We start from the raw sequence: 114836 nt of genomic DNA, 5'->3' as shown, positions 1-114836 counted from the left end.
CAAGTTCGGCGAGGCGGGGCTCGCCGCCACCATCATCGCGCTCGTCGCGGTGCTGTCGCTGGTGCCCGTGTTCGGCGTGCTGTTCGTGCGCAACGAGAAGGTCTTTGCAGTCAAGTTCCAGGGCGCCGATGCCGGCGTGCAGGCGCTGCGCAATTTCTGCTACTGGATCGCGGTGCGCATGGTCGGCCGGCCCGGCCTGTTCAGCCTGATCGCGGTGCTGTTCGTCGGCGGCCTCGGCGTCATCTACGCCAATCTGGAGCCGCGCTACCGGCTCGCCGACCAGGTGCCGGACAAGCGCCAGGCGGTCGCCGCCAGTGACCGGCTCGATGCCAAGCTGACCGGCGCCAATCCGGTCAACGTGCTGATCGTGTTTCCGAAGGGGCAATCGCTCTATTCGCCGGAGACGCTCCAGACCATCGCCGAGGTGCACGCGACGGTCGAGAAGTCCGCCGGCGTCGGCAACGTGTGGTCGCTGGAGACGCTGCGTCGCTGGCTGACGGAAAAGGCCGGCAGCGCCGACGTCGCGACGCTGAAGGAATATGTCAGCGTCATCCCCGAGCATCTGGTGCGTCGCTTCATCGACGCCGAGCAGGACGCGGTCGTCGTCGCCGGCCGCGTGCCGGACAAGGATTCCAGCCAGTTGCTGCCGATCGTCGACAAGCTCGATTCCGAGCTCGACGGCGTCCGCAAGAAGCATCCGGGCTACGAAATCGCAGTGACCGGTCTCGCCGCCATCGCCGCGCGCAACTCGGCCAACATGATCGAGAAGCTGAACCACGGTCTCACGATCGAATTTGCGCTGGTCGCGATCTTCATCGGCCTCGCCTTCCGCTCCTGGGTGGTGACGCTCGCCTGTATCCTGCCGGGCATCTTCCCCGTGGTGATGTCGGGCACGGTACTGTGGGCGATGGGCGAGGGGCTGCAATTCGCCAGCGTCGTCGCGCTCACCGTCTCGTTCGGCCTCGGACTCAGCGCCACCATCCACTTCCTCAACCGCCTGCGGCTGGAGAACAAGCCCGGCGTCGGCTCGGCGCTGGCGGTGGAGCGGGCGACCGTGCTGGTCGGCCCGGCGCTGATTCTGACCACGGTGGTGCTTGCCTGCGGCCTCGTCGTCACCGTGTTCTCCGACCTGCCGTCGCTCAGGCTGTTCGGCTGGCTCAGCGCCTTCTCGATGGTGATGGCCCTCGTCGCCGACCTCTTCATTCTCAGGCCGACGGCGATGTGGCTGATCAACCTGCACGACAGGCTGCAGGGGACCGACAAGCCGGCGATTTAGCCGTCATCGCGCCTTCACCACGGCGCCCCCGCGACGCGGTCAGGCACCGCTCTCGCCCCGTGCGGAACTGCCGAGGTTTTTTCGGCAGTTGACGAACCTTTGCCCTGCCAGCCTGTTCAACCCTAGGTGTGGCCTGCCGACATCGTCAATTCGGCAAACACGCGCGAGCGTGGCAGGCTAAATGGCTTCGGCGACAGCAGCTCTGAGGAGGGGTGGCATGTGCCTTGAGCCCGATCCAGCTTCATCGGGCCTGGCTGCAATTCCCCGGCGCGACGCGGCCGCGCCGGATTGGATGAAAGTCGTGCTCGTAACCGCGACGGTGGGCGTGTTCGCCGTCGCCACCGGGCTGTCGTCGCCGCTGCTCGCGCTGGTTCTCAAGAGCGAGCAATTCAGCGGCGTTCTGCTCGGCGCGAATGCCGCGATGATGCCGATGGGGCTTCTGACCTCCGCGCTTTGCGTGCCGCGCCTTGCCCAGCACATCGGTGCCCACAAGGCTGCCGTCGGGCTCGCGCTGACCGCGGCCGCAGCGCTTGCCCTGATGATGATGTTTCGCACGCTTTGGATCTGGTTTCCGGCGCGGTTCGCACTCGGGCTCGCCATCGGCGGTTTCTACATCGTCAACAAGGCATGGTTGAACGAGATTGCCGTGTCGGTCTATCGCGGCCGCATCATGGGACTTTATGCGGCCATCCTGGCCGCCGGTTTCTCGCTCGGCCCCTTCGCCCTTGCGCTGACCGGCTCTTCGGGGTGGCCGCCATTCGCGGTCGGCATTGTGGCCCTGCTGACTGCATCGCTGATCACGGCCATCTTCGCGCACCGGTTGCCCGGCTTCTCGGTCAAGGAGCGCATGCCGACCATGAGCTTCCTTCCGCGCGCGCCCGTGCTGCTCGCTGCGGTCGGGGCCTTTGGCTTGTTCGATCATGCCACGCTGAGCTTTCTGCCGGCGTTCGGGATGAGGAACGGCTATTCCGAGCAGGCCATGGCGATCGGCCTCGCCGTGCTTAATGGCGGCAACGTGTTCTTGCAAGTTCCGGTCGGCTGGCTTGCGGATCGGTTTCCGCGACGGCTCGTGCTCTTCGGGCTTGCAGCCGCGACCGCAGCCGGCGCCGTGCTGCTTGTTCTTGCCGTCCAGCGGGGACCGCTCATGCTGTTCGTGTTGCTGTTTGTCTGGGGTGCATGCGCCTATGGCGTCACCACGGTCGCGCTTGCCGAGCTAGGCGATCGTTTCAGCGGTTCGACTTTGCTGGCAGGCAGCGCGGCCTTCACGCTCAGCGGCGGCATCGGCGGCATGTTGGGCGGCCCGCTCACCGGCGCGGCTGTCGACACTGCCGGCGACAGCGGCTTGATCCTGGTCCTGGCGGGTGCCTACGGACTGCTTGGCCTGCTGGTCGCAATGGTCCCGCTCACGCGTCGATCCGCACGACCCCGTAGGGATTGAACTTGAGGTCGCCCGCGGCGTAGTCCTGCTCGTGCGACAGCGTGAGCTTGCGTGTCGGGTCCATCTCGGCAGATTCCGCCTGAGTTCATGTCAACAAAAAGCCCCCGGCTCGGCAGAACCGGGGGCCATGATCCTTTCAAGCGGGACGGGATCAGCTCTTCGTCATGGTGATGTTGACGCCGCGGATCTCGCCCTTGGAGGAGATCTGCACCGTTTGCTTGGTGCCGTTGGTGCGCAAAGAGAGGTTGGCGGCAAAGCCGTTGGCCTCGACGAACACGTCGATCTGGCCGCCGCCGGCGGTGCCCTGGAGATTGCCGAAGATGTTGCGGCTGGACTCGCTCCAATTGCCGGAGATGCGCTCGCCCTGGCTCGTCACATCGCTGGTGAGATCGAACTTGTAGCTGTCGGATGCGCAGTGCAGGGCCTGCTTCAGGTTGAGGCCGCTGCCGGCGACCTTGTAGTCGGCCTTGCAGCGAATGCGCTCGGTGGATCCGTCGGACAGCGACACCGTGCCGGTGCCGGTCCATGCGCCGTCGAAACCGGCAAACGGGCCGGACGACTGAGCGTGGCTTGCCGAAACCGAGAAGAGCAGCGCCGCCCCGATGCCGGCCGCCTTGATTGCCAGTCCAGATCGCCCAAAGAATGTCATCTCAAATATCCCGTTTTAGAACGACGCCCGCTTACGCGTGATAACGTCTCGCCACATCGAAAGTTTAGTGCTCCGAGCCAGTGGCAGGTTCAAAGCCAGGCCGCCAGAGATGGCCATTCACGAAGCCTCGCGCCAGGCCCGGGGCCCCCGGTCTGCGCAGTTTCGGGAGGTTTCCGGCGGCAAAGGCGGGATGGAGAGATGCAGCTCTGCAACAGGTCCGCAGCAAAACGCGGCGTCCTTGAATTATGACGTAGTATCAACCTCTTACATCTGCCAATGAAGGTTGAGGGAAGACCTGATTTGGTGGACGCGGCGCCAATTTGGCCGCATTTGCCAGTGCTTGTGCCTTCTCTGAAAGCCGCTATGTCCGCGGCGATTTGCCATCAGAACAAGCCGTTCCGGTCGTCCGCCCTGTGCAGTCCGGGTCCGGTGCGATTCTGCCGCCAGAATGAAGGAATACAATGCGTAAGCTTCTCGTCGCTCTCACCCTGCTGTCGGCATCTGTTTCGACGGCGGCGTTCGCCCAGCAGGGGCGTGGCACGGACGCCGAGCAGAAAGCCTGCACGCGCGACGTGCAGAAGTTCTGCCGTCCGGTTATCGACCAGGGCGATTTCACCATCCTGGCCTGCCTCAAGGAGAACCGCTCCAAGATCTCGCAGGCCTGCGACCAGGTGCTGAAGAACCACAACCAGTAAGCTCGGCCACTGGCCCACAAGGCGGCCCCGGGGCCGCCTTTTCGGGCCCTTTCGCCAAGGGCAGCCATCGAGAGACAGGATTGGTTTTGCGGCCGTATTCCCCTATATGGGGGCCGCGGCGGATCGCCGGCACGAGCCCGCGAGCGAACAAGCCCTTTCTATCCAAACGATTGTAAGCCAGCCCTCGATGACCTCTGCGAGCGAATTGCGATCCGGCAAGGGAGACCGCGACGAGAATTTTCCCGTCGCGTCCTGGATCATTCATCCGCGTCATCGTGCCCTGATCCTGGCGTACTATAATTTCGTCCGCACCGCCGACGACATCGCCGACCACGCCACGCTCCCGCCCGACCAGAAACTCGCTTATCTCGACCTGCTGGAGGCGGAGCTGCTCGGCAAGGGCGATACCCAGGCCGAGGCCGTCAGTTTGCGGCATGCGCTCGCCGAGCGCGGCATGGCGCCGCGCCATGCCCTCGACGTGTTGACCGCGTTCCGCATGGACGTGACCAAGCTGCGTTACGAGACCTGGGACGAGGTCATCCACTATTGCCGCTATTCCGCGATGCCGGTCGGCCGCTTCATGCTCGACGTCCATGGCGAGAGTACCTCGACCTGGGCCGCATCGGATGCGCTCTGCGCGGGCCTGCAGATCAACAACCACCTGCAGGATTGCGGCAAGGATTTCCGCGAGCTCAACCGCGTCTATCTGCCGCGCGATGCGCTGGCGGCACACGGCGCCTCGGTCGAGCAGCTCGGCCTTGCCCAATCGCCGCCGGCGATGCTGGCCTGCCTGCACGGGCTTGCCGCGCGCAACGAAGCGCTGCTCGACGAGGGCAGGTCGCTGGCTGCCGAGATCCGGGATCTTCGCCTCGGCGTCGACGTCGCGGTGATCCAGGCCTATGCCGACCGCATCGTGCGCCTCTTGAAGGTGCGCGATCCGCTGCGCGAGCGGGTGCATCTGAACAAGTTCGAGCTGCTCGTCTTCAGCCTTGCCGGGATGCTCCGTGAGGCCGGCCGCCGCGCGATAGGACGCAAGGCCATTTCCAGACCGGGGACTGCCCATGACGCTTGAGGCGACCTCGCCCGGCGCCAGTTATGGCTCGACCGCATCAGGCAGCTCCTTCTACGCCGCGATGCGCATCCTGCCGCATGACCAGCGCGAAGCGATGTTCCAGATCTACAGCTTCTGCCGCCAGGTCGACGACATCGCCGATTCCGACGGCCCGCGCGAGGAGCGGCTCGCCGCGCTTCAGGAATGGCGCAACGACATCGAGGCGCTCTATCAGGGCAATCCGCCGCCGCGGCTGAAGGATTACGTCGCCTCGGTGAAGGCCTTCGGCCTCAAGCGCGAGGATTTCCTGGCGATCGTCGACGGCATGGAGATGGACGTGCCGCAGGACATCCGCGCGCCCGACATGGCGACGCTGGATCTGTATTGCGATCGCGTCGCCAGCGCGGTGGGACGGCTGTCGGTGCGGGTCTTTGGCCTGCCCGAAGAAGACGGCATCCAGCTCGCCTATCATCTGGGCCGCGCGCTTCAGCTCACCAACATCCTGCGCGACATCGACGAGGACGCCGGCCTCGGCCGGCTCTATCTGCCGCGCGAGGCGCTGCTGCATGCCGGCATCACCTCCAGCGATCCGAACCGCGTGATCGCCGAGCGCGCGTTGCCGAAGGTCTGCCTGCCGCTGACGCAGCGTGCGAAAGCGCATTTCGAGAAGTCGGACGAGATCATGAACCGCAACAAGCGCCGCGCCGTGCGCGCGCCGCGGATCATGTCGAAATATTATCATTCCATTCTGGATCTGCTGATTGCGCGCGGTTTCAACGCGCCGCGCCAGCCGGTGCGTGTGTCGAAGGTCACACGCATCGCCATCCTGCTCCGTTACGCTTTCATCTGATGCAAAAGACAGCTCACATCATCGGTGCTGGAATTTCCGGCCTCTCCGCCGCCGTGCGGCTCGCCAATGCCGGCTTCAAGGTCGCCGTGCACGAGGCCACGCACCAGGCCGGCGGCCGCTGCCGTTCCTATTTCGACGGGGCCACCAACCTCACCATCGACAACGGCAATCATCTGCTGCTGTCGGGCAACAGCCATGCGCGCGCCTATGCGCGCGCGATCGGCTCCGAGGCGGGCTTGGTCGGCCCCGAGAGCGCGCAGTTTCCGTTCGTCGACATCAAGACCGGGCAGCGCTGGCAGATCGATCTCGGCAGCGGTCGGTTGCCGACCTGGGTGCTCGACGAGAGCCGCCGCGTGCCCGACACGGGCCTTGCCGATTACCTGAAGCTGGCGCCGTTGATCTGGGCGTCGGAAGAGACATTGGTCGGCAAGTCGATTCCTTGCGAAGGCGTGCTCTATCAGCGCCTGGTGCAGCCGCTGCTGCTCGCAGCCCTCAACGTCGATCCGCCCGAGGGCTCGGCGGGGCTTGCCGGCGCGATCGTGCGCGAGACGCTGCTTGCCGGCGGGCAGGCCTGCCGTCCGCTGATCGCGCGCGACGGTCTCAGCGCCGTGCTGATCGAGCCCGCGGTGAAGTTCTTGGCTGAACGTGGCCACATTGTTCAGCTCGGCCATGAGCTGCGCTCGTTCGCGACCGGCGACGGCAAGGCCAGTGCGCTGCATTTCGGCGGCGAGGATGTGATCCAGCTCGGTGAGGGCGATGTCGTCGTCATGGCGGTGCCGCCGCGCGCCGCCGCCAGCCTGCTGCCCGGCCTGAAGACGCCGACGGAATTCCGCGCCATCGTCAATGCGCATTTTCGCATCACGCCGCCGCCGGGTTCGGCGCCGATCCTCGGCGTGATCGGCGGCATCGTGGAATGGCTGTTCGCGTTCCCGAACCGGCTTTCCGTCACCATCAGCAATGGCGACCGTCTGGTCGACATGCCGCGCGAGGAACTCGCGCAGGCGGTCTGGAACGATGTCTGCAAGGCGGGCGGCGTGTCCGGCGAGCTGCCCCCTTGGCAGATCGTGCGCGAGCGCCGCGCCACATTTGCGGCGACGCCGGCGCAGAATGCCCTGCGTCCGGGGCCGGTCACCGCGCTGAAAAACCTGTTCCTTGCGGGGGATTGGACTGCTACGGGATTGCCTGCAACCATCGAGGGGTCGGTCCGGTCCGGTGATCGCGCCGCCGATCTGGTTCTGGCCGCCAAAGCATCCTGAAAGGCGGCCCTGACGGGCAGACGTCCCGGCCAATTTCAATCCACTATCGGAGCAATCGAGCGAGATGGATTCCGTGAACGCGACCAGCCGCGAAGCCCTTCAACAGGAGGCCTTGCAACCGGGGACCTTGCAACCGGGCATCTTGGAATCGAGCATTGCATCGGCGACGCAGGGCGTCCTCGAACTCCAGCAGGCGGACGGCCATTGGGTGTTCGAGCTCGAGGCCGACTGCACGATTCCGGCCGAATACGTCCTGTTGCGCCACTATCTCGCCGAGCCGGTCGATGCCGTGCTCGAAGCCAAGATCGCCAACTATCTTCGCCGCATCCAGGGCGCCCATGGCGGCTGGCCGCTGGTGCATGACGGCGAGTTCGACATGAGCGCCAGCGTGAAGGCCTACTTCGCGCTGAAGATGATCGGCGATTCCGTCGACGCCCCGCACATGGTGCGTGCGCGCGAGGCGATCCATGCGCGCGGCGGTGCGATTCACAGCAACGTCTTCACCCGCTTCCTGCTTGCGATGTACGGCGTGGTGACCTGGCGCGCGGTGCCGGTGCTGCCGATCGAGATCGTGCTGCTGCCGTTCTGGTCGCCGTTCCACCTCAACAAGATCTCCTATTGGGCGCGCACCACCATGGTGCCGCTGATGGTGCTTGCAGCGCTGAAGCCGCGCGCGAAGAATCCGAAGGGCGTCGGCATCGACGAATTGTTCCTGCAGGATCCGCGCTCGATCGGCATGACCGCCAAGGCGCCGCACCAGAGCATGGCCTGGTTCCTGCTGTTTCGTTCGCTCGACGCGATCCTGCGCGTGATCGAACCGCTGTTTCCCAAGAGCCTGCGCAAGCGTGCCATCGACGCCGCACTCGCCTTCACCGAGGAGCGCCTCAACGGCGAGGACGGCATGGGCGCGATCTATCCGCCCATGGCCAACATCGTCATGATGTACGACGCGCTCGGCAAGGACGAGAATTATCCGCCGCGCGCGGTCACGCGCCGGGGCATCGACAAGCTGCTCGTGATCGGCGAGGAGGAGGCCTATTGCCAGCCCTGCGTCTCACCGGTCTGGGACACGACGCTGACGGCGCATGCGCTGCTGGAGGCGGGCGGCGACAAGGCGGTGCCAGCCGCCAAGCAGGGCCTCGACTGGTTGATCCCGAGGCAGGAGCTCGAGCTGAAGGGCGACTGGGCGGTGAAGCGGCCCGACGTGCGTCCGGGCGGCTGGGCCTTCCAGTACAACAACGCGCATTACCCAGATCTCGACGACACCGCCGTGGTGGTGATGTCGATGGACCGCATGCGCCGCGAGCACGGCGCCACCGGCTACGACACCGCGATCGCCCGCGGCCGCGAGTGGATCGAGGGCATGCAGAGCGACGACGGCGGCTGGGCCGCCTTCGACGTCAACAATCTCGAATATTACCTCAACAACATCCCGTTCTCCGACCACGGCGCGCTGCTCGATCCGCCGACCGAGGACGTCACGGCGCGCTGCATCTCGATGCTGGCCCAGCTCGGCGAGACCGCGAAGACCAGCAAGCACGTCGCCGACGGCGTCGCCTATTTGCGCAAGACCCAGCACCCCGAGGGGTCCTGGTACGGCCGCTGGGGCATGAACTTCATCTATGGAACCTGGTCGGTGCTCTGTGCCCTCAACATGGCCGGCGTCGACCACAAGGACCCCATGATTCGCAGAGCCGCCGCCTGGCTGGCCTCGATCCAGAACAAGGACGGCGGCTGGGGCGAGGATGCCGTCAGCTACCGGCTGGACTACAAGGGCTGGGAAGCTGCCCCCTCGACTGCCTCGCAAACGGCATGGGCCTTGCTTGCCCTCATGGCGGCAGGCGAGGTTGATCACCCGGCCGTTGCCCGCGGGGTGGAGTACCTGATTGCAACACAAAACAAAAAAGGACTGTGGGACGAGCAGAGGTACACCGCCACAGGCTTCCCCCGCGTGTTCTATCTACGTTATCATGGTTACCCAAAGTTCTTTCCGCTGTGGGCGTTGGCGCGGTATCGGAACTTGCGGAACACCAACAGCAGGGTGGTAGGGGTCGGAATGTGACTTTGGGGACGGGGGACTATTTTACCGCGGGTCAGGCCATCGACCCGCGGCCGATACTGATCGTGACCGGACTGGTGCAGGAGGCCCGCATCGCGGCCGGGCCGGGAATGGCCGTCATCTGTTCATCCAGCAGCCCGACGCAGTTGCGGGCGCTTCTGACCGTGGTGGATCCTGAAACGATTCGCGGCGTGATCTCGTTCGGCGTCGCCGGCGGGCTCGACCCGAGCTTGCGCTCCGGCGACGTCGTGCTGGCGACCGAGGTGCTGTCCGGCGACACCCGCTGGGCCGCGGGGCTCTCGCTCGGCGACGATCTGATCGACCGCCTGACGTCGGGACGCCGCCGCGTGGTGCGCGGCAGCCTCGCCGGCGCCGAGGAAGTGGTCACCAAGCGCTCCTGCAAGGCGGCGCTGCATTCTGAGACGGGCGCCGCTGCCGTCGACATGGAAAGCCACATCGCCGCCGCCTACGCCGCCGAAGCCGGACTGCCCTTTGCCGCGGTTCGCGTCATCAGCGACCCCGCTCACCGCGCGCTGCCGGCGATTGCCCGCGCCGCGATCAAACCGAACGGCCAGATCGACCTCGCCGCCGTGCTGCGCGGCATCGTGCGCAATCCGGCAACGCTGCATGCCCTGGTCTCGACCGGCATCGACTTCAACCGCGCGCTGCGGAGCCTGCGCGGCTGCCGCGACTATCTGATCGGGACGGAGCTGATCGAGAGCGAGCCGCTGGTTTCGAAGGCGGCCTGAGCGGCGTCTTCGAGCTAATGAGATGAAAGGCCCGGTCGCATCGGCGATCGGGCCTTTTTGCTTTCCGGCAACACCACGCATCAAAGACCCCGTATGGCCGATGGGAGAGGCCGGCAGACGTCTCCATGAAGCGTCGGGCAAAACAGGCGGATACCCGTCAACCCCTTCCCGCAAAAATATTCCACTTTCCCGAATTTCGGATTTGTGGCATAGAGCCTCCATCCCGGCCCTTGCCAGAGGGGCGCTTCGCGATCGTCACGAGATGCGGGTCGGGGTGCGGTGGACGCGGTAGCGCCGGCGCGACAGGCGGTGACAGGGGCGGGCGACCGTAGAGTCACGCGCGGCGCGCAACGACACGGCGTGGTCACAGCGGCTTCGGTCGTCGTCGGAGGTGAGCACACGCGAGCTCCCGGCGATCAGGTCGAACCGTCCGCGGACGGAGAAGTCGTGTGGTCCCGACGCCCGGGGTTCTGGCGTCAAATCTCGCCGTGATGCCGCGGCCAACCGGCACGCGCATCGGCCAGCGGCGAGGCGACGGGGGCAATAGTGCAACGCTCCCCGAGGAGAGCACGAAGGACACCGTTAAAACCATCCGCGCAGGGAAGGCCGGGCGACCGGCATCACCTGTGATCCACCCCGTGTGCATCTTTCGTTGCGCACGGATCGCGGGTGCCGCCGGCGCCCGGCCTTCCCTGCGCCCTCTGGTCTTTCGAGGGCGGTGAACACGAGCAAGACTCGGGCAAAAGGTGCCGCGAGAATGCGGATGTGCGTCTGCGATGAAGAGAGCGTATGGCAAGAGCAAGCTGGTGCCGCCCACTCCGTCATTGCGAGCGCAGCGAAGCAATCCAGAATCGTTCCTCGGAGGCAGTCTGGATTGCTTCGCTGCGCTCGCAATGACGGGGCGGATAGCGTGGCTCAATCACCAATCAAAAAGGCCCGGTCGCGATCGCGGCCGGGCCTTTGTCGTGAGAGTTGAGTGCGTCCGCTCTTATGCCGCCGTCGAAGCCTTCTGTGCGGCCTTCGCCTGCGCGGCCTCGGCCTCGTCCTTGCGGATCTCCGAAAGCTTCTTCTGGACCTGCTCGGAGAAGATGTACTGCGCCGGGCGCTGCTTCGACATGTCGATCTCCGGCGCCATCGGGCCCGAGGTCTTAATGCCGCGCAGCGACACCCACATCGCCTTCAGCGGGTTGTTGAGGGCGGCGGTCGCCGCCGTCGGCTCGTAGCCGCAATGGGCCATGCAGTCGGCGCACTTCTCGTAACGGCCGGTGCCGTAGCTGTCCCAGTCGGTGGTCTCCATCAGCTCCTTGAAGGTCTTGGCGTAGCCTTCACCGAGCAGATAGCAGGGCTTCTGCCAGCCGAAGATGTTGCGCGCCGGCATGCCCCACGGCGTGCACTCGTATTCCTGGTTGCCGGCAAGGAAGTCGAGGAAAAGGGCCGAATGCATGAAGTTCCACTTCTTGCCCTTGCCCATCGCAAAGACGTCGCGGAACAGCTTCTTGGTCTTGGTGCGGTTGAGGAAGTGCTCCTGGTCCGGCGCGCGCTCATAGGCATAGCCCGGCGACATCGAGACGCCGACGCCGAGCTCGACGGTGAGGTCCAGGAACTTGGCGATCTCCTCGGCCGGATGGCCGTCGAAGATGGTGGCGTTGACGTTGACGGTGAAGCCGCGTGCCTTCGCCGCCTTGATCGCGGAGACGGCGCGGTCGAACACGCCCTTCTGCGACACGGCCTTGTCGTGGTGGTCGCGCAGGCCGTCGAGATGCACGGAGAAGAACAAATAAGGGGAGGGCTCGAACAGATCGAGCTTCTTCTCGAGCAGCAGCGCGTTGGTGCAGAGCGAGACGAACTTCTTGCGCGCGACGAGGCCGCGCACGATCTCGCCGATCTCCTTGTGGATCAGTGGCTCGCCGCCGGGAATCGCCACCATCGGCGCGCCGCACTCGTCGGCGGCGTCCCAGCACTCCTGCGCGGTCATGCGGCGGTTGAGGATCGCATCCGGATAATCGATCTTGCCGCAGCCGACGCAGGCGAGGTTGCAGCGAAACAGCGGCTCCAGCATCAGCACGAGCGGGTAGCGCTTGCGGCCAAGCAGTCTCTGCTTGAGCAAATAGCCGCCGATACGCATTTCCTTGAAGAACGGGATAGCCATTACGAGTTTCTTTCTGGGCTTTTGAATTCGGGTGGGTCAGCTCGCGGCCAGTTGGGCCGGAAGCCGGAATTCGATGTTTTCCTCGCGGCCCGGCAAAACCTGGACCTTCACCGGTCCGATCCGCCGCATCGCTTCGATGACGTCATCCACGAGTACCTCGGGCGCCGAGGCGCCGGCCGTGATGCCCACGGTCCTGGCATTCTTCAGCCACTCCGGATCGAGCTCGCTGCCGTCGGCAATCAAATAACTCGCGACGCCGGCCTCGGTGCCGATTTCGCGAAGCCGGTTCGAGTTCGAGCTGTTGGCGGCGCCCACCACCAAGATCACGTCGACCAGCTTGCTCAAGTCCCTTACCGCAGATTGGCGGTTCTGTGTCGCATAGCAGATATCCCGGATATCCGGGCCTTGAATATCTGTAAAGCGGGCCTGAAGGGCCGCAATGATGTCCTTGGTGTCGTCGACCGACAGGGTGGTCTGGGTGATGTAGGCCACTGGCGTATCCGCCGGCAGCGTCAGCGCCTTAACCTCTTGAACGCTCTGGACAAGCAGCACGGGGGCGGGAACCTGGCCCATCGTGCCCTCGACTTCGGGGTGTCCGGCATGGCCGATCAGGATCAGCGTGCGGCCCTTGGTGATGTAGCGCTTCCCCTGATTGTGAACTTTCGTGACCAGGGGGCAGGTGGCGTTGAGCACCGGAAGGTCGCGCGCGGCGGCCTCTTCCTCGACGCTGCGGGCGACGCCGTGGGCGCTGAACACCGTGACCGACTTCGGCGGGACCTCGGACAATTCCTCAACGAAGATTGCGCCTTTGTTCTTCAGGCTCTCGACGACGTACTTGTTGTGCACGATCTCGTGGCGCACGTAGACGGGCGGGCCGTACTTCTCCAGCGCCCGTTCCACGATCTCGATCGCACGCACCACGCCCGCGCAGAAGCCGCGCGGCTGCGCCAGATAAACTTCCATGGGTTGCCCATCACGCAAGTTGCACCAATCCGCTTCAAAGTCCCCGGCGGCATGCCGATACTGACCAATGAGTTGCAATATCCGCACCATTGGTTCGCGCACGCGGTAGCCGCCCACCCCCGGTCGGGGCTCCGGCGCATGGAGGCGCAGTACTTTGTGTCAAAAAATCGGCAGCAAGGAAAGGTCAAATGAAACCTCCAGCCACGATCGAGGCCTTTTTGCGGTATTATAGTAGTTAGATTTCCCCAAGCGGCAAGCGCGTCGAAAGTGCCCAGTCTTTCGTCACTTTCCCGCCTCAACTCCCCGGCTATACCGGCCGCCCCGCATGATTTTGCCCGGTCTCCCGCCGTTTACTTCGAACTTCGTCGCGGCGAGAACCACCCAAAACAGCAATAGGTTTCGCCCGGGAACTCCGATAAACAGCGGGCGTTTCCGGCAAGCTATAAACCGCAGAAAGAAAAGAAGTGCTGCAAAGCGTAGTCGTTGCCATCGTCAGGGCCTGCACCCGGTTTGCCTCCCTCGTCGTCGTTCTCGGGCTCCTGCTGTCGGTGGGCGCGGGCTATTACGCGTCCCGGCACTTCGCCATCAACACCGACATCAATTCGCTGATTTCTCAAAATCTCGACTGGCGCAAGCGTGACCAACAGTTCGACAAGGCGTTCGATCAAAATGAATTAATCCTGGCTGTGGTCGAAGCCCGAACGCCCGAGATGGCGAGCGCGGCGTCAGACGCGCTCTTTGCCAAGCTGAGGGGCGACAAGACCAACTTCCAGTCGATGCACCAGCTCGGCAGCGGCGAGTTCTTCGAGAAGAACGGCCTGTTGTTCCTGCCGACGGAAGAGGTCGGCAAGATCACCGGCCAGTTCGAATCCGCCGCGCCCCTGATCGAGATCATGGCCGGCGATCCCTCCATCCGCGGCCTGACCGGCGCGCTGGAGACCGGACTTGCCGGCGTCAAGCGCGGCCAGGTCAAGCTCGACAACACCGAGCGGCCCTTCAACCTGATCGCGCAGACGGTCGAGACCGTGCTCAACAAGGGCAATGCGAGCTTCTCCTGGCGCGAGCTCGTCAGCGACGAGCCGCTGAAGGATGGCGACAAGCGCGCCTTCATCGAGTTCAAGCCGATCCTCGACTACAACGCATTGGAGCCCGGCAAGGATGCCACCGATGCGATCCGCAAGGCCGCGGCAGATCTGGATTTTCCGGGCAAGTACCAGGCGCGGGTGCGGCTGACCGGCCCGGTCCCGATCGCCAACGAGGAATACGCCACCGTCCAGGAGGGCGCCGTCATCAACGGCGTCGGCACGGTTCTCGTCGTGCTGGTCATCCTCTGGCTCGCGCTGCATTCGTCGAAGATCATCTTCGCCGTGTTCGTCAATCTGTTCGTCGGCCTTGCGCTCACGACCGCCGCCGGCCTGATGATGGTCGGATCGTTCAATCTGCTGTCGATCGCGTTCGCGGTGCTGTTCGTCGGCCTCGGCGTCGATTTCGGCATCCAGTACAGCGTCCGCTACCGCTCGGAGCGCTTCAAGCACAACGATCTTTCCGGCGCGCTGGTGCTGGCGGCCAAGCGCTCGGCGGTGCCGCTCTCGCTCGCGGCGATGGCGACCGCCGCAGGCTTCCTCTGCTTCATGCCGACCGACTACAAGGGCATCGCGGAGCTCGGCCAGATCGCCGGCGTCGGCATGCTGGTGGCGTTCCTCTCCTCGATCACCGTTCTGCCGGCCATGCTGAAGCTGCTGAACCCGCCGGGCGAGAAGGAGCCGGTCGGCTATGCCTTCCTGGCGCCGCTCGACCACTTCCTGGAGAAGCACCGTGTGCTGATCGTCGGCGGCACCCTGCTGCTGGCGCTCGGCGGCCTGCCGCTGCTCTACTTCATGAAGTTCGACTTCAACCCGATGAACCTGCGCAATCCGAAGGCCGAATCGATCGCCACCTTCCTCGATTTGCGCAAGGACCCCAACACCGGCGCCAATGCCATCAACGTGATGACGACGTCCGAGGAGCAGGCAAGACAGGTCGAGGCGAGGCTGGAGAAGGTGCCCGAAGTGCTCAGGGTGATGTCGCTCGAGAGCTTCGTGCCGCAGGACCAGGCGCCCAAGCTGAAGCTGATAGCGCAGGGCGCCAAGGTGCTGAATCCCGCGCTCAATCCGGATCAGATCGATGAAGCGCCGTCGGACCAGGAAAACATCGAGGCGCTGAAATCCTCGGTCGACAATCTGCGCCGGACGGCGGGCGACGCGAAGGGCACGGGTGCGGTCGCTTCGCGCCGTCTGGCCGATGCGCTCGAAAAGCTCGCCAATGCCGACGAAGCCACGCGCAACAAGGCCCAGGACGTATTCGTCACGCCGATGAAGATCGTGTTCGATCAGCTCCGCAATGCGATGCAGGCCGGGCCCGTCACACTGAACTCATTGCCGCCCGAGCTCGTCAGCGCCTGGAAGAGCAAGGACGGCATCATCCGTGTCGAGGCGCTGCCCAAGGGCGATCCCAACGACAACGATACGCTGCGCAAATTCGCGGCGGCGGTGCTCGTTGCCGAGCCGACCGCGATCGGCGGGCCGGTCTCGATCCTGAAATCCGGCGACACCGTGGTGCGCGCGTTCATTCACGCCGGCATCTATGCGCTGCTGGTGATCGGCCTCTTGCTGTGGATCACGCTGCGCCGCTTCGTCGACGTGCTGATGACGCTGGTGCCGCTCCTGGTTGCGGGCGCGGTCACGCTCGAGATCTGCGTGTTGATCGGCCTGCCGCTCAACTTCGCCAACATCGTCGCGTTCCCGCTGCTGCTCGGTGTCGGCGTCGCCTTCAAGATCTACTATGTCGTGGCCTGGCGCTCGGGCAGGACCAACCTGCTCCAGACCAGTCTGACACGCGCGATCTTCTTCAGCGCGCTGACGACGGCGACTGCGTTCGGCAGCCTGTGGCTGTCGAGCCATCCCGGCACGTCCAGCATGGGCAAGCTGCTTGCCCTTTCGCTGGTGACGACGCTCGCGGCGGTGCTGCTGTTCCAGCCGGCCCTAATGGGCAAACCCCGCAATCTCAGGGAGTAGGCAGATGTCGCCGACCGGATCGGTGGCGCTCTTCTGACCGGGTTTGGCTGCGCCGGCGGCCTTCGGGGCTGCGGGCGCAGGCGCTGGCGCTGCGGCCGCCGTCGTAGCTGCGGCTTTCGGCGCCGCGCCGGTGGGCTGCTTTGGCGCGCCCTTGGCCATGGCATTGGCGGTGCTCAAGGGGATCGGCGGGCCAACCCGGGTCCAGGTCTCGCCGCCGCAGAGGAAGCCCATCACGCAGCCCTTGATTTCGAGCTGGTCGGGACCGGTCGGCGTGATGGTCGCGCTATAGGTCTGGCCGTCCTGGGCGTTGTAGACCTGTCCCTCCCACTGATCGGCGCCTGGCTTCTTCTTCATGTCGATCAGCGTCACCATGCCCAGCGTCGGCCTGTTCTTTTTCGAGACATCCGGATTGTTCTCGTCGCGCCCGCCGGGCTTCTTTTCCCAGGCAACGGCGCCCCACATGCTGCCATTGCATTGGGCGACGCGGATGTTGGCGACGCCGTCGGCGACCCGCCAATCGCCGGTGGGGTCGGCGGCGAGCGCCGGGGTCAGGCAGGTGTAACCGCCAGCCAGTATTAGTCCGGTGTAAAGGGCTAAACGCATGATGGTTCCTTGGCAGTGCAACATGGTCTAAAGCTGTGCTTGCGAAGATGGTCCGAAAAAGGGCAAAAGGCCGCACAGACCGTTTTGAGTAACGGTCCCTTTTCAGTTGACGAGACGACCCTCAACCGAAGTATGTAACGGATGCACAGCCCAAATCCAGACATGTCTCAGCTATTCGCGGACCGTCAGGCCCAGCGCAGCACCCTGCATAATCGGTATCTGAACGAGCAGTTCGTTCGGGTCCTCAAGACCATCGGCTACGATGTCGGCTTCCAGAAAGGGCAGGGGCAGTATCTCTACGATCGCGACGGCGCCCGCTATCTCGACCTGTTGTCCGGCTTTGGCGTGTTTGCGATCGGGCGCAATCATCCGGTCATGCGCGAGGCGCTCAAGAGCGTGCTCGATGCCGACCTGCCCAACCTCGTCCAGTTCGACGTCTCGACGCTCGCCGGCGTGCTGGCCGAGCGGCTGCTGAAATACGTCCCCTATCTCGACAAGGCGTTCTTCGCCAATTCCGGCGCCGAATGCGTCGAAGCCGCGATCAAATTCGCGCGTGGCGCGACGGGGCGTCCCGGCATCGTCTATTGCGCCCATGGCTATCACGGTCTGACCTATGGTGCGCTGTCGCTCACCGGCGATTCGAATTTCCGCAACGGTTTCGAACCGCTGCTGCCCGGTTGCACCCCGATCCCGTTCAACGACCTGGCGGCGCTCGAAAAGGCGCTGGCCTCGCGCGAGGTCGCGGCCTTCGTCGTCGAGCCGATCCAGGGCAAGGGCGTCAACATGCCCACCGACGAGTTCCTGCCCGGCGCGGCCGCGCTCTGCAAGAAATACGGCACGCTGTTCGTCGCCGACGAGATCCAGACCGGCATGGGCCGCACCGGCCGCTTCCTCGCGGTCGAGCACTGGAATGTCGAGCCCGACATGGTGCTGCTGTCGAAGTCGCTGTCGGGCGGCCACGTGCCGGTCGGCGCGGTGCTGACGCGCAAGGCCATCTTCGACAAGATCTTCAACCAGATGGACCGCGCTGTGGTGCACGGCTCCACCTTCTCCAAGAACGACCTCGCGATGGCCGCCGGCATCGCCACGCTCGATGTCATGGAATCCGAAAAGCTGATCGAGTCCGCCGCCAAGCGCGGCGCCGAGCTGCGCCTCGCGCTGACGCGCATGGTGCCCGGCTACGAGCTGATGAAGGAAGTCCGCGGCAAGGGCCTGATGATCGGCGTCGAGTTCGGCCCGCCGAAATCGCTGCGCCTGCGCGCCTCCTGGAACGTGCTGGAGACCGCCAACAAGGGCCTGTTCTGCCAGCTCATTACCGTGCCGCTGTTCAAGGATCACAAGATCCTCACGCAGGTCGCCGGCCACGGCAGCCACACCATCAAGCTGCTGCCGCCGCTCACCATCACCGAGGAAGACTGCAGCTGGATCGAAAAGGCGTTCGACGACGTCATCGCCGGCAGCCACAAGGTCCCCGGCGCGATCTGGTCGCTCGGCAAGACGCTGGTGGACAACGCGGTGCGAAGGTCGGCCTGAGGCGGTCGTAGCACGGAGCGGCGGGACCCAACAGGCTGCACAGTATGCGGCAAGATGGGCCCCGGCTTAGCAGCGCATCACTTGCGTGCTGCGCGGCGTCCGGGCACGAGACCTATTTCGCGAACTCCCGCACGGCTGCGACGACGGCCGCAGGCACTTCCTGAGCCACGCAATGGCCGGCGTCCTCGAAGACCTGCGTGCTGGCCCGCGGAATCAGCGATACCGCGCGCCGCGCCATCTCCCAATAGATCGGCCCTGATTTCCCGGAGGTCGTCACGCGCACCGGGCAGTCGATCTCGGCGAGCGAGGCAAACGGATTGCCGCGGGCGTCGCCAGCGTACACCTGCTCCATCACCTCATAGATCGGATGCAGGATTGCGGACTCGATCTCGGGCGTGCAGCAGAGGCGAACCCGCCCATCGTCGAGCGGCGCGAAGCCGTGGCGCACATAGGCGCGAAGCGAAGTCTCGGTCCAATCCGCAAACGCAGGCGCTGTGCGGTAGCGCTCGAAGACGGCGTCGGCGCTGTCGAACTCGGCGCGTCGGCGCAGCGTGCCTTGGACGCGGGCGACGGATTCGTCGCTCAATCCTCCGGAACGGGTGGCGCGCGGGTCCATCACCGTTGGCTCCATCACGAACAGGCGCGTGAAGTGGCCGGGCAAGAGCTTCGCCGCGAGCAGGAGATCGGTCGCGCCCGCGCTATGGCCGATGCCGTAGACGTTGCGCAGCTCGAGTGCATCCATCACCCGTCGGACGTCATCGGCATAATCCAGGAAATGATAGGCACCGGGCTTGTGGCTGGCGCCATGGCCACGGCGGTCCAGCGCGTAGACGGTGTAGGTCGATGCAAGCTCGCACGCGACCTCGTCCCAGACGGCGGCGACGAAGCCGGTGCCGTGCACGAGCAGGGCGGGCGGCTTGCCGCGCTCGCCCCATTGCAACATGGCGATCTCTGCACCGGCCGGGCCGATTGAAAAACGCTGCGGGCTGGTCATGATGGCGGCAAGCTACTTCGCATCCTCCAAGATCATCGCAGAGCCCTTCTCGGCGATCATCGCGGTCGGCGTGTTGGTGTTGCCGGACGTGATCGTCGGCATGATCGAGGCATCGACGATGCGCAAGCCTTCGAGGCCGTAGAATCGCAAGCGCTCGTCGACGACCGCCATGGGATCACTGACCGCGCCCATCTTCGCCGTGCCGACGGGATGGAAGATGGTCGTGCCGATATCGCCGGCGGCCTTGGCCAGCGAGGCGTCGTCGTCGCCGACGGTGGGGCCGGGCAGGTATTCGCTCGGGCGATATTTGGCGAGCGCTTTCTGCTGCATCAGGCGGCGGGTGGTGCGGATGGCGTCGGCGGCGACCTGGCGGTCGTCGTCGGTCGACAGATAATTCGGCGCGATGATCGGCTTTTCGTCCGGGCTCGCCGAGCGCAGCCGCACGATGCCGCGCGAGGTCGGCTGCAGATTGCAGGCGCTCACGGTGATGGCGGGGAAGCGGTGCAGGGGATCGCCGAACTTGTCGAGCGACAGCGGCTGCACGTGAAACTGGATGTTAGCGCGGGCGCGCGTCGCATCGGAGCGGGTGAAGATACCGAGCTGCGAGGGCGCCATCGTCAGGGGACCGCGGCGGCGGAAGGCGTAGTCGAGGCCCATCAAGCCGCGGCGGAACAGATTGTAATAGGTCTCGTTCAGGGTGCGCACGCCCTCGACCTTGTAGATCGCCCGCTGCTGCAGATGGTCCTGCAGGTTGCGCCCCACGCCGGGTCTGTCCATGACGATGTCGATGCCGAGCGGCGACAGCCAGTCGGCGGGCCCGATGCCGGAGCGATGCAGCACCTGCACCGAGCCGATCGAGCCGGCCGAGAGGATCACCTCGCGTTTCGCGCGCGCCTCGATCATCTCGCCGTTCTGGATGAAGCGTACGCCGACGGCGTGGCCCTGCTCGATGATCAGGCGGTCGACCAGCACGTGCTTCTCGAGCCGCAGGTTCGCCCGCCTCAACGCCGGCTTGAGGAAGCCGCGTGCCGAGGACCAGCGCCGGCCGCGCTTCTGGTTGACGTGGAAATAGCTGGTGCCTTCGTTGTCGCCGGTGTTGAAATCCGGGATGCGCTTGATGCCCATTTCCTCGGCGGCATCGCCGACGGCATCGAGAATGTCCCATGACAGCCGCGGCGCTTCGATGCGCCAGCCGCCGCCGGCGCCGTGATGCTCGCTCGCGCCGAGGAAATGGTCCTCGAGCTTCCTGAACAGCGGCAGCACGTCGTCGTAGCCCCAGCCGGTCATGCCGAGCTGGCGCCAGTGATCGTAATCGGCAGCCTGTCCGCGCATCGAGATCATGGCGTTGATCGCCGAGCAGCCGCCGATCACCTTGCCGCGGGGATAGGCGAGCGAACGACCGTTCAGCCCCGGCTCGGCCTCGGTCTTGAACATCCAGTCCGAGCGCGGATTGCCGATCGCAAAGAGATAGCCGACCGGGATATGGAACCAGATCCAGTTGTCGTCGCCGCCGGCTTCGAGGATGAGGACGCGGTTCTTGGGCTCGGCCGAGAGCCGGTTGGCGACGATGCAGCCGGCCGTGCCGGCCCCGACGACAATGTAGTCAAACTCACCTTCGAGCCGCCTTGGCATCCTGCTTCCACCCGGACAGGCGTCACGCCCGGGCTGGTCCCGGACATTCACGCGCTTTCCGTTCTAATAGTCAGAGGTGGATGGCCAAGACAAGTTGGACCAAGACAGGTTGGAGACGAGCCGGCCGCAAGCCCGGCCATGACGACAGGACAGGGCTACCCTCGATCTGCGGGAGTTAGCTGGACTGATGCTTGCATGGTAGACAGTCCGATATTTTCAATAAAGCTTGAGACCTCCATGCCCATCGTGAACCGCGTCGCCGACCTTCAATCCGATATTCAGGCTTGGCGCCGGGACATCCACCAGCATCCCGAGCTGCTGTACGACGTCCACCGCACCGCAGCATTCGTGGCGGACCGGCTGCGCGAGTTCGGCTGCGATGAGGTCGTGACCGGTCTCGGCCAGACCGGCGTGGTCGGCGTGATCAAGGGCAGCAAGCCGGCCGGCGACGGACTCAAGGTGATCGGCATGCGCGCCGACATGGACGCGCTGCCGGTCGAGGAGCAGACCAATCTGCCTTACGCCTCCAGGATCCCGGGCAAGATGCACGCCTGCGGCCATGACGGTCACACCGCGATGCTGCTCGGGGCCGCCCGCTACCTCGCCGAGACCCGTAACTTCGCCGGCGATGCGGTGGTGATCTTCCAGCCGGCCGAAGAGGGCGGCGCCGGCGGCGCGGCCATGGTCAAGGACGGCCTGATGGAGCGCTTCGGCATCGAGCAGGTCTACGGAATGCACAACGGCCCGGGCATCCCGGTCGGCTCGTTCGCGATACGGCCTGGTCCGATCATGGCGGCGACCGACGAGGTCGACATCATGATCGAGGGCCTCGGCGGCCACGCCGCGCGTCCGCACAAATGCATCGATTCCGTGCTGGTTGGCGCGCAGGTGATCACTGCCCTGCAATCGATCGTCGCGCGCAGCGTCGATCCCCTGGAATCGGCCGTGATCTCGATCTGCGAGTTCCACGCCGGCAACGCCCGCAACGTCATTCCGCAGACCGCGATCCTGCGGGGCACCATCCGCACCCTCTCGCCCGAGGTGCGCAAGCTGGTCGAGAAGCGCGTGCACGAGGTGGTGGCGGGCGTCGCCCAGATCACCGGCGCCAAGATCGACCTGCATTACAAGCGCAACTATCCCGTCGTGAACAACCACGCCGCCGAGACCGAGGTGGCGCGCCGCATCGCCAAGCAGGTCGCGGGCGAAGCCAATGTGCACGAGATGCCGCCGCTGATGGGCGGCGAGGATTTCGCCTACATGCTGGAGGCGCGGCCCGGCGCCTTCATCTTCTGCGGCAACGGCGACAGTGCCGGCCTGCATCACCCCGCCTACAATTTCAACGACGAGGCGATCGTCTACGGCACGTCCTACTGGGTGAAGCTGGTCGAGGAGCAGCTGGCGGCGTCGTAAGGCTTTTTCTTACCTCGCCCCGCTTGCGGCAGGGCAATCCCGTATGAGGCTTGGGTTGGCACCGACAGCAACCACAGCGTCATGGCCGGGCCTGTCCCGGCCATCCACGCCTTTCCACGCAGCACTGAGAACGTGGATGCCCGGGACAAGCCCGGGCATGACGACGTCTGCCGAAGGTTCAAAAGCAATTGCCCTCTCCCCGTAAAAACGGGGAGAGGGAGAGGAGAGCTCAGAACATCCGCGAGAAGATCACGTAGAGCGTGGCCGACAGCATGATCGCGCAGGGCAGCGTCAGCACCCACGCCATCAGCAGGTTGCGGATGGTGGCCATTTGCAGGCCCGAACCATTGGCCGCCATGGTGCCGGCGACGCCCGACGACAGCACATGCGTGGTCGAGACCGGCAGGCCGAACACGTCGGCGGCGCCAATCGTGGCGGCGGCCACGAGCTCGGCCGAGGCGCCTTGCGCGTAGGTGAGGTGGCTCTTGCCGATCTTCTCACCGACGGTGATCACGATGCGCTTCCAGCCGATCATGGTGCCGAGGCCGAGCGCGATGGCGACCGCGATCTTCACCCAGTTCGGGATGAACTTGGTGGCGGCGTCGAGCGAGCCCTTGTAGGCATTCAAGGTCGCGATCTCCTCCTTGTTGAGATCGTTTTCCTTGTCCTTCATCAGGAAGCGGATCGCTTCCGAGATCATGTACATGTCGTTGCGGGTGTTGCCGACGGCCTCCGCCGGCACCTTGTTCAGCGTGCCATATCTGGCGACCTGGTCGCCGACATCCTTCACCAGCACGGCGAGCGAGGGATAGGTGCCCTCGTTGATGTGACGCACCGTGATGTACTGCGTCACGGCCGGACGGGGATCGCCGATGATGCTGTGGCCGGCGCCCTTCGCGGAGATCACCTGGGCGGCAGCATCCGAGGTCTTCTGGAACTGGACGATCTGGGATTCCGGAAGCGCGCGGTTGAGGGCGTAAGCCGTCGGCACGGTGCCGATCAGGATCAGCATGATCAGGCCCATGCCCTTCTGGCCGTCGTTGGAGCCGTGCGCGAAGCTGACGCCGGTGCAGGTCGCGATCAGCAGGCCGCGAATCCAGAGCGGCGGCGCCTTGTTGCCTTCGGGGGCGGCGTAAAGTGCGGGATTGCGCACGATGAACTTGAGCAGCAGCAACAGCACGGCGGCGCAGATGAAGCCGAACAGCGGCGACAGCAGCAGCGCATAACCGATCTCGGTCGCCTTGGTCCAGTCCACGCCCGAAGTGCCGTCGCGGCCGCGCATCACGGCGTTGGCGACGCCGACGCCGATGATCGAGCCGATCAGCGTGTGCGAGGAGGAGGCGGGCAGGCCGAAGAACCAGGTGCCGAGATTCCACAGGATCGCGGCGATCAGCAGCGCGAACACCATGGCGAAGCCGGCGCTGGAGCCGACCTGGAGGATCAGCTCGACCGGCAGCAGCGAGACGATGCCGAAAGCGACCGCACCGGAGGACAGGAGCACGCCGAGGAAGTTGAAGAAGCCCGACCACATCACCGCGACCTCGGCCGGCAGCGAATGGGTGTAGATCACCGTGGCCACCGCATTGGCGGTGTCGTGGAAGCCGTTGACGAATTCAAAGCCGAGCGCGATCAGGAGCGCAATGAACAGGAGGATGTAGGGCAGGTAGGTCGTCACCCGCACGCCCGTCGCGTTGACGTCGACATAGATGCTGTAGGCGACAAACAGCAGGCCGGCGGCGAGGATGCCGAAGAACAGGATCATCGTCAGCGGATTGAAGCCCTTGTCGAGATTTGGCCGCGAGGCCGGCTGGACGGGCGCGGGATCTGCTACCGCGCGGTCGAATGCAACATCGCTCATGTCTGGACGCCCCTTAACTTGCAGTTGAGGCATTGTCCGCGACGGATTTGAAGGCCGGATGACAAGCGGCGGTTGAATACCGCCTTCTTGCCAGTATTCAGGCAGCCCGCGCCGCCTTCTTCTGCAAGCTCGCGGCAATCTTCAGGTCGTCGACAAAGCGCCGATATTCCAGCGCCTTGGCTTCCGGATCAGGCAGTCGCAGCAGATAGGACGGATGCACCGTCACCAGTGCTTTTCGTCCCTCGGGAAGCTCTATGAGACGGCCGCGGGTCTTGCCGATGGGGGTGATCTTGCCGAACACGCTTTGCGCGGCGGTAGCCCCCATCGCCACGATCAGATCGGGCTGGATTGCCGCAACTTCCCGCTCGTACCATTGCCGGCAGGCGCGGATCTCCGGCGTATTCGGCTTCTGGTGCAGGCGGATCTTTCCGCGCGGCACGAATTTGAAGTGCTTGACCGCGTTGGTGACATAGACCTTCTTGCGGTCGACGCCGGCTTCCTCCAGCGCACGGTCCAGCATCTGCCCCGCGGGACCTACGAAGGGATGGCCGGCGAGGTCTTCCTTGTCGCCGGGCTGTTCGCCGACCAGCATGATATTGGCGGACTTCGGGCCTTCGCCGAACACGGTCTGGGTCGCGTCCTTGTAGAGATGGCAGGCGCGGCAATGCGCGGCCTCCTCGCGGAGGGTTTCGAGCTCATCGGCAGCGGGCTTGCGTTTCATCGGAGCCTCCGGCCGCTTCTGGGGCTTGTGCGGATCGGTTGCGGCGTTGGCGATCATGGCGCCGGTCATGCGTTCGGCGTCCTCGATCAAGGGCTTAATGATCGAAGCCTCGGGCAGGTTCCTCCAGTATTTCTTCGGCATCTCGGCCTGCATCGCCTTCACCTTGAGCCGCGCCGGATTGAAGATGCTGGCGTAGTAACGCCGCCAGGTTTCTTCCAGCCGGTCTTCGCTCGGTGCTTCGCTCCTGCCGACACCTGGCGTGAACGAAAGTGCGTGGCCATCCCAATGCGCGCAGAGGTCCGGGGTCAGGATCGACCAGGGCATGTCGGCAAAGCGTTTTGCGAAGAACGGCGCGGCGAACTCGACGATGTGATGCTCAGGCTCGAACCAGGCGACGTAATGCGCCTCGCGTTCCCTGCCGATTTCGCGGAAGCGCACGAAGGCATGCATCTTGTGCTCGTCGCGATGGACCGCCCTCGCCATGGCCGTGACCTGCGCGACGTCAGGGTCGGTCGCGACCTCGATGAGGTCGTGATTGTCCTTCAGCCGAAACAGCAGCCGGTAGAGGATGGCAAAGCGCTCGGGATCGCGGTGCAGGATCGCTGCTTTGGCGAGCTCGATGAATTTGCCTGACACGGTGAAGGTGCCGTCGTTCACTTCGAGGATCGGTGATGGCGCGGGTGGGGCGAACAGCTCGGCTTCGCCGCCTTGCACGGTCCAGGTGACATCGGCCGGCTGCACGTGATGAAGCACGAGGTGACGCGCGGCTTTGCGCCAGCCGTCGAAATCGGTTTCGGTGTCGAGGATGATGTATTGCATCAGAAGCCAAACCCCAGTTGCGTTGCCTTCGGTTTGAACCGTTCGATCAGCCGCGCGTCGTCGAGACGGTGTGGCGACGGCCGGTGATCGCCGAGGACGATGAACGGCATCGCCTTGCTGCGGGGCACATGCAGCCGCGCGAGATCGGCGAGGCGGATCGTGGTGGTGCGCCGTGTCGCGATGATGCGTTCGACCGCCTTGGTGCCGAACCCCGGCACGCGCAGCAATTCCTCGCGGCTGGCACGGTTGACGTCGAGCGGGAAGCGGTCGCGGTGGCGCAGCGCCCAGGCGAGCTTTGGATCGATCTCGAGCGGCAGCATGGCGCTGTCGTCGACGATCTCGCCGACGTCGAAGCCGTAGAACCGCATCAGCCAGTCGGCCTGGTAGAGCCTGTGCTCGCGCAGCAGCGGCGGCTGCACCAGAGGCAAGGCGCGGCTTGCGTCGGGGATCGGGCTGAAGGCGGAATAATAGACGCGCCGCAGCCGGTAGGCGCCGTAGAGATTGGCGCTGGTGTGGAGAATGGTGTGGTCGGAGGCGCTGTCTGCGCCGACGATCATCTGCGTGCTCTGGCCGGCCGGCGCGAAGCGTTGCGGCTTGGCCTTCGTCTTTGCGCTGCGGCCTTCCTCGGCCTCGTCCAGCTTCAATCGTAGCCGGCCCATGGTGCGGCGGATCGCGCGCACGTCTTTCTCGGGCGCGAATTGCTGCAGGCTGGTCTCCTCGGGCATCTCGATGTTGATGGAGAGGCGGTCGGCATATTTGCCGGCTTCCGCGATCAGCGCATCGTCGGCCTCGGGAATGGTCTTCAGATGGATGTAGCCGCGGAAGTGATGTTCCTCGCGCAGTTTTCGCGCGACACTCACCACCTGCTCCATGGTGTAGTCGGGGCTGCGGATGATGCCGGAGGAGAGAAACAGGCCCTCGATGTAATTGCGCCGGTAGAAGTCGAGCGTCAGCTTGACGACCTCGTCGATGGTGAAGCGGGCGCGCGGCACGTTGGAGGAGGCGCGGTTGACGCAATAAAGACAGTCGTAATTGCAGGCGTTGGTCAGCAGCACCTTGAGCAGCGAGATGCAGCGTCCGTCCGGCGCATAGGAATGGCAGATGCCCATGCCGGGGGCGGTCGAGCCCATGCCCTTGCCGTCGCTGGAATCCCGCTTTTCGGTGCCGCTGGAGGCGCAGGACGCGTCGTACTTGGCGGCATCGGCCAGGATTTCCAGCTTGCGTTGCACGTCCATGTTTGAATCCCGTTGATTCCGCTCATGAATCCGAAAGCGCGCCAATTCGATTGACTCTCTGCGCGCCGTTAGCTTTATATTAGAACATATCATGAACAAATGAGCCAGTCGCTGGTTCTTCTTTTGAAGACCACGGCACCCATTCCTGAAGGAGCGGCGAGCATGAGCGGCGCACGTATGAGCGCGCTTGCGATCTTGCGCGGCCAGATCGAGCGCATCGAGACCGCGGAGATCGTGCATCAGCACGATCGGGTGGCGCTCGGCCATGGCCAGGCCGATGGCGCGCTGAAAGGCGGGCTCGCGCGTGCGGCGATCCACGAGGTGTTTTGCGAAGGGCGCCAGGGCGTGGCCGCAACGGGTTTTGTCATGGGGCTTGCGGGGCGCGTGGCGGTACGCAAACCGCTGCTGTGGGTGCGACAGGATTTTTCGGAAGTGGAAACAGGCGCGCTGTCGATGAGCGGGCTCAGAGAGCTGGGCCTCGATCCGCGCCGCGTGGTGACGGTCCGCGCCGCCGATGTCGAGAGCGCGCTGCGCACCTCGGCCGATGCGCTTGCCTGCGACGCGCTGGGCGCCGTCGTGCTCGAGCTCTGGGGCGAGACCAGGCAGTTCGATCTGGTGGCGAGCCGCAAGCTGACGCTGGCCGCGCAAGGCTCCGGCGTCACCGGCCTGATGCTGCGCATGGCCGCGCAACCTTTGCCGTCGACTGCGGAGACGCGATGGATGCTGCGCGCGGCGCATTCGCCGCCGGGACCGGCTTCAATGCCTGCGGCGCCTTGGAGCGTTTGGGGCGCGCCGCGCTTCGATGCCACGCTCTTGCGCAATCGTCATGGCCCCTGCGGCCGGTGGATCATGGAATGGAATTGTGATGAGTGCCAGTTCAGCGAACCGTCGACGTATTCTCAGCCTGTGGCTGCCGCGCCTGCCGATCGACAGGATTCAGCGGTTTTTCAACAGCGCCGGGCTGGGTAAAGCCAATCATGAGCCGAGCATCGTCGTCATCAAGGACAACAATGCGCTGGTGATCCATGCGCTGGACGAGGCCGCCGAGCGCCTCGGCCTGTACATTGGTCAGCCGCTGGCGAATGCGCGGGCGATGTGCCCGGATCTGAAAGTGTTCGACGCCGATGTCGCGGCCGATGCGAAGACGCTCAGCGATGTCGCCGATTGGTGCGACCGCTTCACGCCGCTGGTGGCGCTCGATCCGCCGCACGGGCTGTTCCTCGATATCACCGGCTGCGCCCATCTGTTCGGCGGCGAGGCTGCGCTGCTAACGACGCTGGTTCGTGCGCTCGCTCGCCAGGGCTTTGCCGTCGGTGCGGCAATCGCCGGCACGTCGATCTGCGCGCGTACGCTGACGCGGCAGGCATCTAGCAGCATCGTCGCCGATGGCGGCGAGGCGGCGGCGATCGAGCGGTTTCCGGTGTCCGCGCTCGGTGCGGGCGAGGCCATCACCACCGGCCTGCGCCGCGCCGGCCTGAAGACCATCGGCGACGTCGCCTCGCGCGCGCCGAGCGAGATCACGGCGCGGTTCGGCGCCCGGTTCTCCACGCTGCTCGCGCATGCGCTGGGGCAGGGCGATGCGCCGATCAGCCCACGCAAGCCGCTGCCCGATTACATCGTGGAGAAGCGCTTCGCCGAGCCGATCGCAACCGACACCATGATTGCGATGACGCTGTCGCGGCTCGCCGACACGCTGATCGCATCGATGGAGAAACAGGGCAAAGGCGCGCGCAGGCTCGAAGCCGCCTTCTTCCGCACCGATGGCGTGGTGCGCGCGATCATGGTCGAGACCGGACGTCCGGTGACGAAAAGCACGGTGATCGACCGCCTGTTCCGCGAGCGTCTCGATGCGCTTGCCGATCCGCTCGATCCCGGCTTCGGCTTCGACATGGTGCGCCTGTCGGCGAGCCGCACCGAGATCGTGGTGCAGGAGCAGCGCGATCTCGACGCCCATGTCCACGACAATGACGAGCTCGCCGCGCTGATCGACCGCATCGCCGCGCGCATCGGAGGAAAACGCGTCGTCGTGCATCTGCCTGAGGATACCCATATTCCCGAATGTGCAGTGATGGCCGCCCCGGCGCAGCATCATCTTGCTGCCGCCATGCAGGCCGAATGGCCCGCCCGTGTCGAGAGCGAGCCGCCGCTGCGTCCCTTAAGGCTGTTCGACAAGCCGGAGCCGATCAAGGTGCCGTTCGCGGCCGTGCCGGATGGTCCGCCGCATCAATTCACCTGGCGCCGCGCGCTGCATGCCGTGGTGCGGGTGGAGGGGCCCGAGCGTATCGCGATGGAATGGTGGCGGCAGGACGGCAAGCAGCTGACGCGGGATTATTTCCGCATCGAGGATGCCGAGGGCCTGCGCTTCTGGATCTTTCGCGACGGTCTTTACGAGGGGGAAGTGTTCGATGGCGACGGCAAGCCCGCCTCGCCCGGCTGGTATGTGCACGGTCTCTTCGCATGAATGCGCTTAGCTATGCCGAGATCGGCATCACCACCAACTTCTCCTTCCTGCGCGGCGGCTCGGATCCGCGCGCGTATGTGCATCAGGCCAGCGAGCTCGGCATTCCCGCGATCGGCATCGCCGACCACAACACGCTCGCCGGCGTGGTGCGGGCCTACAAGGAGCTCGACAATGACAAGGTGCTGCACAAGCCGAAGCTGCTGATCGGCGCACGCATCGTCTTCATCGACGGCACGCCCGACATTTTTGTCTATCCGCGCGACCGCGCCGCCTATGGCCGTTTGTGCCAGCTCCTGACTCGGGGCAAGCGCGGCGACGACATCACGCGGATCGAGAAGGGCGAGTGCCGTCTCAGCTTCGCCGATCTGCTGGAATTTTCCGAAGGCCAGCTCCTGATCCTGACGCTGCCGCATCGCTTCGACCCGGCCCAGGCGCTGGACGTTCTTGCGCAGCTGAAGGCCGGCCGCGCCGAAGGCGTGTGGCTGGCGGCGAGCCTGGTCTATCGCGGCGACGACCGGCGCCGGCTGGCGCGGCTCGATGATCTCGCGATGAAGGCGAAGGTGCCGCTGCTCGCGACCAACGAGGTGCTCTATCACGATCCCGGCCGCCGTCCGCTGCAGGATGTGCTGACCTGTATCCGGGAAAAGACCACGATCGAGGCTGTGGGGCGGAAGCTGGAAGCCAATGCCGAACGGTTCCTGAAGACGCCGCGCGAGATGGCGCGTCTGTTCCGCGATTTTCCTGATGCGATCGCGGAGACCATGCGCTTTGCGGACGCAATCGAGTTTTCACTCGATCAGCTCAAATACCAATATCCGGACGAGCCGGTGCCGCCGGGCAAGACCGCACAGGGGCATCTGGAGGATCTGACCTGGGCGGGTGTCGAGAAGTATTTCGACGGCAAGATCGACGACAGGCTGCGGGCGACGCTCAACAAGGAGCTCGCGCTGATCGCCGAGCTGAAATACGCGCATTATTTCCTCACCGTGCATGACATCGTGCACTATGCGCGCAGCCAGAACATCCTGTGCCAGGGCCGCGGCTCGGCGGCGAACTCGGCCGTGTGCTACGTGCTCGGCATCACCTCGGTCGACCCGACCAAGGTCGATCTGTTGTTCGAGCGCTTCATCTCCAAGGAGCGGCTGGAGCCGCCCGACATCGACGTGGATTTCGAGCATTCGCGGCGCGAGGAGGTGATGCAATATGTCTACCGCCGCTACGGCCGCCACCGCGCCGCGATCATCGCGACCGTGATCCATTACCGCCCGCGCAGCGCCATTCGCGACGTCGGCAAGGCGCTGGGCCTGACCGAGGACGTCACCGCCGCGCTCGCCGACACCGTCTGGGGCAGCTGGGGCAAGGGCCTCAACGACATGCAGGTCCGGCAGGCCGGGCTCGATCCCAAAAATCCCATGATCAACCTCGCGGTCGAGCTTGCGACCGAGCTGATCGAATTTCCGCGCCATCTGTCCCAGCATGTCGGCGGCTACGTGCTGACCCAGGACCGGCTCGACACCTATGTGCCGATCGGCAATGCCGCGATGGACGACCGCACTTTCATCGAATGGGACAAGGACGACGTCGATGCGCTTCATATGATGAAGGTCGACGTGCTGGCGCTGGGCATGCTGACCTGCATCAGGAAGTGTTTCGATCTGATCGACCAGCACAAGGGTGAGCGTTTCGTGCTTGCGAGCGTTCCTCAGGACGATCCCGAGGTCTACGACATGCTGTGTGCCGGGGAGTCGCTCGGCGTGTTCCAGGTCGAGAGCCGCGCGCAGATGAACATGCTGCCGCGGCTGAAGCCGCGGACCTTCTACGATCTCGTCATCGAGGTCGCGATCGTGCGGCCGGGTCCGATCCAGGGCGACATGGTGCATCCTTATTTGCGGCGGCGGAACGGGCTCGAGAAGGTGAGCTATCCCTCGCCGTCGCCGGAGCATGGCGACAGGGACGAGCTCTACAAGGTGCTGCACAAGACGCTTGGAGTGCCCCTGTTCCAGGAGCAGGCGATGCGGATTGCGATCGAAGCGGCACATTTCACCTCCGAGGAAGCCAATGGCCTGCGCCGCTCGATGGCGACTTTCCGCAATGTCGGCACCATCGGTCAATACGAGGAAAAGCTGATCGGCAACATGGTGGCGCGCGGCTACGATCCCAACTTCGCCAGAAGCTGCTTCGACCAGATCAAGGGGTTCGGTTCCTACGGTTTCCCGGAGAGCCACGCCGCGAGCTTTGCGCAGCTCGTCTACATCTCGTCATGGCTGAAGCATTATCACCCGGATGCGTTCTGCTGCGGCCTCCTGAACTCGCAGCCGATGGGGTTTTATGCCCCGGCGCAAATCGTCGGCGACGCCCGCAAGAACGGCGTCGAGGTCCGCGACATCGACGTGTCCTACAGCTTTGCGCAAAACACGCTGGAGGAGGGGAGCGGCAGATACTGCGCCGTGCGCCTGGGCTTCCGCCAGATCGACGGATTCCACTGGCTGGACGAGGATGAAGAGAGGCTGAAGCGCTCTCAGCTGTCATTCCGGGGCGCGCGTAGCGCGAGCCCGGAATCCATCGGGCCGCATGCGCCTGGCGGAATGGATTCTCAGATGCGCAATTGCGCATCAGAGCTCGACGCTGACGCGTCGCCCCGGAATGACAATGCGGAGAAATCGGGAGACTGGGCCGACCGCATCGTCGCGGCCCGCAACCGCCGCCCCTTCACCTCACTGGAAGATTTTGCCCGCGACACCGGCCTGCCCAAGCGCGCGCTGATCCTGCTGGCGGATGCCGACGCGTTCCGCTCGCTCGGGCTCGACCGCCGCGAGGCGCTGTGGCAGGTGCGGCGGCTGCCTGACGACGTGCCGCTGCCGCTGTTCGAGGCGGCCACCGCGCGCGAGCAGCCGGACGAGCATGCCAAGCCGCTGCCGCTGATGCCGCGTGCCGAGCAGGTCGTCGCGGACTACCAGACCATCCGGCTGTCGCTGAAGGGCCATCCGGTGGAATTCCTGCGCGAGATGTTTTCGCGCGAGCGGATCGTCGCCTGCAGGGAGATCAGCCACGAGAACGAGCGCCGCCGCGTCCGCTGCGCCGGCGTGGTGCTGGTGCGGCAGCGACCGGGCAGCGCCAGCGGCGTCGTGTTCATGACGCTGGAGGACGAAACCGGCATCGCCAATGTCGTGGTCTGGCCCAAGATCATGGAGCAGTATCGCAAGGAGGTGATGGGCGCGCGGCTCATCGAGGTTCACGGCTATATCCAGAGCAGTCCTGAGAAGGTAACGCATCTGATCGCCCAGCGCATGATCGATCGCTCGCACGATCTGGTCGGCCTCGCCAACGATGCCTTGAGCCGCCAGCATCCGGTGCCGGCGGGCGCCACCTTGGTCGAGCCGCTCAACGAAGACCCTCGCGCGCTCGCGGACATGCCGGCGCAAAAGATCCGCCACCCCCGCAACGTCCGCATCCTGCCGCCGTCGCGGGATTTTCATTGAGGGTGTCGTTACGCTACCGCTCGTTCACCGTCACCCTGAGGTGGCCGCTCCTTCAGCGGCCCTCGAAGGGCGACGGCCCGGCTGCATCCGGGCCGTGCATCCTTCGAGGCTCCCGGCGCGATGCTCTTGCATCGCGCCACTCGCGCCTCAGGATGACGGAACTGACGGGAGGCGGCGCCCTCAAAAATTCACCCGGTTCGAGATCGCGCCGTCCACGACGAGATTCGATCCCGTCGTGAACCCGGATACCGGGCTCGCCAGAAACACCGCGGCGTTCGCGATCTCCTGCGGCGTTGCCATGCGGCCGGTCGGGTTGCGCTTCATCGCGTCGTTGTAACGCTCCGGCATGTTCTTCTCGATCATCTCCCAGACGCCGCCCTTGAAATAGACGGTGCCTGGCGACACCACATTCACGCGGATCCTCTTCTTGGCGTATTGTCGCGCCAGGCCCTTGGCCATGTGGATCAGCGCCGCCTTGATCGGGCCGTAGGAGCTGGCCGTGTCGGCCTGCGCCGCCGAGATCGAGGAGATGATGACGACGGCGGCATCGCCGCTTCTCTCGCCGCTGGCCTCGAGAAACGGCCGCGCGGCGTCGAACGCGTGCACGGCGCCGAGCAGATCGAGCCGGAAATTCTGCTCCCACGAAGCCGCGTCGTGGCCCTGCGCCATCGCGCCGGCATTGGCGAACAGCAGGTCGACGCCGCCGAGCTCCTTTGCCGCGCCTTCGATCCACGCTTTCAACGCCGCGCCGTCGGTGACGTCGACCGGGCCGCCGGTGGCGTTGACGCCGATCGCCTTCAATTCAGCGACGGTGGCCGCGACCTGATCCGCATTGCGCGCGCACACCGCGACATTGGCGCCTTCACCGGCGAGCGTCGCCGCAATCGCCCGCCCGATACCGCGCGTGCCGCCGAGCACGATGGCGTTCTTGCCTTTGAGACTGAGATCCATTGTTAGCTTCCTATTTGGTGCTGCGAGTGCAGCTGTTTCGACATGTATGCTGAACGATCCAGTTCGTCATTGCGAGCGTAGCGAAGCAATCCAGAAAATGCGTCCGAGGCAACGGTCTGGATTGCTTCGTCGCAAGGGCTCCTCGCAATGACGCGGTGAGAGGCTCGCACCCCTCACTCCGGTGCAGCCCCCACCGGCGGGCCGCCGGGCGGGCGGTGCAGGAAGGTTAGCGACGCATAGGCGCCGGCCCAGGAGCCGATCGCGGCGAAGGCGACGTAGAACGCGTTTTCGGTGTAGCTGATCACGGCATAGGAGGAGAGCAGGTACCAGACCGCGCTCCAGTTCGCCGCAGGAATGCGCTTGCGCGCGATCACGGCCGAGGTGAACATGACATAGACGGCGTCGGTGGCCGCCGTCGCGATGAATACGGCACCTGCGATGAGGGGATCGATGGCGACCATTACATTCCCTTATGTGCTGATGGATCGTCGTAAAAGTAAGGGAGAGAGGCGGCCATGCAAAGCCCCGCCGATATTCTCAGGGATATCTGGACCTCCGCCGGCGGCGATCCGGCTGCGCTCGAACACGTCCGGCTGACCGGCGAGGAGCCGCAGATTCCGTCCTCATTTCGTGTTGCTGTCGCCGGCCAGACCACGATCGCCGCCGCCGGGCTCGCCGCGGCCGAGATCTGGCGGCTGCGCAGCGGGCAGATGCAATACGTCTCCGTCGACATGCGCCACGCCGTCGCCGAATGCCGCTCCGAACGCTATCTGCGCGTCGACGACAAGCCGCCGCCGCCGGCCTGGGACGCGATTGCCGGCGCCTACAGGACCGGCGATAGCCGCATCGTTCGCTGCCACACCAACTTTCCGCAGCACCGCGAGGCCGTCTGCGAGGTGCTCGGTTGCGAGCCGGAGCGCGACAAGGTGCAGGCCGCGCTGATGCAATGGAGGGGCGAGGATTTCGAGACGGCAGCTTATACGGCGGGCGGCGTGGTTGCGCTGATGCGGAGCTACGAGGAATGGTCTGCGCTGGCGCAGGCGCGCGCGCTCGCGCAATTGCCGCTGATCTCGATCGAGAAGATCGGCGAAGCCCCGCCAAAGCCGTGGCCCCAAGGATTATCAAACAACGATCGTCCGCTCTCCGGCCTTCGTGTGCTCGATCTCTCCCGCGTCATCGCAGGCCCCGTCGCCGGCCGCACGCTCGCCGCGCACGGCGCTGAAGTGCTGCTGGTGTCGGGGCCGGAGCTGCCCGCCATTGACTGGCTCACCATTGATACCGGCCGCGGCAAGCTCACCACCTTCATCGAGCTGAAGACCGACACGGGCAGGGCGCAATTGCGCGAACTGCTGGAGGACGCCGACATCTTCTCGCAAGGCTATCGCCCGCGTGCGCTTGCCGCCCTCGGCTTTTCGCCGGAGGACGCAGCGAAGATCAATCCGGGCATCGTTTACGTGACGCTCTCGGCTTATGGCCATGCCGGGCCCTGGGCCGCGCGCCGCGGCTTCGATTCCCTGGTGCAGACCGCGACCGGATTCAATCACGCCGAAGGCCAGGCCGCCGGCCTCGATGGCCCCAAGGAATTGCCGGCGCAGATGCTCGACCACGCCACCGGCTATCTGATGGCGTTCGGCGCGATGATGGCCAGGATGCGCCAGGCCTGCGACGGCGGCAGTTGGCACGTACGCGTGTCGTTGGCGCAGACCGGACGCTGGCTGTGGAATCTCGGCCGGCTCGATGGCGGACTGAATACCCCGGATCTTGCGGGCGAGGCCGTACATGCTGCGTTCATCGAGAGCATGCCATCTGGATTCGGCATGCTGAAGGCGGTGCGCCATTCGGCGCTGCTGTCGACGACACCGGCACATTGGCGCCGTCCCGCGATGCCGCTCGGCAGTCATCCGGCACATTGGCCGGCGCGAAGCTGACATGAAGCTGACATGTCGCAAAGTTTTTAACGCAAACCGAAAGGCGCCAGCGTTTTTTGGTTGTTTGAAATTGCAGTTCGGCACTATTAGCGCAACCGACACGGCAGACATCTGCCGAGATCGTCGCAGACACGACCGGGCTCCATGGTAGTTGAAAATACCAAGCGATTGCAGCTGTTTACGAAACAACGGATGATCACATCCGTGGTTTTGCTAGCTCTTGCCGGCGCCGGTGCCTACGGCTTCCTCGCTTTGGGGCCCAAGGACAAGAAGCACTCCGAAATCTCCAGCCAGTCGCGCAGGAATGCGCAGGCCTTCACGCCGACGCCGTCCGAATGGGCGACGCTGACGATCGAGCCGGTCAAGGCCAAGAGCTTCCGAGCCGAGTATGTCACCGAGGGCAAGGTCGCGGTCGACGAGGACCGCTCGACGCCGGTGTTCTCGCCCTATGCGGGCCGCGTCACCAAGCTGCTGGCCAAGCCGGGCGAGACGCTGAAGCAGGGTCAACCGCTGTTCACGATCGAGGCCGCCGACACCGTGCAGGCCCAGAACGATTTCATCGCGGCGATGACCTCGCAGAACAAGGCGAAGTCGGCGCTCGAGCTCTCCGACATCCAGTTCAAGCGCGCCAAGGACCTCTATGAGGGTCATGCCATTCCGCTGAAGGACTATCAGCAGGCGGAAACAACCCAGGTCCAGGCGCAGAACGACATGCGCTCTTCGGTGACGGCGCTGGAAGCCGCGCGCAACAAGCTGCGCATCCTCGGCTTCACCGACGAGACCATCAGGGCGTTCCAGGACAAGGGCACGATCAATCGGGAGGTCACGATCTATTCGCCGATCGCCGGCACGGTGGTGCAGCGCAAGATCGGCCCCGGTCAGTACGTCAATTCCGGCGCCAGCGATCCGGTCTTCGTGGTCGGCGACCTCTCCACCGTCTGGCTCACCGCCTTCGTGCGCGAGAGCGACGCCGCTGCCGTGTGCATCGGTCAGGACATCACCGTGAACGTGATGGCACTGCCGGGTCGTCCGCTCACCGCCAGGATCAACTACGTCGCCGCCGCGATCGATCCCAGCACGCGCCGCCTGCTGGTGCGCGCCACCATCGACAACAAGGACGGCCTGCTCAAGCCGGAGATGTTCGCCAACGTCACGATCTACTCGGCGGGCGACCGCGCCGCGCCGGCAGTGCCGAAACAGGCCTTGATCTACGAAGCCGACAAGGTTCGCATCTGGGTCGCGCGTGAGGACAAATCGGTCGAGCTGCGCCAGATCAAGATCGGCCTCATCAACGGCAACCTCGTCGAGGTCACCGGCAATCTGAAACCCGGCGAGCAGATCGTTACCAAAGGCAGCCTGTTCATCGACCGCGCGGCGTCCGGCAGCTGACGACGACCCAAGAAAATTGAAGACCTGAATGGATCGTCTCGTCGCTCTTGCCGTCAACCGGCGCTTCCTGATGGTCGGCATGTTCGTCGCTGTCTTGGTCGGCGGCCTGATCGCGTTCAACCAGCTCAACATCGAGGCCTATCCCGATCCGACCCCGCCGATGGTCGATATCGTGACGCAGAGCCCGGGACTGTCGGCAGAGGAGATCGAGCGCTACATCACGATCCCGATCGAGACCCAGGTCGCGGGCCTGAAGAACATCACGACCATCCGCACCATCTCGCTCTACGGTCTCTCCGACGTCAAAATCCAGTTCTCCTTCGCCTACACCTATGACGAGGCGTTGCAGCAGGTGTTGAACCGCCTGGCGCAGCTCGCGCCGCTGCCGGGCAACGTGCAGCCGCAGATATCGCCGCTGAGCCCGATCGGCGAGATCTTCCGCTACCGTCTCGTGGGTCCGCCGAACTACAGCGTGCTCGACCTCAAGACCATCCAGGACTGGATCCTGCAGCGCCGCTTCCGTGCCGTGCCGGGGGTCATCGACGTCACCGGCTGGGGTGGCAAGAGCAAGACCTACGAGCTCCAGGTCGATTTCAACAAGCTGGTCGCCAATGGGCTGACGCTGCCGCAATTGCTCCAGGCGGTCGGCAATTCCAACGTCAATGTCGGCGGCAACACCGTCGATATCGGCCAGCAATCGGCCGTCGTGCGCGGCGTCGGCCTGATCCGGTCGATCGACGATCTCGCCAATACCATGGTGGCGCAGACCGGCGGCAATCCGGTGCTGGTCAAGGACGTCGCCACCGTCACCGTCGGCCAGAAGCCGCGCCTCGGCATCGCCGGCCTCGACGAGGCCGACGACATCGTGCAGGGCATCGTCCTGATGCGGCGCGGCGAGCAGAGCTCGCCGACCATCCAGCGTGTCCACCAGCTCGTCCAGACCATCAACAATTCCAGCATCCTGCCGCCCGGCGTGCGCATCGAGCGCATCTACGACCGCGGCGACCTGATCGAGCTCACCACCCACACGGTGCTGCACAACATGGTTGTCGGCATTCTCTTGATCGTTCTGTTGCAGTGGATCTTCCTCGGCGATCTGCGCAGCGCGCTGATCGTCGGCGCCACCATTCCGTTCGCGCTGTTCTTCGCCGTCATCATCCTGGTGCTGCGCGGCGAATCGGCCAATTTGCTGTCGGTCGGCGCGATCGATTTCGGCCTGATCGTCGATGCCACCGTCATCATGGTGGAGGCGATCTTCCGTCGCCTGACGCAGACCACGCCGATGTCGGAATCTGAGCACATGTCCAACGAGACGCTGTTCGGTATGAAGAGCCACGCCATCCTCAGCGCGGCCGCCGACGTCTCGCGCTCGATCTTCTTCGCTGCGGCAATCATCATCGCGGCCTTCCTGCCGCTGTTCACGCTGTCGGGCGTCGAGGGCAACATCTTCGGGCCGATGGCCCGCACCTATGCCTATGCGCTGGCCGGCGGGCTGCTTGCGACGTTCACCGTCACGCCGGCGTTGTCCGCGATCATCCTGCCCGCGCATGTCGAGGAAACCGAGACCAGGGTCATGCTGATCCTGCACCGCTTGTACTCGCCGCTGCTGCAATGGGCGGTCGCCAATCGCAACATCGTGCTCGGCGGCGCGGTCGGCCTCGTGCTGATGACGGTGGCGCTCGGCCGGCTGCTCGGCCTCGAATTCCTGCCGAAGCTGGAAGAGGGCAATCTGTGGATTCGCGCCACGCTGCCGCCGACCATCTCGCTCCAGGAAGGCAATTCCTACGTCAACGAGATGCGCAAGGTGATCCGCACCCGGCCCGAGGTCGAGTCCGTCGTATCGCAGCACGGCCGTCCCGACGACGGCACCGACGCCGCCGGCTTCTTCAACGCCGAGTTCTTCGCCCCGCTCAAGCCCGTGAGCCAATGGCCCGGCACGCGCGACAAGGAGGAGCTGACCGCGCAATTGCTCAAGCAGCTCGATGACCGCTTCCCCGGCGTCGAGTTCAACTTCTCGCAATATCTCCAGGACAACGTCTCCGAAGCCGTCTCCGGCGTGAAGGGCGAGAACTCGATCAAGCTGTTCGGAAGCGACCTCCAGGCGCTCACCGACACCGCCAACAAGATCAAGCAGGTGCTGGCCACGGTGCAGGGCGTCACCGATCTTGCGGTCTTCACCTCGCTTGGCCAGCCGACCGTCCAGATCGACATCGACCGCGCCAAGGCCGCGCGCTATGGCCTTGCGCCGGGCGATATCAATGCCACGATCAAGGTCGCGATCGGCGGCGACACCGCGGGAGACCTCTACGAGCCCGGAAGCGATCGTCACTTCCCGATCATCGTCCGCCTTGCGCCGGAATACCGCAGGAGCGCGGAGGCGATCCAGAATTTGCGGATCGGCGCGCCCGGGCCGAACGGCACCGTCACCCAGATTCCCCTCAGCGAGGTCGCCAACATCAGTCTCGTGTCGGGCGCGGCCTACATCTATCGCGAGCAGCAGGAACGCTATCTGCCGATCAAATTCTCGGTGCGCGAGCGCGACCTCGGCAGCGCGATCAGCGAGGCTCAGCAGAAGATCGCGGAGCAGGTGCAGCTGCCGCCCGGCTCGCACATGGAATGGGTCGGGGAGTTCGGCAATCTCCAGGACGCGATCCGGCGGCTGTCGATCGTGGTGCCGATCTCGCTGGCGTTGATCGGCGTGCTGCTCTGGTTCAATTTCGGCTCGATGACCGACACGCTGCTCGCGATGAGCGTGATCCCGATGGCGATCTTAGGCGGCGTGCTCGGCCTGTTGATATCAGGCACGGCCTTCAGCGTCTCCGCGGCGATCGGCTTCATCGCGCTGTTCGGCATCGCCGTGATGGACGGCATCATCATCCTGTCGCAGTTCAACCAGCTGATCGAAGAAGGCATGGACCGCATGACCGCGGTGGTGCGCACGGGAGAGTTGCAGCTTCGGCCGGTGCTGATGACCTGCGTCGTCGCCGGCGTCGGCCTTCTGCCGGCGGCGCTGTCGGAGGGGATCGGCTCGCAGGTGCAAAAACCGCTCGCGGTCGTCGTCGTCACCGGCATGATGCTGGCGCCGGTCGTGATCCTCGTGACCCTGCCGGTCCTGATCTCGTTCTTCTCGCGCCGCGCGCGCTGAGCGTCAGAATCCGTAGAGCCGCGCCGGATTGTCGACCAGGATCTTCTTGCGCACGTCGGCATCCGGCGCCCACACCGGAAGCTGATTGAGCAGGCGGCCGTCATCGATCTGGTAGAGCGGCGCGATGTCGGTTGCCTTGCGCCCCTCGACGCGGCTGGAATCCGGATGCGGCCAGTCGGTGCCCCAGACGATGCGGTCGGCATTCGCCGCGATCAGCGCCTGCGCATAGGGCACCATGTCCTGGTAGTCGGGTGCGAGCTTCGAGGAGCGATAGGCGCCGGAGATCTTCACATAGGCCTTGCCGGACTTGACCAGCGCGATCAGGTCGGAAAATCCGGGTTGCTCCAGCCCGAGCGCAGCCTCGAGCCCGCCGAAATGGTCGAACACGACGGGCACCGGCGCCGCCTCGACGAGGTCCTTGATCGCCGAGATCATGGCCAGCGTGGTGTAAAGCTGCACGTGCCAGCCGCGCGCCCTCATGCGCTCGACGGCGGCGGTGAAGCGCGGCCGGCCGACATTGGGGTCGTTGACGCCGCCCGTCGCCAGATTGAGGCGGATGCCGCGGAAGCCGTCTTGATGCATCGCATCGAGCTGCGCCTCGGTTGTCTTGTCGTCGATCACGGCGACCCCGCGCGCGGTCGCGCCGCGTGCCTTGATGCCGAACAGGGTGGAGGAATTGTCGGTGCCGTAGACGCTCGGGGTGACGATCACCACGCGCTCGATATGCAGCGCCTTGTGCAGCGCGGCCATCTCTTCAGGGCTTGCCGGCTCCGGCGTATAGACGCGGCCCGCGAAGAACGGAAATTTTTCGACATCGCCATGGATATGGGTGTGGCAGTCGCAGGCATGCGCCGGCACGTCGAAATTGACCGGCGTCGCGGGCTGCGCTGCACGCGCGTGGGCTCTGCTGGTCATGGCTGCTCCGGCGGCAAGGGAGGCAAGCAGGACGCTGCGTCGGTTGAGCATGGTTTCTCTCCCTGCTTCGTTATTTGGCGGTGGTGCCGGGAGAATATCACATCAGCCGGACAGCCGCTGCGCTTCGCTGCATAGCTGGTCGACGAGGTGCGCAAGCGGGCGTGAGCCGTCGACGCGCGTGATCGGGCAGCGCAGGCCGGCGAGCCACGCTTCATGCTTGGCGAGACTGCGACCTTCGCGATCGCCGGCTTCGTAGTGAGAGGCCCATTCGACGAAGTCTTCGGTCTCGTCATGGCGCCAGCCGCCCGGCGCGACGGCATCCGCGCCGAAATGGGCGGCCTCGCGGGCGCGCAATCGCTCCAGGCGGATGTCGCGCGGCGTGGTCACGAAGACGACGAGGTCGAAATACGAGACGATCTCCTCGCCCCAGCCGGTGACGGATCCGCTCAGCACCCAATCCAGACGCGGCAGAAACATCTCGCGCATCAGGCGCAGCCGCTCGGAAGCGGGCCGCGTCGTCTGATAGGGCGGCACGGTCGGCAGCCAGAAATAGTCGTCGCTGTCGTGATGCGGCAGCGCGAGCCGGCCGGCAAGCGCGCGACCGAGCGTCGTCACGCCGGAGCCCGAAGCTCCCATCAGATGGATGCGGCGGCTTTTCATCAGCCCCGGCCAGAGAGTTGAGCCTACTGCCCCGACGGTGTGCGCAGGCCGTGCCAGGCGTCGCGGACCTGGTGGTAGTGCACCTCGGGCAGGTAGTCCGGCGTGTTCAGGTTCAGCGTCTTGACGTCGAGATGGCCGATGGCGCTGAGCAGCGTGTAGGAGGCGATGACGCGGTCGCGCTGCGCGCCGATCAGGCGGGCCTTGGCCTGGATCAGATCGGCTTGCGAGTTCAAGACATCCACGGTCGTGCGCTGTCCGCCGGATGCCTCACGCTGCACGCCCTGGAGCGCGACGGTCGCCGCCTTCACCTCGGACTCCGAGGCCGAAACCGTGACCTTGGCACCTTCATTGGCAACCCATGCGCTGACCACCGCCGTGCGCGCCTGGTTGCGCACCTGGTCGAGCACGAGCCGGCTCTGTGCCGTGATCTCCTTGGCCTGCCGCGTCTGCGCTGCGGCCTGACCGCCGTCATAGATCGGGGCGGTGACGTTGGCGACGATCGAGGCCTGGTCCTCGGCGAAGGTGCCGAGCGTCGGGTCGTTGTTGCGGCTCTTGCTGGCGCTGCCCTGGATGGTGGCGCTCGGCAGCAATACGCCTTCGGCGATGCGGATGTTGGTGGAGGCGACATCGACATCGAAGCTTGCGGCCATCACCGCCGGATGCTGGCGGATCGCCATCGTCACGGCGTCTTCGCGGCTCTTCGGCAGATAGCGGTCGACGGCCTCGGCGGGCCGAAGCTGCGAGGGCGAATTGCCGATCACTTGCGCATAGGTCGCCTGGCTGACGGCAAGCGCGACCTCGGCCGCGTTGAGATCGGCAAGGCCGCGATTGAGGCGCGCCTCGGCCTGCGCGGTATCGGTCGGCGTGACATCGCCGGCGTTGAGACGGCGCTGGGTGACGGAGAGCGTCTCGCGCAGGAAGGCGACGTTGGAGCGCTGCGCTTCGACGAGCGACTGGTTGGCGAGCACGTTGGTGTAGGCCGTGACCGCATCGAGCAGCACGCCCTGGCCGACATTGCGCAGCGCCTCGCGGCCCGACTGCACCTGGAGTTCGGCGGCCCGCACGCTGTTGGCGGTGCGGAAACCGTTGAACAGGGTCTGCGTCACGGTGACGCCGATGATCCACGGCTTCAGGTTGCCGGTCTGGATCGTGTTGTCGGGCAGCAGATTGCGAACCGATTGCAGGCCGGCGCTGAGGCTCGCCACGATCTGCGGCCGGTAACCGGCAAGAGCCTGCGGCACGTTCTCGTCCGTGGCGCGTTGTCGCGCGCGCTCGGCATTGAGCTGCGGATTGGTCTGGTAGGCCTTGGCGAGCGCCTCCGGCAGGGCTTCGGCCCGAGCGGCGGAGGGCAGGGCGCAACAGAGCGCCAGCGCGGTCCATGTCGCAAGCACGGCACCCATGCCCGATCGGCGCCGGTTCATCACGCGACCAGCTCTGGCGGCTCGCCCAATCATGTAATCCCGCTTAATCCCGGCTGTCCGCCCCCGCCGACGGTTGCCTCTTAGCTTGTTTAGCCAGCCGAGGTCGCGCAGGCAAACTGCCGCGGGGAAAACCCCCATGAAATCCGTGCTTGTTGCAGCTTCGTCACAGGGATCCTGTGTAACGCGGCGAGCCTTACAACAGCCTGACCGTTCGGCGCCGTTACCGGTTCTTGTTCACCGGCTTGCGCTTCTCGATGAACGCCGCCATGCCCTCGGAGCGGTCCTCCAGCGCGAAGGTCGCGTGGAACAGGTTGCGCTCGACGCTCATGCCTTCGGCGAGCGTGGTCTCGAAGGCGCGGTTCACCGCTTCCTTGGCCATCGCGGCGGCAGGGCGCGACATCGCGGCGATCTTCTCGGCTGCCGCCATCACCTCGTCCATCAGCTTGTCAGCGGGCACGATGCGGCTGACGAGGCCGGAGCGCTCGGCCTCCGCCGCGTCCATCATGCGGCCGGTGAGGCACAGGTCCATGGCCTTGGACTTGCCGATCGCGCGCGTCAGGCGCTGGGTCCCGCCGATGCCGGGAATGGTGCCGAGCGTGATCTCGGGCTGGCCGAACTTTGCGGTGTCGGCGGCGATGATGATGTCGCACATCATGGCGAGCTCGCAGCCGCCGCCGAGGGCATAACCGGCAACCGCCGCAATCGTCGGCTTGCGGCAACGTGCGACGCGGTCGCCGCCGATCGCGGCGAAATCCTCCGAGAACATGTCGATGAAGCCCTTCGGCTGCATCTCCTTGATGTCGGCGCCGGCGGCAAAGGCCTTCTCGCTGCCGGTCACGATGATGCAGCCGATGGCGTCGTCGGCCTCCAGATCGTCGACCGCAGCGGCGATCTCGCGGAAGACGCCGAAGGAGAGCGCGTTGAGCATCTTCGGCCGGTTCAGCTTGATGATGCCGACCGCGCCTTTGCTTTCGACGATGATGTGTTCGAACGTGCTCATGCTCCACCCACGCGTTTGATTGGGCGGGCAATGTGCCCGCTGGCGCGGATGCCTTCAAGGGGGCCGGAGAGGCAGGACGCGCGGGGCCGCGCGTCCTGGCGGAACCGCGATCAGGCCATGAACATGCGCGCGGCGGACGCCAGCGTGAGCAGCGTGCCGACGCCGATGAAGATCTTGCCGATCAGGGAGCTCTGGTCCCAGGCCGTGCTCTGCTGGCTGCTTGCCATCACCGGCGCCGGCCGGGGCCGGGCTTCGGTCGCGGCAATGACCGCCTTCTGTGCCGGCGGGTTGTCCTGTTGCACGGCGCGGTCGATGTCGTTGAGCTGGTCGGGTGCGACGACCTGGCTCTCAACGTTCGGGGCGTTGGTATTGTCAGCCGCGGCCTGGACATTGCCGTTGGCACGGTCCGTCATCGCGGAGGCCGCAGCCGCGGTCGGCGTGTCGGTGCCGGCGAACTGCGCGTTGGCGTTTGCAACCGCCGGCGGCATCTGGCCCGAGGCCGGCAGGATGCCGTCGGCCGCCTTGCTGTCAGACGCCTTGCTGTCGGGCTTGGCCTCGTCCGTCTTTGCCGGAGCGTCGGCCTTGTCGTCCGATTTCTGTGCCGTCTTGCCGGTGCCGGTGCGGCGTGACTCCTGGCGCCGATGCTTGCCCGGCTTGGCCGCGTCGGCCTGGTTGCCCGCGCTGTCCGATTTGCTTGTGGCTGAGCTTGGCTCCGCCTGTGCAGGGCCTCCGAACAACAAAAGCCCGGCCAGAACAATCAGGGCCGTGCGCCCGCTGGCTTTCATCATGGTGATGATCTCCCCAATTCCGCCCGTCCCGGGAACGAACAGAGACCCTGGGGCGTGACGACAGCGGGGCAGAAAATGGGAATCTTCGGGCACCACCGGGCAAAAACGGGGCAAACCGGCCCCCCTGCTGGCGGCCGCCGAGTGCGGGCCGGGGCGATCGGTGTTATGAGCCGTCGCAGAGTCTGACGGCCGTATCGGTCGCGAGGTCGGGCCTTGATCACGAATTCGTGATCTCGTGCCGCCCCGCGTAACAAATTGATCGAACGGCCGAATTGCATGGTGAGGGGCGCGCGTGCGCGGATGTGAGGACGAATGGACCGGCCTGATGCGGTCGGCCATGGCAGGCGATGATGCGGCGTATCATCGCCTGCTGAAGGCGGTCACGCCGGTGCTGCGCGCCGCGGCGAGGCGCGGCCTGGCGCGGGCCGGGCAGCCTCCCGATCAGGCCGAGGATATCGTGCAGGAGATATTGTTGGCGGTGCACCTGAAGCGGCACACCTGGGACAGCGAGGCCCCGTTCGCGCCCTGGCTGTTCGCGATCGCCCGCAACAAGCTGATCGATGCGCTGAGGCGACGCGGCAGGCGCGTCTTCGTCAACATCGACGATTTCGCCGAGACGCTGCCGGGCGAGGCGCCGCAGGAGACAGCCTCGGCTAGCGAGGTCGCAGCGCAACTGGGCACGCTGCCGCAGCGCCAGCGCGACGTGCTGCAGTCGATCGCGGTCGAGAGCGCCTCGATCAAGGACACGGCGTCGAAGTATTCGATGACCGAAGGCGCGGTGCGGGTTGCACTGCATCGCGGACTTGCGGCACTGACTGCCAAATTGCGGGACCACTAGTCATGGATACCGACCAACTGATCCGCTCGCTCGCCGCCGACAACGCCCACCGCGTGCCGCGCGTCGGCGCCGTGCTGACCATGGCGCTGCTGGTGGCCGCGCCGCTGTCGATCCTGATTTTCGCGACCTTCCTCGGCGTGCGGCCGGACGTGATGACGGCCATGCGCAATCCGTTCTTCGACATGAAGTTCGCGGTCACATTGTCGCTCGCGATCCCCGCGATCGTCGTCAGCCTGCATCTGTCGCGTCCTGAAGCCTTGATGCGCGGCTGGGGCTGGTTGCTGCTGTTTCCGGTCGGGCTGCTGGCGGTCGCGATCGGCAGCGAAGCGATGATGGCCCCGGCGATGCCGATGACGATGCGACTGATGGGCAAGAATTCGAGGGTGTGCCTGGTCGCCATCCCCGCGATGTCGCTGCCGCTGCTCGCAGGTGCGCTGTTCGGCCTGCGGCATGGTGCCCCCTCGCACCCTGCGCTTACAGGCGCGCTCGCCGGCCTTTTGTCGGCCGGCCTGGCCGCGACGCTCTACGCCTCGCACTGCACCGACGATTCCCCGCTGTTCGTCGCGACCTGGTACACGCTCGCGACCGCGCTGGTGACGGCGATCGGCGCGGCAGTAGGCTCCAGGGTGTTGCGCTACTAACGAGCCGGCTTCACGCCGCCGGTGTCGTGGTTTGCTGCATGCGGTGGAAGCGCAACACCTGCTGCGCGGTCGATGAGCGCAGCGCCTGGTAAGTGTCGCGCAGCGTCAGCATGTCGGTCTGCGGGCCGCCCGAGAGCTTCTCGCGCATGGCGAGGATGGCGCGCACGCTCGGCCAGGACATGCCCGCGACCTTGGCGAGGATCATCACGCCCTCGGTGCGGCTTTCGATCATCATGGTCTCGGCGGTCTCGACCGCGACGCCCGCGAGCGCGGCGAGCCCCGCATTGGTCTCGTCGAACTTGCCCTGCTCGGCGAAAGTGGTGACCTGGAATTCGTTGAGGCGGCCGTCCTCGTGCAGCGATTTCACCAGCGCGCGCGCCATCTCGGTCTGCTTGTTCATGGCGGCGGCGCGCATCCTCTGGGCGACTTCCTGGACCACGCTCGACACCTCGTCCGCGAACTCCGGATGCGCCGCCTCGAGCTTCCTGCGCACGCTCGAGGACGCCTTGGCGACCAGCTTCAGATAGTAGTGGCGCGGCAGGTCGGGCCGCAGGCCGATGCAGGTCGCGAGGTCGTCGTCGCGTTCGGCGCGGGTGACGAGGTCGGTGAGGCTTCCCTCCGAGAGCCGCGCGCCCGGATTCTTGACGGTCGACTGCACCACGTCGGCGTTGCCGCGCGTCACCAGCACGTCGGTCAGCGCTTCCGACAGCACGCGCCGAAGCGAGATCGCCTTGAGATGCGCCTGGCCTCTCGTGCGCGCGATCTCGATCAGGGTCGTCTCGTCCAGCCGTTCCGATTTCGACAGCACGGGCCCGGAGACCTCGATGACCTCGTCAAGCGCGAGCGTGCGGATGATTTTCGGCGGCGCGGCCGCGACCGGAGCGAGGCGGTCGGCGAGCAGCGCCCTGGCTGACGTCTCGATCTGTTCGACCAGGCATTGGAACACGTCGTCGAACAGGCGGATGTGGTCGTCGGAATAGTCCACCGCGTTGCCCACGAAGAGATCGGTGACGCGGCGCAGCGTCTCGACCCGGCGCGCCACGGTGCCGTGCGAGAGCGCAGTCTGCAATTCCTCGAGCAGGTTCTCGGATGATTTTGGGGATTTGGATCTCATTGCCCTGTCCTGGAGCGTTCGGCCCGACTGCTGCTGTCGCGCCGGAAAAAAATGGATTGGTCAGCTCGTTGCAATACGGTTGCGCCCCTGCGCCTTGGCGGAATAGAGCGCGCGGTCGGCGCGGGCGAGAAACGTGTCGGCAGTATCAAGCTCGCGCAGCGTCACGACGCCCGCAGAAATGGTCACGCGCATGCCTGCGGAGAATGCGTCCCAGTCGAGATCGGCGACGATGCTGCGCAAGCGCTCGAGCATGCGCTCCGCGGCATCGCCCGTCGTGTCCGGCAGCAGCAGCAGGAATTCCTCGCCACCGTAACGGCCAAAGCTGTCGGACGGGCGGATATTGGCGAAAATGGTGATCGCGAAGGTGCGCAGCACCTCGTCGCCGATGGGATGGCCGTGGACGTCGTTGATGCGCTTGAACCAGTCAAGATCGATCAGCGCGATCGCGCAAGGAGAAGAGGTCTGTCGCGACTTTTCGATCTCGACGTCGAGAAGGCGCATGATGCAGCGGCGGTTGTAGGAGCCGGTGAGCTCGTCGAGCTCGGCCAGTTCCTCGATGCGCCGATAGGCGGCCTTCAGCTCGATGCTGCGCCGGTACAGGATCTTGCGCAAGGTTGCGCCGAACAGGCCGAGAGAGGCGCACTGACCGATCACCAGCACGAAGCACAGCATCGAGGCGGTTCGCTCCAGGCGGGTCGCAACCGGCAGTCCGATCGGCAGGTTCGTGCCCAGGAACACAAAGGCCAGCCCGCAAGTGGCAAGGCCCCAGGTGACCATTGCCTGGCGCGAGGTCATGCGCAGCGTGCCGAACGCGAAGATCAGAAACAGCACGGCGAGGAACGCGACCCCGACCCTCGGCACGGCGAGCAGGAACAGCAGTTGCAGCGCCATATGCGCCGAGATCTGGAACACGGTGAGGTAATGATCCTCAAACCGGTCGCCGAAGCCGGCTTCCGACAACACGGTGAATGTCCCGATGATCAGGAGGCCGCCGAGCCAGAACAGCGACGGAACGGCCATGTCGACCGTGCCGCCATAGGCGTAGAGCAGCAGGACGGAGGCGCCCAGCGAATAGCTCGCCACCTGGCCGATATACATCTGGCGGCGCTGCCGGGTCCGCCGCGCCTGGACTTCGGGGGCCGCCGCCTCGGAGGCGAGGACGATATCCGCGACCTCAGCAGCATTCCTCTCGGGAAAGGACGTCGCGGCCGTGCTCATGGTCCCGCCAATGGTGGATCTCAGCGTAAAAATCTACGTGGCAAGCCTTTAGGTTTGGTATCCTTTTGAAACCGAATCCGAACCGTGCAGCACGGAACAAGGTGATGGGCCGGCGAGGGAAATTTTACCGGTGGTCGGGTATCGGTTTGCGATGCGATCGAGCCTAAGTCCGGCTTGGCGAGACATATGTCGTGCAACGTTGCTATGGAACCGGACGAGGCCGGGCCGCCTGTGCCGGACAGGCATTCCGCAAGGAAGTATCTAGTATTATGCTACCGATCTGGATTGTGGCGGCCGACGGCTGCGGGCGGGACAAGAAAAATGCGCGTATGTGGGGTGGATCACACAGGCGCCCGTACGACTGCGGTAAATTGAACAATTTTGCACCCCTGGTCGAACCGTCTGCTGCGCCGACCCGACCAACTTTGCGAGACGGCCTTTGAGCGTGACACAGGCGGCTACGGACGAGGTCCTGATCGCCAGGATCGCCCAGGGTGACCGGCTCGCCATGCAGGTGCTGTACGGGCGGCACCATGTCAGGGTCTACCGGTTCGGGCTCAGGCTCGTGCGGGACGAGCAGGCGGCGGAAGACCTCATCAGCGAGGTGTTTCTCGACGTCTGGCGTCAGGCCGGCAAGTTCGAGGGCCGATCCGCCGTTTCGACCTGGCTGCTGGCCATCACCCGATTCAAGGCCCTGTCTGCGCTCCGGCGCAGGAAGGATTTCGAGCTGGACGAAGACGCCGCGAACGCGATCGAGGACACGTCCGACGATCCGGAAACGGTGGTGCAGAAGAAGGATACCAGTGCAGCGTTGCGGGGGTGTCTGACGGGCCTCTCGCCGGAACACCGGGAAATCGTCGATCTCGTCTACTACCACGAGAAGTCCGTGGAAGAGGTGGCCGAAATCGTCGGGATACCGGAGAACACTGTGAAGACGCGCTTGTTCTATGCGCGCAAGAAACTGGCCGAACTGCTGAAGGCAGCCGGCGTTGAGCGAGGCTGGCCATGATGGCTTTGAGCAAGAAGATGCTGGAGCAAGAGCCCGGTGAAATTGAACTGCTGCTGCCGTGGCACGCTGCCGGGACTCTGAACGCGCGCGATGCGCGCCGGGTCGAGGAAGCGCTGGCGCGCGATCCCGAGCTTGCCAAGCAATACGCCGCGATCCGCGGCGAGTACGAAGAGACCATTCATCTGAACGAGAGCTTGGGCGCTCCGTCGGCACGCGCGATGCAGAAGCTGTTCGCCGCGATCGACGCCGAGCCGGCGCGGGCGACCGGCTCGCTGCCGCTGTCGGCGCGCATCTCGACCTTCTTCGCGAGCCTGTCGCCGCGCACGCTGGCGTGGTCGGCGAGCCTTGGCGCTGTCGCGCTCGTGCTGCAAGCCGGCGTGATCGGCGCCGTGCTGATGAAGAACCAGCCCGCGACCTTCCAGACCGCTTCGCTCTCGACCAGCGCGCCGCTCACGCGCGAGCTTGGCAGCACCGCCGCGCCGGCCCGCGCCCTGGTGCGCTTTACGCCCGAGGCGCGCATTGCCGACATCACCGGGCTGCTCGACAGCTACCACGCCTCGATCATCGACGGCGCCAAGGGCGGCATGTTCCGCCTCCAGTTCGACAGGGCCATGAGCCAGGACGAGCTCGCTTCGCTGCTCGGCAAGATGCAGCGCGAGAAGTTCGTCAACCTCGCCGTCGCGGCGCCCTAAAGCGATGATCCGGAAAAGTGCGCAGCGGTTTTCCGAAAAGATCATGCTCAAACAGCAAGCTAAAGCGCGATGGCGATTCATCCTCAGCGCATCGCGCTTTAGGCGCGCCGCAGAACCGATGACGGGCAAATCCGAGAGCAGGGTACGCGCCGGGGCCTACGCTTCATCGGTTGGCGCCGCGCTTCTGATCGCCGCCTGTCTCGGCGTCGAAGTTGCGCAGGCGCAGGCGATCATGCGTACGCCGACGATCAGCGTGCCCTCGCGAACGCCGACCGTCTCTCCGAGCATCGCCCCACGAGTCAGTCCCAATATTGCCGCGCGCGCGGTCAACGTCGGCACCGGCCCGCGGACGATCGCGACCATTCCCAACACCACGACGTCGCGCATCCGGCCGCCGACGACGGTGCTGCCCTATGCGCGTTACTCGCCGAACCTGTATCCGGCCTGCACCGCGCCCTATCGCGATGCTGGTGGCGAATGCCTGGCGCAGCCGAGTGCGGGCGGCGGTGGCTCGGCCAAGCCGGGCAAGAAGAGCGCCGGCAAGGGCCGGGGCGACGCCACGCCGGCCGCCGCCGCCAATCTGCGCAGCTTCGCCAACGAATTCGTGGCGGAGATCGATGGCACGCTGTCGCCCGGCGATGCCGACGCGCTTGCCCGCCGGCACGGTTTGACGCGCATCTCGTCGGAGAACTTCCCGCTGATCGGGGCCACGTTCGGTCTGTTCCGCATCACCGATGGCCGTCCGTACGAGACGGTGCGGCGCGAATTCGCGGCCGACGGCAGCGTGCGCTCGGTCCAGCCGAACTTCCGTTATGCGCTCCAGGATCAGAAATCGACGATCCCGAGCGAGGGCGATCCCGCCCAATATGCCCTGGCCAAGCTCCGCCTGCCGCAGGCGCATACGCTGGCGCACGGCGCCAACGTCACGATCGCCGTGATCGATTCCGGCATCGATGCCAGGCATCCCGAGCTCGCCAATTCCATCGCCGACAATTTCGATGCGCTCGGCAGCGCCGAGGGGCCGCACGTCCACGGCACCGGCATCGCCGGCGCGATCGTGGCGCATGCCCGGCTGATGGGCAGCGCGCCCGAAGCGCGCATCATCGCGATCCGCGCCTTTGGCGGTGCCAACGGCGGCGCCGAAAGCTCGTCCTACATCATCCTGCGCTCGCTGAATTACGCCGCCGAGCACGGCGCGCAGATCGTCAATATGAGCTTTGCCGGTCCCAAGGACGCGGTGATCGAGCGCGCCATTGCGGCCACCGCCGCGCGCGGCCTCGTGCTGATCGCGGCCGCCGGCAATGCCGGCGCCAAGTCGCCGCCGCTCTATCCGGCCGCCAATCCCAACGTCATCGCGGTCAGCGCGACCGACCAGCAGGACAGGCTGTTCGCCGCCTCCAACCGCGGCAACCACGTCGCCCTTGCGGCGCCCGGGGTCGATATCTTCCTGCCGGCGCCGGACGGCAAATACCAGATGACGTCGGGAACCTCGTTCTCGGCGGCCTATGTCTCCGGCGTCGCGGCGTTGCTGCTCGAGCGCAATTACGCCTTGAAGCCGGAAGCGCTGCGCATGACGCTGGCCAAGACCGCGCGCGACCTCGGCTCGCCCGGGCGTGACGATCTGTTCGGCGACGGCCAGACCGATGCGTTTGCCGCGGTCATGGCCGTTTCTGCCGACAGCGCCACGCCGCTCGCGGCTGCGTCCGGTACAACAAAACGTGAAGATGCCGGCAAGCGTCGCGATGAGCCCAATAGCCGCGCGATCGAACTACCCTCGCTGTCGAGCGCGGATGAGAAATCCACGGATTCTCAAGCGGATAGGCCGACGGCGCGGTAGCCGCTGCGACAAAGATGCACGCGGGCCGAAGGTCAGAAAAGCGAACCCCGCGTTGAACGTTCAGCTCCCTGCCACGACCAAATTATGTGGGAGCGGTCATCCCTCCCCATCAGTCATATCAGGCGCGAGCGCCCATCCACCCCAAGCGCCCATATGGCTCGACCCGTCCGGTTGTCCCCCCGGACGGGTCTTTTCTTTTCAGAGCGTTCTTGAGCGAAGTGGATTCCGGTTCGCGTGAAGAAGACGCGTCAAAACGAATCCAGAAGCATCGGTTCTGATTCAATCAGAACCGCTCCGGGCGTCCGGCCCTTTGAAGCGCCGCGGGCGTTCAGCTTTCGGTTGAAAGGCGCGCCCGGTCCCGCCCGGGCAGCAAGCAGCAGGTCCGCTATGCTTGTGCGAAGCTTGACTCGAAAACACAGCAAATCTCCGCACGACTACGGTATTTGACGGCGAGCGCCGCGTCGTTGCTGGACAAGTCAAATCTTTTCCACAAAATATTCATGTCGCGTTGAAATTGATTCGTGTGCGTTGCGTCCCCGCATCCGTGTTTTCGCCTGACGGGCTGGTTCATGACACATCGCCGAGAATCCGACTGCGCGGCTGTTCCTGCCGTGGCTGTTGACCGCGCCGTTGCGGCGCGCTGGTGCGCTCTCGCCGAGCAGCGGCTGCAACATCTCTCCGAGATGTTCGAGACCGGCCGCTGGCGCCGTTATCATTCCGAGATCGCGTTCCTCGAAAATATCCAGGAAGCCAAGCTCGCGGTCCAGACCTGGCGCGCGCTCGCAACCGGTGGAGACGTCGCCGAGGCGGCGGCGAGCGTGACGCCGGCATTCGGCTGGTCGCCGGCGACCATGCCCCGCGTATTTCCGCGTGAGCAGCAGGCGCAGACCATGCAGCCGAAGGCCGTCCACATCGCCCCCGAGACCGCCGTGCCGGTCAGGCTTGATCCCACGCCGGACGTCCTTGCCGAAATCACCCAAGCGCCGCTCGCCGCGCCCGCAACTGTGGCGTCATTCACCGCGCCTGCCGAGATGCCACCGCTCAAGGCTCCCGCTGCGAGGGCGCCGCTCACCGCACCCGTCGTGAGATCGCCGCTCGCCGCGCCCGCCGCAATGGCTCAGTTCAACGCGCCCGAAGTGAAGCCGCCGCTCGCGGTGCCGGCCGCTAAGCCGCCGAAGACTGCGCCTGCCGCGATGGCGGCGCTCCTGCCGCAATTCGCCCCGCCGGCCGAGGAAATCGTCGCAGCCCCCGAGCGCGTCGTCGAATTCACCTTCAGCCTCGACGGCCTGGAAGCCAAGTACCCGCTCCTCAGGAATGCGTTCTAACGCTCCGGAGCGTTGGCAAAGGGGAAGCAACCGCAGCTCTCGCTCCGTCATCCTGAGGCGCGAGGCACGGGACGCGAGGCGTCCCATGGCAAGCCTCGAAGGATGAAACGGCCCGGCCGTCAGCCGCGCCTACCTTCGGACCGCATTCCCGCCGAGCACCACCTGCGCAAATCGCTGCGCGCCGTCTGCCGACAGATCCGAGGTCACGGCTCGCGCGTGATCGAGGCCGACGATGGCGCCGCGCGGGGTCTCCGAGATCATGTTGTTGTTGACGAGCGCGATGCCGGCGCCCGGCACGACCGAGACACCCACACCCGCGAAGGCCTTGCGGATCACGTTGCCCGTGATCGCGACGTCGCGCAGATACTTGCCCCAGCCGGCGACGATGCCGTAGGACGGCGCGTTCTCGATCACGTTGCCGGTCACCGACGTATCCGCCTCGATGTAGATGCCGACGCCGGCATCGTCGTCCGGCGCGGTGCCGATCGGCCGCTTCGGGATCAGATTGCGGATGATGTTGCCCTGGACCACGGCGATGCGGCCGCCCTCGTTGAAATTGCAGACGGAGACGCCGACGGCGGCGCCATCGACCGTGTTGTTGGCGATCACGGCGGCTTCGAACGCGAACTCCGAATAGAGCGCGACCTCGCGCACGTCGCTGACGCTGTTGCCGGTGATGTGGATATTGGCGGCCGAATTGCCGCGCACCGCGGAATAGTCGCAGTTCCTGATGCGGTTGCCGCGCACGATCACGTTGCCGGCGCGGAAAGCGTTGATGGCGTTGCCGTACTGGCCGGAGCCGCCGGGGCCCGCCTTGATGTTCTCGATGCGGTTATCAGCAACCAGCGTGCCGTCGTCGCCGATCGACGTGCGCAGGATCTCGATGCCGTTGTCGTTGGTGCTGAGAATCGTGTTGCGGGAGACGTTGAGGCCTTTGGCATCGAACGACACCACCGCCGTCACCGCGATGTCGGTGAAGATATTGCCGGAGATCTCGCCGGACACCTGCTCGAGCCAGATGCCGCTGCCGCCCGAATTCGCGATCTCGCAATCGGCGATGCGGACGTCGCGTCCGCCGAGCAGGTGGACCAAGCCGCGCCGGGCCGGCAGCGCAATGCCGCCGCCGTCGAAGGTGATGCCGGAAAGACCGACGGAGTTCGAACCCTCGCTCTGGATCGCCGAGGCCCCGCCGGTGAAGAGAATCCTCGTTGCTCCGCGCACGCCGATCATTTGTGCGCCGTTCGGCAGCCGCAGCAGCCCGCTGCGGTAAACGCCGGGCGGCAATGCCAGCGGCATCTGCGCCCGCGCGGCTTCATCGATCGCCCGTTGGAGCACGCGGGTCTGATCCTCGCTGCTGCCAGGGCGCACACCGTATTGCGTGGCGTCGCGGCCGAGCAGGGACGTCAGCGGCGCCGCGCGCGCGGCCTCGGCCGGCATGGCCAGCGCACCGGCGATGCCGGCGGTGGAAGCTCCGATGAGGTAACGGCGATTGAGGTCCATGACGCGTCCTCCGCGCAGATTAGGTAGCGCAGGGCGGGCGAGGGCGCGGGGATTGTTCGCGGTAGGGTTAAGTGTTTACCGCGGCCGAGGTGCCGTAGGGTGGGCAAAGCGCAGCGTGCCCACGATTTGATGATGATGGAACGAGATGGTGGGCACGGCGCAAGGGCGCCTTTGCCCACCCTACGAAACCGGCCTGTTCCGTCGCTTCCGGGCCAACCCCACCATTTCCATCAGCATGGCCTCGCCGGCATCAACGAGTTCCTCCAGCGTGATCCGCCGCGCCCCCTTGCGGCGCGCGGCGTCGCCGCGCGCAAGCAGGGGAATATGGACGAACGCCGCGAACTGCGGACCACCTGCCTTCACGCTTTCGATCGCGCGCCAGCTCAAATAATTGCAGAGATAGGCGCCGGCATCGCGCGAGGACCGCGCATCGATGCCGGTGAGGCGCGCGGCGCGCAGCAGCCTTGCCGTGTGCGGGCCGAACGTCATGGCGTCCGCACGGCCGGCGATGCCGCGCTTGCTCGAGCGGGTGTTGGCGGCATCGGGCCAGAGCATGGTGACGGCGTTGCGCGCGCGGGTCTCAATCCGCAGGTAAGGCGTGCGCGCAGCGAGGCCGAACATCAGAAGCGCATCCGGCTTCACTTTCGCGAGCACATCGGGCAATTGCCGGTCGACCGCGGCATAGGTGACCGGGAAGATGTGGCTGGCGATCGCGACATCATCGAGTGCCGGACGGCGCAATTGCGCCAGCCGCGCCACCAATGGCTGGGTCGGGTTATGGGGCGCGCCGGGAAACGGCCCGAAGCCAGTCAAGAGAATGCGGAGCTTTTCGCTCATTGCAGCAGCTCCAGGATCTGCTCGGCGGCGAGTGCCGGGGTGAGGTGACCTTCGGCGACCTCGGTTTCGATCTTCCGGACCTTCGTGCGAACCGATGCCTCGCTGCGCAGCCGCGCCAGCATGCGCTGCTCCAGCATCGACCACAGCCATTTCACCTGCTGCTCACGCCGCCGCGTCACGAAATCGCCGGAGGCATTCATCACCTTGCGGTGGTCGAGCACCTTCTGCCAGAGCTCGGCGATGCCGGTGCCGGCCAGCGCCGAATAGGTGACGACGGGCGGATGCCAGTGCTCGGATCGCGGAGCCAGGATATGCAGCGCGCCGCGATAGTCCGCGGCGGTGATGTTGGCGCGCTTGAGGTTGTCGCCATCGGCCTTGTTGATCGCGATCATGTCGGCGAGTTCGACCAGGCCCTTCTTGATGCCCTGCAATTCGTCGCCGCCGCCCGGCAGCATCAGGGCGAGAAAGAAGTCGGTCATGTCGCAGACCGCGGTCTCCGACTGGCCGATGCCGACGGTCTCGACCAGCACGACGCCAAAGCCGGCCGCCTCGCACAGCAGCATCGCCTCGCGGGTCTTCGCGGCGACGCCGCCGAGCGTGCCCGAGGACGGCGACGGCCGGATGAAGGCGTGGTCGGAGGCCGACAGCCGCGCCATCCGCGTCTTGTCGCCGAGGATCGAGCCGCCGCTGCGCGCCGAGGACGGGTCGACCGCGAGCACCGCGACCTCATGGCCCTGCGCGATGAGATATGTGCCCAGCGCGTCGATGGTGGTGGATTTGCCGACGCCGGGCGAGCCGGTGATGCCGACGCGGAACGCCTTGCCGGTGTCCGGCAGCAGCATCTGCACCAGCTCGCGCGCCAGCGCCTGATGGTCGCCACGCCGGCTCTCCACCAGCGTGATGGCACGCGCCAGCGCCGCGCGGCTGCCGGCGCGGAGTTCCTTGGCGAGGGTCTTGATGTCGATGGATTTGCGAATGGTCATGATTGTTTTCGCGTCCAGCCGCTAGCGGCCCGACATGCGAAGGTGTCTTTCAGCGCAGGATTTCAACGGCGGAAGGTGAGTTTGAATGACGTCCCAGACGATCTCGGCTTTCGTCATATGGTAGGCATGGCGGAGAAGATTTCCGAAGTCGATCATCTTGCGCCAGTCGATTTCAGGCTCGGTTCGCTTGATCTCGTCCGGGATGAATCTCGAAGCCTCGCAGATGATCTCGAGAAGGCGTTCGATTGCCAGACGAGAGGTCCTTTCAGAGACGAACTGATCGAAGTTGAGGCCCTTCACGACGCTTTCGATGTCGGCGATGGCTTCCAGAATATCTCGCAGCCGGTCTTCCGCGGTCGGCGGCATTCAGAAGACCTCAACCAGATCACCCGCGATCCGCTCGGCCATCCGCGGCTTCAGCAGGTCCCGCATCGAGATCTGTGCTCGAAGGCCGACCTGATCCTCGATCAGGTGCAGGACCCTGAAATAGTCGAATCGCGGCGTTTCCTCGCGCGAGGTCGTCTCGATCAGGACATCAAGATCGCTGTCGGGCCGGGCGTCGCCGCGCGCGCGGGATCCGAACAGGTACAGGCGGGTGACCCCCGCGGCCCTCAAGGCGGGAGCAAGCTCTCGGAGCTTTCCGACAATCGTCTTGAGCGGAACGTCTGCGACCTCTGTCATGGCCCAATACTAGCACAGGGTTGCAGCCTGGCCCAGCCGCCGGCTTCGACCGCCCGGGCGGGGGCAGGCGAGAGCCCCGCCGATATCACCTGCTCGTCGCCGCCGCGGCTTGCGGCTGTTTCACCTTGCGCCAGATCCACACCATCACCGGCCAGAGCAGGGCACCGATCGCCATGGCGGCGAGAATGGCTGCGATGGGACGTTCGAAGAACGGCAAGATGCTGCCGTCGGACTTGATCAGCGAGGTCACGAAGGCCTGCTCGACCATGGTGCCCATGACGATGCCGAGCACCATGGCGGCGACGGGATAGCCGTTCGTTTCCATGACATAGCCGATCACCCCGAAGGTGGCGACGGTGACGACGCCGAACATGTTGTTGCCGATCGCGAACGAGCCGACCGCGCAGCACAGCATGATGACCGGCATGATGGCCGAGCGCGGCGCCAGCAGGATGTAGGCGGCGACCCGGATCATGGCGATGCCGAGCGGGATCATCATGATGTTCGCGATGATGAACATCAGGTAGATCGCGTACATGCTCGACGCCTTCTCGGTGAACAGCGTCGGGCCCGGGTTGAGACCCTTCATATAAAGCACGCCGATCGCGATCGCGGCGATGGTGTCGCCGGGAATGCCGAACAGCAGCGACGGCACCCAGCCGGAGGCGATGCTGGCATTGTTGCTGGCGCCGGCCTCGACCAGGCCCTCGACATGGCCTGTGCCGAACTTTTCCGGCTCCTTGGAGAAGCGCTTCGACATCGCATAGGAGACCCAGGCGGCCATGTCGGCACCGGCGCCGGGCAGCACGCCGATGATGATGCCGACGATGTTCCCGCGCGTCATCTGCCAGCGATACAGCTTCGTCAGCCTCCACTGGCCGGCCAGGATGCTTCCGAATTTTCGCCGCGGCAGCGGCGGGGGCTCCGGCGTCAGCATCGCGCGCATCACCTGCGCCACCGCGAACACGCCGACCAGCGCCGGGATCGGCTCGATGCCGCCGAACAGATCGGTGAGGCCGAAGGTGAAGCGCGGCACACCGCCGGGATTCTCGATGCCGATGCAGGCGACGAGCAGGCCGATGAACATGCCAGCAATCGCCTTCACCGGCGAGGAGCGCGCGACCAGAGTCGCGCACATCAGGCCGAGCAGCGCCAGCCAGAAATATTCGAAGGTCGAGAACGACAATGCGATCTCGGCGAGCGGCGGCGCCAGGATCATCAGCGACAGCACGCCGGCGATGCCGCCGACGGCGGAGAACCACACGCCGGCCCCGAGCGCGAGCTCGGCCTGGCCCTTGCGCGTCATGGCATAGGCTTCGTCGGCATAGGCGGCGGAGGCGGGCGTGCCGGGAATGCGCAGCAGCGCGCCCGGGATGTCGCCCGAGAAGATCGCCATCGAGGATGCCGCGACGATGGTCGCGATCGCCGCGATCGGGGACAGGTAGAAGGTGACCGGGACGAGCAGGGCGGTCGCCATCGTTGCCGACAGGCCCGGCAGCGAGCCGATCACGAGGCCGTACACGGAGGCCGCGAACATCGCGATGATGACCTCCCAGGTGGAGATCAGCGCGAACGCGTCGAGCAGGGTTTTCAGCATGGGATTACCAGGGCGTCGGCAGCAGGCCGGCGGGCAGCGGCACGCGGAGCAGCTTGCCGAAGATGAGGTGAATGGCGAAGGGCGAGAGCGCCGCGAGCGGCAGCGCCAGCTTCCACTTCGCGCCGAGCGCAGTCGAGGTGACGTAGACCATGATCGCCGCGGTGATGATGAAGCCGAGCCTGTCGGCTGCGACCACGTAGAACAGCAGCAGCAGCGGCGGCAGCAAAGCGCGCAGGCCATAGAGCTTGCCTTGCGGCGGCGGGGCTGCTGCCTGGCCGTCCTCCAGCGGGACCAGCTGTTCCTCCTCCTCGAAGGAGTGGCCGATCCCGAACACGATCGCGAGCCCGCACAGCGCCAGCCCCGTGCCGATCACCAGCGGAAACACGTTGGGGCCGACCGGCTGCCCGGGCACCGGCGGCAAGATCCAGCCGCCATAGGCGGCCGCCGCGCCGAGTGCGACGAGAAACGATCCCGTGACGGAGTCGGGAAGACGCATGGAGAAGTCCTGTCAGAATTGCGGAAGGTATGCTCCCTCTCCCTCCGCGGGTTGGGCTAGCGCAGTGCCGAGGGCGCTCGGCCTGCATGGTTCGAGACGCCCGCTTTCGCGGGCTCCTCACCATGAGGGTTTGATATCTCGCCGCAAAATGCGACCTCATCCTGAGGGCCCGCCGGAGGCGGGCGTCTCGAAGGATGGGCTGCAGGCGAGCTACTCGCCACCTTCTTCTTCATAAGCCGATAACCTGCGGCGTGCGAGAAGAGGCGAACAATCACGCCTTGCTGAGGCCGGCCGCCTTCATCGCTTCGCCCATCTGGGCGTCGCCCTTGTCCATGAAGCTGGCGAATTGGGCGGCGTCGCCCCACACGGTGCCGAAGCCGCGATTGCTCATGAAGTCCTTGAACTCGGCGGAGTCGTAGACCTTCTTCAGTGCCGCGGTGAGCTTGGTTGCGATCTCAGGCGGCAAACCCTTCGGTGCGCCGATTCCGCGCCAGGCGCCGGTCGCGTAGTCGATGCCCATTGCCTCCTTCAGCGTCGGCACGTCCTTGAAGACCGGATTGCGTGCGGGCGCCATGATGGCGAGGCTCCTGGCCTTGCCGGCCTCGATGATCGCGCGCGCCTCCGGCACCGAGCAGGTGGTGAGGTCGAGCCCGCCGGCGGCAAGATCCTGCATCGCCGGCGCCGCGCCGTTCGACGGCACCCAGGCGACCTGGTTGGCGGGCAGGCCCATCGCCTGCATCCAGCCGACCAGCGCCAGATGCCAGATGCCGCCCTGGCCGGTGCCCGAAGCCTTGAACTTGCCGGGAGGCGCGGCCTTGATCGCGTCCGCGAGCTCCTTGACCGTCTTGTAGGGCGACGAAGAGGAGACCTGGATGCCCGGAGGATCCTCGTTCATCAGGGCCAGCGGCGTGTAGCTCTTCGGCGTCAGCTCGGTGAGGCCCTGCCAATGCATCATCGAGATTTCGACGGTGAGCATGCCGATCGTGTAACCGTCGGGCTGCGCGGTCGCGATCGCGCTATGGCCGACCACGCCGGAGCCGCCGGTGCGGTTGACCACGTTGAAGGGCTGGCCGAGATCCTTTTCCAGCAGCGCGGCGACGATGCGCGCGGTGGCGTCGGTGCCGCCGCCGGCGCCCCATGGCACGATCACGGTGACCGGCCGGGCCGGATAGGCCTGCGCGAGTGCGGGCTTGAAGCCGAAAGCGGCGGATGCCGCGACGGCGGCGGTCGAAGCCGCAAAGGTGCGGCGCGAAATCTTGGACATTGAATTCCTCCCAGCGGCGCCCGTGACGCCGGGCGCTCTTGTCGATGGCGACATTCTAGTCGGCTTTGCAGCGCCGCCGCAAGGTAGCGCTACCAACGAGACCGACATGTTGTGTGAAAACAGCATGCCTTTTGGATGGGGCAGTCGGAAATCGGGTGGGTTTTGCCGGCATGTTTCGCCAACCTGTGCGCGTAACGAAAGCCAAAGGCAAGCTATCGATGACCCAAGCCTATTACAGCGCCGTGCTGGACTGCCCGCTGGACGACGTCTGGTCGCTGATCCGCGATTTCAACAACTATCCCGTCTACATCGACGGCGTGAGCGAGAGCGTGATCGAAGACGACAAGCGCGGCGATGAAGTCGGCGCCATCAGACGCTTCTGCTATCTCGGAAACTGGATCCGCCAGCGCCTGGTCGATCACTCGGACCGCCAGCACACGCTGACCTATGCCGGTCTCGAAGCGCTGCCGTATCCGCAAGATGACGGCAGCAGGACGCCGGCGCCGACGCGCTATCAAGGCACCATGCATCTGCGCCCGATCGTGGAAGGCGACCGCACCCTGATCGAATGGTCGGTCGCGCTCGATACCGAGCCTGCGGACGCCGACCGCTGGCAAGCCCTGTTTGCGTCCTGGATTCCCGATTGGACGGATTCACTTGCACGGACATTGGCGCGGGCCCATCCGCGATCTTAAAGCGCGATGCGATTAGGATGAATCGTCATCGCGCTTTAGGTTGTTGTCTAAGCATGATCTTTTCGGAAAACCGCTGCGCACTTTTCCGGATCATGCTTTAGCGATCGCTCACGGCTCCTCCGCGTCGCCCTTCGGCCGCGCGCCGCCGAAGATGCGGGTGCCTTCCGCGCTCAGGTAAGGCTTCAGCGTCTCCCACGGCACGAAGGCGACATACTCGCCCTCGGCATAGGGACCGACGGCGTAGGGCGGATAGTGGAAGGTGAGGCCGGAGCTCTTGCCGGACTCGGTCGAGGGCGCCAGCGTCACGGCGCCGATCTTCAGCAGGCTCGGCGCGACCCCTTTGAACCATTCGTCGGTCGCGGTCTCGCTGGCATCGCGCTTCTTCTTCTCCGCCCTGAGCGAGGCGACGATCGCCTGCGCCATCGCCTTCATGGTTGCTCCATTGTCGGCAGTCTCGGTGAAGAACGGGCGGATCGAGATGCGCTTGGTGTCGGCCTTGTCCCACAGGATCGTGTTCACGTCCGAGTTCGGATGCGCACCTCTTGTATTCATGTAGTCGTTGCGCAGGATGCTGACATAGCGATCCGCAACGACGGAGCGGATCTCGTATTTGCGCTCGAAATCCCAGGCGCCGTCCCTGAAGAATTGCGGATCGGCTTTGCGCGCGGCGGCAGCTTCCGCGGCATTCCTGTCGAGCCACTTCTTGCCCTCCTTGAGGCAATCCGCCGCCAGTGCCGCGTCCGCCTTGATCCTGTCGTCGAGGAACAGCCGCGCCTCGATGCTCTTGGTCTTGACGACGGCGTCGGGCCTGGGGTCGGCGGCGTGGGCGGGGGAAATATTGATCGCGCCCAGCAACAGCGTCGCGAGGCTCAATTTCAGGACGGGGTTCAAGCCTTTGGCTCCTCGGCGATTGTTCGGATGAAGATCTCCAGCGGCGGGAGATCGTCTTTGATCATGTCCCATAGCAGGTCCGCGTCGGTTCCAGACGTATGAAGACATCCTGGGCGAAGATCTAACGGCGATGAGCAGATACGGCCAGCCTGATCTTGGCCGTCGCATCCAGGATATGGCCGATGCGGTCGGCTAAAGTCGGGGGCACGTCAGAATATTTCGAGAATGTCGTCTGCGATCCGCTCTGCGAAGCGGGGAGAGATAGAGCGACGAACAGTTGCCTGTGCTTGCAAGCCCGTCGCATCCTCGATGATGTGCTCGACATCGATCAAGTTGAGTAGCGAAAAGGCGGTGTCCGGCTCGATTTCGACGATAACGTCGATGTCGCTGTCAGGCCGATAATCGTCGCTGGCACGCGAGCCGAAAATGGCAAGCTTCGATACGCCTTTACCTTTGATGGCATCTGCGTTCTTGCGTATGGCAGCGACGATTTCGTCACGCGTCATGGAGACACCTGGCCGGTCATGCGGCCAGTCTATCAGCTACTCTGCAGCCTCGCTATGCCCGAGACGGGCGTTGAGCTTGCGGATCAGCTCCTCGGCGGCTTCCGCGATCACGGTGCCAGGCGGAAAGATCGCCTCCGCACCGGCGGCATAGAGCGCGTCGTAATCCTGCGGCGGCACCACGCCGCCGACGATGATCATGATGTCGTCGCGGCCCTGCTTCTTCAGCGCGGCCTTCAGCTCCGGCACGGCGGTGAGATGGGCGGCGGCGAGCGAGGAGACGCCGAGGATGTGGACGTCGTTCTCGACCGCCTGCCGGGCGGCTTCGTCGGCGGTCGCGAACAGCGGCCCAATGTCGACGTCGAAGCCGATGTCGGCGAAGGCCGAGGCGATCACCTTCTGGCCGCGATCGTGCCCGTCCTGGCCGATCTTTGCGACCAGGATGCGCGGGCGGCGGCCTTCCGCCTCCTCGAAGGCGTCGATCAGCGCCTGAACCTTCTCGACCTGGTTGCCCATGCTGGACGCCTCCCGCTTGTAGACGCCGGTGATGGATTTGATCTCGGCGCGGTGGCGGCCGAACACCTTCTCCATCGCGTCCGAAATTTCGCCGACGGTCGCCTTGGCTCGAGCCGCATCGATGGCGAGCGCGAGCAGATTGCCGTTGCCTTCGCCGGCCGAGCGCGTGATCGCCGCGAGCGCGGCATCGACGTCCTTCTGGTTGCGCTCGGCTTTCAGCCGCGTCAGCTTGTCGATCTGCAAGCGGCGGACGTTGGAATTGTCGACTTTCAGGATCTCGATTTTGTCCTCGTCGGTCGGCTTGTACTTGTTGACGCCGATCACCGCCTGCTTCCCGGCGTCGATCCGCGCCTGCGTCTTGGCGGAAGCCTCCTCGATACGCAGCTTCGGCAGGCCGGCCTCGATCGCCTTCGCCATGCCGCCGAGCTCCTCGACCTCCTGGATGTGGCCCCAGGCCTTGGCCGCGAGGTCGCGCGTCAGCCGCTCGACGTAATACGAGCCGCCCCAGGGATCGATGATGCGGGGGGTGCCGCTCTCCTGCTGCAGGAACAGCTGGGTGTTGCGGGCGATGCGGGCCGAGAAGTCAGTCGGCAGCGCCAGCGCCTCGTCGAGCGCGTTGGTGTGCAGCGACTGGGTGTGGCCTTGCGTGGCCGCCATCGCCTCGACGGTGGTGCGCATCACGTTGTTGAAGACGTCCTGCGCGGTCAGCGACCAGCCCGAGGTCTGGCTATGGGTGCGCAGCGACAGCGAGCGCGGGTCCTTCGGGTTGAACGGCTTGAGCAGCTTCGCCCAGAGCAGGCGCGCGGCGCGCAGCTTGGCGACTTCCATGAAGAAGTTCATGCCGATCGCCCAGAAGAACGACAGGCGCGGTGCGAAGCGGTCGACGTCGAGGCCGGCAGCAAGGCCGGCCCGCAGATATTCGACGCCATCGGCGAGCGTATAGGCAAGCTCGAGGTCCTGCGTCGCCCCGGCCTCCTGCATGTGATAGCCGGAGATCGAGATCGAGTTATATTTCGGCATCTTTTGCGACGTGTAGGCAAAGATGTCCGAGATGATCCGCATCGAGGGCGCGGGCGGATAGATGTAGGTGTTGCGCACCATGAACTCTTTCAGAATATCGTTCTGAATGGTGCCCGACAGCTTCTCTGGCGGCACGCCCTGTTCCTCGGCGGCGGCGACGTAGAGCGCGAGGATCGGCAGCACCGCGCCGTTCATGGTCATGGACACGCTCATCTGGTCGAGCGGAATCCCTGCGAACAGCGTGCGCATGTCGTAGATGGAATCGATGGCGACGCCGGCCATGCCGACGTCGCCGCCGACGCGCGGATGGTCACTGTCATAGCCGCGATGGGTGGCAAGATCGAACGCGACCGAGAGGCCCTTCTGGCCCGCCGCGAGATTGCGGCGGTAGAACGCGTTGGAATCCTCCGCCGTGGAGAAGCCGGCATATTGCCGGACGGTCCAGGGCTGATTGACATACATGGTCGGGTAGGGGCCGCGCAGATAAGGCGCGATGCCGGGATAGGTCTCGAGGAAATCGAGCCCGGCGAGATCGGCCTCGCCATAGGCTGGCTTTACCAGGATGCCCTCCGGCGTCAGCCACGGCTCGGCGCCGCCTGACGGCGCGGCAGTGGCGGCTCGCTCGAAGGCAACGTTGGCGAAATCAGGAATGCGGCTCATGGTTTCAACCATATCATAGACGCTCAATCATGATCCGGATGCTGATGGCTGACGATGGTCGCCATCTTCTCCGGTCCGTAATTCTGCTGCGTGGTCTGGCTCGGCAAATTGGCGATGCCGACCACCCAGCCGAGGCGGGATTCGGTGCCGAACTGCCGCGTCGGGATCACGCGGTCGGGGCGGTCGAATGCGCCGGTCATGATCTCGATGCGGTCGCCGTCGATGCGGCCGAAGCTCAGCGGCGTGCCGCAGGCGGCGCAAAAGCCGCGCTCGGCGATGGTGGAGGAGCGGAAGAACGAGGGCTGTCCCCTGGTCCAGGCAAAGTCGGTCTTGTTGATGTCGGCAAAGGAGGCGAATGGCGCACCGGCGGCCTTCTGGCACATGCGGCAGTGGCAGATCGAGACCTTGGTCGGCGCCGTCATGACAGCAAAGCGCACGGCGCCACATTGGCAACCGCCGGTGAGAACGGGTTTGCTGGTGTCGGTCATGGCTGCTCCATCCGTCGATAGGCGTCTTGCAGCGTGGCAAGCGCATCGCCTCCGGCGAAGACAAAACCCGTGACGCCGGCGGCCCGCAGCGCCGCCTCGGCATCGGTCGGGCGGCCCGCCAGATAGATATGTCGGGCGCCCGCCGTTTGCAGGGCCTTCGCGGCAGGTTCCGCACGATCGGCATAGACCTTGTCGCTGGAACAGAGGCAGGCGAGCTCGGCGCCGGAGGCCTTGAAGGCGGCAACCAGCTTGGCCGGATCGGCAAAGCCTTCGCTGTCCAGGGCCTCGATGCCGCCGGCCTCGAAGAAGCTCTTCGCGAAGGTCGCGCGCGCCGTGAAATCGGCGGGCGTGCCGAGATTGGCCAGGAACACCTTTGGCCGCGCGCCGCGTGCCTTCAGCACGGCATCCGACTTGTCGCGCAGCGCCTCGAACGGCTCCGCGAGCCGGATCGGCGGCAGCGGATCGAACTTGTATTTCTGCTCGCCGTACGGTGCCAGCGCGATCGACGTCGCCTTCAGCACGGTGGCTTCGCTCTCGCGCAGGTTTGGAAACTCGCTGGCGCCGGTCAGGACGTCACGGCGCTTTGCGATGTTGGCGTCACGCGCCTTTCGTGCGGCCGCGACCTTGCTCTGAAACAGGCCTTGCTGAAGCGCGGCAAAGGCGCCGCCGGCCTTTTCGCTCTCCTGGAACAGCGCCCAGGCGGCCTCGCAAAGCTGCGCGGTCAGCGTCTCGATGCCGCCGCTGCCTGCCGCGGGATCGCTGACCTTGGCGAGGTTGCTTTCTTCCAGCAGCAGGAGCTGCGTGTTGCGCGCCACGCGCCGCGCGAACGGATCGGGCAGGCCGAGCGCCAGCGTATGCGGCAGCACCGCGATCGCGTTGGCGCCGGCGAGCCCGGCGGCAAACGTCGCGACGGTCGCGCGCAGCATGTTCACATAGGGGTCGCGCTGCGTCAGCATGCGCCAGGCCGTATCGGCGGCGATGAACAATGGTTTCGGCGCGAGCCCGCACGCTGTTTCGATCCGCGCCCACAACAGCCGCAGCGCGCGGAATTTGGCCATGGTCAGGAACTGGTCCGCATCGGCGGAAAGCCGCGCATAGACCAGGCCCTGCGCCTGCTCGAGGGGAATGCCGGCGCCTTCGATCGCGCGCAGATAAGCGACGCCGCAGGCGAGCACGAAGCCGAGCTCCTGCACCTCGGAGCCGCCGGCATCGTGGATCACGCGTCCGTCGGCGGAGGTGAACGGCCCCTTGAAGCCGAGCCCGGCGAGCCCCTTGATGGCTCCGGTGATCGCGGGTGCGATTTCGTCCCAGGTATAGGGGCTGTGCCCCCACACCGCGCCGGCCGCGAGCGGATCGAGACCGAAGCGGATGTTGCAGGCGGCGGGATCGAGGCCCTTGCCCTTTACATATTCCGCGACGTGGATCGCCGCCATCCGCGATTGCGGACCGATCTCGAGCTCGAGGCCGATTCCGGCGTCGAGATGAATATCCTTCAGGACCTTTGCCACCGCGTCGGCTGCAGGTTCCAGCCCGAAACCGTGCGCGCCATTGGCGCCGGCGAACACCAGCGCGAGCCCGGTCGCGCCGTTCTCCAGATCCTGCAACGCCTGCGCATTCGCGAGCGCCGCATCGGGATGGTCGATCCGCTGGATGACTTGCCAGGGCGCTGCGGCCGGCCGCCCCACCACGGGCGCAACGCCTTTGGCGCGCGGATAGAGCGGATCAATCTTGATGCCGTCATAGGTCTTGCCGACCAGCTTCTCGAACGGCGCGCCCTTCAGCACGCCGTCGACCAGCTTGCGCCAGTCCTCGACCGTCGCCTTGGGAAAATCCGCCGCCAGCGGCAGGTCGTCAGTCACGGAGGTCATGCGGCGAGGGGCTCCCGAACGTATCGTTATGCGCAGGCGAAATTGCCACGGCGGACCGTCCCTGCAAACGGTTGTTTTTGGTTAACCGGTATCCGGAAGCCGCTCAATGCCTTGCGTCGAGACGCTGGCGAGCCCGTCGCGCACGCGAATGCCCGAGATCACGCGATCGGGCGCGATTTCGGCCAGCGGCACCAGCACGAAAGCGCGCTCGAACAGGCGCGGATGCGGCAAGGTCAGGTCAGGCTTCTGCAAGGACAATTCGTCATAGGCGATCATGTCGAGATCGAGCGTGCGGGGACCCCAGCGCCGATCCTTCTGCCGCATGCGGCCGAATTTCTGCTCGACCCTCTGCAGCACGAACAAGAGCGCGTGCGGATCGAGGTCGGTCTCGATCTCGATGCAGGCATTGATGAAGGCAGCCTGATCCTCATCGCCCCAGGGCGGTGTGGCATAGTCCGAAGAGCGCGCGATCAATGCGCCTTGCGCCATGCCGCAGATTTGGGCGATCGCCTTGCGGAACGTCGCGCGGACATCGCCGACATTGCCGCCGAGCGCGATCAGCACGCTCGCCATCTCAGGGATGCCGCGAGCGCGTCAGCACGATGCCGACGTCGTCGAAGATCGCGGCGATTGGCGCATGCGGCTTGTGCACGGTGACCTTCACGGCGCGGATGCGCGGGAAGTGCGACAGGATGGCGTCGGCCACCGCGCCCGCCGCGCGCTCGAGCAGCTTGTAATTGGTGTTCTTGAAGGCCGACGTCGTCGTCGCCACCACCTCGGCGTAGGACACCGTATCGGCGAGCCGGTCGCTGCGCGAAGGCTCCGACAGGTCGGTATAGAGTTCGAGATCGATGACGAAGCGCTGGCCGACCTCGGTCTCGTGATCCATCACGCCGTGGCGGGCGTGGATCGACAGCCCGGTGACGAAGATCGTGTCGGTCATTGCTTGCCCTCGATTGCGTTCGCCACCCGCAGCGCCTGCAAGGTCTCGGCGACGTCATGGGTCCGGATGATCCTGGCGCCGCGCTGCGCGGCGATCAGATGCGCGGCGATCGAGCCGGCCAGCCGCTCCTTCGGCTCGGACGGCGACACCGAGGCGATGAAGCGCTTGCGCGAGGCGCCGACCAGGATCGGCAGGCCGAACATCTCGAATTCGCGCAAGCGCGCCAGCGCGGTCATGCTCTGCTCGGCGGTCTTGCCGAAGCCGATGCCGGGATCGAGCACGATCTTGTCGCGCGCGATGCCGGCCTTTGCGGCGATGTCGAGCGAGCGCAGGAAGAACGTCTTCATGTCCGTGATGATGTCGATGGCCGGATCGGCATCGTCGCGGTTGTGCATGACGATGACGGGCACGCCCCTTGCGGCCACCAGCGGGGCCATGGCGGCGTCGCGCTGCAGGCCCCAGACGTCGTTGGCGATCGCCGCGCCCTGGTCGAGCGCGAAAGCCACCACCTCGGCCTTCATGCTGTCGATCGAGACCGGCACGCCGAGGGCTACGACCCCGGCCAGCACCGGCTTCAGCCGGGCGAGCTCATCCTCCGCCGTGACCGGCCGGGCCCCCTTGTAGGGCCGGGTGGACTCGGCCCCGATGTCGATGATGTCGACGCCGGCCTCGATCATCGCCCGCGCGCGTGCGAGCGCCTGCTCGGGCGCGACGAACTCGCCGCCGTCGGAGAAGGAGTCCGGGGTGACGTTGAGCACGCCCATCACCGCCGGGATCGGCCGTTCCAGCAGCGTCCGCAGCACATCTGGCCCGGCCGAGCCGGCCGGCGGGACGGATGGGGAGGGCGAGGCATTCATGCGGGTGGCTTTAGCGGGCGGGGAGAGGGAGTTCAAGCGGAGACGTTGCCTCGTGCCCCGGACGCAGCGCAGCGCTTCTTCAGCGGTGCGCTGCAGAGCCGGGGCGGGCCTATGTTGCCGAGAGCAGTTTGCGCGGTATGGGTCCCGGCTCTGCGCCGCAACGCCAAGGGCGTTGCAGCGCGTCCGGGACATGAGACCGAACGCGAAGCTAATACGTGATCTTCGGCTGCAGCTTCTTCGCCTTGGCGATGATGTCGCCGACCGACTTCTCGGAAGGCAGGATGCGCAGCAGCTTCTTCTTCTCGTTGGCGTCGCGCATGCTCTGGGCGAGCCTTGCCGGATTCCTGTAGGCGAGCTCGCGCACGGTGGTGACGCCGGCGGCGCGGACCAGGCCGACCTTGGCCCGGCCCATGCCGGGGATGCGCATGTAGTCGGACACGTTGGCCCATTCCAGCAGCAGCTGCTCGCTGATGCCGGTCTTGGCGGAAAGCGCCTTGCGGCCCTTCACCGTGCCGGCCGCCTCGAGCAGCGCGTCGGTGGTGCGGATGCCCTGCGCCTTCAACTTGTTGGCGGCAAAGACCGACAGGCCCTCAATCTCGGAGATCGGATATGTCATGATGCTCGATATGAAATGCCGAAGCTTCAGGCGAACTGGCTGAGGCCCGGCGTCCCCGCAACGATCCTGCCCATCTGATCTGCTCCGATTTTGTCTCGACCGTAGCGGAAAAGTTCACGGGCGACGTTTTGAATTTCGGACATGCCGAGCCCCAGGCCCATCAGGCGCGAGCCGACCGCCATCAGGCCGCCGCCCATCAGCCGCGACAGTCCGCCGCTGCTGCGGGATGCCTCGATCGCGGCTTCCGCTCCGGGAATCTGATCAATCAGGGCCTGTACGCTATCGGGAGGACCCTCGCTGCGGAGGAAGCCCAGGATGATGCCGACGGTCTTTTCAGCGACAGCACTATCTATGCTGGCGTTTGTCGCCAGCCGCCCGATCAGTTCGTCCATAAGGTCCGCCCCTCAGCCGGTTGCATGCCGGAGTATTTCTTCGAAAATGATCTTGAGCCGGTGTGATGTGAAATTCAAGCGATGAACGCGGGCGTCGGAGCGATTCATCTTCGAAGGCGCGAAAAGTGTTGCAGCGGTGCAAGAGCGGAGATGGAATCGGCGAAAAATTGCCGCGTTGCGAACGGCTCGCCCCTACTTTCGGCTGATGTTGTCCGTCTGTTTCCGGCAATGTCGCATGCTTCGACTGCGTTGAACGGTTTTAATCGGCGCGCGACATGCGCTAAACTACGGAACTGGTGCATTCGAGTTTCGATACGTGAAACCCGGCAAGAAGAGATCAGAGAGAAGAATGACCGCACAGGACAGCAAGCTCGGCGATACCGACGACAAGATCTTCGTCGGCAAGGGAGACGAGCAGGCCTGGCTGACGCTGGCGCTCGCCAATCGCCACGGCCTCGTCACCGGTGCAACCGGAACCGGCAAGACCGTGACGCTGCAGGTGATGGCGGAAGGATTTGCGCGCGCGGGTGTTCCGGTCTTCGCCGCCGACATCAAGGGCGACCTCTCCGGCATCTCGGAGGTCGGCGTGCCCGCGGACTTCATCCTCAAGCGCGCCTCCGGAATGGGTCTGAATTTCCAGCCCGACCAGTTCTCGACCGTGTTCTGGGACGTGTTCGGCGAGCAGGGCCACCCGGTGCGCGCGACCGTCACGGAAATGGGGCCGCTTCTGCTCGCGCGTATGCTCGATCTGAACGACGTGCAGGAAGGCGTGCTCAACGTCGCCTTCCGCGTCGCCGACGACGCCGGACTGACCCTCATCGATATGAAGGATCTGCGCGCGCTGCTCGACGCCATCGTGCCTGATGGCGGGAAGAAGGCGGCGGACGCGGAGGAGAATCCGCTCGCCGCCATCCGCAAGGCCGCGCAGGGGTTCGGTAACGTCACCAAGGCCACCGTCGGCACCATCCAGCGCCAGCTCCTGGTGCTGGAGAACCAGGGCGGCACCAAATTCTTCGGCGAGCCCGCGCTGGCGCTGCAGGACTTCATGAAGACCGACCGCGACGGCCGCGGCATGGTCAATATTCTGGTTGCCGACAAGCTGCTGCAGAGCCCCAGGCTTTACGCAACCTTCCTGTTGTGGATGTTGTCGGAGCTGTTCGAAGAGCTGCCCGAGGCCGGCGATCTGCCCAAGCCGAAGCTGGTGTTCTTCTTCGACGAGGCGCATCTCTTGTTCAATGACGCGCCCAAGGCGCTGTTGGACAAGATCGAGCAGGTGGTCCGCCTGATCCGCTCCAAGGGCATCGGCGTCTACTTCGTGACACAGAACCCGATCGACGTGCCGGACCGTGTGCTCGGACAGCTGGGTAACCGGGTGCAGCACGCGCTGCGTGCCTTCACCCCGCGCGACCAGAAGGCGGTCGCGGCTGCGGCCCAGACCTTCCGGCCCAATCCGAAGCTCGACACGGCCAAGGTGATCACGGAGCTCGGCAAGGGCGAGGCGCTGGTGTCCTTCCTCGAGGGCAATGGCACGCCGGCCATGGTGGAGCGGGTGATGATCCGTCCGCCGTCGGCCCGCATCGGATCGATCACGCCGGACGAGCGCAAGGCGATCATGGCTGCAAGCCCGGTGAAGGGCAAATACGACACGGCCGTCGACGAAGAATCCGCTTACGAGATGATCCAGAAGCGCATCGCCGGCACGGCGGCGACGGCCGACGGCCCGGCTGGCGCGAGCGGCGGCGGCATTCTCGGTCAGCTCGGCTCGATCGTCGGCACCGTGTTCGGCACCAACGTCAAGCGCGGCCGGATGTCGACGGGCCAGGTCATCGCGCGCGATGTGACGCGATCGGTCACCAACCAGGTGATCGGCGGGATGGCCGCCAATATCGGCAAATCGCTCGGCGGCCAGCTCGGCGGCTCGATCGGCCGCACGCTGGTTCGCGGCGCGCTCGGCGGATTGCTGCGGCGCTAGAGCATGATCCGGAAAAGTGCGAAGCGGTTTTCCGAAAGATCATGCGCAAACAACAACCTGAAGCGCGATGACAATTCAGTCTCATCGCGGTGTAGGCAGCCCGCTATGCGCATCCTTCCAGAGGCGCGCCGTCGGCGGGGTTGCGATGTCGTGACGTGGCTGGCACCGCCGCGGCCGCGGCGTTAAAAGCGTTAGACGTCTCGACACCGGCAATCAGGAACACGACCATGGCCAATGCGCAGCTTCAATCCGTGCTCGACCACATCGACAAGGACTTCGACAACAGCCTGGAGCGTCTGTTCGCGCTGCTCCGGATCAAGTCGATCTCCGCGGAGCCGGCCTTTGCCGGCGATTGCAAGGCGGCGGCGGAGCATCTCGCCAAGGACATTGCGAGCCTCGGTGTCGCCACCGAGGTGAGGCCGACCGCGGGCCATCCCGCCATCGTCGGCAAGACCGGGGCCGGCGGGCGGCCGCACGTGATCTTTTACGGCCATTACGATGTGCAGCCGGTCGATCCGCTCGATCTCTGGCACCGCCCGCCGTTCGAGCCTGTGGTGACCGACCACGCCGACGGCCGCAAGATCATCGTTGCGCGCGGCGCCGAGGACGACAAGGGCCAGGTGATGACCTTCGTCGAAGCCTGCCGCGCCTGGAAAAAGGTGACGGGCTCGCTGCCGATCGACGTCACCTTCCTGATCGAAGGCGAGGAGGAGGTCGGCTCGAAGAATTTCGTGCCCTTCATCGAGGCCAACAAGGACGAGTTCAAGGCCGACTACGTGCTGGTCTGCGACACCGGCATGTGGGACCGCAACACGCCGGCGATCACGACCTCGCTGCGCGGCCTGCTCTATGAAGAGCTGAAGATCACCGCCGCCAATCGCGACCTGCATTCCGGCGTGTTCGGCGGCAGCGCGATGAACCCGATCCGGGTGCTCACGAAAATTCTGGGCGGCCTGTTCGACGACGACAACCGCATCACCATTCCCGGCTTCTATGACGGGGTGAGGGATCTGCCGCCCGACATCTTCGCGCAATGGAAGAAGCTCAACCTGACGCCTGAGATGTTCCTGAAGCCGATCGGCCTGTCGATCCCTGCCGGCGAGAAGGGGCGCCTTCTGATCGAGCAGGCTTCGTCGCGCCCGACCTGCGACGTCAACGGCATCTGGGGCGGCTATATCGGCGAGGGCTCCAAGACGGTGATCCCCTCGCATGCCTCGGCCAAGGTCTCGTTCCGCCTGGTCGAAGGGCAGGACCCGCAAAAGATCCGCAAAGCCTTCCGCGATTACGTCACCGCACGGCTTCCGGGCGACTGCAAGGTCGAGTTCGGCGACCATTCCGCCGCACCCGCCGTCGCACTCGACTGGAACATGAAGCCGCTCGCCGCCGCCAGCAAGGCGCTCACGGACGAATGGGGCAAGGAGACCGTGCTGATGGGCTCCGGCGCCTCGATCCCGATCGTCGCCGACTTCAAGCGCACGCTCGGCCTCGACTCGCTGCTGGTCGGCTTCGGCCTCGATGACGACAACATCCACTCGCCGAACGAGAAGTACGACCTGCGCAGTTTCCAGAAAGGCATCCGCTCCTGGGCCCGCATCCTGGCGGCACTGGCGGAGGTGAAATAGGCGCGGGTGCCGTAGTGCGGTAGTGCCGTAGGGTGGGCAAAGCGTAGCGTGCCCACCACCTCTCAGTGATTCCAAGAGAGAAGACGTGGGCACGCTGCGCTTTGCCCACCCTACGAGATCTGGCCAACAAAAACGCCGCCCGGGATTGGGCGGCGTTTCATTCCAGAACGTGCAGAGGTAGTTCGGCGAAAAGACTACCTCAAATTCGTGAAAATCTCAAGACCGATAGCCCGGAAGCTCGCGGTCGAGCTTGCGCAGCAGCGGCGGCCACACCAGGTTGGTGGCGCGCAGCTCGGCGCGATCGCGGTTGGCGAGCAGCTCGCTGTTCTTCTCGATCGCAGTCTCCTCGACCGGATAGACCGGCGTGCCGAGCGCGCGCGTGCGCACCTGCATCGAGCAGGCGCGCTCGAGGTGGTACATGCGCTCGAAGGCGGAGGCGACCGAGCGGCCGACCGTCAGCGTGCCGTGATTGCGCAGCAGCATGTGATTGTGGTCGCCGAGATCCTTCTGCAGCCGCGGCCGCTCGTCGTGGTCCAGTGCGATGCCTTCGTAGTCGTGATAGGCGAGGTCGTGGGTGACGAGCTGAGCGGTCTGGTTCAGCGGCAACAGGCCTTCTGCGCTGCTCGACACCGCGGTGCCGTCGAGCGTGTGGAGGTGCAGCACGCAGATCGCGTCCTCGCGGACCTCGTGGATCGCCGAATGAATGGTGAAGCCCGCCGGGTTGATGCTGTATTCGCTCTCGGAGAGCTGGTTGCCGTGCAAATCGACCTTGACGAGGCTCGAGGCCGTGATCTCCTCGAACATCAGCCCGTAGGGGTTGATGAGGAAGTGATGATCGGGGCCGGGCACGCGCGCGGAGATGTGGGTGTCGACCAGATCGTCCCAGCCGTACAGCGCGACCAGACGATAGCAGGCGGCGAGATTGACCCGTTGCTGCCATTCGGCCTCCGTCATGTTCGACGGCATTTCCTTCAGGCGCACTTCCGCTGGCGACATGGCTCATCTCTCCGAACATCGTTGTTGCGGGGAGGGAGCGTAGCCCTGGTGGTGAGTGGCGGCAAGGCGCGTCAGCAGCGCGGCAGTCAAGCGTAGCCCGCATGCTTGTCCGCCGTAGCTCGAAGAGCGAAGGCGGAAGCGCTACGGGAGAAAATCATCAGGGCGCCGGGATCGACAGCAGGCTGGAGATGCTGCGGCCGCGGATGTCGTAGACGCGGGCGAACACCACATCGTCGCGCTTGATCTCGACCATCACCGGCGCGGTGAGGCCCTTGCAGTAGAACTCGCTGAGCGTCATGGCGAAATCGGCCGCGTTGGAATCCCAGCCAATGGTGAAGTCGGGGCCGAGGGCGACCTGCGCCGGGCGCTGCGGACCGCACACCGCGACCTTCCATTTGCGGTTCGCAGGCGGCACCTCCTGGCGCTCGACGATCTGCTCGCGCAATCCGTCGGAGGCCTGCTTCAGCGCGAGGCCCCAATAGTCCAGCATGAAGCGGCTGTCGGCGCCGCGCACGGTGCCGGCGATGTGGTTGAAGTGCGTGTATTGATAGGGATGCAGCCGGATCATCTCGGCGAGCGGCAACGCGAGGCCGAAGCAGAAGGTGGCGAGCACGACGGGCTGCCAGGTGCGGTGATTGGCGCGCAGGCGCTCCATCGCCCGGGCGAAGGCGACGCCGGCGAGCACCGCCATCGGCGGAATCACGAACACGAAATGGCGGATGCCGTTGTACAGCGCCGGCCGCTTCACCATCGCGATCACAAGCGGCAGGGTCGCAGCCAGCGTCAGCATCAGCATGATGGGCTTGCGCCGCGCCGGCACTTCGCCTCGCGCCAGCATGGCGAAGGTGCTGAACACGGCGCCGGCCATCAAGACCAGCATCACCTCGGGCAGCTGGAGCGCGAACAGCGTCGGCAGATAGGACCACGGCATGTCGGGCACCGACACGATCGCGCCGTCGAACATCTCCTTCCACGGCTTCTCGAAGAAGTGCGAGAAGTAGGTCAGGGCCTGGAGGGGATTGCCGGGCTCCATGATCGACCACGGCCAGATCAGGCCCATCACGAGATAGCCGAATACGAGGCCGGGCAGCAGCACATAGACGACATGGGCGAAGCGGCGAACCGACTCGCGCAGGCCCTCGCTGCGCAGTTCCTCCAGCAACAGCGGGATGAAGCCGAGCAAGGCGTAGACCAGGGCGAGCCCGCCGAGAACGCGGCAGCCGAGCGAAAGACCGGCGCCGAGCCCGACGATCAGGATCGTGCGCGGCGAGGGCTGCGGATATTCCTCGGCGAGCCGGACGAGGCCCAGCATCAGGATGATCATGGCCACCGCGAAGGGCGCGTCCTTCGGGTTCATGAACATGTGGCCGTAGAAGATCGGGCACAAAGCGAGCAGCAGGAGTGCGGCAAGACCGGCAAGCGGGCCGCCGATGCGGCGGCCGAGCCGCCACGTCACCGCGAGCCCGATCACGCCGACGACGGCGCCGACCAGACGTCGCGTCTCGAACAATTCGAGCGGAATGATTTTGTGCAGGAGGGCCGCGACCATGTCGAAGCCGCCGCCATACATGTAGAGATTGGCGAAGGAGAGCGCCGCAATGTCCTTGAAGCCGGAACCGAACATGCGCAGCAGCAGGTCGGCATATTCAGCATGGGTGTAATCGTCCCAGCCGAGGCCGTAATCGCGGAAGGTCAAGCCTGCAATGACGGCGACCACAGCCAGCACCAGCATGGCGAGATCGTCGCAAGTCCGTTCGACCGAGCGCCGTTGAGGCGTGTCGATCGCCGAAGTCGTGATGGATGTCATGGCTATCGGTGCCCCGGAATCCCCTCTTGGCCCTGCTGGTGCGCGCGGGCCTCAACCCCGGACTCCCTATAGCGCAGTTCCATTACCAAGTAATTGGGCATTATGGCTAAAATCCTGATGCGCCGCAGCAATTCCCGATTTCAGAGCAGCCTAGCAGTAGCGAGCCCTGTCTGAAGGGAATGTGAATAAGTCCCTGATTTCCTTCCCATTAGGAACGCGGGTTGTAATTGGCCGTTGGCGCGGACCGGCGTATGACGATATCGTGGCGTGACGGGTCGCGTGTGGATGTGTGCGGCCGGGGGTGAGTTCGATGACCTTGGCATTGTTGATCGCGGGGATTTTCGCCGTCGTGGCGGGCCTCCTTTCGATCCTGTTTGGCTTCTCCGTCAGGGAGTTCAGCCTCGGCAGTCCCCTCATAATCGCGGGCACGATCGCCGTCTGCTCCGGACTGTTACTGGTCGGCCTCTATGCCGTGGTCACGGAGCTGCGGGGCATCGCTCGCCGGCTGGCCGGTGCGCCGTCCGAGGTGCGGGTCAGGCCCGTGCTGCCGGGCCTGGCAGCATCAGGCGCCGGTGCGCCCGAGCCGCTGCCTGTCTCGGCGGCAAGGACCGAGTCGGCATCACCGCCGCCACCGCCCGCAGGCCCGCCGCCGTGGCAGAGCGAAGCCGCCGCGCGCGAACGTCCGCGCCTCGAGACGCCGCCGGAGCCGGAAGCCCCGACGCCGCCGGCGGCTCCGGAAGCGCCGCGCCGGCGTAACCTGTTGTTCGCCTCGAGCTCGCGCAAGGAGCGCGAGCGCGCGGAGGCGAAGACGACCGAGGGGGCGCCGCCGCCTCACGAAGCACCCGCAGCGCCCGCGGCGCAGGACGCTCCGCCTGCCAGTTTCGACGACGCCTGGCCGAAGCCGGAGCGCATGCGCCCGCCGGAGCCGCCGGTCGGCTCGCGCCGGCCGCCGCCGCGCTCGCCCTCTGCGGAAGCCGCTCCCCCGCCGCCGCCCGCACCCGAGCCGCCGGCCGCGCCCGAGCAGCCGCCCGTGACCGTGCTCAAGTCCGGAATCGTCGACGGCATGGCCTATTCGCTCTATTCCGACGGCTCGATCGAAGCGCAGATGCCGGAGGGCATGATGCGCTTTGCCTCCATCGACGAGCTCCGTTCCCATCTCGACCAGCGCGGCTGAGGCGGCTGAGGTCAGCGCCGCCGTTGTTGTCACCTCGTCAGTCATCGACCTGTTTCGGCCCAACGCATTGTTGACAGGGAATAGTCCGGCGTCGTCTATCCCGTGGGGCGCAAGGTGGAGAGAGGGTGGGCCGATGTCGGACGCGGGGGCGAAGAATTTCATCGAGCTGACGGCGAATATCGTGTCGGCCTATCTCAGCAACAACCCGACGCCGGCTGCGGAGATTCCGAACCTGATCAGCCAGGTGCATGGCGCCCTGGTGCGGGTGTCGTCCGGCCGCGCCGAGACCGCCCCGCTCGAACCGGCCAAGCCGGCGGTCTCGCTGAAGAGGTCGATCGCGCCCGATTATCTGGTCTGCCTGGAAGACGGCAAGCGGTTCAAGTCGCTGAAGCGCCATCTGCGCACCCAGTACAACATGACGCCGGAGCAATACCGCGAGAAATGGGGCCTGCCGGCCGACTATCCCATGGTCGCGCCCAACTATGCGGTGGCGCGCTCGCAGCTGGCGAAGCAGATGGGCTTGGGACAGCAGCAGCGGAAGAAAGGGAAGTAGTGCGGGTCACTGCTCTCGTAGGGTGGGTTAGCGCAGCGTAACCCACCACTTCTGCTTCTGCGGATAGAGAAGCGGTGGGTTACGGCTTCGCCTAACCCACCCTACGAAGCCTCTTACGTCGCTTCCGCGAGCGCCGCTTTCGCGTCTCTCTTGATGCGCTCGACCATCGAGCGCAGGCCGTTGGAGCGTTGCGGCGTCAGGTGATCGCGAAAGCCGAACTCGTCGAACACGGCGATGGCGTCGGTCGCCAGAATCTCCTGCGGCGTGCGGCCCGAATAGAGCGACAGCACGATCGCGACCAGCCCGCGCACGATATGCGCGTCGCTATCGCCGCGATACCTCAGGATCGGAACACCCTTGCTGCAGTCGACCAGCTTCTGGAGCCAGACCTGGCTGACGCAGCCGTTCACCTTGTTCTCGGCGGAGTGCTCGGCCTCCGGCATCGGTTCCAGGGTTCGGCCCAGCTCGATGACGTACCGGTAGCGGTCGTCCCACTCGTCCAGAAGCTCGAAATTGTCCCTGATTTCGTCGATCGTCGTCATGCTGGCCCAAAGTTCCCGCTTCCCGCCAATATAGGGATGCGAGGCGCCGAAATCGATAGGGTTTGACGCTAATTCGCCGGCGGGCCGCGCCATTCCAGCGCGAGGTCGTCCTGGCTCAGGGTGTCGCGCGGCGCTTCGCTCGAGGCGGCATCGCCTTCGCCGGCCATCGCGATCGAGCCGGTGTGGTCGGGGGCCTTCTTGTCGTTCTTGTCGGTCTTCTCGTTCTTGTCGTTGCTGATCTGCTCTTTCTTGTCGTTGATGATCTGGTAGATCTTGCGCGCGCCGTCCTGGGCGCGCTGGCCGATGATGGTCGCGGCCTGTCCGCCGACCTCGCAGGCCGCCGGCTGGCGCTTGCAGAACTGGGTCATGTCGGAGACGGCCGCGGTCGCAGCCTGAACCGCGTCGGCAGCGCCGATCTGCGGCAGCTTGTCCGATTCGGGCGTCTTGTCCCGTGGCAGGAGCACCAGCACCAGCCCGAGCCAGAATGTGATGCGGAGCAGAAAACGCATCTTATCGACCTGTATGATAGATCCCGTCCGCGGCGATGGTCCGCGCGCGTTTCGACCTAGCAACTCTCGATAAATCGCAAGTCATTGCCTTGAGCTTAATTCGCGGAAAATTGACGCAAAATTCTTCGGGATCGACGGCGTCGTAAATTTTCGATTGACGCCGCGGCCCGTGATTCTGCCGGCAGGCATATCCACCAATTCGAAACCATCAGCGGAAAGGTGAAACCCTGTGTTCACCATCCGCAGCGAAGACGTCGTCAAATCGTCTAAAAAGCCCCGCGATGTCCCGGCGTCCGGTCGCGTGCCGCGCCGCCTTAGCACTCGTTTAAGGTCGCTCTGACACGGTGGCTCAACGACAAGGAGGCGTTCCGGCGCGTCTTCTACGACGATTGAGCCGAAGCGCGAGACCCGTGACAGTTTTGAGTATCATCCGCGATTGTCTCGATGCACTGCTGCATCCCTCCGCGCGTTCCGATGCGCTGATGCGAGCGCGCCACCGTGCCTTCATGGCGCCGCGGCTGCTCGGCAGCCTGGGTGCCTTCGCCGCATTCCCGGTCTATCTGGCCCTGCGGGGCGCACCGAGCGCGGTCGAGGTCGCCGCTTTCGCATGGCTGATCGCGCCGATCCTGTTGTCCTGGTTCCTGTCGCGCACCGGACGCTATGAAGGCGCGCATGTGCTGTCGTCGCTGGCGCTCGCCGGCCTGATCATGGCGGTCGCGGGCTCCACGGGCGGCATCGAATCGTTCGCCGCGGTCTGGCTGGTCGTGGTTCCGCTCGAAGCCGCGCTGTCGGCCTCGCGCCGCGTCGCCGCCTTCGCCTCCTTGCTCGCACTGTCCTGTGCGGGCCTCCTGATCCTACTCGGTCAGCTCGGCTGGCTGCCGCCCGCAGACATCAGCGCCGCGGACCGCGGCGTGCTGATGGCCTGCGGTGTCGTCTCGGCGACGCTCTATGCCGCGGGCCTTGCCTTCGGCGCGGAATCGCTCGCCCGCACCAGCGTGGCGCTGCTTGCGCGCGAAGAGGAGCGCTATCGCCTGCTCGCCCGCAACATGAGCGATGTGATCTCGCGGCATCAGCGCAACGGCGCGGTGCAGTTCATCTCGCCGGCGGCGGAGGCCATGCTCGGCGTGCCCGTGGCGCAACTGCTCGGTCATGGCCTGTTCGACCGCGTCCACGTCGCCGATCGCCCGGCCTATCTCACCGCGCTGTCCGATGCCGCGCGCGGCGAGGTGCGCAGCGTCGAGTTCCGGCTGCGGCGCGAGGCTGACGGTTCGGAGCGCGGTCAGGTCGATTTTCTCTGGGTCCAGATGCGCTGCCGTCCGCGCGACGGGGATACGGGCCATAATCCGTATAGAGTCGTCACACGTGAGGCCGACGTCGTCGCCGTGATGCGCGACGTCACCGACCACAAGCTGTCCGAGCAGGCGCTCGAGCAGGCGCGCAGCGCCGCCGAAGCGGCCGATGCCACCAAGACGCGCTTCCTCGCCACCATGAGTCACGAGCTGCGGACGCCGTTGAACGCCATCATCGGCTTCTCCGAGATGATCGCGCAGGAGCAGACCCTGATGCTGGGCGCGGCCCAGCGCCGGGAATATGCCCAGCTCATCAACGATTCCGGCCAGCATCTGCTGTCGGTCGTCAACGGCATCCTGGACATGTCGAAGATGGAATCGGGCAATTTCGAGATCGCGTCCGAGCCGTTCGCGCCGCGCGCCTCGCTCTTGCATTGCTGCAATCTCCTGGCGCTGAAGGCGCGGGAAAACGGCGTCGACCTCGTCACCGACGCGCCGCACGACCTGCCCGTCATGACCGGCGATCCCAGGGCCTTCAAGCAGATCGTGCTCAATCTCGTCGCCAACGCCATCAAGTTCACCGAGCGCGGCGGTCAGGTTTCCGTTTCCGCCGCGGTGACCGGCTCGCAGTTGATGCTGCGCATCAGCGACACCGGCGTCGGCATCGCGCCCGACGATCTCAAGCGCATCGGCGCGCCGTTCTTCCAGGCGGGCAGGACCTATCAGCGCCGTCACGAAGGCACCGGCCTCGGATTGTCGATCGTGAAGAGCCTCGTGGCGTTGCATCTCGGCGAATTGACGGTACAAAGCAGCCTGGGTGAGGGCACCGCCGTCACCGTCAGGCTGCCGCTCGTCTACACGCCGCCGCAAGTCAAGCCGGCCGAGAGCAAGATCGCGACGCTGACGCCGGTGCTGCGCCAGGAACTTCAAGGTCAGGAGCTTCAAGACCAAGCTCACGACCAGTCTCAGGACCAACCCGCTCTGGTGAAGAAAAGTGCCTAAGAAGTCTGCCAAGGACGAAGCCGCTCCGCGCCGCCGTGGTGCCAAGGCCGCGACTGTCGATGTCGAGACCGAGCGCAACCTCGTGATGCGCGTTCTGCTGCACAGCCCCAAGGACACGCTGGCCGGTCTCGTCGCCGTCGCTGCGATCGGCGCGATCGTTGCCAATGCCCTGTTCCTGCAGACCGGCCGGCACCCGGCGCCGATGTTCGGCACCGTGATCAATCTGCCTGCGCCGTCATCGATGCAGCTGTCGAACCCCTTGCCGCGTCCGCGCCCCGTCGGCGCCGATACCTCGCCGCTGGAGCCGCGCGCGACCGAGTTCCGCGCCGAGCCCAAACCTGCCGAGCGCGCCGCCGAGAAGGCGCCGGAGAAACCCGTCGAGGCGACCGCATCGACGCGCGCGAACGATCCCATGACCAATCTGGTCAAGGCGACGACCTCGGCGCCGCCGTCCGCCATGCGCCCGCCGGCCCCGATTCCCGTGCCGCAAAGTCCGGCCGCGCGGCGTATCGCCGGCGTGCAGCGCGCGCTGTCCGAATACGGCTACGGCAATCTGAAGATCACGGGCACGATGAGCGGCGAGACCCAGGCGGCGATCCAGAAGTTCGAGCGCGAGCACAAGATGCAGGTCACCGGCCAGCTGTCCGATCGGCTGCTGCGCGAGCTCGGCGCCGCGATCGGCCACCCCGTCGAATAGAGCGCATCCCGCTGTCATTGACGCGGATCAACTTGCGGCCTCACGCGAGGCTGCGTCCCGCCGGCGCGATTTGCTTGGGATCAATGACGGCAGCCGGCTTCGCGGACCATGATCGCCCATCTTCAACGAAGAAGAGAGGGTGCCATGTTCAAGGTCTCCGTTCTGGTCTGGATCATGCTGGGTACGGTGCTGGCGGGCGTCAGCCTGATTGTGGTGCTGATGGTGCCGGGCTTCGCCGCCGACTCCATCAGGAACATCCCCTATGCGGTCGCCGTCGGCTTTGCGCTCGCAATGCCGCTGTCATACCTCGTCGCGCGCCAGATCAATGGCGGGCAAGGGCAAGGCGTCGGGAAGGCGTAACAATCGGACGCTGACACTGGCGGCGCGCGTCGCACTGGCCTATCGTTCGACTCATGCGTTTGAAATCAAACATATGGGTCGCCGCCTATCTGCGCCGGTGCCAGACCGAAGGCGTGTTCGGCGCGGTGCGCCGTCGCGGTGCCGAGGAGGCAGGAGCGGTGTTCGTGAAGGTGTCGCTGCTCAACGGCCATGCGATGCTCTACGTGCCGGCCCCGCAGACCTCTTACGACGACGGCCGCCCGGTCGATCGCTTCTTCGTGCCGGTCGCGCCGCAAGCTCTGCCGGAGCACACCGTCGAGGAACGGCTGATCAGGGAAATCCGCTTCGATCCGGACGCTTGGATCGTCGAGACCGAGGATCGCGCCGGACGGCATTTTCTGGAGCTGGCGAAGACGTGACTGCAGCCCCGCCGTCATTGCGAGCGTAGCGAAGCAATCCAGAATCCGTCCGCAGAGCGACTCTGGATTGCTTCGTCGCAAGAGCTCCTCGCAATGACGAACTCGGAGGGATGCCGCGCCCACCACGCTCAGCGTCAGCGCGCGAACGGGATCACCGCTCCGACGACCCGCCGGTGCCCTTCCGCACCGCCGGCATCGCACCCGGCTGTACGCCCGGCCGCGTCTGGGCCGCGCCGGCGCGCGCGCGCTGGCGTTCGCCGTCGTGCAGGGATGGCTGGTACTTGGCGCGGGTGACGGCGAGCGTCGAGCCGCGCCAGGCCGCCAGCATTACCAGCGCCGAGCGATCGCCGAGGCGGTCGTAGAGCCGCGCCAGCCGGTACACCTCGTTCACGGAATTGCCGATCTCCGGCTTGAAGAACAGCAGGATGCGCTGGAAGTTCGGGCTCGGCATGTCGAGCGCGCGCGCCGCGACCGCGAGGGCTTCGCCGCCGGCATCGTCGACGATCTGGGCTGCGACGCGCGAGGGCAGGATCAGGCTGTCGCCGAGCTCCAGGGCGAAGCTCTCGACGTCGCCCGCGATCGCCGCCATCTCCAGGATCTGAATCGCGCGCTTGGCACGCACGGTCGGGATCCGCGGCGCGGCCTTCAGCGGGGTCTGCGCCAGGTTGTGCAGGATCAGCGCGCGCTCCGATGGGCCGGCGCCGAAGAACATGTCGTGGATCTCGGCGGCGTCCTTCGGCTGCATCGCCATGTTGGCGGCCATGCGCCGCTCGGCATCGCTCGGCGGGCGGGCCGGGGAGGGGGGCGGGGCGGGCGCCGGAATCTCGCGGGCGAGCGGAACCCTGCGGCCTTCCTGTGCTGCGACCAGCCCGAGCTTCTGCAACACCGGGACGGGCGTCTGCGGATAGATCGCGAGCTTGGCCTTGACGGCCGCGCGTGTCGCATCGTCGACCTGGTCGATCAGCCGTGTCGCAAGCTCGGTAAATTGACGCTGCTCGTCGTCGCTGTGGATGCGCGTCTGGACATAAAGGTCGGTCAGCACGCGCAGCAGCGTCGGCCGAACATCGACGCCTTCGCGACGGGAGAGGGACATCAGCCCGTCGAATCCGGGAAACAGCGACTTGGTCATGGAGAGATACGCGACCTGGAAAAGATACTCGTCCCCAGCCTAGCGCAGGCTCCTTTAAAGGCTCGTTAAGGAAAACGAGGCGTGAAGGCCGCCGCTTGCTTTGGAGCAATCTCGTCCCTGAACGGGACGCAGCGGCCGGCCCGTGCGGCTACGGTCCGAACCCGACGTTTACACCCCGTTAACCATGAGCTGATCTTAATGAATTGCATGTTGCACGGGCGCGTTCGGTCGCGCGGCAATTGAAGAGAGCTGACATGGGGACCATCATTGAATTTCCGGCCGGTCGCCGGGTGGGCTCGTCGGGGGATGTCGCTCCGCGCCCGGACATGGGAACGATCCTGATCCTTCCCGTCATCCGTATCGAGCGCGAGGCAGATGAAACCAGCGGCGACCGCGACCCTGAGCAGGGCACCGCGCCGGGGCGCCGTCGTCGCCGTCGCTGACATCCGGCTTCATGCAATGCCGGACACCGTCCGCCAGATCCGGCCCGTCAGATCGGCCGTCCTGCTCGCGCTGCTCGCCGCCACGCTCGGCGCGTGCAGCGGCGGCGATTTCGGCCGCACCCGCGCCGACATGCGCAGCGACGACATGCATCGCTGGCTGGGCGCGGAGGTCACGTCCAGCGTCGGCCTGAGGCCGTCGCAATTCCAGCTCACCGACGAGGAGCGCCAGCTGCGCGACCTCGCTTATCCCATGATCGAGCCGCCGCTGTCGCGCCCCGCATGGAAGAGCGTGTTCGGCGACTACAAGGCGTTGCCCTCGCCCTGGCGGCAGAAGGTCGTGTTCGACCGCACCATGTACGGACGCACGCTGATCGACGAGCCGCACCGCTCGCACTCCTCGCGCTATGCGCAGCTGATCGAGGACGTGCGCAACGACATCACCCGCTTCGAGCCGTTCTTCGCCTCGGCGATCCGAGTCATCGACCTCGACAGGAAGCGCGATGCCAGCATGGCCCGCGTCTCCGCGCTCTCGCCGAGAGAGCGGGACGATGCGGTCGCGCGCATGCAGGAGAACTCGCTGATCGTGCAGTGGGTGCAGCAATGCCTGGAGCAGCGTGTCTCGTCCTATCGCTGGGCGCTGGAGCGGCTGGTGATCCAGGCCCCCGACGGCATGGCCGCCGATGCCGACCGCCTGATCGGCGAGCTCGCCGCCCAGACCGCCAACCCGCCGGTCCAGGCGCAACCGCCCTACGGCCGCGCGGTCATCTCGAAGGGCTGAGCGCGCGGGCCGCCGCCCGTCAACGCGGGCGATCGTGCCGCGGCTTGCCGGCGCGACCGGGCCGGACCCGGCTGTCCCCCGCAATTCCTGGCCCCTCACGCCGGACGGGCCGTCGAACCCCTCTTGAGCGCGTCCGGGAACCGCATTGATAGCGCTTGTCCTTCCCGGCCAGGGGGATAGGATTGTCTCGTTTCTTCAAAGTCATTTATCCGAAGGTTCTTCGAGATGAGCTTAGACGCAGCGCGTCCTTTCATGAGCCGTCTGGATGTTTCCCCGCGCCACCTGCTGGCACTTGCCATTCTGCTTGGATCGGCCGGCTCGGCCGCCGCGCTGACCAAGGAGGCGGCGATCGAGAATTGCCGGATGAGCGTCGGCAAGCCGATCGTGCAGGCCTGCATGCGCGCAGGCGGAGGCGCCAATCTCGAAGCCTGCCGCGCCAAGGCATCGCCTCAGGTCAGGGCCTGTGTGATGGCGGCGCTGAATGCCGCCAATGGCCGCGCCAACGTCGCAGTCGAGCTTCCCAAGGAAGTGGCACCCAAGCTCGAACCCGGTACGGCGCTGCCGAAGGATTTCGTCGCGCCGCCCCGCACCATCGCCGACATCACCGCGATCCTCGACAGCGAAAAGCCCGACTCGAAACTGCTCGCGGAGCTGAAGGCGGATGCGGATTCGACAGCGACGGGAAAGGAATCCCGCGCGGATCTCGCGCAGTTCTATTTCGACCGCGCCAATGCGCGCGCGCAGCTCGGCCGGCTCGCCGAATCCATCGCCGACGCCAGCAAGGCCGTCGAGGTCGGCCGTGGTGCGGTCGAGGCCAACATGATGGGCCGCCTGCAGCAGCTTCTCTCGATGCAATACGCCGCAGCCGGTGATCCAAAACGATCGCTCGAGGTCATCCAGCGCCTGTTGCGTGAGACGGCCACCCAGCAGGGGGCCAAGGGCTATCAATTGAGCGCCAACAGGTCCATCGCCGCCAACCTCATCCAGATGGGCGATGTCGCCCAGGCAGAAGCCTATCTGCGCCGCACCCAGGCCGTGATCCAGGAAGCGCGCACCAGCGGTCTTCCGGGCTGGCGTGCTTCCTACGCGCGCCTGGGACAGAACTGGGAAGGGGAGCTCGAAGCCACACGGGCCCTGATCTTCGAAGCGCGCGGGCAGTTCGCGGAGGCCGAGGCCGCCTATCGCGTGTCCGAGCAGCGCAAGCGGGCGGGCATGAAGGGCGTGATGGACTCGGACAATCCCCCGGCGGAGACCGTCATGCTGCAGGCAATCGACAACCTCGTGCTCAGCCAGGCTCGCATGAAGGCGCGGCAGGGCCGGCTGGCCGAAGCCGAGGTCGACGCACGCCGCGCGCTGCTCTCGCGCCTGAAGGATACCGGCAAGTACAATCCGGTGACGCCGCGCTACGTGATGGGACTCGCCGGAATTCTCGTCGAGCAGGGCCGCTACGAGGAAGCCGAGCAATTGGGCCGTGTCGCCCTGGAGATCAACAGGACCGTCGGCGTGCCGGACGATTCCCATTCGACGGTGCAGTTGCTGGCGCAGCTCGCCGGCATCCTGACGCTCGAGCGCAAGAATGCCGAAGGAAACGAGCTGTTCGCGCGCATCGACCGGGCGATCGCCAATTGGGAACCGCAGCGCCGCCAGGTGTTCGAGCTCAATCCATCTCGCATCATGTCGCTGTACAGCTCCGGGCAACTCGACGCGGGCATTGCCGCCGCCGAGCAGCTCGTCAAGAAGCAGATCGCGCGGGTCGGAGAAAATCATTTCGACGCCGCGGCAGCGCGCGGCACCCTGGCCGTCGGCCTGATGCGCGCAAGGCGCGATGCCGAGGCGATCCGCGAGTACAAGGCCGCCATTCCGATCATGATGGCGGGCGCCAACGAAAACGCCGATGACGAGAATACGACGGTGGTCGCCGCGCGCAGCCAGCGGCTGCAGACCATCGTCGAGAGCTATTTGATGCTGCTTGCCAGGGCCGAAGGCACCGGCAAGGATGTCGGCGAGGAGACGTTCAGCCTCGCCGACGCCATTCGCGGCCGTTCGGTCCAGCAGGCGCTGGCGGCGTCGAGTGCGCGTGCGGCGGCCAAGGATCCCGCGCTCGCCGAACTCGTGCGCAAGGAGCAGGATCTGACCAAGCAGGTCAACGCCCAGCTCGGCACGCTCAACAATGTGCTCGCCCTGCCTTCGGCGGAACGGGACGAGAAGGGCGTTGCGCAGATCCAGGCCTCGATCGCGGCGTTGCGCGGGCAGCGCGACAAGGCGCGCCAGGAGATCAAGCAGAAGTTCCCGATCTACGCCGATCTCGTCTCGCCCAGGCCGCCGAGTGTCGCCGAGATCCGCGCCATTCTGGCGGATAACGAGGCCATGCTGTCGTTCTATTTCGGCCAGAACGGCAGCTTCGTCTGGGCGGTGCCGAAGTCGGGACCGGTGGCGTTCGCCGCCGTGCCTGCCAAGATCGGCGACATCGAGAGCAAGATCCGCAAGCTGCGCGAAGCCCTCGAGCCGCAGGCGGCGATGATCTCGGACATTCCGCCCTTCGACCTCGTGCTCGGCTACGAGCTCTACGATCTTCTGCTCAGACCCGTCGAGAGCGGATGGAAGCCGGCCAAGAACCTCATCGTCGTGACCAATGGCGCGCTCGGGCTGCTGCCGCTGTCCCTGTTGCCCACGGCACCGGCACAGGTGGCCGCCGACGAGGACCCGCTCTTTGTCGGCTATCGCAACGTGCCGTGGCTGGCGCGAACCCATGCGGTGTCGACGGTACCGTCCGCGGCGGCGTTGCGCACGCTCCGGCAATTGCCGCCGGGCAAGCCCGGCCGCGGCGACCTCGTCGCCTTCGGCGATCCCTATTTCAACAGGGATCAGCAGGCCGAGGCGGACGGCGCCGGGGAGAAGATCCAGGTCGCCGACGCCGGCGGCAATGTCACGCGCGGTGGCCCGCTGAAGCGGCGCAACAGTCCGAAGCTGGACGGCGTCGACAGCGCCGAGCTCGGTTTGCTGCCCCGGCTTCCCGATACCGCGGACGAGCTGAAATCGATCGCGCTGGCGCTGCAGGCCGATCCCTCGAAGGTGCTGTTCCTCGGCAAGAACGCCACCGAGAGCGCGGTGAAGACCATGACTCTGTCCGGCTTCAAGATCCTGGCCTTTGCCACCCACGGTCTCGTCCCCGGCGAGCTGAACGGGCTCACGCAGCCGGCGCTCGCTTTGTCCTCGCCGGCGGTGACGGGCGAAGGCGGCGACGGCCTCCTGACCATGGAGGAAATCCTCGGCCTCAAGCTCGATGCGGATTGGGTGATCCTGTCGGCCTGCAACACCGGCGCGGGCGCCGGCGCAGGGGCCGAGGCGGCATCCGGGCTCGGGCGCGCGTTCTTCTACGCCGGGACGCGCGCGCTGCTGGTGACGAACTGGTCGGTGCATTCGCAATCGGCGCGGCAATTGGTGACGGATCTGTTCAAGCGGCAGGCCGACGATCCGAAACTGTCGCGCAGCGAGGCGCTGCGCCAGGCGGCGATGGCCCTCGTCGATGGCCCCGGCTATCTCAGCAGCGAGGGCAAGACCGAGTTTGCCTATGCGCATCCGCTGTTCTGGGCGCCGTACACGATCATCGGCGATGGCGGTCTGCGTTGACGAACGGGGGAAGGGGTGTACGGAAAATGAAGCGGAATGTCTTGCTGGGCGTTGTTGCCGCAGCTCTGTTGTTCTCGGGACCATCGCGTGCCACGCCATTGATCACGGAGGAGGAAGCCAAGCTGCCGCCTCCGAAAGGCGCGGTGGCCGTGGAGCAACGCGGCATCATGCGCGGTCCCAAGGTCGAGTTCGTCTCGCCGGGCGATTCCGCGAGTTCACCTCTGCCGCTGGTCTTGAAATTCCAGTCCTATGGCGGGGCAAAGATCGATCCGGCATCGGTCAAGATGATCTTCCTCCGGACGCCGAACGTGGACCTCACCCCGCGGGTCAAGCCCTTCGTGAAGGCGGACGGCATCAACATGCAGGATGCGGAGGTGCCGCCCGGCGAATACATGGTGCGCGTCGATATCAAGGACAGTGATGGCCGTTCGGGCACGACCGTCTTTACGCTCAAGGTCGCACCCAAGTGAGGTGTCCCTATTGCCAGGCGGGGACCGGGGAGGGGGCGCTTGTCTGCGCGTCCTGCGGGCGCGACATCGCCGTTCCCGCGACGCTGATTGCGGAGCGTGACGATCTCCTGCGCAAGCGCCAGGAGCTCCGCGACGAGCTGAAACGGGCCAGAGACGAAGCCGAGGCCTTCATGAGGCGGAGGCATTCGCGTTAGCGATGGAATGTCCGTTCTGCGCCGAGACGATCAAGGACGAAGCCATTGCGTGCAAGCACTGCTCGCGCGACCTGCGCGTGGTGCGTCCGACCCTGCTCGAGATCGAAGAGATCGTCGCCGATCTGGACAGGCTCAGGCGTGATCTCGATCGGATCAATGTCCGGCTCGAACGGTACAGGAATCCGCTGCGCTATTTCACCACGCATGCGGTTCTCTACGTCGCGATACCGTCCCTTCTTCTGGTGATCGCGCACGTGCTCGTGACCATCACTTTCAACCTGTCGCCGATCCCGCTTCGGATCGCGTCCATCGCCATACCGCTGCTGTTCGGATTCGCGGCCTACCCGCTGCACCGGGTTTCGGCCTTGACGGCCTTGGTGCTGGCGTTCCTTTCGGCAGCCGTCAGCGTCCTGTCGATGCTGACGGTCACGGGAATTCACGATCATGTTCCGATCCTGCCGGAAGCCTGGATCGAATGGCGCGAAGTGTTCGAATATGGCGCCAGCATCCTGCTTGCCTTCGTCTCCGGAAACATCCTCAGCGTCGTGATCTTCCAGGTGCTGCCGCGCGTGCTGACCCAGGGCGGCAAGCCGAACGCGTTCGCCTTCCGCGTGGCGCGTCTGCTCGGGCAGCACGTCGGCGAGGAGCAACTGCGCCGCCGCGCCCGCTTGATCCAGGACCTGATGCAGACCGTCGGCCCGCTGGCCGGCGTCGCCGCGACCGCCGTCGGCTCCATCTATGCCGGCCTGAAGGGTCTGCTGGGATAGCCTGGCCTTCAACCTCGGCGCGCGGTCCGGGCGGCGACTGCGAGCGCTGCCGCCGTGGAGGGCATTTAGCGGCCGCGGCACTGCGAGAATCCGCTTGCGAACTGGACAGCCGGCCCCTGGTCACGCATGCTTGATCCGGATCAACAAGCGCCGCCCGCTCCGGGATATGTTAGAAAGGAGGCGTTGCGGCCCGAAAGGTAAAGTCGATCTTGATGCGGTTCGTCCGTACCATCCTGGCATTCGCCATCGCCATGTCCCTGGCGATGCTGCCGGCTGGCGTGTCCGCATCCGGCCTTGCCATGTCGTCGGACGACATGCAGATGGCGATGCAGATGGGCGGCGATGTCGAGATGGCGATGGACGATTGCTGTCCCGACATGAAGGGAACGCCGTCCCAGACCGGCGACTACGAATGCGGGATGGGCTTCTGCTGCGTCAGCGGGCTCGTTGCGCTCGATGACGTCAGGCCCGTCGCCTTCGGCCGTTTCGCCGTCGCGGCGAGCACGATCGCCATCCCTGAGGACCAGGTCGTCTCCGTCCGCGGCGGCAGTCCTCCGTTCCGGCCTCCTCGAATCTGATCTCGCCCAGCCCCAAGACGCGAGCGGCATTGCCTGCGCGCGTCGACGACTGACGTGTGCGCCATGCGCCACGGCGAAAGATCAGATCATGAGGACAGGACAATGCTTTCCAAATTCAGCACAGCGGCTCTCGCCGCCACCCTTTCGCTTGCCGCTTCCGCCGCCATGGCGGGCGCCGGCGACTACGCCTTCGAGCCCGTCAACGCGCAGATGAAGAAGGGCGACGACGTCACGCTCTCGGTTCGCCTGACCAACAAGCAGACCGGCAAGCCGGTGGCGGACGCCGTCATCTTCAAGACCCGCGTCGACATGGCCCCGGACGGGATGGCCGAGATGGAATCGGCCGTGGCGCCGCTGCCGTCGAAGGAGCCGGGCGTCTACGCCTTCAAGACCGATCTGCCGATGGCCGGCCGTTACCAGGTCACGCTGTCGGCCAAGGTGCAGGGCGAGCCCGAGACCGTCACCGGCAAGGTGATCGTCACGGCGACCAAGTGAGCGTGCGGACGCCGCCCGCGGCGTCCGGACTTCTCCGTTCCACTCAGATGGACGCGCGCCCGGCGCGCGAAGACACACCATGAAGACGCTGCGTCTCCTGACGATTCTCGCGCTCGGCGGCGGCATCGCCTCAGGCGCGTACTGGTTCTCGAACGAGGGGAGCTGGTCGGTTCATGCCGAGGCGACCCCGGCTGCGGCCCAGGCGAACCGGGCTCCGCTCTATTACCGCGATCCCAGCGGCGCGCCGTTCTGGTCCGCCGCTCCGAAGAAGGACGACCGCGGCCGCGACTATCTGCCGGTCTACGACGACGATCAGGCTGCCGCGGCGGCGCCGAAGCCGGCGCAGGCGGCGTCATCGCGAAAGATCCTTTACTACCGCAATCCCATGGGCCTGCCCGACACCTCGCCGGTGCCGAAGAAGGATCCGATGGGGATGAACTATATTCCCGTCTACGAAGGCGACGAGGTCGACGACGGCACGGTGAAGCTTTCGCCAGGCAAGATCCAGCGCACCGGCGTGAAATCCGAGCCGGTCGAACGGCGCGCGATCCGCGTCGCGGTCAAGGCGCCCGGCACGATCCAGCTCGACGAGCGTCGCGTCTCGGTGATCGCGATGCGCGCCGAGAGTTTCGTGCAGAAGGTCGCCGACGTCACCACCGGCACGCGCGTGAAGGCGGGCCAGCCCCTGATGGAGATCTACAGTTCGGCGGTCGCCTCCGCCGCGGCGGAATATCTCGCGACCATCACCTCGAAGACGGTGGGCGGCGTCGAGATGTACGGCCGCGGCTCGCGGCAACGGCTGGTCAATCTCGACGTCCCCGAGCCTGTCATCGCCGAGATGGAGAAGACGCGCGTCGCGCCCGTCACCATCCATTGGTCGGCGCCGCGCGACGGCATCGTGCTCGAACGCAGCGCGATCGAAGGCATGCGCGCCAATCCCGGCGACGTGCTGTTCAGGATCGCGGATATCTCGCTGGTCTGGGCCTTGGTCGACGTCGCCGAGCGCGATCTCGGCAATATCGCGGTGGGGCAGTCCGTGGCGGTGCGCGCGCGGAGCTTTCCCGGCCGTATCTTCAGCGGCAGGATCGCCGTGGTCTATCCGCAGGTGAACCGCGAGACGAGGACGGTTCGCGTCCGGATCGAGCTAGCCAATCCGGATGCGGCGCTGCTGCCGGACATGTACGTCGATGCCGACATCGACACAGCCGATGGCGCGCCCGTGCTGGCGATCCAGGATAGCTCGGTGCTCGACACCGGCACGCGTCAGGCCGTCCTCGTCGACAAGGGCGAGGGGCGCTTCGAGCCGCGTGAGGTGAAGCTCGGCCGGCGCGGCGGCGGCTACATCGAGGTGCGGGAGGGACTTGCGGATGGCGAGGCGGTGGTCACATCCGCCAACTTCCTGATCGACGCGGAAAGCAATCTGAAGGCGGCGCTCAAGGGCTTTGCCGAGGCGGCGCCTCAGGCTTCCCCACCTGGCCATGCGACGGGGGAGCACAAATGATCGCCCGCATCATCGCCTGGTCGGCGCGAAACCTGCTGCTGGTGCTGTTCGGCGCCGGCTTTGCGGCCGCGGCCGGTCTCTATGCGCTGATCCATCTGCCGCTGGATGCGATCCCGGACCTCTCGGACACCCAGGTCATCGTCTACACCGAATATCCCGGCCAGGCGCCGCAGGTGATCGAGGACCAGGTCACCTATCCCCTGACCACGGCGATGCTGACCGTGCCGAAATCGAAGGTCGTGCGCGGCTTCTCGTTCTTCGGCGTGTCGTTCGTCTACGTGATCTTCGAGGACGGCACCGACATTTATTGGGCGCGCTCGCGCGTCCTGGAATTCTTGAACGGCGCCGCGTCGCGGCTGCCCGCCGGCGTGAGCCCGACCATCGGTCCCGATGCGACCGGCGTCGGCTGGGTCTACCAGTATGCGGTCCTGTCGAAGGAATTGAATCTCGCGGACACCCGCACGATCCAGGACTGGAATCTGAAGTTCGCGCTGGCCAAGGCCGAAGGCGTCGCCGAGGTCGCCAGCATCGGCGGCTTCGTCAAGCAGTACAACGTGGTGCTCGATCCGCAGCGGATGCGCGATCGTGGCATCAGCATGCAGAAGATCCGTGAAGCCATCCGCGCCAGCAACGCCGATGTCGGCGGGCGCACCGTCGAGCTCGCCGAGTTCGAATACGTCATCCGCGGCAAGGGCTACATCAAGAGCATCAACGATCTCGGCAACATCGTGCTGAAGACGAGCAACGGCACGCCGGTGCTGCTTCGCGACGTTGCCAATGTCGAGCTCGGACCGGACGAGCGCAGGGGCATCACCGAGCTGAACGGCGAGGGCGAGGTCGCAAGCGGCATCGTGCTGCAGCGCTTCGGCGTCAACGCCCTCGACGTCATCGAGAACGTCAAAAGGCGCTTCAAGGAGATCGCGAGCAGCCTGCCGAAATCGGTCGAGATCGTCCCGGTCTACGACCGCTCCGGCCTGATCTACGCGGCGATCGACACGCTCAAGCACACGCTGTTCGAGGAGAGCATTGTCGTCGCGCTGGTCTGCATCGTTTTCCTGCTCCACGTCCGCAGCGCGCTGGTCGCGATCCTGATGCTGCCGGTCGGCGTGCTGATGGCGTTCGGCGCCATGAAGCTGCTCGGCCTCGGCTCGAACATCATGAGCCTGGGCGGCATCGCGATCGCGATCGGCGCCATGGTGGATGCCGCGATCGTCATGATCGAGAACGCCCACAAGCACCTCGAACGCGCCAAGCCCGATCAGTCGCGCGTCCAGATCCTGATCGACGCGGCCTCTGAGGTCGGCCCTGCGCTGTTCTTCAGCCTGCTGATCATCACCGTGTCCTTCATGCCGATCTTCACGCTGGAATCGCAGGAAGGGCGGCTGTTCAGCCCGCTCGCCTTCACCAAGACGTTCGCGATGGCCGCTGCGGCCCTCCTGTCCGTCACCCTGGTGCCGGCGCTGATGGTGATCTTAGTCCGCGGCCGAATCGTGCCGGAAGGCCGCAACGTCATCAACCGTTTCCTGATCTGGATCTACCGCCCCGTGATCAAGGGCGTGCTTCGCGCCAAGACGCTGGTGATCCTGGCCTCGCTCGTCGTGCTCGCCGTCACCATCTGGCCGGCCCGCCAGCTCGGCACCGAGTTCATGCCGACGCTGAACGAGGGCACGCTGCTCTACATGCCGACGACGCTGCCCGGCATCTCCGTGACCAAGGCGGCCGAGCTGATGCAGATTCAGGACCGCATCATCAAGTCGTTCCCCGAGGTCTCCTCCGTCTACGGCAAGGCGGGGCGGGCGGCGACCGCGACCGACCCGGCGCCGACCGAGATGTTCGAGACCATCGTCAACTTGAAGCCGAAGGAGCAATGGCGCCCCGGCGTCACCGTCGACAGCCTGATCGCGGAGATGGACAAGGCGCTGCAATTTCCCGGCGTCTCCAACGCCTGGACCATGCCGATCAAGGCGCGCATCGACATGCTCTCGACCGGCATCCGCACCCCTGTCGGCGTCAAGGTCATGGGCACCGACCTCGTCGAGATCGACCGGCTGGCGCGGCAGGTCGAACGCGTGATCAAGACCGTGCCGGGCACCTCCTCGGCCTATGCCGAGCGCGGCATCGGCGGATATTATCTGGAGATCGTCCCGGACCGCGAGGCGCTCGCGCGCTACGGCATTTTGATCCAGGACGTCCAGGACACCATCGCCGCCGCGCTCGGCGGCCAGACGGTGACGACGACCGTGGAGGGCCGGCAGCGCTTCACGGTGAACATGCGCTACCCGCGCGACCTGCGCGACAATCCCAAGGCGATCGCCAGCGACATCCTGGTGCCGATGCCGGCAGGCGGCGCCGTGCCGCTCGGCGAGGTCGCCAAGGTCGAGCCGGCGCGCGGGCCGACCTCGATCCGGACCGAGAACGGCCAGCTCGCGACCTACATCTATGTCGACATCCGCGACCGCGACATCGGCAGCTACGTCGCCGATGCGCAACGCGCGGTGACGGAGAGCATCCAGTTTCCCGCCGGCACCTATGTGGTCTGGAGCGGCCAGTACGAATATCTCCAGCGCGCGGCAGCGCGCCTCAAGATCGTCGTGCCCGTGACGCTGACGATCATCTTCCTGCTGCTGTTCCTTAATTTCAAGGCGCTGACCGAGACGCTGATCGTGATGCTGTCGTTGCCGTTCGCGCTGGTCGGCGGCATCTGGATGATGTGGTGGTTCGGCTTCAACCTGTCCGTCGCCGTCGCGGTCGGCTTCATCGCGCTCGCCGGCGTCGCCGCCGAGACCGGCGTCGTGATGCTGATCTACCTCGATCACGCGCTGGCCGAGATGAAGGCGAGGCGCGACAGCGAGGGCAGGGTCTTCAGCCGGGCCGATCTCCACGACGCCATCATGGTGGGCGCGGTCGAGCGCGTCCGGCCCAAGATGATGACCGTGGTCGCCATCATGGCGGGCCTGCTGCCGATCATGTGGAGCACCGGAACCGGATCGGAGATCATGCAACGCATCGCGCTGCCGATGATCGGCGGGATGATCTCATCGACGCTGCTGACGCTGATCGTGATCCCGGCGATCTTCGGGCTAGTCAAGGGCTTCCACCTGCCGCCCGAGGCCGAGGACAAGGGACAACCGACCGAAATGACAAAGCCGATCAGTCCGAGATTGCGGGTGCTGCAGTCCGCCGAATGAGGTCAGTCATGTCGAACGGCTGTCAGAGACGTTGGGCCGATGGAATTGATCACCGCATTGGTCGTCATCGCGCTAATATTGGGGACGGCGCTGGCATGAGGCGAACGTGCGGACGTGATCTTTGCCGCACCTGAAGAGATCAGTAAGACCGCCGAGTGGCGATGCCAGGAGATGCGCGCATGGGCTTCTACAACGACGTCATTCTGCCACGGCTTTGCGACCTTGCGATGCGGAATAAGGAACTTGCGCCCTACCGGCAACGCGCGGCCCGCGCGGCCCAGGGCCGGGTCCTCGAGATCGGCGTCGGGTCCGGCCGCAACCTGCCGTTCTACGGAGCTACGGTGACGCAGCTTGTGGGTCTCGAGCCCGCTCCAAGGCTTCTCGAGATGGCGCGACACGCGCCGCATCTGGAGACTCCGGTCGATCTCGTTGAAGCTTCGGCCGAGGCTATGCCGATCGAGGACCGCAGCATCGACACGGTCCTGACGACCTGGACCATGTGCAGCATTCCGGACGTCGATCGCGCGATGACAGAGGCGCGGCGGGTGCTGAAACCGGGAGGGAAGCTGATCTTCGTCGAGCATGGCCGCGCGCCCGAACCGAACGTGCGCTGGTGGCAAGATCGCCTGACCCCCGCATGGATGCGCATCTCGGGCGGTTGTCATCTCAACCGGGACATCGCTGACGTCTTGACTCGCAACGGCTTTCGCATCGACGAGATGCGCACCGGCTATATGAACGGGCTGAAGCCCATGACGTTTATGTACGAGGGCCAGGCGAGCCCCCGTTGATGCCTGCGACGCTCCGGCCTTGAGATCCAGCGATGAAGAAAGGAATCCGAAGATGAGGGAACGCGGACATGTGATGACCCGTCGGTCACTTGCAGGGCTGATGGCGGCGGCAGTGGCGGCAGTGCTGGCCAGGCCTGCCGTTGCGGCGCAGGCCCAAGAAGCCACCATCACGGTGCATAGGGATCCGAGCTGCGGCTGTTGCGCGGGCTGGGTGCAGCATCTCCGGGACGCAGGATTTGTCGTCCAGGTGGAGGAGACCGCCGATCTCGACGCGGTTCGGAATCGTCTCGGCATCCCCTCGGACCTGGCCGCGTGTCACACGGCGGAGGTCGCAGGTTATCTCATCGAGGGACATGTGCCGGCCGCAGCCGTGCGGCGCCTCCTCTCGGAGCGCCCCATTGCGAAAGGGCTCGCTGTGCCGGGCATGCCGGTCGGATCGCCCGGGATGGAAGGCGGCAAGCCGGAGCCTTACACGGTCGTGCTGTTCGGTGCCGATGGTCAAAGGCCATTCATGCGCTTTATCGGCTCGCAGGTGATCGGTTGAGCTGGATATGGCGAGCTGCGCGGGTACGCGTCCGGCGATGCTGCGCCACCATCGATGAACTGATGCACGAGCCGAACGTTGCCAATCCTCCGATGACCAGGGCTATCGCATATGAGAGCTTTTCTCTGCGGCCATCCTTCGAGACGCCCGCTTTAGCCGGGCTCCTCAGGATGAGGGCGGAGTGCGCGGCAGCAGCTTCAACGGGCACTGACGCCGTTGAGCCTCATCCTGAGGAGGCGCGTCAGCGCCGTCTCGAAGGACGAGGCGTGCACGCAGGCGCCGCCACGAGTCATACCTGCCCTGGATGACGCCAAAAGAGCCGGTGTCATCCTCCGCCGCTACGGCTGCGGCGGATAGCGCTCGAACGTCGGCAGTTCGTGCGCGTGCTGCATCCAGCGCAGGCGCTCGGCGACCTGAATGTGCATCATGGGCGGCACGGCCTCGGGATCGTCGTAGGTCGCGCTCTGGATGTCGATCATTCCGGGCACCAGGCTGGCATTGAAGTAGAACAGGCCGGTGCCGCAATTGCCGCAAAAATGCCGCCGACCGTGTTCCGACGAGCTGTAGATCCTGGGCTCGCCCTTGGTCACCTTGACGGCGCTCTCCGGATACATCGTCCAGCCGACGACCGGAGCGCCGGCGTGGAGCCGGCAATCGCGGCAATGGCACAGTGCGTGCACGATCGCGTCGCCTTCGACCTCATAACGGATTGCGCCGCAGTGACAGCCGCCGGTGATGGTGCTCATGCGTCTCTCCCGATCGCGTATTGACGTTGCCGATCGATAGCTCTCGAGATTTGCGGCATCAACGGCGCAATCGGTTTTGCGCTTGCGTCCTACTGTCGCGTGACAGCTGCTGCCATCGAAGCCAGTCTATCGCGCCTCGATCACTTCGCCGTCTTCCTTGACGAAGCGGCCGACGGGATGATCCAGGAGATCGACGACCGCTTCCGAGGGGCGGCACAGGCGCGCGCCCTTCGGCGTCACCACGATCGGGCGGTTGATGAGGATGGGATGTGCGAGCATCTGATCGATCAACTCGTCGTCGGACCATTTGGCATCGTCGAGGCCGAGCTCCTTGTACGGTGTCCCCTTCTCGCGCAGCAGCGCGCGGACCGGCACCCCCATTTTCTCGATCAGCTGCTTGAGCGTCTCGCGCGAGGGCGGCGTCTTCAGATACTCGATCACGACGGGCTCGACGCCGCTCTGCCGGATCATCGCCAGCGTGTTGCGCGAGGTGCCGCAGGCGGGGTTATGATAGATCGTGACGCTCATCGACTTGTCTCCGCGATTGGAACCGGGCCGCGCGCCTCGCCGCGTCCCAGCAGCCAGTTCATCAGCAGCATGCCGGCAAGCGCTCCACAAAGCTCGGCCAGGATGAAGCCGGGCAGGTCGGTGGGGCGGATGCCCGCAAAGGTGTTCGTCAGTGATCGCGCAATCGCCACCGCCGGATTGGCGAACGACGTGGAAGCCGTGAACCAATAGGCCGCCGTGATGTAAAGGCCCACCAGCCAGGGCACCGCATTCCGCTGAAACCGGATGCCGGCCAGGATCGTCGCCACCAGCCCGAAGGCGGCGACGGCCTCGGCGAACCATTGCGGCCCTCCGGTTCGGACCTTCGTCGAGAGCTCGAGCAGGGGCAGTCCGAACATCAAATGCGCGGCCAGGGTTCCCGCGATGCCGCCGGCGACCTGCGCGACCACGTAGAACGCGGCCTCGGTCGCCGGCAGCTCGCGCTTGCCGGCGAAAACCAGCGTGACCGCCGGATTGAAATGCGCGCCGGAGATCGGACCGAGCATGGTGATCAGCACCACCAGAATGGCACCGGTCGGCAAGGTATTGCAGAGCAGCGCAAGAGCAACATCCTTGGTCAGCGTTTCCGCCATGATGCCGGACCCGACGACCGTGGTGACGAGAATGCCGGTGCCGAGCGCTTCGGCGGCAAGCCGCCGCGAAAGATCGAACTTCTCCATCAGCCGGCCTTCGGCGTCGGATGTGTCGCGCCGTCTGCGCGGCCGATCTCACGCAGCTTGGTGCCGAGCGAGAGGTTGTCAATGCTCCGCAGCGGAAGGCTCACGAACGTATCAATCCGGTTCCTCAGATAGCGGAACGCGGTGACGAACGCCGCCTGCTTCTCCAGATCCGTGCCTTTGGCGGCGGCAGGGTCCTCGATGCCCCAGTGCGCTGTCATCGGCTGGCCCGGCCAGATCGGGCAGGACTCGCCGGCGGCGTTGTCGCAAACGGTGAAGACGAAATCCATCACCGGCGCATCGGGCGCGGCGAACTCGAGCCAGCTCTTCGAGCGCATTCCGTCGGTCGGGTACTCCAGGGTCTCAAGCGTGCGCAGCGCCAGCGGATGCACTGCGCCTTTCGGCGTGCTGCCGGCGGAGAAGGCCCGAAAGCGGCCGGCGCCGTCTTTGCGAAGGATCGACTCGGCCAGGATGGATCGCGCCGAATTGCCGGTGCATAGAAACAGGACATTGTAGATCTGGTCAGGCACGGCTTCGCTCCTTCCGTTTCGGCGAGCAGCAGGATTGCAGGGTTTCGACGACGGGATTGCAGACCTCGGGACGTCCGCCGCAGCAATCGCGCAACAGGAACACCGCGATGTCGCGGAATTCGCCGAGATTGGCGCGGTAGACGATCGAGCGGCTGCGCCGCTCGGAGGACACGAGGCGCGCTCGGCTCAGGATCGCCAGATGCGCCGACAGCGTGTTCTGCGGAACCTCGAGCAGGCGGGCGAGGTCGCCGGCGGCAAGGCCGTCGGGCTCGTGCTTCACCAGCGTCCGGAACGCCTCCAGGCGGGTCGGCTGGGCCAGCGCGGCGAGGGCGAGGATGGCTTCTTCATTTTCCATACATCCAGATTTATGGAACTAATGGGCCGAGTCAACCTGAATCGCGTCGCCGGCCCACTATAATTCGAATATTCTAGAAATATGGTTTGACGGGGCGTGCGAACAGGTGCAGCATGAGCATCATGAAGATCGCCGACGCAGCAGCACGTTTGGAAGCCCTTGGCAATCAAACCCGGCTCCAGATCTACCGGGCCCTGGTCCGGGCCGGGCACGCGGGCATGCCCGTCGGCCGCCTGCAGGAGAAGCTGAAGATCCCGGCCTCGACGCTGTCGCATCACATCAAGACCCTGGTTGCGGTCGGACTCGTCAGCCAGGTCAGGGAATCGACCACGCTGATCTGCCACGCGAACTTTGACGCGATGCGCGGCCTCCTCGCCTTCCTGGCGGCGGAATGCTGCGCCGACGAAACCGGATGCAAGGCAGCGCAAACCGCGGCGTGATTTTCTTGCGAACTTATTCGATGATTCTAGAAAGATGGGAGAAGCTGGAATGAACGCCAAGACGGTCGCCATCATCGGGGCAGGGCCGGTCGGCCTCGCTGCCGCCGCACATGTGCTTGAACGCGGCATGTCGCCCATCGTGCTGGAGGCCGGACCTGAAGCCGCGCACGCGATCCGCCAGTGGCAGCATGTCCAGCTGTTCTCGCCATGGGAATACAATATCGACAAGGCCGCGGCGCGCCTGCTCGCGCCGACGGGATGGAATTCGCCGGACCCGCAGTCCTATCCGACCGGCGGCGAGCTGATCGACCGCTATCTGACGCCGCTCGCAACGCGCACGCCGCTGCGCGAGACGATCCGAACCTCGAGCCGCGTCACGGCGATCAGCCGCGCCGGTTTCGACAAGGCAACAACGAAGGGCAGGGACCGGGCGCCGTTCGAGATCCGCTATCAGAACGGCAGGGGTCCCGAGGTGCTGCGCGCCGATGCCGTTATCGATGTCTCGGGCACGTGGTTCTCCCCCAACCCCGCCGGCAGCAACGGCTTGCCCGCGATCGGCGAGCGCGAGCGCGCCGACCGCATCGCCTATGGCATGCCGGACGTGCGGGGCACAGATCGCGCCAGATATGCCGGCAAGATCGTCGCCGTGCTCGGTGCCGGCCATTCCGCCGTCGGCACGCTGATCGATCTCGCGCAGCTCGCGGGCGAGGTGCCGGGCACGCAAGCGATCTGGTTGTTGCGCGGCGCCGATCCGGCCAAGGCTTTCGGCGGCGGCCGCAACGACAAGCTGGCCGCGCGCGGCGAACTGGGCTCCGCCTTCGCCGCACTCGTGACCGCCGGCAAGATCAGGGTGGAGAGCCAATTCGGTGTCACTCACCTCTCGGAGTCCGAAGGCCGTCTCAGGATTTCGACTGGCAGCGGCAGCGGTGCGCGCAGCGTGGTCGCGGATGAGCTCGTCGTCGCCACCGGCTTTCGCCCCGATCTGTCGTTCCTGTCCGAGCTGCGGCTGCGGCTCGATCCGGCCATCGAGGCGCCTGTCGCGCTCGCGCCGCTGATCGATCCCAACGAGCACAGCTGCGGCACGGTTCGTCCGCACGGCGCGCGCGAGCTAGCGCACGACGAGCCGGGCTTCTATCTTGCCGGCATGAAGTCCTACGGCCGTGCGCCGACCTTCCTGATGATGACCGGATACGAGCAGGTGCGCTCCATCGCGGCTGACATTGCCGGCGACAAGAAGGCTGCCGCTCGGGTCGAGCTCGTGCTGCCGGAGACCGGCGTCTGCACGCGCGGCGGGGTGGAGTCCGCAAGTGCGGTGGGATGCTGTGGCGGTCCGGCGCAGGAGGAGACGTCAGCCTGCTGCGCCGCCGACGAAAAAGCCAGGAAGGCAGGCCGCGCCGGGTGCGGCTGCTGATGAGCAGCCTCGCTGCGGCCGGGACTGCGCGGCCGCTCGCTGTTGTTCTCGCGCTCGGAACCGCGCAGACCATTGCGTGGGCATCGAGCTACTATCTTCCGGCCATCCTCGCGGCGCCAATTGCTAGCGATCTCGGTCTTGTGCCGACACACGTGTTCGGTGCGCTGTCGGCCGCGCTCGTCATCTCCGGGCTGCTCGGCCCGCGCGTCGGGCACGCTATCGATACGTTCGGAGGGCGCGGCCTGCTTGCCGTTTCGAATCTCGTTTTTGTGGCAGGCCTGCTCCTCCTTTCGGTGGCGCATGGCGTGGTGGTGCTGATCGCATCCTGGATATTGCTCGGTATTGCCATGGGCATGGGCCTGTATGAGGCGGCCTTTGCGACGCTTGCGCGCATTTATGGCAGCAATGCGCGACGAACGATTACCGGAATTACCCTGATTGCCGGTTTCGCCAGCACCCTCGGGTGGCCGCTTACGACCTGGCTCGCTTCGCAATACGACTGGCGCGTGGCCTGCCAGGTCTGGGCGGTGATTCATCTTGGCCTTGCGCTCCCACTCAATCTGTCGCTGCCGCGCGCCATTCCACTAGACCAGCCGCATCGGCCGGATCCAGGCGCTAGCCGGGGATCCGGACGGCAGAGCGAGACCTTCGCGATGGTGCTGTTGGCTTACATGTTCGCGGCGGCAAGCTTCGTCAGCTCGGGTGTCTCGGCAATCCTGCCGGCCATGCTGGTTGCGTTCGGCGCAACGCCGGCACAGGCCCTGATTGCAGGAGCATTGGTGGGGCCGGCCCAGGTTGGCGCCCGCCTACTGGAAGCAGGATGGCTCGGCCGGTTTCATCCGCTGCTGTCGGCAAGGCTGGCCATGCTCATGAATCCGATCGGTGTGATCGCACTGGTCATGGGCGGTCCCTTCCTCGCATCAACTTTCACGGTGCTGTATGGCGCAGGCAACGGCATCATCACCATTGCCCGCGGTACGCTTCCGCTGGCACTGTTCGGCCCGTCAGGATTCGGCAGGCGGGTCGGCATGATCTCGCTGCCTTCGCGAGCCACCGGCGCGCTCGCGCCACTCGCACTCGGCGTGATGGTGGAGCATTTTGGCAGCAGCGCGCTATGGATCAGCGCGCTGGCCTCGATCTCCGCATTTTTCGCACTGCTGATGCTGCGTGCTGATCAGACGAGATAGGACCGACGGGAGGAGAGCATTCGGAGCCTGAGCGGGGGACCGCTGATTGCGGCGATGTGCATCGGCCAGCTCGGCAATCTGCTGCCGCACGTGACGCTGTCAGCGAATCTGGCGCAGCATCTGATGCCGGCATGGGGGCTGTCCGCCGCCGAAGGCGGGTTGATGGCGAGCGGCTATGCGTTCGGCTACATGCTGGCCGTCCCGGTGCTGACGACGCTGACCGATCGCATCGACGCGCGGATCGTGCTACTCTGCGGCTCCATCGTCAGCGGGCTTGCGACCGCCGCCTTCGGCTTCTTCGCCGAGGGGTTCTGGTCGGGCACCATCATCTGGTCGCTCGCAGGATTGGGCTTCGCCGGCGCCTATATGCCGGGGCTGAAGGCGCTGACGGATCGGTTGCCCGCCGGCGACACCTCGCGGGCGGTGACGCTGTACACGTCGAGCTTCTCGGTCGGCGTCGGCCTGTCGTTCCTGGTTGCGCAGATCCTCGCCGATCGCTGGGGGTGGCGGACCGCGTTCTACGTCACCGGCGTCGGCCCCATCGCGATGGTGCTCGCGTGCCTCCTGATCGAGGGACGGCGGCCGGCGCCGAAGTCCGGGCGTCTTCTCGACTTCGCACCCGTCCTCGCCAATCGCGAGGCGCTCGGCTACATCCTCGGTTACGGCGCCCACTGCTTCGAGCTCTACGGCATTCGCACCTGGCTGGTCGGGTTCTGGACTTTCATCGTTGCGCATCAGGGTGGGCCGTCCTGGATGACGCCGGTGCTGATGAGCTTCTGCTTCGCGGTGATCTCGATGCCCGCCAGCATCCTCGGCAACGAGGCCGCCCTGAAATTCGGACGGCATCGCGCCATCACGGTCGTGATGATCGCGTCGGCTTGCGTCGCGCTGGCGATCGGCCTCAACGCAACGGCCCCGGCATGGCTGCTCGCGCTGCTGCTGATGATCTACGGCCTGACCGTGCCCGCTGATTCAGGTGCGTTGACCGCGGGCATGTCGGCGGCGGCCACCTCCGAGCATCGCGGCGCGACCCTGGCCCTGCATTCGACGGTCGGCTTCGGCTTGTCGGCGCTCGGCGCCTGGGGAACCGGCGTCGCGCTCGACATCGCTGGCGGTCCGCAGAGCGCGAGCGGCTGGCTGCTGGTGTTCATCGTGCTCGCGGCCGGCATTGCGCTGGGGCCACTGGCGCTGGTGTGGGCGCGGAGAGGGCATTCCGGCAAGCGGCCATCGTGAGCGCACCCGCTCCAACATGAAAACACCAGCGTGTAGAGTCCCCGCGTGCGTGTGATCACGACCCGCAGTCAGGAACCTTTTCAGGGCAGACCGGTTGGCGTGCCACGGCGCGGCCGCAAATAGGGCCCCGCTCATGAAGACCGTATGGACGAGTGCCCTGAGCGGCTGTCCCATGCAGTGTCGTCCTGCGCCCTTGCAGCTGAAATGAATATGCGCTCAGCGGACGACGGGGACAGGGACGGAAAATGAGGCCTGTAGCGAGACAGCCTTTCAAACCACGCACCACCGAGGAACTGATGGCGCTGCTTGGTGCAGTGGCGACAGCGATTCTCAGCGTCATCATTATCGCGATGCTGTACTTCGGCCGGGATATCTTCGTGCCCGTCGCGCTGGCTATTCTCCTCAGCTTCGTGCTGGCGCCACTGGTCGGAATATTGCAGCGTATCCATGTCCCGCGGGGACTGGCAGTCGTGAGCGTGGTGGTCGCTGCCTTCATGCTTATTTTTGCCATAGGAAGCCTTCTCGCCGCGCAATTGACGCAACTCGCCGGTGACCTTCCTCGCTACCAATCGACGATCAGCGAAAAGATCCAGTCGTTTCGAGATACCAGAGCGGGGCGGGGCACGCTGGAGCGTGCTTCCGATATGCTGAAGGATCTCGGCAAGGAGCTCGATAAACCGAAAGACGCCGCATCTGCGCCCAAGATCGGCACGATAGCCGGCTCGAATGCCTTCGCGCCCCCGGTGCCGGTCGAAGTACGCCAGCCGGATCCCGGCGCGTTGGAAAGCCTGCGGACCTTGATTTCCCCACTCGTTCATCCGCTCGCGACCACCGGCATCATCATTATTTTCGTTATCTTCATTCTCATTCAGCGCGAGGATCTTCGTAATCGCTTTATTCGGCTGGCCGGTTCGTCGGATTTGCAGCGTACGACGGCTGCACTGGACGATGCCGCGAGCCGGCTCAGCAGGCTGTTTCTGACCCAGCTCGTCTTGAATGGCGGTTTCGGCGTGGTGATCGGCACCGGCCTGTGGTTCATCGGAATTCCAAGCGCGATTCTCTGGGGCATCCTCGCGGCTGCGCTTCGCTTCGTCCCCTATGTCGGCGCCGTTATCGCGGCCGCATTCCCGTTGGCGCTGGCGGTCGCCGTCGATCCCGGCTGGTCGATGCTGCTTTGGACTCTCGCCCTATTTCTTGTTGTGGAACCGTTGGTGGGCCATGTCATCGAGCCGATGGTTTACGGTCACAGCACGGGGCTTTCGCCCATTGCCGTAGTCGCATCGGCTACGTTCTGGACAGCGCTTTGGGGCCCGATCGGGCTCGTCCTCGCCACTCCCTTGACGGTTTGCCTCGTGGTTCTCGGACGGCACGTGGAGCGACTGGAATTTCTCGACGTCATGTTCGGCGACCGGCCAGCGCTTTCTCCTCCGGAAATATTCTATCAACGGATGCTGGCGGGGGACCCGACGGAAGCGGCCGAAAAAGCCGAAGAGTTTCTGAAAGAGCGTTCGCTGGCATCGTACTATGACGAGGTCGCCCTGAAGGGTTTGCAGCTGGCGCAAGCCGACGCCGAACGCGATGCACTTGACCAGGAGCGTCTTACCAAGATCCGGGACGCCGTCAGCGAGTTTACCAGCGACCTTTCCGATCAGGACGACCGGCCGCTGGCGAAGAGCAATTCAACCAGCGACGCCGAAGCATGGTCGGCGGTGGAAGCCGTTGCAGAAAATGCGGTCAATGAACGCTTGCCTTATCTCCGCAGGGAAACCCTCCCGCTGGATTGGCAGGGTGAGCACCCCGTCCTTTGCGTGGCCGGGCGCAGCCTGATCGATGAGGCGGCCGCGATCATGCTGGCCCAGCTGTCGACGGAGCATGGCCTCGCGGCACGAGTCGAAGGGCCGGAATCGCTTTCCACGACGAATGTCTTCCGCCTCGACACGACGGGAGTCGCAATGATCTGCCTGGTCTATCTCGATGCCCGCAGTGCGGCACACATGCGGTATTCCGTCCGGCGTCTGAGGCGAAAATTGCCGAAGGCAACCATCATTCTGGGCTGCTGGGTCAAAGACATTGACGCTGCTGCGCTGGAATTGCTGCGGGAGAGCGCCAAAGCCGACCTCGTTGCGACGAGCATCGGCGAGGCCGTCAGGCTGTGCATCGAGGCAACGGGGTTGACGGGGTCGGCGGGCGAGGCCCTCGGGCTGAAGAACTCACCGACGGCTGCAGCGTAAGAGTTCGACCGGTGCCGGTGCTTTGCCCGACGTATCAAAGCTGAGCGCTGCTGTATTGGCGCCGAAACGATGCGTCGGCTTGCGTCGCGCTCGTGATCGGCTCCAACACGACGGCCCCGGCATGCTGGTGTTCGTCGTGCTCGCGGCCGGCATCACGCTGAATCCACTGGCGCTGCTGTGCGCGGCGGGCGATGCGGAGCTAGAGACGATCTGATCCATCGTCCGCACCGTCCTCGTCAACCTGGAGGATGGTCTCCGAGAGCAGCGCGGCGGCTTTCTGAAGCGGCGCGATGAAACGGTCCAGCTCGGCGAAGCTGACGCGGGCCACGGGAACGGAGACGCCGAGGCAGGCGATCAGCTCACGGTCCGGAGACAGGATGGGCACGGCGCAGCCGACCACCCCTTGCACGTATTCTTCATTGGTCTTGGCCCAGCCGCGCTTGCGGGTCTCGTCGAGAACCTTCATCAGGTTTTCGACATCGACGATGGTGGTCTGCGTGTACTTGGTGAGCGCAAGTGCGCGGCACAGCTTCTCACGCGCCCGCTGCGGCAGCCGGCTCATATAGATCTTGCCGGTCGAGGTGCAGTGGAGCGGCGCCGCTTCGCCCGGATTGAACTGCAGCCCCTGCGGCTGCGACACGCGGACACTGTCGACATAGGCAACGACGTTGTCCCGCACGACGCCGATCTCGCATTGCTCGCCGATCTCGGCCGCCACGGCGCGCAGCACGGCGTGCCGGCGCGCGGTGCGGAAGGCCGCGCCGATGACCTTGGCCGACAGCGTGACCAGTTGATTGCCGACCACGTAGCGCTTTGTCCCCAACGCCTTCTGCAGAAGCCCGCGCTGCTCGAGATTGCCGATCAGACGATGCGCGGTCGGCAGCGGGAGGGCCAGTGCGCTGGCGATCTCCGCGACCGAAACGGCTCTGACCTGGCCAGCGACATGGCCAACGATGGCGAATGCCCGGTCGAGCGGTCCATCGGCGTTGATCTCAGGCATTCTTCTTTCCTCCCTCGGCGCGAGTTAATTATCATTTTTCGGAATGAATACTATTGAAATATGAAAATAAATCTGGACCGCTTGAGTGGGTTGCCCATATCGTTGGCGTTGCCGACAGGTGATTGGGATTTGTGCAGTGCCGTCCACGGCCCCGCCGGGTGCGCTGATCGGGAGAATGGGATGTCTCGCCATTACGACGTCGATGCCGTGCGGAAGGAATTTCCGGCCGTCGAGCGCATCACCTATCTCGACTCCGGTTTCCAGACGCCGCTGGCGCGGCCGGTCAAGGCGGCGATCGATCTCTTCCTCCGCGAGGGCCTTGAGACCGCCGGCCCGAAAAACGTGTGGCTTGACCGTGTCGAGCAGACCCGCGCGAGGCTGGCGCGGTTTCTCGGAGTGACGGCCGATGAGATCGCCTTCACCAAGAACACCTCGGAAAGCATGAACATCGCCGCCAACGCGCTGCCCCTGCGCGCCGGCGACAGGGTGCTGATGATCCATGGCGATCATCCCAACAACGCCTATGCCTTCCTCAATCTGAGACGCAAGGGCGTGACGGTCGATTTTGCGCCGATGACGGAAGTCGTGGACGCGGACAGCCTTCGTCCGCATCTCGGCGAGAAGACCCGGGCGATCTCGATGTCGCAGGTGACCTTCCACGCCGGTCATCGTTTCGACGTCGAAAGCATCGGCGCGCTCTGCGCGGAGAAGGGGCTCTATTTCATCGTCGACGTGATGCAGGCGATCGGCGTCGTGCCGATCGACGCCAGGGCAATGCGCGCGACCTTCATCGGATCGGGCAGCCACAAGGGCCTGCTCGTGCCGCAGGGGCTTGGCCTGCTGGTCTGGGACAAGTCCAGGACCGAGCTCGAGCCCGCCTATCTCGCCGCCGCCAGCCTTGCGGAGGTCCCGGCCGATCTGATCGCCCGGCCCGACGGGCTCGAGCCCGCCGCGAGCGCGCGCCGCTTCGAGCTCGGCAACTTCAATCTTCCGGCGATCCACGCGCTCGGCGCCTCGCTCGACATGATCGAAGCCCTGGGCGTGCAGAACATTCAGAACCATTGTCTCGATCTCGGCGATCATCTCATCGCCGGCCTCGATGCGCTGGACGTGCGCCTCGTCGGTCCGCGCGAGCGGCGGCACCGCGCGCCGCACATCTACGTTATCGCGCTTCCTGCCGCCGAATGGCTCGGCCATTTCGAGCAGAACGGCATTCGCGTATCGCCGGAGCGCGACGGCATTCGCGTGTCGTTCGGAATGTTCAACTCGTTCGCCGACGTCGATCGCCTGATCGACGTCATCAAGCGGCGCGGCGTGAAGCCGTCATCCAGGGCCGCCTAGACTGTTTTTATTGGAGGGGAGATGCACATGAATGGTTTTGCGCGTGTCTGGGGCGTTCTGTCCGGCCTCGCGGCCGCCGCCGCCTTTGCTGCACCGTCGATCGCGGCCGACAGTCCGACGCTCGCCAGGATCAAGTCGAGCGGGGCCATCACCATCGGTCACCGCGAGGCTTCCATTCCGTTCTCCTATCTCGGTCCCGATCAAAAGCCGATCGGCTTCTCGCTGGATCTCTGCGCGGCGATCGTCGAGAGGGTCAAGACGGAGCTGAACCTGCCCAATCTCGCTGTCAAATACACGCCGGTGAACTCGTCCAACCGGATCCCGCTCATTCAAAGCGGCACCATCGACATCGAGTGCGGCGGCACGGCGAACGACAGGAAGCGGCAGGAGCAGGTCTCGTTCTCGGTCGCCACTTTCGTCAGCCAGCCGCGCTGGCTGGTCAAGGCGGATAGTGGCCTGAAGACGGCGGGCGATCTCAAGGGCAAGACCATCGTCGTGACCCAGGGCTCCAACGCGGTCGGTTTTGCGCAGGGCGTCAACGCCAAGGAGCAGCTGGGCTTCAACATCGTCCAGGCGAAAGACCACGCCGAATCCTTCCTGATGCTGAATACCGGCCGTGCGGCCGCCTTCATGGAGGACGATATCCTGCTCGCCGGCCTCAAGGCCGCCGCTGCGAAGCCGGATGCGCTGATCTTTCTCCCCGAGGGCTACGCCAAGATCTATTATGGCCTGATGTTCACGAAGGGCGATACCGGCTTCAAGGCGCTCGTCGACGACGTCCTGTCGAAGCAGATGGCCTCGGGCCAGTTCGAAAAGACTTACGCCAAGTGGTTTACCCGCGCGATTCCGCCCAAGGGCGAGAATCTCGCATTTCCGCTGACGGACGAACTGCAGCAGCGGATCGCCCATCCCAGCGACGCGGTCGACTAGCCGGAGACAAGGACCGGGGTTTCAACCGGGATTCATTGGCACGCTGATCCTCTCTCGCATCCGGAGCTTCGAGGTTGGCCATGTTCGCAGTGCTTTTTGAACAGACGGCGGATGGCCAGCGCTATATCGACTGGCTGTTGTCGGGCCTCGGCTGGACCTTGGCACTGGCCTTCTTCGGCTGGTGGATCGCCTTTGCCCTCGGGATCGTCGTCGGCATCGGCCGCACCGTGCAGAACCGAGCTGTCGCGGCGCTTGCGCGGCTCTATGTCGAGATCTTCCGCAACATCCCCGTCCTGGTGCAGATGTTCCTCTGGTACTTCGTCCTGCCGGAGATACTGCCCACGACTCTCGGAAATGCGATCAAGCAGATTCCGCCGCCCTGGGGATCGTTCTTTCCGGCGCTCATTTGCCTCGGGCTTTACACCGCAGCCCGGATCGCCGAGCAGGTCCGTGCGGGGATCGAGGCCCTGCCGAAAGGACAGGCCGAGGCGGCGAGTGCGCTTGGGCTCGGCGCGTATCTGACCTATCGCCACATCATCGTGCCGCAGGCCCTGCGTTTGATCGTGCCAAGCCTCACCAGCGAGGTGATGGGCATCTACAAGAACACCTCGGTCGCCCTCACGATCGGGCTGATGGAGCTCACGGCCCAGGCGCGCCAGATCAGCGAAGCGACGTTCCAGACCTTCACGGCGTTCGGCGCTGCAACGCTGATCTACCTCGCGCTGGCGCTGATTGCCTATCAGGGCATGGCGCTGATCGACAGGGCGGTGCGCATCCCCGGCACGACGCGGACGGAGGACGATATCGCACCGAATCTCGCCGAGGAGGTTCAACAGGCCGGCTCATTGCCCGCGGGGATGGAGATCGCGAAATGAACAGCCTCGATTTCTCGATCGTTCTGCAGGCCTGGCCCTATCTCTGGTCCGGATTGCTGTTTTCCTTGGCGCTCACCGCGGTCGCTTTCGTGGTCGGCATGGTCCTCGGCACCTGCTTTGCGCTGTTGCAGCACTTCGAGGTGCCGGTGATCGCAAGGATCGTGCGCGGCTACATCGCCCTGATCCGCTCGATCCCGCTGATCCTCGTCCTGTTCTGGTTCTTCTTCCTGGTGCCGATCGTGCTCGGTCACCTCAGCGGAAGCGGCGGCCCCGTTCCGATCGGCGCCACCTGGACGGCCTTCATCACCTTCGGCCTGTTCGAGGCGGCCTACTATTCGGAGATCATCCGCGTCGGCCTGCGCGCCGTGAACCGCGGGCAGTTCGAGGCGTGCCAGGCGCTTGCCTTGTCCACTTTCGAGACCTATCGCAGCGTGATCCTGCCGCAGGTGCTCCGGGTCGCGAGCCCGATCATCCTGAGCCAGACCATCATCCTGTTCCAGGACACCTCGCTGGTCTACGTGCTCTCGCTCACCGACCTGCTCGGCGCAGCCTCGAAGCTTGCGCAGCTCAACGGCCGTCTCGTCGAGATGTACCTCGTGATCGTCGTGGTCTACCTCGCGATCAGCTCGGCAGCCTCGCAAGGCGTCGCGCTCCTGCGCAAGCGCTATGCGATCGCCGGCGCGCGTCGATAAGCAATCAGACGAAACATCCTGTCCCCTGGGAGACGAAAATGGTTCAGCAGACCGCCGTGGACGAGACGAGCCGACCGCAGGCCATCGTCGCCGTGGAGGGAGTGGTGAAGCGGTTCGGGCGCTTCACGGCCCTGAACGACATCAATCTCAGCGTGAGGGCAGGGGAGAAGATCGTGCTTTGCGGTCCGTCGGGCTCGGGCAAGTCGACGCTGATCCGCTGCATCAATCATATCGAGAAGCATGACGCCGGCCGGATCGTCGTCGACGGCGTCGAGCTGACGGACCGGATGGGGGACATCAACAACGTCCGCCGCGAGGTCGGCATGGTGTTCCAGAGCTTCAACCTGTTTCCGCATCTCTCGATCGCCGAGAATTGCATGCTGGCGCCGATCAAGGTGCGCGGACTGTCGCGCGCCGAGGCGCACGAGCGCGCGCTCGGTTTCCTGCGCAAGGTGCGCATCCACGATCAGGCGAACAAATATCCGGGACAGCTGTCTGGCGGCCAGCAGCAGCGTGTCGCCATCGCGCGCGCCCTCTGTATGCAGCCGAAGATCATGCTGTTCGACGAGCCGACCTCCGCGCTCGACCCCGAGATGGTCAAGGAGGTGCTCGACATCATGGTCGAGCTCGCGCGGGACGGGATGACGATGGTCTGCGTGACCCACGAGATGGGCTTCGCCCGCGAAGTCGCCGACCGGGTGGTCTTCATGGACCGCGGCGCCATCGTCGAGGAAGCCGATCCCGAAACCTTCTTCCGCGCGCCGAGCACGGAGCGGGCAAGGGATTTCCTCGGCCAGATCATTCATTGATCGAGGGCGACCTTCTTCCGGGTTCGGTGCGATATAGCGTTCCGCCGAGATCCCGATCTTCGCTGCAGCGTCGCGGGCAACCTCATAGAGCGCGGGATGTGTCGGGTTCTTGGACGTCAGGACGTCGAGTCTTGCGACGTTCGGGAATACGAGCCGGACGATGTCGAGCGTCTTGGCGGTGAGGTCGCCGAACATGTTGGCGACGCCGGTGATGTTGCCGCCGGGTTTGGCGAAACTCTTCACGAAGCCAGAGCCGATCGGATCCGTCGATGGCGACATGACGATGGGAATGGTCGATGTGGCTTTCTGTGCGGCGGCTATCGCCGGAGTAGCCTCGGCGATGATGACGTCGGGCTTCAATTGGAGAAGCTGCTGCATCAGTTCCGGAAGCTCTGAATAACGGCCATTTGCGTCGCGAACATCAAAAACGAGATTCTTGCCTTCTTCTTCGTAGCCGAGGGAGCGGAGCGCCTCCTTGATGAGGGGAGCCGTGGCCGAGGCTCTTCCAGACACCAGATAGGCCACGCGCCAGGTCCGGGATCGTTGCGCAACCGCATTCTGCGTTGCCAAACCCAAGCAGCCGATAAGCGCCACGCGACGAGAGATTGTGCGATGCATGACGTTGCTCATGAACTTGAAAAACGTGCTGCTAACATGCCGTTGGAATCCCGCCAGCGGCTTGTGGCGCCCCTCAACCCGCGCCGAATGGTCCCGCGCAGGCGCTGCGACTTCTGATGGTGGCACTCTGCCGTCGTCGGCGCCACGGCTTCGCCGGGGAATCTGCGCCGTCGGTTGTCCACACCCACGATCCGCAGTATCGAACCGCACGCTTGACCTACTAGCGATCGATAATTTGCCAACGCTCGCTGGCCTCGCATTGGTCGCGGCATGGGCACCAAATCACGCGAGGTCATCTGGAGCGGCTGGATCATGGGGGCGGAAATCTCCGCCAGGCACGCGCGCGAGGAAGCGAGGAAGGCGGTCCGCGAGGTCGATCGCGCCGAGGCCGAAGCCTGGTCGATCCGCATGGAAGGTTACGGCGGCCCCTCGCAGCCTTCACCGACGATCGCGCAATGCCTCAACGGCGGCATGGGCTGGCTCGAGGTCGAATGCTACAGGTGCAAGACGCGCGCGAGCCTGTCGCTCGATGCGATCCGTCGGCCGCGCCATACGCCGATCTGGAAGCCTTGCTCAAATGCCGATCGTGCCAAAGGGACGTTCCGCACCGCCCATCCACATGATCAAGCTGACCGCAACGCAAAGCATCACGCCCTACAAATGGGTGCATCCGACCGAGGAGCGCTAGTCCAGGCGCTGCGATGACAAGGGCGCTTGTCGTCTGAGCTTCAACCATCCGCCGAGTGCTGACGACCAAGAGCCGTGCATAAGATCGGCCGACCGCGCAGGTCGGGAGCGCTATCGAAATGCCGATCAGGCAGAGATCATGTTCGACGTTCTCGTGAATTCCCTGGCTGTTCTGTCCTTCGGCTTTCCCGCCGTGCCATGGCTCATTGGTGCGCGATGGGGAAGAAGAGGCGTTTGGCTCAGTACGGGATTTTGCCGTCGTCATCCTGCTCTGTCTTTTTCCCATCGTGTTTTGGTTTGGGTGCGGTGCCTGTGGGCAGGGCGCGCTAGCCATCTTCGTGCTGGTGCCGATCTGGATCGCTTCGGCATTGTTCACGATCGCTTCGGCGGCGGTTGCCCACTTCAAATTCGTGCGCTGACGTCCGGAGGCGCTGGGGTTACGAGCCCCCGCGTTAGCACGGACCCGCAGCACGAAATCAGCAACGGCG

General features: G+C 65.4%; 101 protein-coding genes and 2 pseudogenes (1 of these 103 only partly in view). 55 read left to right on the top strand and 48 right to left on the bottom strand.

Translation table 11 applies throughout. From position 1 onward, the window contains the following. On the top strand, nt 1-1276 hold the 3' portion of the coding sequence (locus D6B98_RS07445; RefSeq protein WP_126256345.1) for an efflux RND transporter permease subunit. 1091 nt of this gene lie to the left of the window's left edge; only the last 1276 of its 2367 coding nucleotides appear in the window; its start codon lies off the left edge, out of view; its stop codon occupies nt 1274-1276. Between the two features lie 217 nt (nt 1277-1493). Continuing rightward, nucleotides 1494-2714: an MFS transporter gene (locus D6B98_RS07440; protein ID WP_164718458.1), complete on the top strand. Its 1221-nt coding sequence runs from the start codon at nt 1494-1496 to the stop codon at nt 2712-2714. 151 nt (nt 2715-2865) lie between these two features. On the opposite strand, the gene D6B98_RS07435 is transcribed toward D6B98_RS07440, so the two are convergent. Continuing rightward, nucleotides 2866-3363 (bottom strand): hypothetical protein, encoded by a 498-nt coding sequence (locus tag D6B98_RS07435; protein ID WP_126256341.1) that lies wholly within the window; start codon nt 3361-3363, stop codon nt 2866-2868. Between the two features lie 461 nt (nt 3364-3824). Here D6B98_RS07435 and D6B98_RS07425 point away from each other — a divergent pair, with 461 nt between their 5' ends. From D6B98_RS07425 to D6B98_RS07400, 6 genes are all read left to right on the top strand, one after another. After that, nucleotides 3825-4058 (top strand): hypothetical protein, encoded by a 234-nt coding sequence (locus D6B98_RS07425; protein WP_126256339.1) that lies wholly within the window; start codon nt 3825-3827, stop codon nt 4056-4058. A 187-nt stretch (nt 4059-4245) separates the two neighbouring features. Next, nucleotides 4246-5130 (top strand): squalene synthase HpnC, encoded by an 885-nt coding sequence (hpnC, locus tag D6B98_RS07420; protein WP_126256338.1) that lies wholly within the window; start codon nt 4246-4248, stop codon nt 5128-5130. Then, nucleotides 5120-5959, top strand: a complete 840-nt coding sequence (gene hpnD, locus D6B98_RS07415; RefSeq protein ID WP_126256336.1) for a presqualene diphosphate synthase HpnD — start codon at nt 5120-5122, stop codon at nt 5957-5959. The genes hpnC and hpnD overlap by 11 nt, the downstream gene beginning before the upstream one ends. Continuing rightward, nucleotides 5959-7215 (top strand): hydroxysqualene dehydroxylase HpnE, encoded by a 1257-nt coding sequence (gene hpnE / locus D6B98_RS07410; protein WP_126256334.1) that lies wholly within the window; start codon nt 5959-5961, stop codon nt 7213-7215. Before hpnD ends, hpnE begins: the two co-directional genes overlap by 1 nt. 64 nt (nt 7216-7279) lie before the next feature. After that, a complete protein-coding gene (shc, locus tag D6B98_RS07405) occupies nt 7280-9277 on the top strand; it encodes a squalene--hopene cyclase (protein ID WP_126256332.1) in 1998 nt (665 codons plus the stop codon). Then, entirely contained in the window at nt 9211-10023 is an 813-nt protein-coding gene (locus tag D6B98_RS07400) for a phosphorylase (protein WP_126256330.1), read from the top strand. Before shc ends, D6B98_RS07400 begins: the two co-directional genes overlap by 67 nt. 988 nt (nt 10024-11011) lie before the next feature. Here the strand turns inward: D6B98_RS07400 and hpnH are convergent. Next, nucleotides 11012-12172, bottom strand: a complete 1161-nt coding sequence (gene hpnH / locus D6B98_RS07390) for an adenosyl-hopene transferase HpnH (protein WP_126256328.1) — start codon at nt 12170-12172, stop codon at nt 11012-11014. Nucleotides 12173-12208: 36 nt separating this feature from the next. Beyond that, nucleotides 12209-13135, bottom strand: a complete 927-nt coding sequence (gene ispH / locus D6B98_RS07385; RefSeq protein WP_126256752.1) for a 4-hydroxy-3-methylbut-2-enyl diphosphate reductase — start codon at nt 13133-13135, stop codon at nt 12209-12211. Between the two features lie 464 nt (nt 13136-13599). Between ispH and hpnN the strand changes: the two genes are divergently transcribed. Then, the gene (hpnN, locus tag D6B98_RS07380) at nt 13600-16188 is read left to right on the top strand and encodes a hopanoid transporter HpnN (protein WP_126256326.1); all 2589 of its coding nucleotides are present in this window, start codon (nt 13600-13602) and stop codon (nt 16186-16188) included. Here hpnN and D6B98_RS07375 read toward each other — a convergent pair. Beyond that, complete coding sequence (locus tag D6B98_RS07375) at nt 16156-16791, bottom strand: DUF2147 domain-containing protein (RefSeq protein WP_164718456.1); 636 nt, start codon at nt 16789-16791, stop codon at nt 16156-16158. The two genes, hpnN and D6B98_RS07375, sit on opposite strands and share 33 nt — an antisense overlap. A gap of 141 nt (nt 16792-16932) precedes the next feature. On the opposite strand from D6B98_RS07375, the gene hpnO reads away from it, so the two are divergent. After that, nucleotides 16933-18324 carry an aminobacteriohopanetriol synthase HpnO gene (gene hpnO / locus D6B98_RS07370; RefSeq protein WP_126256321.1) on the top strand — a complete coding sequence of 464 codons (1392 nt, stop codon included), beginning with the start codon at nt 16933-16935 and terminating at the stop codon, nt 18322-18324. Nucleotides 18325-18436: 112 nt separating this feature from the next. Here the strand turns inward: hpnO and D6B98_RS07365 are convergent, their stop codons facing one another. Further along, complete coding sequence (locus D6B98_RS07365; RefSeq protein WP_126256319.1) at nt 18437-19318, bottom strand: alpha/beta fold hydrolase; 882 nt, start codon at nt 19316-19318, stop codon at nt 18437-18439. Nucleotides 19319-19330: 12 nt separating this feature from the next. Further along, complete coding sequence (locus D6B98_RS07360) at nt 19331-20950, bottom strand: GMC family oxidoreductase (protein ID WP_126256317.1); 1620 nt, start codon at nt 20948-20950, stop codon at nt 19331-19333. A 237-nt stretch (nt 20951-21187) separates the two neighbouring features. Here D6B98_RS07360 and D6B98_RS07355 point away from each other — a divergent pair, with 237 nt between their 5' ends. Next, nucleotides 21188-22360, top strand: a complete 1173-nt coding sequence (locus D6B98_RS07355; RefSeq protein WP_126256315.1) for a M20 aminoacylase family protein — start codon at nt 21188-21190, stop codon at nt 22358-22360. Between the two features lie 229 nt (nt 22361-22589). Here D6B98_RS07355 and D6B98_RS07350 read toward each other — a convergent pair whose 3' ends face one another. The 3 genes from D6B98_RS07350 to D6B98_RS07340 all read right to left on the bottom strand — a co-directional run bounded on the left by D6B98_RS07350 (nt 22590) and on the right by D6B98_RS07340 (nt 26993). Continuing rightward, complete coding sequence (locus D6B98_RS07350; RefSeq protein WP_126256313.1) at nt 22590-24218, bottom strand: inorganic phosphate transporter; 1629 nt, start codon at nt 24216-24218, stop codon at nt 22590-22592. 97 nt (nt 24219-24315) lie between these two features. After that, nucleotides 24316-25758, bottom strand: a complete 1443-nt coding sequence (locus D6B98_RS07345) for a UdgX family uracil-DNA binding protein (protein ID WP_126256311.1) — start codon at nt 25756-25758, stop codon at nt 24316-24318. Then, complete coding sequence (locus tag D6B98_RS07340; protein WP_126256309.1) at nt 25758-26993, bottom strand: putative DNA modification/repair radical SAM protein; 1236 nt, start codon at nt 26991-26993, stop codon at nt 25758-25760. Before D6B98_RS07340 ends, D6B98_RS07345 begins: the two co-directional genes overlap by 1 nt. Nucleotides 26994-27155: 162 nt before the next feature. Between D6B98_RS07340 and D6B98_RS07335 the strand changes: the two genes are divergently transcribed. From D6B98_RS07335 to D6B98_RS07325, 3 genes are read left to right on the top strand one after another with little or no spacing between them, the layout of a single operon-like run. Then, a complete protein-coding gene (locus D6B98_RS07335; protein ID WP_126256751.1) occupies nt 27156-27962 on the top strand; it encodes an ImuA family protein in 807 nt (268 codons plus the stop codon). Beyond that, nucleotides 27859-29454: a Y-family DNA polymerase gene (locus D6B98_RS07330; RefSeq protein ID WP_164718455.1), complete on the top strand. Its 1596-nt coding sequence runs from the start codon at nt 27859-27861 to the stop codon at nt 29452-29454. Before D6B98_RS07335 ends, D6B98_RS07330 begins: the two co-directional genes overlap by 104 nt. Beyond that, on the top strand, nt 29451-32933 hold the full coding sequence (locus D6B98_RS07325; protein ID WP_126256307.1) for an error-prone DNA polymerase: 3483 nt from the start codon (nt 29451-29453) through the stop codon (nt 32931-32933). Before D6B98_RS07330 ends, D6B98_RS07325 begins: the two co-directional genes overlap by 4 nt. A 180-nt stretch (nt 32934-33113) precedes the next feature. On the opposite strand, the gene D6B98_RS07315 is transcribed toward D6B98_RS07325, so the two are convergent. Both D6B98_RS07315 and D6B98_RS07310 read right to left on the bottom strand, forming a co-directional pair. Continuing rightward, nucleotides 33114-33884 carry an SDR family NAD(P)-dependent oxidoreductase gene (locus D6B98_RS07315; protein ID WP_126256305.1) on the bottom strand — a complete coding sequence of 257 codons (771 nt, stop codon included), beginning with the start codon at nt 33882-33884 and terminating at the stop codon, nt 33114-33116. Nucleotides 33885-34057: 173 nt separating this feature from the next. After that, entirely contained in the window at nt 34058-34345 is a 288-nt protein-coding gene (locus D6B98_RS07310; protein WP_126256303.1) for a hypothetical protein, read from the bottom strand. Between the two features lie 54 nt (nt 34346-34399). Here D6B98_RS07310 and D6B98_RS07305 point away from each other — a divergent pair, with 54 nt between their 5' ends. The 3 genes from D6B98_RS07305 (at nt 34400) to D6B98_RS07295 (ending at nt 40346) form a co-directional block, all read left to right on the top strand. After that, the gene (locus tag D6B98_RS07305; RefSeq protein WP_126256301.1) at nt 34400-35812 is read left to right on the top strand and encodes a CoA transferase; all 1413 of its coding nucleotides are present in this window, start codon (nt 34400-34402) and stop codon (nt 35810-35812) included. A gap of 144 nt (nt 35813-35956) precedes the next feature. After that, nucleotides 35957-37201 (top strand): efflux RND transporter periplasmic adaptor subunit, encoded by a 1245-nt coding sequence (locus D6B98_RS07300; RefSeq protein ID WP_126256299.1) that lies wholly within the window; start codon nt 35957-35959, stop codon nt 37199-37201. Nucleotides 37202-37229: 28 nt separating this feature from the next. Further along, nucleotides 37230-40346, top strand: a complete 3117-nt coding sequence (locus D6B98_RS07295; RefSeq protein WP_126256297.1) for an efflux RND transporter permease subunit — start codon at nt 37230-37232, stop codon at nt 40344-40346. Between the two features lie 3 nt (nt 40347-40349). Here D6B98_RS07295 and D6B98_RS07290 read toward each other — a convergent pair whose 3' ends face one another. From D6B98_RS07290 to D6B98_RS07270, 5 genes are all read right to left on the bottom strand, one after another. Further along, nucleotides 40350-41312 (bottom strand): amidohydrolase family protein, encoded by a 963-nt coding sequence (locus tag D6B98_RS07290; RefSeq protein WP_126256287.1) that lies wholly within the window; start codon nt 41310-41312, stop codon nt 40350-40352. 51 nt (nt 41313-41363) lie between these two features. Next, a complete protein-coding gene (locus tag D6B98_RS07285; protein WP_126256286.1) occupies nt 41364-41921 on the bottom strand; it encodes a P-loop NTPase family protein in 558 nt (185 codons plus the stop codon). 23 nt (nt 41922-41944) lie between these two features. Beyond that, entirely contained in the window at nt 41945-43375 is a 1431-nt protein-coding gene (locus tag D6B98_RS07280) for a TolC family outer membrane protein (RefSeq protein ID WP_126256284.1), read from the bottom strand. A gap of 187 nt (nt 43376-43562) precedes the next feature. Further along, complete coding sequence (locus tag D6B98_RS07275; protein ID WP_126256282.1) at nt 43563-44342, bottom strand: enoyl-CoA hydratase; 780 nt, start codon at nt 44340-44342, stop codon at nt 43563-43565. Between the two features lie 110 nt (nt 44343-44452). After that, nucleotides 44453-45130, bottom strand: coding sequence for a hypothetical protein (locus tag D6B98_RS07270; protein ID WP_126256280.1), 678 nt, complete (start codon nt 45128-45130; stop codon nt 44453-44455). 292 nt (nt 45131-45422) lie between these two features. On the opposite strand from D6B98_RS07270, the gene D6B98_RS07265 reads away from it, so the two are divergent. Both D6B98_RS07265 and D6B98_RS07260 read left to right on the top strand, forming a co-directional pair. Next, on the top strand, nt 45423-45968 hold the full coding sequence (locus D6B98_RS07265; protein WP_126256278.1) for a sigma-70 family RNA polymerase sigma factor: 546 nt from the start codon (nt 45423-45425) through the stop codon (nt 45966-45968). Between the two features lie 2 nt (nt 45969-45970). Beyond that, complete coding sequence (locus tag D6B98_RS07260; protein WP_126256277.1) at nt 45971-46609, top strand: NrsF family protein; 639 nt, start codon at nt 45971-45973, stop codon at nt 46607-46609. A gap of 10 nt (nt 46610-46619) precedes the next feature. Here the strand turns inward: D6B98_RS07260 and D6B98_RS07255 are convergent, their stop codons facing one another. Both D6B98_RS07255 and D6B98_RS07250 read right to left on the bottom strand, forming a co-directional pair. Continuing rightward, nucleotides 46620-47723 (bottom strand): DUF2336 domain-containing protein, encoded by a 1104-nt coding sequence (locus D6B98_RS07255; RefSeq protein ID WP_126256275.1) that lies wholly within the window; start codon nt 47721-47723, stop codon nt 46620-46622. 60 nt (nt 47724-47783) lie between these two features. Beyond that, nucleotides 47784-48941, bottom strand: coding sequence for a GGDEF domain-containing protein (locus D6B98_RS07250; protein WP_126256273.1), 1158 nt, complete (start codon nt 48939-48941; stop codon nt 47784-47786). A 439-nt stretch (nt 48942-49380) separates the two neighbouring features. On the opposite strand from D6B98_RS07250, the gene D6B98_RS07245 reads away from it, so the two are divergent. The 4 genes from D6B98_RS07245 (at nt 49381) to D6B98_RS07230 (ending at nt 53804) form a co-directional block, all read left to right on the top strand. Beyond that, the gene (locus tag D6B98_RS07245) at nt 49381-49950 is read left to right on the top strand and encodes a sigma-70 family RNA polymerase sigma factor (protein ID WP_164718453.1); all 570 of its coding nucleotides are present in this window, start codon (nt 49381-49383) and stop codon (nt 49948-49950) included. After that, nucleotides 49947-50642 carry a hypothetical protein gene (locus D6B98_RS07240; RefSeq protein WP_126256271.1) on the top strand — a complete coding sequence of 232 codons (696 nt, stop codon included), beginning with the start codon at nt 49947-49949 and terminating at the stop codon, nt 50640-50642. Before D6B98_RS07245 ends, D6B98_RS07240 begins: the two co-directional genes overlap by 4 nt. A 118-nt stretch (nt 50643-50760) precedes the next feature. Further along, nucleotides 50761-52479: a S8 family serine peptidase gene (locus tag D6B98_RS07235; protein ID WP_126256269.1), complete on the top strand. Its 1719-nt coding sequence runs from the start codon at nt 50761-50763 to the stop codon at nt 52477-52479. A gap of 611 nt (nt 52480-53090) precedes the next feature. After that, complete coding sequence (locus D6B98_RS07230) at nt 53091-53804, top strand: TIGR03809 family protein (RefSeq protein ID WP_164718452.1); 714 nt, start codon at nt 53091-53093, stop codon at nt 53802-53804. A gap of 129 nt (nt 53805-53933) precedes the next feature. Here D6B98_RS07230 and D6B98_RS07225 read toward each other — a convergent pair whose 3' ends face one another. From D6B98_RS07225 to D6B98_RS07190, 8 genes are all read right to left on the bottom strand, one after another. Then, nucleotides 53934-55304 (bottom strand): TIGR03808 family TAT-translocated repetitive protein, encoded by a 1371-nt coding sequence (locus D6B98_RS07225; RefSeq protein WP_126256265.1) that lies wholly within the window; start codon nt 55302-55304, stop codon nt 53934-53936. 180 nt (nt 55305-55484) lie between these two features. Next, the gene (locus tag D6B98_RS07220) at nt 55485-56141 is read right to left on the bottom strand and encodes a pyroglutamyl-peptidase I (RefSeq protein ID WP_126256263.1); all 657 of its coding nucleotides are present in this window, start codon (nt 56139-56141) and stop codon (nt 55485-55487) included. Next, on the bottom strand, nt 56138-57124 hold the full coding sequence (meaB, locus tag D6B98_RS07215; protein ID WP_164718451.1) for a methylmalonyl Co-A mutase-associated GTPase MeaB: 987 nt from the start codon (nt 57122-57124) through the stop codon (nt 56138-56140). The genes D6B98_RS07220 and meaB overlap by 4 nt, the downstream gene beginning before the upstream one ends. A 21-nt stretch (nt 57125-57145) precedes the next feature. Next, the gene (locus tag D6B98_RS07210; protein ID WP_126256260.1) at nt 57146-57490 is read right to left on the bottom strand and encodes a HepT-like ribonuclease domain-containing protein; all 345 of its coding nucleotides are present in this window, start codon (nt 57488-57490) and stop codon (nt 57146-57148) included. Then, nucleotides 57491-57805, bottom strand: a complete 315-nt coding sequence (locus D6B98_RS07205; RefSeq protein WP_126256258.1) for a nucleotidyltransferase family protein — start codon at nt 57803-57805, stop codon at nt 57491-57493. Nucleotides 57806-57890: 85 nt separating this feature from the next. Further along, the gene (locus D6B98_RS07200; RefSeq protein WP_126256257.1) at nt 57891-59402 is read right to left on the bottom strand and encodes a tripartite tricarboxylate transporter permease; all 1512 of its coding nucleotides are present in this window, start codon (nt 59400-59402) and stop codon (nt 57891-57893) included. A gap of 4 nt (nt 59403-59406) precedes the next feature. Then, nucleotides 59407-59898, bottom strand: coding sequence for a tripartite tricarboxylate transporter TctB family protein (locus D6B98_RS07195; RefSeq protein WP_126256255.1), 492 nt, complete (start codon nt 59896-59898; stop codon nt 59407-59409). 271 nt (nt 59899-60169) lie between these two features. Next, nucleotides 60170-61162 (bottom strand): tripartite tricarboxylate transporter substrate binding protein, encoded by a 993-nt coding sequence (locus tag D6B98_RS07190; protein WP_126256253.1) that lies wholly within the window; start codon nt 61160-61162, stop codon nt 60170-60172. Between the two features lie 218 nt (nt 61163-61380). Here D6B98_RS07190 and D6B98_RS07185 point away from each other — a divergent pair, with 218 nt between their 5' ends. Then, nucleotides 61381-61857: an SRPBCC family protein gene (locus D6B98_RS07185; protein ID WP_126256251.1), complete on the top strand. Its 477-nt coding sequence runs from the start codon at nt 61381-61383 to the stop codon at nt 61855-61857. 108 nt (nt 61858-61965) lie between these two features. On the opposite strand, the gene D6B98_RS07180 is transcribed toward D6B98_RS07185, so the two are convergent. From D6B98_RS07180 to D6B98_RS07135, 10 genes are all read right to left on the bottom strand, one after another. Next, on the bottom strand, nt 61966-62730 hold the full coding sequence (locus tag D6B98_RS07180) for an RsiV family protein (RefSeq protein ID WP_235885008.1): 765 nt from the start codon (nt 62728-62730) through the stop codon (nt 61966-61968). Nucleotides 62731-62957: 227 nt separating this feature from the next. Continuing rightward, nucleotides 62958-63254 (bottom strand): nucleotidyltransferase family protein, encoded by a 297-nt coding sequence (locus D6B98_RS07175; protein WP_126256247.1) that lies wholly within the window; start codon nt 63252-63254, stop codon nt 62958-62960. A 36-nt stretch (nt 63255-63290) separates the two neighbouring features. Then, nucleotides 63291-65447: a methylmalonyl-CoA mutase gene (scpA, locus tag D6B98_RS07170; protein WP_126256748.1), complete on the bottom strand. Its 2157-nt coding sequence runs from the start codon at nt 65445-65447 to the stop codon at nt 63291-63293. 23 nt (nt 65448-65470) lie between these two features. After that, nucleotides 65471-65935, bottom strand: coding sequence for a GFA family protein (locus D6B98_RS07165; RefSeq protein WP_126256245.1), 465 nt, complete (start codon nt 65933-65935; stop codon nt 65471-65473). Continuing rightward, the gene (locus D6B98_RS07160; protein ID WP_126256244.1) at nt 65932-67803 is read right to left on the bottom strand and encodes a methylmalonyl-CoA mutase family protein; all 1872 of its coding nucleotides are present in this window, start codon (nt 67801-67803) and stop codon (nt 65932-65934) included. Before D6B98_RS07160 ends, D6B98_RS07165 begins: the two co-directional genes overlap by 4 nt. A gap of 81 nt (nt 67804-67884) precedes the next feature. Then, complete coding sequence (folK, locus tag D6B98_RS07155; protein ID WP_126256242.1) at nt 67885-68376, bottom strand: 2-amino-4-hydroxy-6-hydroxymethyldihydropteridine diphosphokinase; 492 nt, start codon at nt 68374-68376, stop codon at nt 67885-67887. 1 nt (nt 68377) lies between these two features. After that, nucleotides 68378-68746, bottom strand: a complete 369-nt coding sequence (gene folB / locus D6B98_RS07150; RefSeq protein WP_126256240.1) for a dihydroneopterin aldolase — start codon at nt 68744-68746, stop codon at nt 68378-68380. Then, on the bottom strand, nt 68743-69603 hold the full coding sequence (gene folP / locus D6B98_RS07145; protein ID WP_126256238.1) for a dihydropteroate synthase: 861 nt from the start codon (nt 69601-69603) through the stop codon (nt 68743-68745). Before folP ends, folB begins: the two co-directional genes overlap by 4 nt. Before the next feature lie 208 nt (nt 69604-69811). After that, complete coding sequence (locus D6B98_RS07140) at nt 69812-70219, bottom strand: DUF4332 domain-containing protein (protein WP_097662917.1); 408 nt, start codon at nt 70217-70219, stop codon at nt 69812-69814. Between the two features lie 26 nt (nt 70220-70245). Then, nucleotides 70246-70611 carry a DUF2267 domain-containing protein gene (locus tag D6B98_RS07135; protein ID WP_126256236.1) on the bottom strand — a complete coding sequence of 122 codons (366 nt, stop codon included), beginning with the start codon at nt 70609-70611 and terminating at the stop codon, nt 70246-70248. A gap of 349 nt (nt 70612-70960) precedes the next feature. Here D6B98_RS07135 and D6B98_RS07130 point away from each other — a divergent pair, with 349 nt between their 5' ends. Both D6B98_RS07130 and D6B98_RS07125 read left to right on the top strand, forming a co-directional pair. Further along, complete coding sequence (locus tag D6B98_RS07130) at nt 70961-72583, top strand: helicase HerA-like domain-containing protein (protein WP_126256234.1); 1623 nt, start codon at nt 70961-70963, stop codon at nt 72581-72583. Between the two features lie 227 nt (nt 72584-72810). Then, nucleotides 72811-74205, top strand: a complete 1395-nt coding sequence (locus D6B98_RS07125) for a M20/M25/M40 family metallo-hydrolase (RefSeq protein ID WP_126256232.1) — start codon at nt 72811-72813, stop codon at nt 74203-74205. Between the two features lie 216 nt (nt 74206-74421). On the opposite strand, the gene D6B98_RS07120 is transcribed toward D6B98_RS07125, so the two are convergent. Continuing rightward, the gene (locus tag D6B98_RS07120) at nt 74422-75201 is read right to left on the bottom strand and encodes a class II aldolase/adducin family protein (protein WP_126256230.1); all 780 of its coding nucleotides are present in this window, start codon (nt 75199-75201) and stop codon (nt 74422-74424) included. 157 nt (nt 75202-75358) lie between these two features. After that, nucleotides 75359-77008, bottom strand: coding sequence for a glycosyltransferase family 39 protein (locus D6B98_RS07115; protein ID WP_126256228.1), 1650 nt, complete (start codon nt 77006-77008; stop codon nt 75359-75361). 310 nt (nt 77009-77318) lie between these two features. Here D6B98_RS07115 and D6B98_RS07110 point away from each other — a divergent pair, with 310 nt between their 5' ends. Next, nucleotides 77319-78182, top strand: a complete 864-nt coding sequence (locus D6B98_RS07110; protein WP_126256226.1) for a DUF308 domain-containing protein — start codon at nt 77319-77321, stop codon at nt 78180-78182. Between the two features lie 133 nt (nt 78183-78315). After that, nucleotides 78316-78735 (top strand): Ros/MucR family transcriptional regulator, encoded by a 420-nt coding sequence (locus tag D6B98_RS07105; protein ID WP_126256224.1) that lies wholly within the window; start codon nt 78316-78318, stop codon nt 78733-78735. Nucleotides 78736-78848: 113 nt separating this feature from the next. Here the strand turns inward: D6B98_RS07105 and D6B98_RS07100 are convergent, their stop codons facing one another. Both D6B98_RS07100 and D6B98_RS07095 read right to left on the bottom strand, forming a co-directional pair. Then, complete coding sequence (locus D6B98_RS07100) at nt 78849-79277, bottom strand: SufE family protein (protein WP_126256222.1); 429 nt, start codon at nt 79275-79277, stop codon at nt 78849-78851. A gap of 68 nt (nt 79278-79345) precedes the next feature. Then, the gene (locus D6B98_RS07095; protein WP_126256220.1) at nt 79346-79786 is read right to left on the bottom strand and encodes a DUF5330 domain-containing protein; all 441 of its coding nucleotides are present in this window, start codon (nt 79784-79786) and stop codon (nt 79346-79348) included. Between the two features lie 410 nt (nt 79787-80196). Between D6B98_RS07095 and D6B98_RS07090 the strand changes: the two genes are divergently transcribed. The 4 genes from D6B98_RS07090 to D6B98_RS07075 all read left to right on the top strand — a co-directional run bounded on the left by D6B98_RS07090 (nt 80197) and on the right by D6B98_RS07075 (nt 83532). Further along, nucleotides 80197-82077: a sensor histidine kinase gene (locus D6B98_RS07090; protein WP_164718450.1), complete on the top strand. Its 1881-nt coding sequence runs from the start codon at nt 80197-80199 to the stop codon at nt 82075-82077. Beyond that, nucleotides 82070-82774: a peptidoglycan-binding domain-containing protein gene (locus D6B98_RS07085; protein WP_126256216.1), complete on the top strand. Its 705-nt coding sequence runs from the start codon at nt 82070-82072 to the stop codon at nt 82772-82774. Before D6B98_RS07090 ends, D6B98_RS07085 begins: the two co-directional genes overlap by 8 nt. Before the next feature lie 144 nt (nt 82775-82918). Then, nucleotides 82919-83134 (top strand): hypothetical protein, encoded by a 216-nt coding sequence (locus D6B98_RS07080; RefSeq protein ID WP_164718449.1) that lies wholly within the window; start codon nt 82919-82921, stop codon nt 83132-83134. A 53-nt stretch (nt 83135-83187) separates the two neighbouring features. Then, entirely contained in the window at nt 83188-83532 is a 345-nt protein-coding gene (locus D6B98_RS07075; protein ID WP_126256213.1) for a DUF1491 family protein, read from the top strand. Nucleotides 83533-83683: 151 nt separating this feature from the next. Here the strand turns inward: D6B98_RS07075 and D6B98_RS07070 are convergent, their stop codons facing one another. After that, complete coding sequence (locus tag D6B98_RS07070; RefSeq protein WP_126256211.1) at nt 83684-84661, bottom strand: DUF2336 domain-containing protein; 978 nt, start codon at nt 84659-84661, stop codon at nt 83684-83686. A gap of 254 nt (nt 84662-84915) precedes the next feature. Between D6B98_RS07070 and D6B98_RS07065 the strand changes: the two genes are divergently transcribed. From D6B98_RS07065 to D6B98_RS07010, 11 genes are all read left to right on the top strand, one after another. Continuing rightward, on the top strand, nt 84916-85104 hold the full coding sequence (locus D6B98_RS07065; RefSeq protein ID WP_126256209.1) for a hypothetical protein: 189 nt from the start codon (nt 84916-84918) through the stop codon (nt 85102-85104). 16 nt (nt 85105-85120) lie between these two features. Next, nucleotides 85121-85882, top strand: coding sequence for a hypothetical protein (locus D6B98_RS07060; RefSeq protein ID WP_126256208.1), 762 nt, complete (start codon nt 85121-85123; stop codon nt 85880-85882). Nucleotides 85883-86134: 252 nt separating this feature from the next. After that, nucleotides 86135-89512 carry a CHAT domain-containing protein gene (locus tag D6B98_RS07055; RefSeq protein WP_245481288.1) on the top strand — a complete coding sequence of 1126 codons (3378 nt, stop codon included), beginning with the start codon at nt 86135-86137 and terminating at the stop codon, nt 89510-89512. A gap of 26 nt (nt 89513-89538) precedes the next feature. After that, the gene (locus D6B98_RS07050) at nt 89539-89982 is read left to right on the top strand and encodes a hypothetical protein (protein ID WP_126256205.1); all 444 of its coding nucleotides are present in this window, start codon (nt 89539-89541) and stop codon (nt 89980-89982) included. Between the two features lie 196 nt (nt 89983-90178). Further along, nucleotides 90179-90943, top strand: a complete 765-nt coding sequence (locus D6B98_RS07040) for a hypothetical protein (protein ID WP_126256203.1) — start codon at nt 90179-90181, stop codon at nt 90941-90943. A gap of 212 nt (nt 90944-91155) precedes the next feature. Beyond that, complete coding sequence (locus D6B98_RS07035) at nt 91156-91521, top strand: hypothetical protein (RefSeq protein ID WP_126256202.1); 366 nt, start codon at nt 91156-91158, stop codon at nt 91519-91521. Nucleotides 91522-91623: 102 nt separating this feature from the next. Then, on the top strand, nt 91624-92016 hold the full coding sequence (locus tag D6B98_RS07030) for a FixH family protein (RefSeq protein WP_126256201.1): 393 nt from the start codon (nt 91624-91626) through the stop codon (nt 92014-92016). 79 nt (nt 92017-92095) lie between these two features. Next, entirely contained in the window at nt 92096-93517 is a 1422-nt protein-coding gene (locus D6B98_RS07025; RefSeq protein WP_126256200.1) for an efflux RND transporter periplasmic adaptor subunit, read from the top strand. After that, on the top strand, nt 93514-96705 hold the full coding sequence (locus D6B98_RS07020) for an efflux RND transporter permease subunit (protein WP_126256199.1): 3192 nt from the start codon (nt 93514-93516) through the stop codon (nt 96703-96705). The genes D6B98_RS07025 and D6B98_RS07020 overlap by 4 nt, the downstream gene beginning before the upstream one ends. Nucleotides 96706-96884: 179 nt before the next feature. Then, complete coding sequence (locus D6B98_RS07015) at nt 96885-97496, top strand: class I SAM-dependent methyltransferase (protein WP_126256198.1); 612 nt, start codon at nt 96885-96887, stop codon at nt 97494-97496. 73 nt (nt 97497-97569) lie between these two features. Further along, nucleotides 97570-98040, top strand: a complete 471-nt coding sequence (locus tag D6B98_RS07010) for a DUF411 domain-containing protein (RefSeq protein WP_245481285.1) — start codon at nt 97570-97572, stop codon at nt 98038-98040. Nucleotides 98041-98378: 338 nt separating this feature from the next. Here the strand turns inward: D6B98_RS07010 and D6B98_RS07005 are convergent, their stop codons facing one another. The 5 genes from D6B98_RS07005 to D6B98_RS06985 form a co-directional block, all read right to left on the bottom strand. Next, nucleotides 98379-98786, bottom strand: a complete 408-nt coding sequence (locus D6B98_RS07005; protein ID WP_126256196.1) for a GFA family protein — start codon at nt 98784-98786, stop codon at nt 98379-98381. Between the two features lie 126 nt (nt 98787-98912). After that, nucleotides 98913-99314 carry an arsenate reductase (glutaredoxin) gene (gene arsC / locus D6B98_RS07000; protein ID WP_126256195.1) on the bottom strand — a complete coding sequence of 134 codons (402 nt, stop codon included), beginning with the start codon at nt 99312-99314 and terminating at the stop codon, nt 98913-98915. Next, nucleotides 99311-100012: an aquaporin gene (locus D6B98_RS06995; protein WP_126256194.1), complete on the bottom strand. Its 702-nt coding sequence runs from the start codon at nt 100010-100012 to the stop codon at nt 99311-99313. The genes arsC and D6B98_RS06995 overlap by 4 nt, the downstream gene beginning before the upstream one ends. Further along, on the bottom strand, nt 100012-100539 hold the full coding sequence (locus tag D6B98_RS06990) for an arsenate reductase ArsC (protein ID WP_126256193.1): 528 nt from the start codon (nt 100537-100539) through the stop codon (nt 100012-100014). The genes D6B98_RS06995 and D6B98_RS06990 overlap by 1 nt, the downstream gene beginning before the upstream one ends. Further along, nucleotides 100532-100894, bottom strand: coding sequence for an ArsR/SmtB family transcription factor (locus D6B98_RS06985; protein WP_126256192.1), 363 nt, complete (start codon nt 100892-100894; stop codon nt 100532-100534). The genes D6B98_RS06990 and D6B98_RS06985 overlap by 8 nt, the downstream gene beginning before the upstream one ends. A 122-nt stretch (nt 100895-101016) precedes the next feature. Between D6B98_RS06985 and D6B98_RS06980 the strand changes: the two genes are divergently transcribed. The 5 genes from D6B98_RS06980 (at nt 101017) to D6B98_RS06960 (ending at nt 107396) form a co-directional block, all read left to right on the top strand. Further along, complete coding sequence (locus D6B98_RS06980) at nt 101017-101334, top strand: ArsR/SmtB family transcription factor (protein ID WP_126256747.1); 318 nt, start codon at nt 101017-101019, stop codon at nt 101332-101334. 49 nt (nt 101335-101383) lie between these two features. Next, complete coding sequence (locus D6B98_RS06975) at nt 101384-102745, top strand: NAD(P)-binding domain-containing protein (RefSeq protein WP_126256191.1); 1362 nt, start codon at nt 101384-101386, stop codon at nt 102743-102745. Next, nucleotides 102745-103932 (top strand): MFS transporter, encoded by a 1188-nt coding sequence (locus D6B98_RS06970; protein WP_126256746.1) that lies wholly within the window; start codon nt 102745-102747, stop codon nt 103930-103932. The genes D6B98_RS06975 and D6B98_RS06970 overlap by 1 nt, the downstream gene beginning before the upstream one ends. A gap of 54 nt (nt 103933-103986) precedes the next feature. Continuing rightward, entirely contained in the window at nt 103987-105165 is a 1179-nt protein-coding gene (locus tag D6B98_RS06965) for an MFS transporter (protein WP_126256190.1), read from the top strand. 296 nt (nt 105166-105461) lie between these two features. Next, entirely contained in the window at nt 105462-107396 is a 1935-nt protein-coding gene (locus tag D6B98_RS06960; protein WP_126256189.1) for an AI-2E family transporter, read from the top strand. A gap of 199 nt (nt 107397-107595) precedes the next feature. Here the strand turns inward: D6B98_RS06960 and D6B98_RS06955 are convergent, their stop codons facing one another. Then, nucleotides 107596-108396, bottom strand: a complete 801-nt coding sequence (locus D6B98_RS06955) for an IclR family transcriptional regulator (protein ID WP_126256188.1) — start codon at nt 108394-108396, stop codon at nt 107596-107598. 180 nt (nt 108397-108576) lie between these two features. On the opposite strand from D6B98_RS06955, the gene D6B98_RS06950 reads away from it, so the two are divergent. The 5 genes from D6B98_RS06950 to D6B98_RS06930 all read left to right on the top strand — a co-directional run bounded on the left by D6B98_RS06950 (nt 108577) and on the right by D6B98_RS06930 (nt 113043). After that, a complete protein-coding gene (locus tag D6B98_RS06950; RefSeq protein WP_126256187.1) occupies nt 108577-109737 on the top strand; it encodes an aminotransferase class V-fold PLP-dependent enzyme in 1161 nt (386 codons plus the stop codon). Nucleotides 109738-109758: 21 nt separating this feature from the next. Beyond that, complete coding sequence (locus D6B98_RS06945; protein ID WP_126256186.1) at nt 109759-110667, top strand: amino acid ABC transporter substrate-binding protein; 909 nt, start codon at nt 109759-109761, stop codon at nt 110665-110667. A gap of 80 nt (nt 110668-110747) precedes the next feature. Further along, nucleotides 110748-111542, top strand: coding sequence for an amino acid ABC transporter permease (locus D6B98_RS06940; protein WP_126256185.1), 795 nt, complete (start codon nt 110748-110750; stop codon nt 111540-111542). Continuing rightward, nucleotides 111539-112234, top strand: coding sequence for an amino acid ABC transporter permease (locus tag D6B98_RS06935; RefSeq protein WP_126256184.1), 696 nt, complete (start codon nt 111539-111541; stop codon nt 112232-112234). The genes D6B98_RS06940 and D6B98_RS06935 overlap by 4 nt, the downstream gene beginning before the upstream one ends. 38 nt (nt 112235-112272) lie before the next feature. Continuing rightward, nucleotides 112273-113043: an amino acid ABC transporter ATP-binding protein gene (locus D6B98_RS06930; RefSeq protein ID WP_126256183.1), complete on the top strand. Its 771-nt coding sequence runs from the start codon at nt 112273-112275 to the stop codon at nt 113041-113043. Nucleotides 113044-113121: 78 nt separating this feature from the next. Here D6B98_RS06930 and D6B98_RS41895 read toward each other — a convergent pair. Continuing rightward, nucleotides 113122-113661, bottom strand: a pseudogene (locus D6B98_RS41895) (ABC transporter substrate binding protein); the annotation flags it as partial. Nucleotides 113662-113931: 270 nt separating this feature from the next. Here D6B98_RS41895 and D6B98_RS06920 point away from each other — a divergent pair. Next, a pseudogene (locus D6B98_RS06920) lies at nt 113932-114349 on the top strand (hypothetical protein). A 205-nt stretch (nt 114350-114554) separates the two neighbouring features. Beyond that, nucleotides 114555-114767 (top strand): hypothetical protein, encoded by a 213-nt coding sequence (locus tag D6B98_RS06915; protein ID WP_205680462.1) that lies wholly within the window; start codon nt 114555-114557, stop codon nt 114765-114767. Nucleotides 114768-114836 lie beyond the last annotated feature (69 nt).

Source organism: Bradyrhizobium sp. LVM 105, from assembly GCF_003957705.1.
Taxonomy (GTDB): Bacteria; Pseudomonadota; Alphaproteobacteria; order Rhizobiales; family Xanthobacteraceae; genus Bradyrhizobium; species Bradyrhizobium frederickii.
The sequence above is the reverse complement of the archived record's forward strand: the minus strand, read 5'-3'. Positions and strand labels throughout refer to the sequence as shown.

Coding starts and splice junctions, on each gene's coding strand:
- D6B98_RS07095 (WP_126256220.1), bottom strand. CDS start 79,786: ATGCGTTTTCTGCTCCGCATCACATTCTGGCTCGGGCTGGTGCTGGTG.
- D6B98_RS06975 (WP_126256191.1), top strand. CDS start 101,384: ATGAACGCCAAGACGGTCGCCATCATCGGGGCAGGGCCGGTCGGCCTC.
- D6B98_RS07315 (WP_126256305.1), bottom strand. CDS start 33,884: ATGGATCTCAGTCTCAAAGGCAAGAACGCCATCGTGCTCGGCGGCACG.
- hpnC (WP_126256338.1), top strand. CDS start 4,246: ATGACCTCTGCGAGCGAATTGCGATCCGGCAAGGGAGACCGCGACGAG.
- D6B98_RS07295 (WP_126256297.1), top strand. CDS start 37,230: ATGGATCGTCTCGTCGCTCTTGCCGTCAACCGGCGCTTCCTGATGGTC.
- D6B98_RS07115 (WP_126256228.1), bottom strand. CDS start 77,008: ATGACATCCATCACGACTTCGGCGATCGACACGCCTCAACGGCGCTCG.
- hpnH (WP_126256328.1), bottom strand. CDS start 12,172: ATGGCTATCCCGTTCTTCAAGGAAATGCGTATCGGCGGCTATTTGCTC.
- D6B98_RS07005 (WP_126256196.1), bottom strand. CDS start 98,786: ATGAGCACCATCACCGGCGGCTGTCACTGCGGCGCAATCCGTTATGAG.
- D6B98_RS07365 (WP_126256319.1), bottom strand. CDS start 19,318: ATGACCAGCCCGCAGCGTTTTTCAATCGGCCCGGCCGGTGCAGAGATC.
- D6B98_RS07355 (WP_126256315.1), top strand. CDS start 21,188: ATGCCCATCGTGAACCGCGTCGCCGACCTTCAATCCGATATTCAGGCT.
- D6B98_RS06970 (WP_126256746.1), top strand. CDS start 102,745: ATGAGCAGCCTCGCTGCGGCCGGGACTGCGCGGCCGCTCGCTGTTGTT.
- D6B98_RS07340 (WP_126256309.1), bottom strand. CDS start 26,993: ATGGACGTGCAACGCAAGCTGGAAATCCTGGCCGATGCCGCCAAGTAC.
- D6B98_RS06955 (WP_126256188.1), bottom strand. CDS start 108,396: ATGCCTGAGATCAACGCCGATGGACCGCTCGACCGGGCATTCGCCATC.
- D6B98_RS07035 (WP_126256202.1), top strand. CDS start 91,156: ATGCGGTTCGTCCGTACCATCCTGGCATTCGCCATCGCCATGTCCCTG.
- D6B98_RS07200 (WP_126256257.1), bottom strand. CDS start 59,402: ATGCTGAAAACCCTGCTCGACGCGTTCGCGCTGATCTCCACCTGGGAG.
- D6B98_RS07345 (WP_126256311.1), bottom strand. CDS start 25,758: ATGCAATACATCATCCTCGACACCGAAACCGATTTCGACGGCTGGCGC.
- ispH (WP_126256752.1), bottom strand. CDS start 13,135: ATGGAAGTTTATCTGGCGCAGCCGCGCGGCTTCTGCGCGGGCGTGGTG.
- D6B98_RS07055 (WP_245481288.1), top strand. CDS start 86,135: ATGAGCCGTCTGGATGTTTCCCCGCGCCACCTGCTGGCACTTGCCATT.
- D6B98_RS07100 (WP_126256222.1), bottom strand. CDS start 79,277: ATGACGACGATCGACGAAATCAGGGACAATTTCGAGCTTCTGGACGAG.
- folB (WP_126256240.1), bottom strand. CDS start 68,746: ATGACCGACACGATCTTCGTCACCGGGCTGTCGATCCACGCCCGCCAC.
- D6B98_RS07040 (WP_126256203.1), top strand. CDS start 90,179: ATGGAATGTCCGTTCTGCGCCGAGACGATCAAGGACGAAGCCATTGCG.
- D6B98_RS07060 (WP_126256208.1), top strand. CDS start 85,121: ATGCCGGACACCGTCCGCCAGATCCGGCCCGTCAGATCGGCCGTCCTG.
- D6B98_RS07275 (WP_126256282.1), bottom strand. CDS start 44,342: ATGAGCACGTTCGAACACATCATCGTCGAAAGCAAAGGCGCGGTCGGC.
- hpnE (WP_126256334.1), top strand. CDS start 5,959: ATGCAAAAGACAGCTCACATCATCGGTGCTGGAATTTCCGGCCTCTCC.
- D6B98_RS07105 (WP_126256224.1), top strand. CDS start 78,316: ATGTCGGACGCGGGGGCGAAGAATTTCATCGAGCTGACGGCGAATATC.
- D6B98_RS06945 (WP_126256186.1), top strand. CDS start 109,759: ATGCACATGAATGGTTTTGCGCGTGTCTGGGGCGTTCTGTCCGGCCTC.
- shc (WP_126256332.1), top strand. CDS start 7,280: ATGGATTCCGTGAACGCGACCAGCCGCGAAGCCCTTCAACAGGAGGCC.
- D6B98_RS06950 (WP_126256187.1), top strand. CDS start 108,577: ATGTCTCGCCATTACGACGTCGATGCCGTGCGGAAGGAATTTCCGGCC.
- D6B98_RS07310 (WP_126256303.1), bottom strand. CDS start 34,345: ATGGTCGCCATCGATCCCCTCATCGCAGGTGCCGTATTCATCGCGACG.
- D6B98_RS07175 (WP_126256247.1), bottom strand. CDS start 63,254: ATGACGCGTGACGAAATCGTCGCTGCCATACGCAAGAACGCAGATGCC.
- D6B98_RS07165 (WP_126256245.1), bottom strand. CDS start 65,935: ATGACCGACACCAGCAAACCCGTTCTCACCGGCGGTTGCCAATGTGGC.
- D6B98_RS07010 (WP_245481285.1), top strand. CDS start 97,570: ATGACCCGTCGGTCACTTGCAGGGCTGATGGCGGCGGCAGTGGCGGCA.
- D6B98_RS07015 (WP_126256198.1), top strand. CDS start 96,885: ATGGGCTTCTACAACGACGTCATTCTGCCACGGCTTTGCGACCTTGCG.
- D6B98_RS07440 (WP_164718458.1), top strand. CDS start 1,494: ATGTGCCTTGAGCCCGATCCAGCTTCATCGGGCCTGGCTGCAATTCCC.
- D6B98_RS06995 (WP_126256194.1), bottom strand. CDS start 100,012: ATGGAGAAGTTCGATCTTTCGCGGCGGCTTGCCGCCGAAGCGCTCGGC.
- D6B98_RS06965 (WP_126256190.1), top strand. CDS start 103,987: ATGTGCATCGGCCAGCTCGGCAATCTGCTGCCGCACGTGACGCTGTCA.
- D6B98_RS07435 (WP_126256341.1), bottom strand. CDS start 3,363: ATGACATTCTTTGGGCGATCTGGACTGGCAATCAAGGCGGCCGGCATC.
- D6B98_RS06940 (WP_126256185.1), top strand. CDS start 110,748: ATGTTCGCAGTGCTTTTTGAACAGACGGCGGATGGCCAGCGCTATATC.
- D6B98_RS07235 (WP_126256269.1), top strand. CDS start 50,761: ATGACGGGCAAATCCGAGAGCAGGGTACGCGCCGGGGCCTACGCTTCA.
- D6B98_RS07225 (WP_126256265.1), bottom strand. CDS start 55,304: ATGGACCTCAATCGCCGTTACCTCATCGGAGCTTCCACCGCCGGCATC.
- D6B98_RS07195 (WP_126256255.1), bottom strand. CDS start 59,898: ATGCGTCTTCCCGACTCCGTCACGGGATCGTTTCTCGTCGCACTCGGC.
- D6B98_RS07120 (WP_126256230.1), bottom strand. CDS start 75,201: ATGTCGCCAGCGGAAGTGCGCCTGAAGGAAATGCCGTCGAACATGACG.
- D6B98_RS07290 (WP_126256287.1), bottom strand. CDS start 41,312: ATGCTCAACCGACGCAGCGTCCTGCTTGCCTCCCTTGCCGCCGGAGCA.
- D6B98_RS06960 (WP_126256189.1), top strand. CDS start 105,462: ATGGCGCTGCTTGGTGCAGTGGCGACAGCGATTCTCAGCGTCATCATT.
- arsC (WP_126256195.1), bottom strand. CDS start 99,314: ATGAGCGTCACGATCTATCATAACCCCGCCTGCGGCACCTCGCGCAAC.
- D6B98_RS07025 (WP_126256200.1), top strand. CDS start 92,096: ATGAAGACGCTGCGTCTCCTGACGATTCTCGCGCTCGGCGGCGGCATC.
- D6B98_RS07325 (WP_126256307.1), top strand. CDS start 29,451: ATGAATGCGCTTAGCTATGCCGAGATCGGCATCACCACCAACTTCTCC.
- D6B98_RS07190 (WP_126256253.1), bottom strand. CDS start 61,162: ATGTCCAAGATTTCGCGCCGCACCTTTGCGGCTTCGACCGCCGCCGTC.
- D6B98_RS07210 (WP_126256260.1), bottom strand. CDS start 57,490: ATGCCGCCGACCGCGGAAGACCGGCTGCGAGATATTCTGGAAGCCATC.
- D6B98_RS07070 (WP_126256211.1), bottom strand. CDS start 84,661: ATGACCAAGTCGCTGTTTCCCGGATTCGACGGGCTGATGTCCCTCTCC.
- D6B98_RS07020 (WP_126256199.1), top strand. CDS start 93,514: ATGATCGCCCGCATCATCGCCTGGTCGGCGCGAAACCTGCTGCTGGTG.
- D6B98_RS07110 (WP_126256226.1), top strand. CDS start 77,319: ATGACCTTGGCATTGTTGATCGCGGGGATTTTCGCCGTCGTGGCGGGC.
- hpnO (WP_126256321.1), top strand. CDS start 16,933: ATGCACAGCCCAAATCCAGACATGTCTCAGCTATTCGCGGACCGTCAG.
- D6B98_RS07375 (WP_164718456.1), bottom strand. CDS start 16,791: ATGCGTTTAGCCCTTTACACCGGACTAATACTGGCTGGCGGTTACACC.
- folP (WP_126256238.1), bottom strand. CDS start 69,603: ATGAATGCCTCGCCCTCCCCATCCGTCCCGCCGGCCGGCTCGGCCGGG.
- D6B98_RS07335 (WP_126256751.1), top strand. CDS start 27,156: ATGAGCGGCGCACGTATGAGCGCGCTTGCGATCTTGCGCGGCCAGATC.
- D6B98_RS07270 (WP_126256280.1), bottom strand. CDS start 45,130: ATGATGAAAGCCAGCGGGCGCACGGCCCTGATTGTTCTGGCCGGGCTT.
- D6B98_RS07305 (WP_126256301.1), top strand. CDS start 34,400: ATGCAAAGCCCCGCCGATATTCTCAGGGATATCTGGACCTCCGCCGGC.
- D6B98_RS07125 (WP_126256232.1), top strand. CDS start 72,811: ATGGCCAATGCGCAGCTTCAATCCGTGCTCGACCACATCGACAAGGAC.
- D6B98_RS06935 (WP_126256184.1), top strand. CDS start 111,539: ATGAACAGCCTCGATTTCTCGATCGTTCTGCAGGCCTGGCCCTATCTC.
- D6B98_RS07260 (WP_126256277.1), top strand. CDS start 45,971: ATGGATACCGACCAACTGATCCGCTCGCTCGCCGCCGACAACGCCCAC.
- D6B98_RS07075 (WP_126256213.1), top strand. CDS start 83,188: ATGCGTTTGAAATCAAACATATGGGTCGCCGCCTATCTGCGCCGGTGC.
- D6B98_RS07140 (WP_097662917.1), bottom strand. CDS start 70,219: ATGACATATCCGATCTCCGAGATTGAGGGCCTGTCGGTCTTTGCCGCC.
- D6B98_RS07280 (WP_126256284.1), bottom strand. CDS start 43,375: ATGATTGGGCGAGCCGCCAGAGCTGGTCGCGTGATGAACCGGCGCCGA.
- hpnD (WP_126256336.1), top strand. CDS start 5,120: ATGACGCTTGAGGCGACCTCGCCCGGCGCCAGTTATGGCTCGACCGCA.
- D6B98_RS07300 (WP_126256299.1), top strand. CDS start 35,957: ATGGTAGTTGAAAATACCAAGCGATTGCAGCTGTTTACGAAACAACGG.
- D6B98_RS07080 (WP_164718449.1), top strand. CDS start 82,919: ATGTTCAAGGTCTCCGTTCTGGTCTGGATCATGCTGGGTACGGTGCTG.
- D6B98_RS07330 (WP_164718455.1), top strand. CDS start 27,859: ATGAGTGCCAGTTCAGCGAACCGTCGACGTATTCTCAGCCTGTGGCTG.
- D6B98_RS07360 (WP_126256317.1), bottom strand. CDS start 20,950: ATGCCAAGGCGGCTCGAAGGTGAGTTTGACTACATTGTCGTCGGGGCC.
- D6B98_RS07250 (WP_126256273.1), bottom strand. CDS start 48,941: ATGAGCACGGCCGCGACGTCCTTTCCCGAGAGGAATGCTGCTGAGGTC.
- scpA (WP_126256748.1), bottom strand. CDS start 65,447: ATGAGCCGCATTCCTGATTTCGCCAACGTTGCCTTCGAGCGAGCCGCC.
- D6B98_RS07285 (WP_126256286.1), bottom strand. CDS start 41,921: ATGAAAAGCCGCCGCATCCATCTGATGGGAGCTTCGGGCTCCGGCGTG.
- D6B98_RS07065 (WP_126256209.1), top strand. CDS start 84,916: ATGGGGACCATCATTGAATTTCCGGCCGGTCGCCGGGTGGGCTCGTCG.
- D6B98_RS07350 (WP_126256313.1), bottom strand. CDS start 24,218: ATGAGCGATGTTGCATTCGACCGCGCGGTAGCAGATCCCGCGCCCGTC.
- D6B98_RS06930 (WP_126256183.1), top strand. CDS start 112,273: ATGGTTCAGCAGACCGCCGTGGACGAGACGAGCCGACCGCAGGCCATC.
- D6B98_RS07255 (WP_126256275.1), bottom strand. CDS start 47,723: ATGAGATCCAAATCCCCAAAATCATCCGAGAACCTGCTCGAGGAATTG.
- meaB (WP_164718451.1), bottom strand. CDS start 57,124: ATGACCATTCGCAAATCCATCGACATCAAGACCCTCGCCAAGGAACTC.
- D6B98_RS07185 (WP_126256251.1), top strand. CDS start 61,381: ATGACCCAAGCCTATTACAGCGCCGTGCTGGACTGCCCGCTGGACGAC.
- D6B98_RS07130 (WP_126256234.1), top strand. CDS start 70,961: ATGACCGCACAGGACAGCAAGCTCGGCGATACCGACGACAAGATCTTC.
- D6B98_RS07240 (WP_126256271.1), top strand. CDS start 49,947: ATGATGGCTTTGAGCAAGAAGATGCTGGAGCAAGAGCCCGGTGAAATT.
- D6B98_RS07030 (WP_126256201.1), top strand. CDS start 91,624: ATGCTTTCCAAATTCAGCACAGCGGCTCTCGCCGCCACCCTTTCGCTT.
- D6B98_RS06985 (WP_126256192.1), bottom strand. CDS start 100,894: ATGGAAAATGAAGAAGCCATCCTCGCCCTCGCCGCGCTGGCCCAGCCG.
- D6B98_RS07220 (WP_126256263.1), bottom strand. CDS start 56,141: ATGAGCGAAAAGCTCCGCATTCTCTTGACTGGCTTCGGGCCGTTTCCC.
- D6B98_RS06980 (WP_126256747.1), top strand. CDS start 101,017: ATGAAGATCGCCGACGCAGCAGCACGTTTGGAAGCCCTTGGCAATCAA.
- D6B98_RS07050 (WP_126256205.1), top strand. CDS start 89,539: ATGAAGCGGAATGTCTTGCTGGGCGTTGTTGCCGCAGCTCTGTTGTTC.
- folK (WP_126256242.1), bottom strand. CDS start 68,376: ATGGCGAGCGTGCTGATCGCGCTCGGCGGCAATGTCGGCGATGTCCGC.
- D6B98_RS07160 (WP_126256244.1), bottom strand. CDS start 67,803: ATGACCTCCGTGACTGACGACCTGCCGCTGGCGGCGGATTTTCCCAAG.
- D6B98_RS07425 (WP_126256339.1), top strand. CDS start 3,825: ATGCGTAAGCTTCTCGTCGCTCTCACCCTGCTGTCGGCATCTGTTTCG.
- D6B98_RS07205 (WP_126256258.1), bottom strand. CDS start 57,805: ATGACAGAGGTCGCAGACGTTCCGCTCAAGACGATTGTCGGAAAGCTC.
- D6B98_RS07135 (WP_126256236.1), bottom strand. CDS start 70,611: ATGGACGAACTGATCGGGCGGCTGGCGACAAACGCCAGCATAGATAGT.